Origin of the sequence: Streptomyces albipurpureus, from assembly GCF_023701525.1 — a bacterium.
In the GTDB taxonomy this organism is placed as follows: Bacteria; Actinomycetota; Actinomycetes; order Streptomycetales; family Streptomycetaceae; genus Streptomyces; species Streptomyces albipurpureus.
The window spans coordinates 1-114,284 of record NZ_JAMQAW010000042.1; the positions used below are offsets into that span (position 1 = coordinate 1).

Consider the following 114,284-nt stretch of genomic DNA (forward strand, 5'->3'; position numbering starts at 1 on the left):
CCGCATCCTCACTCATCGGCATCTTCAATGCCGCTTCCGTCGGCATTTTCAGCGTCGCCCAACAAGGCGAGCGCCCCGGGCCCGGTTGGAAGACCCGGTCAGCAGCGCGCCCCGAGAGAGGTAGGTGCCGTGGGCGGCGCTGATGACACGGCCGGTGAGCGGGTCGGGCTCGTACGTCCCGGCGACGGTCCACCCGGCGTAGGCGTCCAGCGCGAGGGCGGCGTCCCGGTTGACGGTGACGGCGGTCAGGGCGGAGTCCTCGGCGTTCTTGGGCCGCACCTTCCAGCTGATTCGGAAGCCCTCGTTGACCCGGTCCTCCAGGTCGAGGGCGAGGATCGTGCCGGGGCGCAGCTTTTCGTGCCCGAAGTAGCTGTTGAGCAGGAGGTAGATCAGGGCCCGGTCGCGCAGTGCGTCGCGGCCGGTCAGACGGTCGGCGGCGTCCATCATCCATCTCGGGCCGTCGCCCCTCAAGCCGGTGCGCTTGGGGTCGGCCGGCACGGGGGCCCCGGCGAGGCGGGCCCGGGTGAGTTCGGTGTCGACCCCGTCGGCGACGGCCAGTGCGAGCAGGTGCTGGTAGAAGCTTGTGACGGCGGAGACCATTACGGCCCGGGTGGCGAGGGCGGCGCTCTCGTGCTCGTCAGAGATCCACACCCCGATCTTGGCCCGTGCGCAGGCGTAGGGGTCGAGTCCGTCGCCGAGGTCGCACCAGTTGAGCCACGCGGTGGTGTAGGCGCGGTAGTGGCGGCGGGCCTCGGCGGAGAAACCGCCGGAGGCCAGCTTGTACGGGGACCCCTCGGCGGTCCAGGCGGCGAGCTGCCGGTAGGCGTCGTGGGCATCGTCGCACGGGGCCAGGCGACCAGGTCCGCAGTAGGTCGAGTGGCGGTGCGGGGCATTCGTCACCCCAGAACACTATCGATCCTAAGTGTGGTAACGGACGTGCCTGCATGGGCTGAACGACAACTCCGGTCGTCCCCATCGCATCCTCATGCTGCCGCTGCCGCTGTCGTGAAAGGCTGCAGCGGGCCCCGGGGTCCGGAACCCGCTGCCGCTCGTCAGTGCCCGCCCGGCATCAACCGAACGTCGGGACGATTCTCTTCTTGCCGCCCTCTGTCTTCCAGGAGATGCGGGCGTCGAAGGTCTTGCCCTGGGCTGAGACGAAGCCCGCGCCCTGGATGGTCTTGCCCGCCGCCAGGTCCTTGCGCTGAGCGTCGGTAAAAGTCACCTGACACCAGGACTGCGGCGGCTCGGCGGCGGAGCCGAAATCGGGGACAAGCTTCTTCGCCTTTGCGTCCCAGCTGACCCTGCAGCCGAACGTCTTGCCCGTCCGCGCGCTGACGAAGTCGTCGATCTCCAGCGACTGGCCTGCCAGAAGTGCTGTGATCTCCGCCGGCGTGAACGTCCGGCAAGACCACTTCGTAGGTCTGTCCGGCACCTTCAGCTGGAACCCGACGAACTTGCGGCCCTTGTAGTCGCCGACGCCGAGCGCACCGGTGGCCGTGAAGGGTCTGCCCTCCGTCGACCTCGCCTCGAACGAGATCGTCTCGCCCGCGAGCAGCTTCGCCACCTCGCCATCGCTGAACGTGTGGTCCGACCAGACCTTCTTGAAGGCGACCTTCTTCGGGCCACCCGGAGCGGCCTGCCACACGCCCTCGGCGCGGGCGGCGCCGACCCGCTCCTTCAGGCCCAGCTCAGCGCGCATGGATGCGGCGTTCCTCGCCATCGTGCCGATGTCCTCGCGCACCCAGTCGGCCACGACGGCCAGGCGCTCCTCGGCGGTCGCCATCCCGGCGGCGATGTCGCGCATGTCGGCGTAGACCTTCTCGGTGAGCCTGAGATCGCCGATGTGCGTGCCGGGCAGGAGCCTCCAGCTCATCTCGCCGGCCTGCGCCAGCCTGAGCTTCCGACCCTTCTCGGTCAGCAGCGGATACTTCGCCCTGTCGTTGGTGACTTCCGAGTACGTCGAAGTGCGGGTCGCGCCCGTGCCTACGTCACGCTTCTCCAGCTGCTTCATGAGCCACTTCATCGTCGGGTGTTCGGGGCGCTTGTTCGCGCCCTCGAAGATAAACGGCTCAGCGGTCCGGCCCAGGCCCTTGCCGGACTCGTTCCCGTCGTCCTCGGCAGGGCCGTCGCCGGCTTCCGGATCGAACACGGCTCGCCAGCCCGGGGACTTGGGCACGTTGGCGATGCCGACGAAGTTCGGGTACTTCTCCACGTGGCCCTTCTGCTGCTCGTAGAGGTAGTCCTCGGCGAGCATGGCCAGGTAGCTCTTCGCGAGCATCTCGTAGATGAGCCGCCCGGCCTTGCCGTACTTGCGCTCGACTTCGTCCAGCGACGAGGGCACCTTGGGTCCCGGACGGTTCGCGCCGTGAGCGCCCTGGGGCTTCACATGTGTGGAACGAGGTCGGCGGTGCGTCAGAAGCCCGACGTCGACGCCGACCACCGCGGCGATCTTGTCGACCAGCGGCGTGAGGTCCTTGAACTGCTCAGGGGTGATCGTCTTGTCCTCGGTGCGCGGGTACGAGACAACCTGGTCCTCGTACATCTTCTGGTAGGTCGAGAGCGTCAGGTTCGCCTTAACTCCCGTGCCGACGAGCATCGCAGACAGGGAGGCAAGGTCGAGCAGCTTCGGCGGCGCGGTCTTCTTGTCCGCCTTGCTGTCCAGGACGACAGCGGAAGGGCCGTACTGCTGCGGCACCTGACCCTTCAGGTCGAACCGCGACTCGTCCGGATTCGTGTACATGACGTCGTTCTCGTCGCGGAAGCGGTTCTGGAAGAACGGCTTCTTGACGTACGCGTCGTAGGCCTTCTGCTGGTCGCCGACGAGAGAGACCATCGCCGACTTCAGCCGACCCTGGCGCAGCACGAGGTCCTGGCCCGACTGGCGGCCCATCGCCGTGGCGATACGAGTGAACTGCATCGAGAGGTAGTCCCACTGCGAGCGGTACATCGCCTTGCGGTAATCGCCCTCGTCCCGCATGGACTTCACCGGCCGGCGCTGCTCGAAGGCCTTCTGGATCGAAGCCTTCGACTCATCGGTGAACTCCATACGGCTGAACCGCGCGCCATGGCAGCCGAGTTCGTCGATCGCCTCCCAGAAGAGTAGGTCGCCCTCGCCGGAAGGATCCAGGTCCGTGGCGATGACGATTTCGTCGCCGCGGCCGAGCGCGCTGCGCAGCGTCTTGATGACGTCCGCGACGTTCTTCTGCGGCACGCGCTTCCACGTCAAATCATCGGGATCCCAGGGCAGATTGCCCAGATCCCACTTCTGATAGGCGTCCGCGAGCGAGGAGTCCACCATCGCGTGCGGCTGGGCGAACTCATAGAGATGACCCCGCAGGCTCGCCACCTCATAGGCCGTGCCCTTGAAGCTGCCCTTCGCCCCGCCGAGGGCGCTGGCCATGTTCCTCGCTGCGCTCGGCTTCTCCGCCACCACGATCGCGACCATGCCTGACTCCTTATCGTCATCGACTCATAGGCGAGTTTGATCCTACTCGAAAGAGGCGGTCAAATGAGACTTGAATGACTATTCAGTGAGGTCCTTGGGTGGTGCTACGGGTGTGTAGAGAAAGCACGGTACGGGCGGGCTCTTCGGGCAATCACCGCTCGTCGGAGAAGGAGGGGACCCCTGAGAAGAGCCTTCTCGGGGGGTCTTCGTCTGCCGAGCGCTACTACCGAGTCGGCATCGCCACACCGAGCCGGACGCGGTACACCCGCAGGACCTTGCCGAGCGTCTCGAGCCCCTCAGGGTGCTTCAGGCCTTCCTCCAGCTCCTTCAGCCGGATGGGCCGCACTCCAGCCACCTCGGCGACCTGCTTGCGCGTCGCCTGCCCCCTGAGCTTGATCAGCAGATCCGGCAGGTCTGCTGCGAGGTCCTCGAACATCCGGAACTTCTCCCGCTCGCCCATGCGCGTGTGGCCGAGGTGAATCGCGCCACAACTCTCCTCGCACCAGTACCAACTCGTCGACGCATCTCCCCGGAGCCTCGCAGGGATCTCCTGCTCGCTCCGGTAGCGGCGCTTGAAGGCCCATGTCCCTTCACGCTGCGTCCGGCATCCGCGCGGCGCGTCCTCGGGCTGCGAGGCCGGCGAGGCCATGCCCGCACACCGCGGAGTGCAGTACAGGCCGAGGTACACCGGGTCCTGGGCACGGAGGCCCAGACCCTTACCGCACGTCTTGCAGCGCTGCCGGACGGGGAAGAGCTTCACCTTGCCCGACGCGGTCATCGGATTGGCCGTCCTTCCCGCTCGCGTTCAAGCTTCGACTGCCTCCTGGTCGCCTCCCGGGCCATGTCCCTGAGATGGATCGCCTCCTTGTGCGTAATCGGCGCGTCGTGGAGATTGTGCGAGCCGCGCAGGAAGTTCTCCGTACGATCGGCGATGGAGTACGCCAGCGCCTGCTCGACCACCGCGGTGGTCAGGCGCACCTCGCCCACCTCCTCGCGCAGCTTGCGCAGCAACCCGTCCCGCTCGCGTTCAGCGGCCTCGATGTTCGCCAAGCGTGCCACCACGCTGCCCAGCAGCGGGTCGCGGGAGCGGAACAGCTCGACCGCGCGCTCGGTGGCAGGATCGACATCAAGGTGCAGGTCGAGCTGCGCTAGCAGGAACGCCGTCACCAGCGTGCCCTGGCTCAACCGCCGGCTGAACTCCCGAGCAGCACTGTCGCTCACCCCCAGCTCGCGAACCGCGGCTGCTCGCACCTGCTCCCGCAGCGCGTTCATGATGCTCTCGGGCAGCGCCTTGATGTGCGGCTGGCTCTGCACGCCGACGAGCCGGAAGCCGGACTGGGGGAGCGTGGCGGCCTCGGCAGTACTGCCCGAACCTCCCTTCGAGGCCGCGCTCTGCGCGGCGTCCTGATGGTCGGTGAACTGCAGCGATCCGGACGTTGCACGCTCGGGTTCATCCGGTGCGGAGACGACGTCATGAGCAGCCATTTCGACGGCAGCGGCATCCTTGAGGTCCGGCTGTGCCCCGGGAGCCGGAACGGCATCAGCCGCAAGGCCCGTCGGCGCACCTCCCGGGGACACCCTGTCCGCGGGGTTCTGTCCTCCGCCGACACCACCGCGCTGAATGGATCCGCCGGCCCGCTCGGAGTCGCCGGCGCCGGGCTCGTGGTCCGGTTCCAGGTTCGGACGATCCGCTGCGGCTTCGACGTCGAGATCCGCCTGCGCAGCCCTGGGCTGTGCCGCCTGGGCCTGGACACGCTTGAGCTCCTCGCTCCCACCGCGCCTGTAGGCGTCGAGGAAAGACGTGTCCACCTCCATCACCTCGTTGGTAGGAGTGGTCGCCTCCAGCATCTCTGCGAAATCCCGACTCATGCGAGCTCACCGTCCTCGTCGTCCAGGAGGTAGTTGTCGCCGCGGGTGAGCCCGATCAGCGAGTCGAAGCCCGTGGTGACGACGCGTTCGAGGTTCGCCGAGTTCGTCGCCAGTGCCGCAATCTGGTCGACGAGCTCGTTGAGCCGCGCGATCTCCAGGGTCGGCAGGTCGTAGTCGAGGTTCTCGCGCCGGATCTTCTCGACCACCGCCTCGGCCACGTACTCGTTCAACGAGGAGAACCCGCGCTTGTCAGCCCAGTACTCTGCCCGCTGCTTGTCGTCCGGGTCCAGCCGGATGAACATGCCCTGGCGGCCACTGCTGCTTTGCGTTGAGCCCTTCTTCGTGTCGCGCACGGACTGCGTCCTCTTCTTCAACTCCTGTCGGGCGGTCATGCGCGACTTCTCCTTGCCATGGTCGACTCATCCAATCGGGCGCTTTGGTAAAGCTATTCAATAAATCATCCGTGTTTTTGTATTGGCATTCGAATGTCCGTGGAGTCGCTGGCGTGCCCAGTCGGCCCTCCCTGGCAGGGCAGTACCGCAGCAGGCGACCCTGTCGGAGGGGGAAGGGGTTGGGTGGGGTCACCTGCTGTAAGCCGCACCCGATTTCGCTTCACTCGGCGCCGCCTCGGCGCTGGGACTTTCGCCTGCCGGACGGAGTCCTGTTCAGGAGCCTGGCGTGGAACTCGGCATCGTCGTCGTGCAGCCGACGAGTCCGCGGGTGACCCTCGGCGGCTAGATCGCCCTGCCCTTGGCGCTGGGTGGGTGTCCGGCAAGCGCCCCGGCGTCGATGGCCTTGGTGGTGCTCGCAGTCAGGCCCGGCGTAGAAGGCGACCGTGGCGCTTGGGTTGCGCTGTCGTCGCCACTGGAGCATCCGGCCAGCAGGCTGCCCGCGACCACGGTGAGTGCCGCAGCCGCGAGCGCGGCGCTCCTCGTTCTCCAGGTCTTCATCGCTTCTCACCTCGCCCGCCCTGTCGCCTTCTAGTCGGATTGAATCGACTGGCCTTTGAGGGTACCTTACTCGAATGCCTATCAAGTGCCAGTCGGCGGCGAGTTGGAAAGGCTGTGAGGTGAGGAGGTACAGAGGGCGTGCCCGAGCCCCATCCGGCGCACAGGGTGCGTGCGGGCTGGTTTGGCTGACGGGGATCAACGGAGTTGATCCGGGCGCTCTGTGGCGCGTCGTGCGCGTGCCGACTGCGAACGGCCCCCTGCCGGGTGGCTGTTCATGGGCTCTTCATCTCCTCCCGCGAAGGGCTGACTATGCATGCTGCGCACGTCCCCGCACCTATGAAGTCAGGTCCGGTCGTCTACACCGACCGGGAGCTCCTGCGCGTGCTCATCCGCCTGGCGCAGGGGGAGGGCACTCTCGGACGTCGCACGTTCGAACAGCGCCGCAGGGGCGCCGGCCCGTCGGCTCCGCTCTACGAGCGCCGCTTCGGCAGCTGGAACCGCGCGCTGGAGCTCGCGGGCCTCGACGCGGTTGCACAGCCCGAGCAGCTGCAGAATGCGACGACGAAGTGGACCCAGGAGCAGCTCATCGCCGCGATCCGCTGGTGTCTGCTGGTAACGGGGTCCACGACGCTGGCGGCCTACGAGGCTTGGCGCACGGATCCGGCGAATCCGAAATCCGATGTTCCGCCGGCCACCACCATCCGCTTCCGGATGGGCAGTTGGTCACGAGCCACCAAGCTGGCTTGCAACTGAAGTCCACCGGCATCTGCGATGCCGCTCACGCCGCACTGTGGGCAGGCCAGAGTCGGCAGAACTTCCCGGGAAGGACATTCATGGCGGACGTAGTCACTGTCTGCATTCTGGAGCCCTGCTGCGACAAGTCGGAGCCGGGCTACACGCCGAGACCGAAGCCCCGCTACATGCGCACCCCGGGCCGGTCGGACTCGTGCAACCACCTCCATAGCGAGCGGCGGAAAGCGATGATCACGGAGTACGGGTCGTGTGGGGAGGCCGAAGCCGAGTACCAGGGCAAGGCGTGCGGATGGGGGGCGACGGATGGGTGGCTGTACGAGGGCGAGATGCCGCCGGAGGGGGAGCGATTCCGGATCATGCCGATCAAGGGCACCCTGACCACACACTTCTGCCACCGGGAGCCGGTCGAGATTCCGTTCCCGACCATCGATCTGGCCCGCGAGTACGCCGAGGAGTACCACGAGTATCCCGACGGCGGGCGCCACAAGCAGATCCTCTACAACATCGTCGGTGACCAGGACACGGTGGTGCGCTGGTCGTCCTACACGGTCAAGGTCGGAACCGAGCTGACCGCGGGCGACTGGGCGTAGCACGTACTGAGCTAGCGAGGGAGCTTAGATCCGCTGTCCCCCCAGGATCTTGCAGTTCCAGCGAAAGAGGCCGTACGCCGGCTTCCGCTCCCTCATTTCGCTCCACCCAGCCGGGCTGTACACGGCCCGCTTCCCGGACTATTCAGAGAAGGAGAACAGACGTGCGCGTCTACGCGGCTTTCGATCTTGGCTTCGAGCGCGACGGGGTCGATCTCACAGCCGAGTTCGCTTGGGAGACGGGGGAGCTCCCCGTTCCCCGGCGAGGAGACCGGATCGCCTTCGGTGAATTGATCACGGTCGTCGACAGAGTCCAGTACTCGTGTATGGACGCCGGATACATCGCCACACGCGACCACGAGGAATCTCCCGTGAAGCTCGATCTCTGGTTGCGGCTGACCAAGGCCACGCGCAAGGGGAAGTACGAGCCGCAGGAGTTCCACTCGATCCTGTCCGAGCTGCCCAGTGTCACCGACCTGTGCGTGGCTGGCCTCTGGGAGTAGTCCCCACCCGCTGACATCCGCGCCCGACCTTCGGAAGCAGCTCAGTGCGACATGTCTGAACAGCAATGCTGCCTCCGCGCTCGGCCTCTGCCACCCACGCTGTCTGTCCACCCGGCGTGTCTCGTCCGCCTGTACTCACCATGACAAGGAACGCCGTGTTCAAAACTCCCTTGGCTGTGCCCCCGCGCGACGCGGCCCCCACCAATGTCGCCGAAGCCCTCACCCGGCTCACCGATGCCCAGGAGCTCCCTTTCCACGGGTGGGACCGTGCGTACTGCGCGCGTATCCAGAACCTGGCCGGATGGCTGCACTGCGCCGTGATGTGGCGGGGTCAAGACCTCACCGAAGCGGCCGACATCCCCGAAGGGGGCGGCCAGGTCGTGCTCCACGCTCTGATCGACGCGCATGCGGCCATGCTGGCCCGCCACGAAGCCGAGCTCGCGCCGTACAAGGACGCCGACGGAGCGCTGCTCGGCGAGGAATACGACGAACACGACAAGGTCGCCGACCGGCACATCGAGGAGGTCGTGGAGATGCTCGGCCTCGTCATGGCCGTCCTGGTCGGCGAGTTCGGACGGCCGACGAGCACCCCGTAACCGCATCTTCCACGCAGACCGGACCGGAGCGGCAACAGGCTGCCCGGCCCTGCCGTCCCCTCACCTCAAGGAGAACCTCACCCCGATGTCCACTCTCGACCTTGTGTGGCAGGCCCACAAGACCGCCGACGACCTGAGCAACAGCCTCGCCTTCTTCTACGAGGACGGCTATCCGGCTGGCCGCACCGGTCTCACCGAATCCCAGCGGCAGACCCTCGCCGACCAGCTTGGCGCGCTTCAGCGGGATCTCGCCAAGGTGGGCGTTGTGCCGACCTCTTGAGGCGTCGGCATCCGTCCATCCTGTGCTCTTTCCCGTCCCGGCCGCGCGGCTTCCGCCTCTTTCCGCGACGACAAGGACTCTCCATGAGCAGGCCACACTCCAACGCCAACGCCGACTCCGCTGTGAGTGAACTCGCTGCCTCGCGCCACCTGTACGGACGCTTCACCGACGGATACACCGAGGAGGGCATCAACAGCGTCTTCTCGGACCTTTCCGAGGCCACTGGCCTTGACCTGGTGTGTCTGTGGCAATTCCACGACGCGATCTGCTGCGGCGGCGAGTCTCAGTGGTACGCCGAAGATGATCACGGGCGGCTGTGGGAGCTGAACGGCGACCTCTACGCCTGGCTCAGCGGCCACCAGCAGCAGCCGGGCCCGGTCGCCGACTGGGTCGGGGTCACCAGCGACTATCGCGCCGAGTCGCTGCCGTGGTCGGACGGCGAGCACAACTACGCCAAACAGCAGCGCACGTAGCACAAACAGCGACGGCGCTGCCCCATCAGACCCTCACCGGCCGCGCGTCAGCTCGGCAGACAACGACCGCAAGGAGTGCCTCATGTCCCCTGCCGGGTCCAGCAGTCGCAATGCGATCCAGACCACTCCCACCCCGGTGTCGGGCGACGCCGTGCAGGACGTAGCGTCCCTCGTCAGCCTGGCCCGACAACGGGGACTGACTGAGACGGACCTAGATGAGCTGGTAACCGAGGCACTCAACGCCAGCGCTTCGCGTGCTGTAAACGGTGGTGTCCGGCCCGAGCTCAGTCTTCTTGACGCCTTCGACGCCGAGCACGACCGAGCGGACGAGGCTGCCACCCGGATCAACAACCAGGGCCTGAAAGCTCAGATCGAAGCCCTGGCATCTGAGCTTGGCATCGCCGCGGCCGGAGACCTTCTGCGCGACACCTCCCTGAAACACGCCGCCGCCCAGCCGGACATCGACGGCGTGCCCGGCCACCCATGACGCCCGGGACGGGATCCAGCGCTGACACCGCCACCCCCACTCGCAGCAACCAGCACTGGCTGTCGAACGAATCCGTCCGGCGTACGGCGCCTGAGGTGCCGTACGCCGGGATTCGGATTCCCGGTACGGCACTCATCTGTCGGTGCGATCAAAAGGGGCTTGAAAGGGGGATGCCTGCGCAGCGTCCTATCTCGCATTAGCTGGCACATTTCTTTGGGAGGTATCTCATGGCTTTTGGTAAGCGGACGGATCTGGTGCCGGGGGTTGTATTCATTATCCGGCTGCCGTTCTCGGAGGTCTGCACCCATATGCAGGTTGCCGGCAAGGTGATGGGTGCGGAGATTGTCGAGGACGGCCGGGCGGTTCAGCTCTACGACGGCAACGGCAACCGGTTCTCCGTGCCGATCACGACAAATGAGGCCGGGATCGGCACGAGCCTCGGCACGGGCGAGATGTGGTCTGACTCCGTGTTCGCCACTCACGTCTTCCACTCGTGGACGGCGGCCCGGGGCAAGTTCTACGTCTACGTGGACGGGCGGCGGCTCTCCGGCACGGTGACCAGTCGGTACGAGGAAGCGCTCGATGAGGCGAAGTATCACCGTGAGCGAGGACGGCAGACCGATGTGCGGTACGTCCGCGTGAAGGAGTGCTACCAGATGGAGCGCGGCGGCACGGGCTGGTTCCAGGCTGCACCGATCGAAGACGAGCCGAAGATCTCCACGCTGTTCAAGGCCCGGGGCGCGAACGCCCCACTGGATGAGCAGTGGACGGTCGAGCGGCCTTTCCAGTCGTACGGAACCGAGCAGAGAACGCTCGCGGCCGGGCGGACCCTGGCACACCACTACGGCTACGGGTGGGCGGTTCGCGACACCTACATGATCCCGAAGTTCGACGACGTCCAGATCTTCGCTGGCCGCTACATGATCGGAGAATTCTGATGATGACGCTGGAGCTGGCGACGGAGCTGCTCGCGGGGCTCACGGTCGGGGACCGGATCGCGGTGAAGGACCCCCGCGCGACGAACTACCGGGGCCGGTGGACGAATTACTGGGTGGTCGAGGACCCGGCGATCAACCTCCCCGCCTACCGTCGGTGCCAGCACGGGCACGCGTCGGTAAGCCTGCGGGTCTGGCAGCACACGGGGTACGTGGACCAGCTCGCGGCCTGCCACCTGATCGACCCGAGCCATTGGGCGCGCAAGGAGGCCAGGCTCTGGCAGCCGGTCGAGGGCGCACAGCACATCGTCTCAGCGACGCGCTTCGAGGACAGGGACACGGGACAGACGTTGCAGTCCACGGTGTGCGGCGAACTGCTGGAGACCACGGGCGACCGGAACTGGAGCGCGGGGCACTTGACCTACCCGGCGTACGGCCGGCACAGCGACCAGTTCACCTGCCCCGGCTGCCGGCTGAGCAACGGGCTCGACCTAGAGGTGCAGGCGTGAGCAAGGGCGCCGCCATGACGGCCGGGAGCTGGGTTCTCAGCGCGGGCTCGCGGACGAAGCACCGGAGCCCCTGCGGTTGCTGGTCCAGCGGTGAGCGGCCCTGCTGGGTCGACGAGTGGGCCGCAGAGCGTGTCGGTCCTGCGACATCGGAGGCGTGGACGTTCGTCGTCGAGCTGGACGGCGGCCAGTGGCGCGCGCGGCGGAAGCCGGACGGGTCGCTGGAGTACACGCACACGGGCTTCTAGGGGGGATCCATGGGATATCTGCTCACCGGGCGTTACGCCGACAACGGCCGGATCACCTTGACCGGTGGTGAACCGGCCCCAGATGACTACGAATGGGATGACGACGAGGAGTTCCCCGAAGACTTCTTTGGGATGCACTACTCGACCACGGATGACCATGAGGAAGCCGTTGGGCTGGTCTATCAGGACAAGGTCGAAGGAATGCGGGATATGCCGGGGATCTCGGATGAGATGCACGGCACGGAAATCGACAACGAGGAGTTCGAGATGGCGCAGAACTGGACGCTCGGCGGCGAGATCGATATCGAGGACTGCGACGTGCTGAGGCTCGACCTGGCGACTGCAGACATGCACGACGACGAGATCAAGCAGTACGTCGAGGACCAGCCGGGACACCGGTCCTGGTGCGACACCGTCGAGGCCGCGACGCTCAGCAACGCGATCAAGATGATCTTCGAGACCTACGGGGACTTCGCCAGGGTCGTCACGCCCGGGGGCAAGGTCTTCGACCGGGCGGGACCGGTTTCGGCCTGAACAGCCACGCGTGCGGGCGCGAGTTCGATTCCCGCGCCGGACGCGCAGCAGTCCATCGCTGTTTCGGAAGGAGAAGGTTGAACGGGTACGGAAGCATTCGCACGGTGCGCAACGCCATCGTGGAGAAGCTGATGGCGGAGGGGCGCGAGCCGAGCGCGTACAACATCACCGGGATCGCGCGGGACGCCTTCACGGCGCGGAGCGACGGCGGATACGGAGCAGCCCTGGAAGCCGAGACATGGCGGATCGCCGTCGACAAGCACCGGCGCCAACACGGAATCGGCGACCTGGTGCGCGTCACGGTCACCACGAAGAGCGGGCATGTGGAACTGCACTACGGCAAGATCTCCCAGTTCCGGAAGGCCAACGGAGGTGTCTACCGCGGCCGGCCCGTCAAGCCGCACTCCGTGTACGTCGAGCTGGACCACCACACCAGCGGGTGGCTGGGTCCGCTCACGGAAACCACCCCCGCGCTCGACGACTTCAAGATCGTCAGGGAGTGGGGGGCGATCCATCGCGGCGCCAACAACGGGGACGGCTACTACTGGTGCCTGCGCTGTGGGTTGCACTCGTACAAGGGCGCCAAGGTCATGATCGTGCACAAGATCAGCGGCCTGCGCGCCCGCCTGTGCGAGGAGTGCTTCACCGACGACGAGCTCGGGCAGCTCGGGCACCAGGTCATGTTCTACGAGCGCACCAGCAGGCAGACCATCGCCGAGCTGACCGAGAACTCGGAGGCGATCACCGAACCGGGGAGTGGCTCCTCCTACGAGAAGTCCGACGGCGAGATGTACCGGGAGTGGGCGGACGCCTTCCCGTGGATGGTCCCGACCAAGGCCGCCGAGCTGTACGCCGCCTGGAAGGAGCAGACGGCGCCCGTTGCGGGGTGAGGTTGGAACAGCAGCAGTCCAGTGGCCCGGCGACTTCGCCAGGGCCTTTCTCGTTTCCGAAGGAGGTTGTGATGTACCGCATCGTGGTCGCCGAGCAGGACCCCGCGACGTTCCACGGGTACCGGCTGGAAGATCTGGACGACAAGGACGCCGCCGCAGTCCGCGAGGGCCGCATGGTGCTGGCCGCCATCGGGCTGGAGAGGCGGCGCGACGACGGTGTCTGGGTTCGAAAGGCCGAAAAGATCAACTTCACGGTCCCCCCGGATGTCGTGGGCGAGTACCCGCACTTCGAGGAGATCGCTGACGAGGAGACCCGGTTCTGGGCCTCCGACATGTGGGGCGCCACGCTCGAAGCGCCGGCCGGGGCGAAAGCCGTCTGGGGCCGGCTCATGACCCTCTGCACCGTGGTCGAGACCGAGACAGAACCCTACGAACTCAGCCTCAAGCACACCGGCTACGTCCTCATCCGCGACATGCGCGGCGAGCGCCGCCGGGTCTCCGCGGAACTGGTCTCGGTCGAGACCGACGAGGCGTGAACCACCCCTTGACTAGCAGCGCCTCCGCGCAGAGCGCGGGGGCGCCATCGCGATTGGAACCGAATGCAGACCGACAACACCTACACCTACGCCGGGCGCGACATCGTGCACCGGACCCCGATGCCCGACGGCCGGATGCTGATCCTCGCTTACGGCGGAACCCAGAGCCCCTGGGCGACCGGGTTCCTCGGCGAGGACAACGGCAGCTACTTCGGCACCCGCAGGGCCGGGTGGCAGAGCTACGCGAAGCGCATGGCCGAGGGCCTGGGCCTCATGGTCGCCCCGGAGGGCTCCGTGGTCCTCAGCGCCGAGCAGATCAACCGGGTACAGGCCGGGGCGGCGGACCTGGCGAAGTCACACGACGACTTCGAGAAGGCGCTCGGGACGGACAACTGCGAACCCCAGGTCCGCCTGCGAGCCGAGGACAACATCACCGAGGCGGCCATGGACATGGGGAACCTCCTGCGGGGCCTCCGGCTTTACACGCCCGCCAACACGCCGGACGAGGGCGGTGAGGGCGAGCCCGCGGTGGCTGAGACACCTCAGTACACGACCGAAACGTTCGTCGAGGCCGTCACCAACGGCGAGAACTAGAACAGGTGAGTCATGCAGAACCGAGTGAAGCTCCCCTGCGGCCTGTCGACCGGGTCGGGCCCCCGATTCAACAGCCGCGGAACGCTCGTCACGTGCAGCGCCGCGTTCTGCGACAACGAGGCGACACACGTCCTGGAGTTCATCCCGAGCGAGGGCAACCCGGAGCGGTGGGGCGCGTACTGCGAGAACTGCCCGGAGCGCCGCATCGCGCCCGCAGCAGAAGTCGACGCCGCCCGCAAGCGGGGCGAGAGCCTCCAGAGCCAGTCCTTCGACACCACCAGGCTGCCGCTCTCGGACGAGCACTGGCGATACCGCGAGTTCACCGACGAGGAGCGGATCGAGATCTACCTGATCAAGAACGGGGAGCTGGTGGAGACCTACGTCAGCCCCGGCGTCTTCGAGTGGCACAAGCCCAGCAACGAGAACGAGGAGAACATCCGCTAGTGACCGAGTCCTCCTTCGACTGGTTCGAGGACCTGACACCCGAGCGAAAGCTGGAGCGCCAGGTCCTGCTGCTTGCCCTGGCCCACCCCTGGACCGGCGTTGAGTCCGACCGCCTGCGCAAGATCCTCCACCGCGAGACCACGAACCCGATCGCCGAACTGGTCGACGTGACGTGGATCCTCAAGCGCCGCGGCCTGCTGAACATCGTTCCTGAGCCCGACGACCCGGACGGCGGTCCGTGCACGTACGCGCTGACGCCGGCTGGCACGGTGCTGGCCGGGGAGATTCTGGAGCAGGCTCGCGCCTGCGGCAGGTACTGGCGACAGCGGCAGCCTGACCTGCCGCGGACCGAGGAGATCGACAACACCGAGGGCAAGGGCGAGCGCACGGTCGCGTGGCACTTCCATAACATGGTGACGGACTCGGGCAGCCTGTCCTTCGCCACGTGGACGCGCGGCGAGCACTTCGTGCGGCTGTGGTCGCCGGAGGCTGCGTTCTGCGATGTGCTGGCGTGGATGCCGCGCCGACTGATGTCCTCGGATTCGGTGCAGGAAATCGTCGGGGCCTGGGGGCCGGTCGGACGTCGTATCCGCCAGTACCGCGTCTTCCCCACCCCGGAAGCGTGAGAGTGCTGTCCGGACTCGCCAAGCACGTCAACCTCCTGTCCACGCACAACGACTACATCAACGGCTTCCTCGTCGTCTCCGGGCTCGGCGACGACACGGTCCACGGCTACGTGTGGGAGCACACCCTTCCGGACGGCACCACAACGCGGGCCGCCCAGCCCAGCGCGGCCAACGACGCCTCGCACATCCCCGGATTCCAGCCCAAACAGTGGGCCGCGGCGGGCTTCCTCTACGAGCACGAGTGGCCGACGTTCATCCTCAGCGAGGACGCGGCGGCTGAAGTCCTCCACGGACGCCCCGAGGCCGAGCGCCCCTCGGCCCCGTGAGCTGAGCACCTCAGCACCTCACCCGACCAGTTCGCCCCGTACGCACGAGGAACGTGGGTGCGGCTCCGGTTCGAACTCGGAACGGGGCGCCATGCGCGAGCGCCGCGCAGAAGATACAAGGGGGGTTCCTTGAAGTACGAGTACCGCCACCCCGACGCCGACGTGACGTTCTCCTGGGACGGGTGGATGCAGGTGATGATCCGCACCGGACTGAGCGTTCCGTGGGGCGCGTACAGCGACCGCTTCGACATCCGCGAGCCTGACCTGCGGATCAAGAACTTCTTCAACGACGGCGCGTACGACCCGTCGGTGCATTTCGTGCCCCGTACGCAGCAGGCGTTCGAGACCGTGTGCAACGACTTCTTCGAGGGTCGGCAGATCGGTGCCGGCCTGCGCGACTACACCCAGCACCCCTGGACGAGCCGGTCCTGGGGCTGGTCGATGGGCGCGATGGAGTTCCGCTACACGGGCGGTACGCACATCGAGATGACCCCTGCCGAGCAGAACTCCTGGAAGCCGGTGATCGAACTCGCGGCGTCCGGTCGCATCGTCCCGCAGCTCACCACCAAGTGGCTGATGGGCCGCTGCAGTGGCTGGGAGCTGGCGGCCTTCGAGGCCCTCGGTGTGACCGGCGCGTCCAAGGACTTCGACCGCGCGCGCACTGACTGGGTGCAGAAGCACCGGCGGCCGTACGGCAAGGAGTGCATTGCCGGGAACTGGCAGGAGTGGATTTACGAGGCCATGCGCAGTGGCTGGCTGACCGGCCGCGTGAACGAATGGACGGACCTCGGCGGCTACGAGCGTCACGTCGGCAGCCACCCCTGGCACGCGCAGCGCACCGACGTGGACGGCAAGCGGTGGAACTTCACCTGGAAAGGCGCGCCGCACGCCTACGTCTACAGGTCGGGTCTCGGCCAGCCCCTCCCGGAGAAGGACCACCTCTGGGTTCTCCGGCCCCAGACGCAGTCCGGAGACCAGGACGTGTTCGAGTGGCTTGATCAGCAGGCCGACGAATGGGTCAACATCCGGCCCACCCTCAAAAGCTAGTCGAGAACCGGCCAAAAATTCCTAGAGGAGAGTTCAACATGAGTCTGATTGGCACGCGGCGCGTCGAGGTGACGTGGGTGTTCTACCCGGCGGTCAAGAATGGGCTGTCGTACGACGGGATGCCACGCGAGGTCGACGAGGTCGTTCTCGCCGATCACGCCTCGGAGTCGATTACCTCGCTGAACAACCAGCAGGACATCGAACGCGTCCTCTACCGGCAGCGACGCCCCACGGGGATCGCGGGGCGCCCCATCGTGGAGAAGGTCGTCCCGCTATGCGACTGCACCATGTCCGCCGAAGTCTGCCGGTACGCAGCGGAGTTCAGCGGGCTTCGGTTCCGGCCGGCCGGCGGCGAGCGGATCGGGCACTCGCGGGAGTACGAGAACATCCTGGACGCGGCCAAGGGGTACCCCGGCCGCAGGCTCATCGGCGAGGTCAGGACCGAGTTCGCGGATGAGCTCCTGGCCCTGGTACGTGAGATGAAGGGGCACCGGTGAACGACGTACAGACGCACCTGGCGAAGATGCTGCGGATCGTCGGCATCGAGAAGATAGCCGCACGGAACACCGAGAAGGTGTGGGTCCGCATCCGGATGTGGGAGGCCGCCGTCCAGTGCTCCCGCTGGGACCCTGACGCCGATGCCGAGTTACTCACAACGGTCAAGGAGGTCCGCGAGAACGTCGGCGTGACCGCAGCCGACGGCACGAAGAAGCTGACGGACGCACAGTTCGGCAGACAGCTCGCACACAACGTTCGGGTCGCGGCCGAGAAGTCGTACGCGTCTCTCGCCGCGCTTCTGCTGAAACGGGAGCTCAGTTGACTGGGCCGGCAACTATCGGAAGGACATGATGTCTCGAACTCTCTCCGTCGCGGAGCACCGAACGCTGCTGCGCGACTCGCTGTCCACAACCCTGGCCACCAATACCGTTTCCCTCCCCGTCTCGATGATGTACACGCCGGGCACCCACCGGGCGGCCCTGTACGCGGACAGCACCGTGGTGCGCGGGAAGGCCGGGCAGGGCAAGTCCTTCTGGGCTCGTGCCCTGGCCGACCCGCAGCTGCGCGTGATCGCCGCCCGCGAGTACCGCATGCCCCGGCTGGAGCGGACCGAGACGGTCACCGCCTTCGGCGAGGGCCCGGACTCCTCCCAGCCGTCGGCCGGGGAACTGCGTGCCCTGGCCGGATGGGGCGTACAGCCGACCGCCCTGTGGAGCGCCGTTGTCCTGACCGCCCTCGGCGTCCCCGACCTCGCCGCTCTGCCCACCTGGACCGAGCGCGTCGACTGGCTGGTCCGCAATCCCGGGGCCACCGACCGCTGTCTGGCCGAGTTCGAGACGGCCGCGCGGTCCGCCGACACTACCCGCCTCGTCGTGTTCGACGCCCTCGACCAGCTCCACCCCGACCGCAGCCTGGCCGAACACCTTGCCTCCGGCATCCTCAACGTCGCCCTCGCACTGTCCCGGGGCACCAGCCGACTGCGCGCGAAGGTCTTCATCCGCCCGGACATGCTGGAGGGAGCCTTGATCGGCGTCTCGCGCGCCGAACGCGCCTTCCTGATCAGCAGTAATCGCTCCGCCGACCTGTCCTGGGGCCGGGCCGACTACCTCGGCCGTACCGGCCGGACCGAGTTGTACGGGCTACTCTTCCACCTCCTGGGCAACTACGACAGCAGCGAGGCGGCCGCCTTCCGCGCGGCCTGGCCCACCTGGAAGCAGGGCGAGAGCGGCCGGTTCCTCGCCCCCGACGAACTGAGCGGCGATGCGAACAGGCAGGAGGAAGTCTTCACCACCCTCGTCGGCCGGTACATGGGTATCAGCGCCCGCCAGGGATTCACCTACAACTACCTTGCCTGCTACCTCCAGGACGCCCTGGGCACCGTCACACCGCGCCCGTTCCTCACCGCCCTGGCCACCGCGTTGGAGAGCACCGACCGCGATCACCCAGGCCACGACCGCCCACTGCACCACAACAGCCTCCGCCACGGAGTCTGTTGTGGCGCTCGAGCCATCGAACTCCACCAGGCGCAGCCCTGGGTCCGGCTTGCCGTGGAGCCGCTGGCCGGACAGCAACTCCCGCTCTGGGAGGAGGATATCTTCGACCTGTGGCAGCGCGCCGCGCTGAGCGACCGGCTCCAGGAAATCACACAGCGGTCCGCCACGGACTCCGGTCGAGCCCGGACCGGGCCGCGTTACCCGGCCAATTACCCGCTCCTGCTGGAGGAACTGGTCGGCGCGGGCGTGCTGAGCCGACGCACCAGCGGCCAGGTCGACATGCCCGACGTGTACCGCATCCCCTATGGCCTGGGTCGCCGTGGTGGCGTCCGGCGTACCCGTACTGCCGCATAGCCCGCCCACCCCGAGATGCCGACCATCACGTTCACCCAATCGGTCATTCCCCCGCCGGGAAAGAACCAAAGTCACCGGTATTGCGTCAAGGGAACGGGCGCGCTCTCACCTTCAAGAGGAAGTCCTGACCGATGAAGATCGCCGTAGTCAGCTCGGCCGCGCTGCTCACCAGGCCGTGGAATAGCCTCCACCACATGCCGCTTCCCGCACCGAGCGACCTGGTCCAGGATCTCGTACGGTCCCACCGCCTGCTCAAACGACTGCAGCAGTCGTACCAGGCAGAAGGCACTACTGACGAGTGGCAGTCCGCAATGAGGATCGTCACGGACGCAGCCGCGGCCCGGGCCAGGACCAGCTCCAGCCACATCGTGAAGATCCGGCAGCTCGTTGCCGACAAGACATACCTGATCGGCAACGGGCTCTGTCACGAAGACGAGCTGTAGAACCAAGGACACCGCAACAACGAGCCGGCTCACCAATTCTGGTGGGCCGCTTTTGTATCCCCAGGAGGAGTTCCACATGACCATTCACATCGGTGAGACTGGCCAGACCATAGAGCCGGGCCAGACGTTCACCACCCCGAGCCTGAACTACACCCTCACGTACATGCGTACCGACGGCGACAACCTGATCCTCCGCGACAGCACGGGCGAGTTCACGAGGCCGATCCGGCAGAAGTACCTGGCTGAATACGGGCACCGCCTGTCGAACACCGGCGAGAGTGTCGGCGACAATCCGGACTTCAAGACGTTCTCGCCAAGCACGTTCACGTTCACGTGTGCCGACTGCGGGAAGACCGCGCCGGTAGCCGCATTCCGCGAGATCAACTGCAAGCCCGACGCCACAAACCTGGCGCTGCTGATCGCCACCCAGTCCGGGGAGACGGGGCAGCCCGGCTCGTGGGACGACCACGGCGTGGCGATGGCGCTAGCCGAGCTGGTCCTCAAGGAGAAGGGCCTCAAGTAGGCCGGCTGAGGGACGTCAGAGGGCATCAGTTGCCTCGCCTTCTCTTGGCGTAGCGATTCGCTGGCCGATGGCTCCTGCGCGGAGCTGCCGGCCCCTCTCATTTCCGAGGAGAAGCTTGTGGAAGAGATGAAGTGCGCGACGCCCGGCTGTGGCCCCGCGGTCGAGATCTGCATTCGCGCGGTACTCGGCGTAGCTGACGACGGCAGCGTCAGCATCTCCCATTTCCGGCTGCCCGAGAGCACCGGGACCGAGTGCGGGCAGCGCGGGAACCAGCCGATCGATCCCAGGGACTACACCGACCAGATCCGTCGCATCGCCCCGGTGGAGGTCGGCGGCCCGAAGGTGCTGCCGAAGATCGAGGCCAGGACGCGGACCGACGTGATCACCTATGTCGACAGCGACGGCAACCCGCAGACCGAGTACTTCATCAACGGTCAGGAGATCTCCGCCCCGATCACCCAGAACATCCACGAACACGTCATCGACCCCGGCCGCTCAGGTGGCAGCCACACCTGGGCCTGCTCGATGTACGACTCCGCGTCGAACTTGGGAATCCCCGCCGCGGTCCGCACCAGGTTCGCCGACGCCATCGAGACCAGCGGCCACAACTGCCACAAGGAGCAGTGCACCTCCTGCGAGAACTGCGTCACGGAGCCCTGCCCGCTGATCACCGACACCGCGCGGGAGCACACGGACGCCCGCGCCGCCGAGGAGGCGGAGGAGGCGGAGGAGTGAGCATGCCCAAGGTCCACCCCCGCTCTCTTCCCCCGGCGACGCAACTGCCCCGCCGCGACTACGGCGGCCCCATCACCCATCACATTTCGGCCCGACTTCCGACGAGGAGGCCCTCATGGCCGTCCAGACCACCCCGGCCGACACCTTCACCGCGCTCGACAGCTGTTTCACCACGGAGCTCGCGGTCCTCATCGGCAGCGAACCGCCGCGCGGGCTCACTCCGAACCGGTTCATCTACCTGGTCGAAGAAGTCCGCGATGTCCTCGCCGGCTCCAGCCTCGGCAACTTCCAGGACGCCAGCGACCACCTGGACTCCGCCGCCGTCTACCTCACCGACGCTCTGACCGAGCCCGCCACCGATCAGGCCGCGCTTCTGGCCCAAGCGCGCATCCACCTGCGCGGCGCGATCGAGACGGCCAGCTGAACCCCGCCTGAGTTGAGCGCGCTCTGTGCCGCGCCCGACCTGCACTCATCGGGGTCGGAACGGTCGCAGTGACCCCTCAACCCAGAAGGGAGACGGACGTGCCGCTGCCCTACTTCGAGGTGAATGTCCCGATGCGCAGCACCGCGCAGACCGGCGTGCACGGTCTGCACGTTTTCACCGGCCGGGCCGACAGCCGCAGCTCCGCCCTACGGATCGCGCACGAGGTCTACGACGCGGTACGCGCCGCGACGGAGGTCGGAAGGGAGGTCCCCCACGGGCGGCCGGACGGCTGGGGCGCCTGCGGATTCCGGCCTGGCTGGGAGCTCGACTGGACCGCCGCGACTGCGGGCCGCTGGGCGAACCTCTGCCGCTCAACCGAGCCAAGCAACCTCGAGTTGTAGCTCTGCCCCGGGACAGCCGCTCTGCTTGACCGGCTTCGACGGCTGTCCCGGACCACCCATCCCGTACGAGACGAGAGGGAAACCTCAGTATGCACTTCGTCCTGCGCACCAGGGGCCACTTCGGCCCGCGCACCCTCCTGATAGCCACCGCAGCCGTGCCGCTGACCGGCTGGGTGGTGCACGCCGTCGCGCTGCACATGAAGCTCGCCGCAGCGAAGAAGGATCCGCTGACCGGCCTTCTGCGCCGTGACGCCTATACCGCCCGCGCCTGCCGGCTCCTGGCCCGCCACGGCGACGACACGACCGCAGTCATGGTCGACGCGGACAGGTTCAAGCGGATCAACGACGGCCTCGGACACGCGGCGGGCGACACCGTCCTCGCAACATTCGGCGCCCGGCTCACCGCCTGGGCGGGCCCACGTGCCGCCGTCGGCCGTCTCGGAGGTGATGAGTTCGCCGTGGTCCTGGAGCTGACCGCGGGCAACCTCGAGCAGCGCCTGGAGCAGCTGGTGCGGATGCTGCACACCCCGGTCACGCTGGACGACGGGAGCACCGTCGACGTGGCCGCGTCGGTCGGCGCCGCGACCCCGACTTCGGTCGGTTCCCGCGACCTGACCGTGCTGCAGAGGGCCGCGGACGCCGCTCTCTACGACGGCAAGCAGTCGGGTCGCGCGGTCCTCGCGACGGAGCAGCACCGCACGGTGCCGTCCGTCAACGGCCGCCGGGCCGGACGTCCGGGCACCAGCGTGTGGGGTGAGCGGTGCCCCGTGATCACCGCCCCCAACACCGGGGAGAACTTCAAGTGAACGACCCCCGGATCCCCGTTGCCGACATCCGTGCCGCGCAGAACAAGTGCCTGGAACTGCTGGGTCTCGACCCGGTGTCCGAGACGGAGTACGAGAACATGCACCACCACTCCGGCGACGACTTCATGACCGAGTACCGCTACAACCGCCGGGGCACGGCCGACAGGGTCGTGGGCACCGTAACCGAGTGGGTAAGCGTCGGCGAGTCCGTGGAAGCGACGAAGCGCGAGGTCCGCATCGGCGGCGCGCACCCGCGCACCTACATCGTCATGGAAATGCCGAAGGGCACCTACGACGGGCCGGACTACCGCATCACGCAGGGCGGCAAGTACATCGCCCACGCCGCAACGCTCCCGCGTGCGCTCTACCTGATCCAGCGGCACTTCGTCTACAGCACTGTCGAGCACCACGAAATCATGAGCCGGCCGATGTTCATGGAGCACATGGGCGACGGCCTCGACATCGTGGTGACCGAGGGACCGGACTTCGACATCCGCAAGTACCCCGACAGCGGCTCGTTCATGTTCACGTACACCAACGACGACGACCCGTGCTGCGGCGAGTACTCCTACCTCGTCAACGACAACGAGGCCATGTTCACCGCGAACTGGGCCTTCATCGACGACACGAGGAAGACCCGGCCGAGTGGCGGATCAAGTCCATCGACTACCACCCCGGCGAGCCGGCCGTCACCTACTGCTTCAACGACGCGCGCGTGCCCATCGACAAGGACGGCACCTGAACGTCCAGTCAGCTTCCGTCCGCCCCTTCGGCGGTGTGGCGGTGGCCGCCCTGCCAGCACGTACCGATGAGAGGACATCCGTGACCAGCAAGACCCAGGCCCCCACGCTCGACGGCGTGAACTGGCGCAAGCGCGACTCCGAGCTGCCCAGCCGCTACAACTACACCGTTGGGATGCTCAAGCCCGAGGAGACCACCAGCGGGCTCGGCTACATGGTCGACTGCAACCAGAGCGAGACGAAATGGGCCGCGTACTGCTTCACCGCAGACAACTCCCAGTGGTGGGCTGCGCACGGCGACGGCAACCCGCAGGATGTCCTCGCCCGCCTGGAAGTCGCCGACGGCAAGGACTACGCCGCCGTACAGCAGATCGGCGACGGCGCCGCCTTCGAGCAGCTCGCCACGATTGACTGGGACAACGTTCCCGTCGCGGCCGGCGACCACCACGCCTCCTTCCTGCTCGCCGGAAAGGTTCGCGACCACAAGGACTACTGCCAGCCCGAGCACACGCACCTGCGCTCGACCGTCGAGGGCTGGCTCAGCCGCTACTCCGCCGTCCACGCCCACCGATCCGAGAACTGACCGCGGCCCGACAGCTCTGGACCGCGCCCACCCCGGTGCCGGTGAGGCTTTCTGGAGCTGGTTCCCATCCAGATCCCAGCCGACACCACCAAGGAGTGATCATGTCGCGCTACACCCTTGTCGAGCACGAGATGCTCCCAAACTTCGTCGTCGCCACCCGTGTCACCCCGAAGCTGGAGACCAAGGCCAAGCAGCACATGGGTGTGATCTTCGACGACTACGCGAAGGTCGACGCCGCCGCGGACGAGATCAACGACTGGGCCTTTGTTCGGGCAAACGACGCCGAGCCGATCTACCCGAACCGCATCGTGCACCTGACCGGATTCTCCTCCAAGTGTTCGGTCGACGGCCGCCGCCTCTACATCCCGCTCACCACCCCCGACACCGCCACCGAGGAGAGCCGAACATGAACATTCCCGTCTTCCGCAGCCGCTACGGTGGCTCGATCCAGTGGCATGACGGCAAGCGGCACCTCGCGGACACGGCCGTCAACCACGGCTACCACCACATCGTCGCCTGGCACATCCTGCTGGGCTCGAACGCCTACTACATCATCGACCGCTGCACCGAGGCGAAGGCCGCCGGCGCTCCGAATGACGTCTTCTCTTTCGACACCATCGACCGCTTCAAGCCGACCGAGCACAAGAGCTGGAAGCACTGGAGCACGTTCGGCGGCACCGGCCAGGTCCGCGAGATTGTCGAGTACATCGTCGCGGAGCTGGACCGACACACCAGGGCTCTCGCTGCGCACCGCGCCGCCATGAAGAGAGCCGGCCGGTGAGTCCAATCGAGCCGCGCACACTGATCCATACCGCGCTGAGCAAGAAGGCCGGCAGACAGTACGGCGACGGGGTCAGCGTTGAGCAGATCCAGCCTGTGCCCGGCGAGCCGGTGCGCCTGCGGGTGCAGGCACCGGACCCGATGGGCGCGGTCCGCACCCACCTGATCGAGATCCGCGAGGAGAGCTGACGCAGCCTGCTCCCGTTACCCCGGCCCGGTGTCACTGTCGTGGACGTGGCAGCCTGAACCGTACGACGCAGCGGTTGAAGGACAAGCCGACTCGATCGACGCCTACGCCCACGCGACGGCAGTACTGTCCGACCGCGGCCGTCAGCACACCGACGATCGCCCGGACTAGCGAGCTGTATCGCGAGCGCGCGCCGACGGGTGAATGAACTGGATCGACGCAGTCGATCCGGAAGCAGATCTGCAGGAACATCGGCACCGCACCTCCTCGACTGCGGGCGCGGTCACTTCGTGGACTCCGCAGCAGGTCAGGTCGAGACCGATCACCTCGCCGACGACTTCGCGACCAACGCCGAACGTACGGCGCGAAGTGCTCGCGCTTCCGTGCCGCCTGGACGGCATGACCCGTCGGATCTCACGCAAGCGGTGGCCCCACCCGGTCAACAGCGAGGCTGTGAATCCGTCCTGGTGGTGAATGGCCACCGCCGCGAACCGCAAGGTCCCGGGATCAGTCGAGGGCCTCAAGCACGACACGAGCGAAGAGGCCGCCGCTGGCTCTTCGCTCGCAGTAAACAACAACACGACGGACGGAGACGCCACGTGATGCTCGCGATCGGCGCGCTGCTCGGCTGCGCCACCACTCTGCTCGCCCTCGCCATCCGGCGCAACCTGCCCCGCACGCCGCACTGCGGGTGGTGCGCGACCGCCTCGAACTGGCCAACCTCCCGGCACGACGCCCTGCTCTGCCGCGGCTACGTCCAGGACCGTCGCCGCGAACGGCTGCGCGACATCAGGTACGGCCGCCCCGTCGAGGAGCCGAACCCGTGGGGCGAGTCGTACCTGCTCGACGGAGAGATCGCCCGGCGAACCGAAGCCGATGCAATGAACACCAAGGCCACGACAGTCGTTGGTGACTTCGCCCAGGCGCTCGCCGAGCTGGCCGATGGATATCCGACCGATCCGGAGGGCACCGTGCCCGTGATCGTCACGGTCATCGCTCCGACGGTCGGCGAGCAGCACCAGGTCCCGATCGAGCCCGGCCAGGTCGACTGGCTGACTGCCCTGGTACGGGGCGAGCTGGATACCTGCCGCGCCGCGCACTCCGACGGCACCGGCCACTGCCGGGGCACCGGCTTTGCGGGTGGAAGCGGAGGTGCCGCCCTGCTTGCTGAGCTGCCCGCCGACGACGAGAGCCAACCGTGACGGCTGTCACTCTGCGGTCAAGACACCGACCTTGCTGCCCGGCTGCGCGCTGTTCTTCCGAGGCCAACCGCCACCAGCCTGCGATTCCTGTCCTACGGCACGTGTTTCAGGCCCACGGACCATGTCAATGCGAAGGCATCAACTGCCGCACCCGTCGGCGTTCACAACGCACATCATGAGAAAGGCGAGACCGCCATGGTTGAGTCCACGACCACCGTAAGGCACGACGTCACCGTCGACTTCGGCTGCATCGAGCTCACGGGAGCACTCGTGCACGACAACGAGAACCGTCTGCTGGAACTCGAAAATGCCGAGGGCCCCGCAGAGCCCATCTCGATCAGCCTGCAGGTCTACGGTCTCACGCCCGAGCCCGGGAACGTCTTCATCAAGGACTGGTCCGAGCACTGTGGCCTGACGGCTCGCCTGGCGCAGGCGGGTCTGGTGGCGCCCGTGCAGACGCTCACTGTTGGGCCGTATCTCTCGACGGCCTACGAAGTGCAGGTGACGCTGTGAGGAATTCCGCCCTCTGAGCTCCATGTAGGCGCGCTCATCGCCCCTGCAGTGGTTCTGGTGTTGTGGCTCTCCACAGCAACAATCCACCAGGCCGAGATCGCAAATCTCGAACACTTCCACCAACTCGCTCGCGCGGTCGGCGACACCGCCTGAGCACGGCAGGCAGAAACCGCGCCGCGGAACATTCGAACATCACGTGGGGATCTGGTCGGAAAAGCGGCCGGTAAATCGGCGAAGCCGATTCGGGACTCGGAATGACGAAGCATTCGATCAGCGCAGCTGATTCGGATGGAGCATTGAAAGAGAACATCATCTGATCGGCGAAGCTGATCCGGATGGTGGCATGGCAGATAACTGAATATCTCAGCGACCCAATTCCACCCCATTGCGCGCGGCCGGCGACATCGATCCGGGCGCTTTGCTGTACTCAAGGAGAATCCACCATGTCGAATCCGAACAGCACCGCATCCGTCGTCGGTCGCCTGGCGAACGACCCGAAGGTCTTCGAGAACAAGGACGGCTCCAAGAAGGTCATGCTCACCGCCTTCGTCGACCGTGGCTACACCGACGCCCAGGGCAACCGCATCTCCGATGCCCTGCCGTTCGAGGCCTTCGTCCGCGCCCAGACCAAGGGTATCGGCCCCTTCGCGCATGTGCACAAGGGCGACCTGGTGGCCCTCGGTTACGAGCCGCGCATGAACCGCTACACCAAGAACGGTGTGGAGGAATTCAAGCTCAAGCTGGAGATCCAGAGCGTCTCCTTCCTGGAGTCGCGCACGACCACCCGGGCCCGTCTGGCGGAGCGCGTCACCGACGCCGAGGCCCGGAACCAGGCCCTGCAGGCCCAGGCTCCCACCTCGGTCGTGGCTGTCGCTCCGGCCGTCGCGTACGCCAGCGCCGTGGACGAGCAGCTGCCCTTCCCGACCCGCTGACCATCTGTCGAGCCTCACCCCTCCAGGCGGTCCTGGTTGAGCTCGCAGAGCGGGCCCCATCATCTCCACAGCGCGAAGGAGCAGCACATGGCCAGGTCCCGGGTCCGTATCAACCTCACTGGCAAGACCGCCAAGCTGCAGGACGAGACCGCGGTCCCGCGTCCGGATCAAGCTCACCGGCGAGCAGGAAGAGACCACCGCCACCCTCTACATCGGTGCCTTCGAATCCCGCTGCGGCCACTGCGGCAGGCCCACTCTCACGGACGCGCTCCCTCACACCGACGTCTCGGGCTTGACGCCCAAGCCCGGGGCGGGGTGCGGGGCGCGCTTCGTGAACATCGCCAGCGACTCCCACCGCAACACCCCCGACGACCTGCGCCGCGTCCGGCCCGACCTTCCCCTGCGCGATCCCATTGCGTGACGCCGATGCACCCCGGCCGGCGACCTCGTTACCACCCTTCTGCCCCCGCACATCAGTACAGCTGCCCCGGACGGTCGACGACCGATCGGGGGCCGCCCCGGGTCCCGTTCCCCCGCCACCGCCCACCCAACTCGCCGAGATAGGAGTACGCGTTGAGCGCTTCCACCCCAACCATTTCTGCCCGACGCCCCCATCAGCGGACCGCAAGCGCCGAGATCACCGCCCTGGACCTGGGCAGCGTCGAAGGTGTCCGCGAGGCCATCGCCCTCTTCGCCCGCCGGATGCTGGAGGCCGCCGCGATCGGGCACGACCGCGATCAGCGCACCCACGCCGCGACCGTCCAGGCCCTCAACGTGCTGCTGCTGGACATGCTCAGCACCCGCTGTCCCGACTGCCGGGGCAGGGGAACGCTCGACCACGACGCGTGCCCCAACATGGCCGCCCACCGCTCGTAATGCCGCCCCTCCGGGGGCGCCCGCTGGCGCGGCCTGCTCTTCGACGTCCTCAACCGGGTCTGACCCCGCTGCCGGCCAGACCTCAACTGCTCCCGAGCGATCAGCACAGCTGATGCCGGCGATCGACGACAGACATACGCGCCTTCTGCACGGAGCGGTTCGAATCCGCAGTGCGCCGACTGATCCTCGGCGTGCGCCAGTAGGCGCACCGTGCAGACCGGCCGCGGAACGGGTTCACTTCCTGAGCGTTGCAGCTGATCCCCGCAGCGCGTCCCTGGAGATCTCCGCGGATCCCACTTTCCCAGCACCCCGGTGCGCGCTCTGTCTTCGGGCAGCTGCGGCGCCGGGGTGCTGTGTTCTCTGTCTTCGTGGCTCGCCTCACTCGCCCTGTGAAGGCGCGGGCACAAGGGATCAGCGGAGCTGATCCGGATCTGGCGCTGAAGGACATCCTCGTCGCGTCAGGAGTCGAGCCATGAACTGCCCGAACTGCACCATCGACATGGAATCGAACGCCCACGGTGTCGGCATCGCCCAGAAGGCCGAGGAGGTCACGCACACGTGCTCCGAGTGCGGTTACAGCGAAACACGTTGAGCGGCTCCTCCTTCCCTGCGACTGCGACTGCGATCTCGAAAGAGACCACGCTCTTCGGCTGGCCGCCGCCACCGCGCCTCTCCTCGCCGTGTGGTCGCTCAGCCACGGCGGTGGTGTCACCGCGGCATGGGTCATCGCACCCGCTGCACCTGTTCTCTCTCGCCATACGTCGCCAACCAGACGAAGGACGATCGCATGGCCCACGGCATCCAACCCGAACCACCGTTCACTCTCAGCGGTGTCGAGCTGACTCGGCACCCGGAGCGCAGCATCCGCGTCAGCCGTATCGCGACCGCATTCGGCGTCCTTGGCATCACCGCCCTGCTCGGGGCGCTGGGAGCCATGGTCACCAGTGCCATCTACCTGTCGGTGACCAAGTCTCGCGACTGGCATGACATGTTGGACTGGTGGGACGTGAGGATGACGCTCATGGCCCTGCTCCCCGCGGCCTTCTACGCCTGGCGCTGGAACCGCATCAAGGCCGCGTGGACCTTCCGCGGGTATCACCTGGACGCCGAGGAACTGTACATCCGCACCGGCCTGTTGAACCGCAGCCTCACCGTCCTGGCCTACGCCCGGATACAGGAGGTGAATGTCTCCTCCGGCCCCATCCAGCGCCGCTACCGCCTTGCCACCGTCACTATCAGCAGTGCGGCCGGCCGAGAGGCCATCGAAGACGTTGATCCGCAGACGGCGCATGACCTGCGCGACCGGCTCACCGAGCTCGCCCGTGAGCGGAGGCTGCCCGTATGACCGATCCGCTCCAAGGCCGACTTCACCCGGTCACACCGCTGAGACGGAGTTGGGCCGTCTTTGTCGCGATGGCAAGCCTGGCCTACAGCCAGCGCGACCTGTTCAGTGTGGGAACCTCCGGCACCAAAGGAGCGATCGACATCTCCGTGTGGGCAGCCTGTGCCATCGTGGCAGCATTCATCGGAGGGGTCGTCAGCCTGTTCGTTGCTGCCTGGTGGCACAGCCACTACAGCCTCGAAGGCGACACCCTCGGATACCGCAGCGGTCTGCTGTTCAAGGTCCGACGTCATTGCGACCTCGACCACGTACAGAGCGTCGACATCGTCCGGCCCTTTCTCGGCCGGCTCATCGGCGTCTGCACCCTCCGCGTCGTGATGTCCGGCACGACGATGACTCTGTCCTACCTCACCCTCAACCAGGCACGCACGCTCAAGGCCCGCATCCTCGCCGAGGACACCGGCGAGGAGAAGCTCTACAGGGTGAAGGCGAAGGACCTGGTGCTCGCTCTCCTTCTCGACATCCGCACCAACATCTGGTCCCTCACCCTCGTCGCGTGCGGTGTCCTCCCGTATGTCCTTTCCGGTGAACTGCTCACGCTCTCCACTCTGATCGCCTTCGCTCCCAAGGTCTGGCGGCTGAGCGGCAAACGGCTCTTCGTCTACACCGGATGGTCCGTCACCCGCACCGCCGAGGGCAGCTACCGCACCGACTACGGCATGTTCGACACGCAGCAGTACACCTACCGGGATTCCCGCGTCGCCTCCATCGAGATCCATCAGCCGCTCCTGTGGCGGAGGCTCGACTGGGTCAAGGTCAAGGTCGCCGTCGCTGGTGCCGCTGCCCCCGGCCTCCTGGTACCCGTCTGCCCCCGCGCTGTCGCCGAGAAGCTGGTCATCCACATCCTCGGCCCCGGCGCCGTACCCCACCCGAACGAACCAATCCCTGTACCCCTCGAAGCACGCAAGGTCACGCCCTTCCACAAAGCGCTCGGCTACCGCCTCGACAACGGATACTTCACCGCCTGGCGCGGCTTCTTCCTCCGCAACGTCACGACGGTGGCCCCCGTCAGCCGAATCCAGTCCGTCTCCGTCGAGCAAGGCCCGTTGCAGCGCCGGTTCGCCCTCGCCAGCGTCCACGCGCACATGGCCGGCGGCAACAGCGTGCCGGCCGACCACCGGGCCAAGGCCGAATCGGCCGACCTGGCATCCCACCTCTACGAGCACTCGATGTACTGCGCCGTAGCCAAGCCGGGTCATCGGACGGGGCTGGCGGACCCCGGCCGATAGACGACGTCACTGAGCCACTGCTACCTCACGCGGGGACCGCCCACACGGCGGTCCCCAACCACTGGGTTTCGCCGGCTGCGGCCTGGACCCTGTGCTGGTGCGCCCGCTCCGGGCCCAGCACGTGCCCGGCTGCAATCGAAGACCTTCGAGCTCGTCTGCCCTGAGCTCCACGAGCTCCACCGGACCCACTTCACCGCCCGGGCCAGCTTCTTCGCCAGATGACTGCGCGTGCTCAGCAACGTCGGCATCACCCCGTCGCGCCCCAGAATGAGAGAGGCCCAGCGCCACGCACAACACCCCCTTGCGCCAACGCCTGCGTAACTCGGCGATCGCCGTCGCCGCTGTCGCGATCCTGGCCACGGGCCTGGCTCTGTGGAGCAACCACACCGGAGAACAGCGGGACCAGGAACGCGCCGAGATGGCCAACACGAAGATCGTCTACGTCCCGGATCTGCAGAAGCTCCTCAAGCGCATTGACGGCTCCTACTACAAGGCAACTCCGTACACCGGCACCTATGACTACACAACCATCAATGACCACAACGTCGTCGTGCGCAGAAGCGTATCGACGAAGGAGCGCACAGCTCAGCCGTCGTTCCTGTGGTACCGCTCGACGATCAACAACGACATCACGGTCCGAGTCATCCAGCCACACGCAGCTGACCAGACGCCGCGCGTCGAGCGGTTGCGCTGCACGGTCGAGCCCGTCGATGCGTCGAAGCCGAGCTACACCGGCGACCCGCACGACAGAAGTCGGCTGCAGATCGGATCCGACGAGGAAGGCACCGGCGCAGGAAGCCTGAGCAGCCTCTTCTCGAACGACGGCCGGCAACTGTGCCGGGACCAGATCACCATCCTCGTGCCGGACGGCGGCATCCAGCCGCAGCACGCAGCGGTGGGGCCGGAGACGCTCCCACCCTCTGCCCCTCCTGGACGTGTGGCTGAGCCCCGCTGGCCGGTGGGCCCACGCGGCGCCCTCACCGCCTCCGACCCGGGCCCGCATCCCTGTCTCCTGGCCCTGCGGGCAACGAGAGCCGGAGGCACCGGCTCCCCGACGTGGCCCCGCCCGGCAAGGGGAGAGGCACGGTTCCACCCCGCCGTCACCAACCCGCTGAGGAGACCTGATCATGGCCACCCCGCACCTGCGCACCATCCGCCCCGAGCGGCACTACGGCGGCTCTCTGGGCGTCACCATCTGGACCTACTCCCGCTCCCTCAACGGCCGCCGCGTTGAAGTCGACATCACCCACGACGCCGCCACCCGGACCACCGTCCTACGGGTCTACCCCGAGGGTGGCGCCACCCTTGCCCGCGAGGTCACTGTTCACGGACTGACCTGCAAGGACATCGGCCGTCTCGTCTATCTCCGGTCGCGTTGACCCGGCCACTCCACCTGAATGCCCCGGCCCCGAACCTCCGGCGTCCCGACCCGGGTTCGGGGCCGCCACGCGCCCGCTCCCGCCCGCCCCGGTGGTTGCCCGGCTTGGTGCCGCCGGCCTGGCACTTCTCCCCGCGGCTCAGCCCCGCCGGTCCGCCGGGCGGGGTTCTCTCTCTTTGAGCATGATCAGCGGAGCTGATCCGGTTTGGTCTTCGAAAGATTCTTCCGCGCCAGGAGCACAGCCCTGAGCCAGACTCCCCGGGCCGCTGAACCCTGACAGGCGGAATACATGCGCCACGACTGCGTTCCGACACCTTCACCACGCCCGGGCCGGACGTCTTCATCAACGGCTCCGGATCCCGTGGCCACGCCGATCCCGGACCGGTCCAGACGGCTGAACAAACGCGCACGGAGACCATCGATGGCGCCGCAGCGCCGCGCCCACACACGGACCTTAGGAGAACTCACCATCATGAGCTTCCTCAGCAGCATCGGCTTCATCGAGACCGAGGAGCAGGAGCGCGCCCGGCTGGCCCAAGCCCCCGAAGGCTCACTGAACCACTACCTGTCCACCCTACCCTTGACCATCAATGAGTGGCCCAAGGACCTGCTCGTCGAACTGCCCTGGCAGCAGCCGCGCACTGACCGAGCCTACCGCGTCGTCGTGGTGCCGATCGAGTTCCGCAAGGACACTCTGCCCGAGGGGGTCGAGGAGGAGCCGCTGCCGCGCAAGCGCCACTCCGGCTCCTGGATGTGTGCCGTTGTGTTCTCCGACCACCCGAGCTACCCGGTCGGTGGCTTCCGCATCGACCTTCCGGCCGCCGAGATCGCCCGAGGTCGAAAGGTTGACCTCTCTGGGGCTCTGAGCCCGTCGTCATCCATAACGTCCATCACCGTGCCCCACGGGTAAGACGAGGCAGCACAACGCTGCGTGGCAGCCCGTTCCTATGGCCTGACCTACCCCGTCACCGACGCTCTGCTGCGGTCGCTGCCGGAGCGGCTGCCGCGGTGTGCGAAGCCGGCCACCGCGTCACCGACATTCACCCACGCCTGAAGAGACGAGATCGCGATGGCTAAGAGCGCCAGCTACAACACCTACATGCGCGCTGCGGACGCCGAGGCTGCGCACGCAACCACCTGCAAGAGCTGCGTGGGCAGCCGGCGTTGTACGAACGGCCAGCGGTTGTGGAACGCGTTCGAGGCGGCGCAGGACGCGTACATGGCCACCCCCTGGCCCCAGCCCGGCCGCCGCTGACCGCAGCGCTCGTTCCGTGGATGGGGCGGGCACACCAAAAGGTCGACCCGGTATCCGGCGCGCAACGCTCGATATCGGACTGGAGATCACCTGTCACTGCCCGTTCCCCCTGCTCCGTTGTGATGAGGGCCGCCGACGGCACCTCAAGTCGGGCCGGTCGTACTCAGCACGGACCCCGCTCCCTCACATGCGAGAGGTCGTCCCGACATAGGCCAGCAAACCGCCCCCGTGATCGCTCCCGCCTCCGAAATCCTCGCTCACCTGGACCGCACCGCAGCCGAACGGCACGTGACTGGCCCCGGCTTGTCCCATGCCGAGCACAACGCAGCCGCCGGGTTATCGCCGACCACTACACCGACGGCGGCACCCGCAAGACCGTGATCGGCAGCGACCGCGACGAACTCTTCTGGCGTAGCGGCGCGGCTCCACCAGCGACCTGATCCCCGCCTAGCGCACCGTGCGTGGCCTGATCGGCACCAAGGCGCCTGACACTCCCCCCTCTACGGTGCCTTGCGCCTGGGTGGGGTGCCTACATCCACGGACCCCGGACCAATTCGAGGAGTACCCCACATGTCCCTGTTCACCGTGCGCCCCAGCCTAACCAAAACGCGCCCCCCGAACGACGGCCACACCGGTGCAATGCTCCGTGACGCACTCGAAGCACTGGGGATCGTGCACCACGTGGACAAGCCGTGGCGGACGCTGTCTTCGGAGTACCTGGTGTGCAGTGTGCCGGGGCGGGCACGTGTGCGGATCCACTGTGCGGCCGACCCGTCCGCCCGCACCTCGGAGGGCCGCCTCTTCGCCGATCACTACGACCTGCCGGTGGCTACGCTGTGGTACGTGGGCGCCGTGGTCACCGACGACAAATCAACCCGGTTGGTTTTTCACGGGTTCGGAGACGGCCGCAATCCCACGGCGAGCGCGGGCATGCAGGCCGGGCAGTGCGCTGCCGCCGTGGCCGGTCACTTCGGGCTGACGGCGCCGGAGCCTGAGTACACCTGTCTGCACTGCACGCGCGTGATTGAGTGGATCGAGGCCGACGGACAGGGCGCTTGGTACGACTCGTCCAACTGGATCGGGTGCGTGGACGGCGAGAGCCTGCACGTCCCGGAGCCGCTGTGCGGATGGTGCGAGGATTATGGGCTGATAGAGGTCCTCGACGACTCCACCGACGCCCTGAAGGGGCACGCCACGTGCGACAACGCGCCGTGTGTCGCCCGGCGCATCATGCGCAGAGATCAGGCCGAGCGCGAGCGCCAGGCCGCGCAGGCGCAGGCCGCCGCGCACGAGTGCACCGGTGCCCTGTGCTGCCCCCCGTTCTAGCCCTCATGACGCCCCCGATCCTGCGACCGCGGGCGAGTACGAATCGCAAGGTCACCCGGTAGCGGGTTCGCACCACAACGATCAACGTTCCGGCGGCCGAGGCGGGTTGCACGACCGTCCGAAAACGCCGGAGGCAACCACTCTCTCGTAAGGCATCAGGGGCCAGGAGCCCACAGGAGTCCTTCCGGTGCCCATACAACCACCCCGCCACCCACCCACGACGCAAAGCCCCGCAACTCCCGCCCGGGCTGATCTGGAACCGCCTCCTCACCAATTGGGAGAACACAGCATGACCAGGCAGGCCCGCAGCATCGTCCGGGAGACCATCAAGCCCGAGTACAGCCGGTACACGCCGACCAACGGAGAGAAGCCCGACGGCGCCGGCTTCGGCGTTGACGGCTGGCTGTTCGCGCTGCCCGGCGAGACACTTAGCGGAATCCGGTTCCCGCAGGCCACGTACGCCGCCTTCCAGGTGAGCGAGCGCGGCGCGCTGTTCTGGAGGGTGCGAGAGGTGGGGGGCGAGCGCAGGCAGTTCGGTTCCGACAGCACGACCCGTAAGGGCGCGGTCGCGCTCGCGGTCGCGCACGTGGCCACCCAGCGCGAGAAGACCGCGCCAGCAACTCGTGACCCGGGCGCCCGTGCGCGCGGTGCCGCGTGGCGCCTGGTCGCCGAGGGTGGCGAGTGTTCCCAGGTGTCGGCCACCATGACCGAACGGCTAGAGCGGATGCGTGCGGGCCAACTCGCCGCCCTGCCGACCGTCGCGGAAATCCGGATGGCGTACCCGCTCGCCGGTGGGGGCGCCACGCTGCGGCTCATGACCGCCGAGGGCAGCACGACCGAACGCCACACGATCCCGCTCACGGAGCGGGGCGCGGCCGGTCGGGAGAACGACCCCGCCGGTATCTACCTGGACGCCATCACCGACGGCGCGAACACGGAAGGACTGTTGATCGCGGCCGGATGGCACCTGATGCGGCTTGGATTCAACTACGCGCGCGGCGCGGCCTGGGCGCCGTACACCGGAAGGGCCATCAGCGAGGCGCAGTGGAAGGACTGGACGCCGATGCTGCCCGAGTGGCACCGGTGGCCGCACACAGTACGCGTTGCCATCACAGCCACGACTGAACATCTCGCCTACATAGACCGCGCGTACGGTCCAGTCCCGGAACTTCGGGACCTTCCGACCGGCGTGAGCGCGCACCCGTCCGGACCGCGTTCCTGGCAGATCTGCTACGCCAACCGCCGGTTCTGGCAGCTCTCCTACCAGCCCCGGATGGGCGGCGACGTGTGGACCCTGTACGCCGACCCGGCCCGTGCCAAGTCCCTCGCCCGGGCTGCGAGCGCCGGTGAACTCCTCGCCACCATCCCTGCCCGTGACGCGGAAGCGCGGGCCCGCGTGGCGGCGCGCAAGGGCCACTGAGATGGGATCCGACGCGGCGACGGTCGCGATCATCGTGGCGCGCGGCCGGTTGGTCCGGCACCGCACGGCCAGCATGTGTCCTCGGGGAATGGGCGAGTTCTTCGGCGCCGTCGACACCCTGGTCACCGCACCCGGCGGTCCGACGACCAGACCAGCAGAGAGATGTGAGGAACACGAACATGCTTGCAACTCCTGAGCGAGTCCGAGGTGACGGCGGCCAGAACGAGATCCTTGTCTGGCACAGGCCCGTCGGTCGTATCGTCAATGAGTTCCAGCCCATCACCTGCTCCGACGGTGACGGCATTGTCTTCCCGGCACCGAAGCAGGATGTCCCGCTGGACCTCGACCGGCCCGGCGAACGGTGGTGCACCGACTGCAGCACCCTCACTGCTGACCCACGGAAGCGCAGGAGCAACCGATGACCGCCACCTGGCCGTTCGGTACGGACGCTGACGAACGCGATCCGCTGACGAAACTCCGCATCCCTGTCGTCACCAGCTTCAACCCCGGCTGGAAGTACATCGCCGCCTACATCGGCGTCGACACCAGCCGCTACAGCTGGGGCAGCCGGGAACGGCCCACCGACGCCGAAGCCGCCATGCTCGCCTCCTACATCGACGAATACATCGACTACTTCCTCGGCGACCGCGAACGGCAGCGCATGCTGAAACGCCCGCTCGATGTCGAAGGCCGCGTCGTCACCCGCGTCTTCATCAAGTACGGGCCCGCCGACTGGGGATATCGCGTCGTCACCTGGCAGCACGGTCCGCTGTTCGTGCCCGGCCCGCCCGGATCCGAATCCCGCCAGACCATAGGCCCGCTGTCTCTGGAGCAGGCCATGGACCGCGACCACGACATCTACCCGAAGCGGTGGCTGGACTGGAAGGCCGAGCACCCGGAGGTATTCCCGACGTGAGCGCCCCCGACCCCGTCGACTTCATGGCCGCCCAGCCCGCCGGTGAGCTGCGCCCTAACGGCCAGCCCCGCCCGGAGTGCTCCGAGAGCGACCCATGCGAGCCCTGCTGGCAGGACCAGCAGGAGGAGGGCGACGCGATCGAGTCCAGCATGAGCCTGCGCTGAACCCCGCCCCCAGGGCCTGCGCCTACCGGCGCGGGCGGTTGGCCTGCTTCCGCAGGACGGGCTCGGTGCGCCCCGGAGCAGGCTGACCCGAACGACCAGCCGGCCGCCCGGTTCCTTGACCTCCGTAGAGATACTGCGTCGCAGGCGATCCCGAATGGACTGACAGGGGATCTAGTTGCGGTGGGCGGAATCGGATAAGGCACGGGCAGCGCGCTGCAAGGCAGCGCCGGGGGCCTCACTGCCGAATCCAATACATCGTCCCCGGGGGGAACGCCATGCCCGAGCGCACCGAGCACACCCTGCTCTACATCAAGTATGCCGACGACGCTCTCGCCGAGCAGGGTGCCGCCACAGTCGAAGGCGCGATCTCCGGGATGAGTCTGAGGATCCTGGCGCGGGCTCTACCTGACGGTCGGACGTCCGTCGCCGTCTCGCTCTACAGACGCGTGCACCGCATGCGCGCCTCGGGCAAGGCATTCCACTACTGGACCTCCGAGAAGCTCACGTCGATGGCCCGCACGAAAAAGGACCTCGTGGTCCTGCGCGAGATCGACCGTCGCACCGGCAAATCCACCACCCGCCATGTCTTCTCCGAGACCGTGGTCGAGTCCTGGATCCACGGACTTTCCGGGACGCTGCAGTGGTGGATGCGCAGCAACCCGCAGGCCCGCAGGCTCGAAGGACTGGAACCTGAGGGAGTCGACAACACCGTGGACCAGGCAATCGCCTTGATCCGCGAACACATCGGCGAGCTGCCGAACTGGAACGACCGCTTCCCGCTGCTCAAGGACGACCGGCAGGATCGTCCGGCCTTCACCTACCTGCCCTATCTCGATGCCCACGACCATGCGCAGGTCGCGAAGAACCTCTTCGGCGTGCGCGCCTACCGTCGGCCGCTGACCCGCGAGATGGAGCGTTTGGACATCAGCACCCTGAACTGGTTCGCCCTGTTCCGCGGGCTGGTGCCCGTGGACTGGCTCATCGACGCCATGCGCGCCACGAAAACAGCCGGCGGCCGCGACCTCACATCCCTGCAGCAGCGAGGCATCCGCTCGATCCTGCGCCGGACTCCGCAGCCCGTGCTGCGACGAATCCTCAAGGAACCCGTCCACCAGGCGCGGCGCACGCTGGCCGATGCAGCCAACTGCACCGCTCACCGTCTGGCCGTCACCCGTGATCTCGACCTCCTTCCGGAGATCATCGCTGCCCGCGGGCAGCGCCGGGTTCGCGGCTCCCGTGACCTTGAGCGCCTGGTTCGGGACCTGCCCGCAATCGAACGATGGCACGACCCCCGGGGCCACACGGCCCGGCGCGTCATCGTTGAGGAGATCTGTGCCCTTCGTCAGATGGAGGACTACAACCGCGAGATCCGGCTGCTTCCCGAAGGCACGGCTCAGGTCGCTGACTGGTACCTCTGGAAAGACGAAGCGTTCCGCGTACGGGCGTTGGGTCTGATCGAGAACCGTCGGCGCGAGCTGATGGCTGCCTTCGATCGTGAGCGCCACGAACGCGAGGAGGACCGCCGCCTCGAGCGGATAGCGAGGCAAGCCCAGCGCCACACATGGGCGCTGCAGACGGCCGCGCTGCTGGATGGCCGGGAAGCAGCCCCAGGTCTGAACCTTGTCGTCGCCCGTGATGCCGAGACGCTCTCGCGCTGGGGCGCGATGCTCAACAACTGCATCGGCGGGTACGCCGGCGAGCTGGAGCTGGATGTGTTTGCTGCTGTCTGCGATGCGGACGGCCGCGTGCTTCTGAACCTTCAGATCACGCAGTCGCACGGTGTAGAGCAGATCCTCGGCAAGTACAACCGCGACGCCGTGCGTGAGCTCGGCGAAGCGGCCCAGCAGGTCGTCGACGGGCTGGGCGCCATGGAAGTCGGCTTCCACTCGGATGCTCTGGGCATGGACGGGCTCCGGCTGCCCCAGAGAACTCACTGACACAAATTTCTACACGGACCTCGACCTGATGTTCCGGCATCAGGTCGGGGTCCTTCTCTTGCCCTGCGAAATACCGCAGGAGCACGTCGAATTGGCATACGTCGGAGCGAATGGCTGTCAATGAGATGGTCTACCGGGCTATCCGGCGGCGGCGGCGCTGCCTGGAGCAGGTCGCCGACAACTCTGCTCCTGCGGTCGGGCGGTGAGTCCTATGCGCTTGTCCCTGCAATCACCACTGAACCACCCATAGGAGGCTCCGTCATGCCCGATGTATCCGAATACACGCCCCGCAGTGTTTACATGCTGGAGCCACATGCGGCTCACGCGATCGCCGAAAGCGGATACATCCCGATCGAAGCCATCGTCGAGCGCGTCTACGGTAAGCCGTACAGCTCGCTGCGCGGATGCCAGCGGGACGACGAACACATTGGCAATGACAGTGTGAAGCTGTACGAACTCGCCTCCGACGAGGACTACCTGGAGGCACTCGGAGACCTCGACGACGCCGAGATGTATCTGGGCCGGGACTCCCGCACCGGCGAGGGCGTGCTCAAGACCGGCATGACTGAGCTGTACTACTGGCTGAGCATCCGCGTCGCTGACGAGAACACACCAGCCACTGTCGAGGCCAACCCACCGCCGACCCAAGACCTTGAGAACGCCGTGTTCGAGGACCGGTTCTTCGCCGATCGCGCCTTCTCTCCGTCGCTGAGACTGGTTCTCGGCGACCTCATCCGCCGCGGCGAGCTGCCGCGCGGCGACTACCTGTTCCGGCACTGGTGGTGACCGAGAGGAAAGAGGTGTCCGAGTAATTTGGCAGCAATAGCGGCGCTGTTCGAAATCATGCAGGACGGCTTTTTGGGACTCTTGCCAAGTATGAAACAAAATGCGGAAAGCGTGTGACGCGGAACACCCGAACCAGTTCGATGTACTCGCATCGACCACCCTGAAGTTACTCGTATGTGGATACGAGTTGATGTGGGAGAGAGCTACCTCTGAGCAGATACGGAAGCAGGCGTACCGTGCGTGAGGCGATCATCGCGGAACTGGAAATGGAGGGACGCAACCCGAACTCCTACAATGTCCCCGGGATCTTGCGGGACGCCTTCGACGACCTCGGCCCCGGATACCGGTACGGGTAGGGAGCCGAAAGCGAGGAGAAATGACTCCGGGCCGTGGAAGTGCGCCGGCGCCCGTTCCAAGCGGGCGACATGGTGCGCGTCGTCGTCAGGACGAAAGGCGAGACCGCCGAGCATCACTATGGCAGGATCACGCAGTCGCGGAAGGCCAACGGTGGCCTCTACCGAGGGCCACCGGTCAAGCCGCACTTCGACTACGTCGAACTGGAGCACTGCCACAGGAGCGGGTGGCTGGGTCCTTTCATGAAGTCATGATCGTCCACAAGGGCAGCGGCCAGCGGGTACGGCTGTGTGCGGCGTGCTTCGACGACGGCGAAGTGGCAGCCCATGGGCGCAACAGTCAGCAGACCATCACCGGGCCGGCCAGCCGCGAGGCCGCCCCGAAACGCCAGCGCCGGGAAACGGCCCCGAGATCCCCCCGCACCTGTTGCTGATGAAAGGCGGGCCCCGTGCCCCAAAATCCCACACCTGCTGCTGCGGGTGACACGAAGGCTTCCGATCACTTCCAGAGCGACTTCGCTGAGGCGACGCTGAAGGCAGTGCGCGAGGACGGGCTTTACCGGCACGTCGAGTTCGCGGCCCCGAAGTCGATGAGCCACCTGATCTTGGTGACGTGGCCATACAACTTGCTGGTTGCCGGGTCGCACGGGTCGTTCCACTTCGAGCGGTTCGGTCCCGACACTGAGGACATGTTCGCTTGGCTGCGCGGTATCCGCGTCGAGCCGGACCGCTGGGCGTCCAAGCTGGTCAACGGCCGGTCGTCGGTCGCGGAGTACGACCGCAGCCGGATGATCACCACCATCAAGGAGCGGGTCGCCGAAGCGATCGAGAACGACTGGGCCCCGGAGGGCCTGGAGCACGCAGTCCGCCAGGAGATCCTTGGTAGCCACCGGCTGGATATGAAGGACACCGCGTTCCAGCTCCTCAGCGGCTTCGAGCACGGCGGGAAATACGAGGCGAAGTGCGAGTGCGGCAAGCAGGTGGAGCGCGACTCCTATGGCGCGGCACTGACGTGGCGGTCCCTCGGCCACGACCTGAACGGCCTGGGTGGCGGCCACGACGTGGAGATCCGGCAGACGGCTGGGTTCGACTTCGATGACCTCTCGGAGTGGGACGTCGACAAGCTGTCCTACCCGTTCGTCTACCAGTGCCACGCGGCTTCGTGGGCTATCGGTCAGTACGACGCGGCGTCGAAGCCGGTGGCGGCACGAGCGCCCCGATGACGCGGGAGCAGCGGACAAAGCGTCTCGCTGATCTCCGAGCCCGAATGGCTGCCCACAAGGTGGTTTCTTCAGCGGCCCGCTGATGAGCCTGCCGCTGAACCGCCCGATCGTGTTCGCGATCTCGGAACCAGGCGCGATTACCCCGCGTGGCGATGACCACCGGGAGCCGGTCCGCGTGTGGCAGGCCTGCGCGATCGAGTTAGTACTGCCGAACGTCGCCGAGCTGGAGGCGCAGGCCGAGAAGATCGCCGCTTTCTGCGCACAGCGCGCGGAGTACGTCAGCAACCTGCGGTCGTTCGCTGAGGGTGGCGGGCACGACTACTACCGGTGGATGGGTCACGCGGAGGCGCGGCGTCAACTGTCGCAGTCGCTGGGTCTGCCAGTGGCGTGGCCCGCCGAGGACCAGACCGCCCCTGCCGTGGGCGACGATTCCTACGAGGCAGCGGTTTCCCGTGACCTGTCGGTCCCGTATACGGACGACGGCCCCCGTCCGAGCTTTAGCCCGGAGCTGCTCGCCATGGTCGCGGCCGGGTCGCGTACCCCGGGTGCCGACCTGAGGACGACCCGGAGGCCGAGCAGCTCGTCACCCGCACCCGCAGCAAGGCCAAAGTCCTCGGTGGCCACACCGTCGTCGTATGGGTCGACGGGCACAGTGCGGCCATCAATCTCACGCACGTCGACCCGCGCCTGGCCGAGGTGACGTCGTGACTGCCGCCGACATGGAGCGCTTCGACGTCTCGCTCGACGTGCTGGTCGCCCGCGCTGACGCGTACACCGTCGCAAACGCTGCCAAGCGCCGGGCTGAGGCCACGGCGGAGAACCGGTGCCTGTTCTGCGAATCCGACTCGATCGACACCGCTTTCGCGTCCTACGGACCTGGTCAAGAAGATCAGGGAGCAGCGAATGCAAAGCAGGGAAGCGGCCCCTGTGCGCCGCCTCGCACTCAAGGAGCCCCCTGCGATGATCCAAGTCGGACAGAACTCACGACGCCGCATCCTCACCGGGGCCGTATGCATCAGGGCGCTGGGGTAGGAGCGATCCGATCTCACCCTGCGACGCGCTGCCTCAGCCGTCTCCTGCTCTGCGAGCATTGCGAACACCGTCGCGCTGGCGTCGATGGCGGCGGCCAGGTCGAGCCGGTACACCCCGTACCGCTCATCCACCGACGTGCGCAGCGCGTGTCACCTCTCGGCGGTGGCATCGGTGAGGTTCGCGGAGACCACCGACAGAGCTTCGTCAGCCGCCGGCGTGATCGGCTTCTCGACGCCGTTGACGTTGTAAGTACGCGTCACCCGCCGGTCGCCTCGGCCCGCGCCCTCATCCGGGCGCGCCGAGGTGGCCCCGGGACGGTGACAGGTGCGGCCGGGTCGCGGTGCAGCAACCGGCCCATGCGCCAGGCTCGGCGGCAGTTACCGTGCGGTCGGCGTCTGCGAGGCCGGGGCCGAACGGCTCCGGCTCCTGCGCGCCCTGCCCGGCGCAGCCGCCGTCGGTGGCGGCCGGCCGGTCCTCGCCGGTCTCCTCAGGCGTAGCGGCGGCGACGGACGGCGTCCACTCGGGAAGCGTCTCGCCGCACTCCATGGCGTCAGCGTGATCGCGGACGATGTCCCGGACGCTGCCCGCGTACGGCGCGTCATTGGTCACCGAACAGACGCCGATGCGCGTGCCGTCCGGCGCGATGACCAGCCAGAGCCCGTCTTCGCCGCCCTCCTTCGACACCATGTAGACAGCACCGCGGACCACCGCGTTCCAGCTGCTGGGGCTGACCTGCTTCACCGTCACGCGACGCTTGCCCTGACCCATGACGATCTCCTGCGGGCCGTGCTGTGACATGACGAGACCGTCATCGCGGCGGTCATCCACCACCACCTGCCGCTCCTCGGCCTCCTGCTCGCTCCGCGCCCACTCGGCCGCCCGCGCCTGCTCGGCCTGCGCTTCCCACTCCGCCTGCTCCGCCGCAAGCCGCTCCCGCGTGGCCTCCATCTCCTTGGCCCACTGCTCGACCTGCCGCATCTGCGCGGCGCGACGGCGCTTCTCCTCCACCCCGTTCGGCAGCGGAGTAAGGCGCCTGGCCTGGTCCCGTGCCGTCTGCTTGCTGGTCCGGCCGGTGTGGTGGACACGCACCCGCGCCCAGTAGGCGGTCCGACAGTCCGCGTGCAGCAGATCGGGGGCGGCGGTGCACCAACGGTGTGCGGTGACGCCGTCGGGGGTGACCGTGACAGGCCCGCGCCGACCGGCGCGGGGCACCGCGATGTAGCCGCCGGACGCCAGTAGCCCGACCAGGGCGGCCCGCACCCGGCGCCCCTGGCCTTCACGGCGGCGAACGATCCCGGACGTGTCCGTGTGCAGGTCTCCCGCGTACGTGGCAGCCAGGACGTCGGCCAGCCCTGCGCACCAGCCCATCCGGGGCAGTTCGGTTCGAGCGTTGCTCTCATCGAGCCATTGCTCCGCGCTTTTGCTCTCCACCTCTGCACCGGCGGTTGCGGCGAGCATGGTGACAGCCTTTCGAGCGGTGCCGCTGGTCCGCGCAGCACCTGGCGTGGCCACTACCGGAGCACACCCTCATGCCGGTTCTCCTCCGCCTGTGCGGCATCGGTGAACGCGCACCCGTACATGTTCAGCGTCTCTTCACGGCCGGACTCGGCACGGGCGGCGGCATCCTCCATACGCGCGCACTCGGCCACGTAGTCAGTCAGGGCACCCGCCGCGCGGTAGATCTCTGCCGACTCCTCGTAGTGAGCGGCATCCCGCTTCGCACGGTGTACGTCGTCGTACGCCTCTTCGCAGCGGCGGACGGCCGACCACACGTCCTCAGCGAGCGCGTCGCCCTCGCGGACCCGCTCTCCGCACGCCCGCGCCCGCTCCAGGTCGCCAGCGGCGAGTACCACCGCCGCGTAGACACCGGCGCGGGCTGCCGTCAGCCGCTCCAACGCTGCCTCCCACGCGGCCGCCGTTCGGCCGGAGGCCGCGCGCTCGGCCCGGGCCTCGTCGCGTCCTGCCAGCCCGGCACGATCGGCTTCCGCCCGCGCCTCCGCACACTCGCCGGCGTTGTGTGCGTCCCAGTACAGGTCCCGAACGCCGTGGTACGCGGCCTGGGCGGTCTTGATCGCGGCCCACTCGACGGGGGCGTGCTCGGCAAGGAGGGTCGGCTCCCCGTAGCTGTTGTGCGGGTATTTGGACCAGTCGGCCAGGTGCTTGCGGTCGTTGCTGGTGCCGAACCCCTGGGGGTTCCTGCGGACGGCGGCCTCCGCCTTCCGCAGAGCCTCGGCGCCGCGCCCCTCGATCTGGTCGGCCACGGCCAGCGTGAACGCCACGGCGGCGGCGTCGACACGATCACCGGCGATCAGCGAGGCTGAGGTGTACCGCGACGGGTAGTACACCGACCGGCTGGAGCGCTTGGACTTCCTCCAAGCGTCGTACTGCGCCACGAACGACCGCGACGGGTCCCCCTGCCCGGCGTGCATGACACCGTCGTAGTCGGTGTGGCCGTCGAACCACGCACACCAGGCGCGCGAGGAGTCCTCGAACATCACGATCAGCCCGGCGTACCCGCGCGCCGACGGTTCGCGGCCTGCGTCGGCCAGCTGCTTGCGCCACTGAGCTTCCTGGGCGACCAGCCGCTCCTGTGCCTCCTCGATGATCGGCGCGGCGAGCGCCTCCCGCTCCGCGCGCGCCGCAGCGTCCGCGATCGCCTCCCCGGCTTCCTTGACGTGCTGCCCGGCCAGCACGATCGCACGACGCCACGACGCACACCCCCGCGCATCCTCGCCGTTCGTCTCGGCCAGCCACGCCCGCGCCGCCTTCACAGCGTCGGTGGCCGACCGCTCCGCCGTCTTGGCCTCCGCGTAGGCGGCGGAGCCCAGCTCCACCGCCCGCGCGCCCGAAGGCGTGGAACCGTCGAGGGCGTTGAACGCGTCCCGAGCGTCACTCAGGGCAGCACTCACCTTCGCCACGGCGTCGTCCATCTGCCGGACCCACTCCGCGGCATCCCGGCCCCACACCGTCCGGCCCGTGGCTTCCTGCTCCCTGGAGGCGACGCGTACGGTCTTGATCGCCTCGCGTACCGCCTTGAAACCGCCGGTCGAGGCGGACGCCACGAACTTGCCCGTCGCTTCGTTCCACGCGCACACGTGCTCTGTCTCCTCCACCCCGGCGCGCACCATCACCAGCCCGGAGAACACCACGGCGCGTACCCACAGACGGCCGGTCCAACGCCGCTCCGCACGGACGTCCCAGCCCAGCTCCGCTGCCTCGTGGACCAGAACGCCCGCGTTCTTGGGCATGCCTTCCAGCGCGGAGGCCGCCGCGTCGGCACCGATGGCTGCTGCGCATCCGCCGCAACGTCCCGCGCGTACTTCCTCGCGCTGGCACGCCGGGCACGACTCGGCTGCCGACTCCCTCCCGCGCCATGCCGAAGTGTCGTCGCTCTCGGCGTCAGGAGGATCGGTTTGTCCTTGCGTGATCGTCATCGCTTCATCTCCAAAGCGTCAGCGGGTATTCCGGTGGTCTCCTGATGCGACGCGATGATCAGTCGACGTGATCCGTTGACTGCCCGGGCTACCCTGCGCTTCTGGCTCCAATGGCCCAGGACATGAGCGAGGGTGGGCCATGTCTCGAAGGTCTCCAGCGTCAGGACATCGCAACGGCGCACGACCGCGGGTATGTGCAGCAGCGTGAGGTGGACGTAGACCATGTGCATGGCCTGCGGCGCTATGTCCTCCGCCGTCACGTGCAACTGCGTCTGCGGGTTGAGGTCGTGCTCGAGCATGACCTCCGACAGGGCGATCATGAACGAGCCCGCGCCGCAGGCGGGCTCGTAGACATCAGCGAAACCGCTGCGCTCGACTTGCTCGACCACCGTGCGGATCTCCATCCGAGCCGTCAAACGGGCGACGTCGTAGGGCGTGTAGAACTGGCCCAGCCGCTCGTTGCCGAGCTCCAGCTCCATGTAGAGACGTCCAAGTACGTCATGGGGATTGCGATCCAACTCCATGGTCACCAACGCCAGCGCATGCGCGAAGCGGTCCAAGTCTGTTCTGCTGTAGCCGCCGGCGATCTGGAGGTACTGCCTTTCGCGCGCTTCCCAGGACTCGCTCCCGCGGACGTCCACGGCGTTGCGCAGAGCCAGCGCCGCCATCTCGACGAAGTTGTCGAAGACTTGGCTCATCCGCTTCGCGCCGGTGTTCGTCGCCAGCAGTGTCACGACTTCGCGGTAGCAGCTCATGCCACCGGCTCGATGGTGCTGATCTCGGCGGTTGCGGCCTTCGAGAAGGCACCCAGTGCCTCGCTCATCACGCCACCTCCCTGCTGCGCTTGCCCCCGGTCTTCGCGGCGAGGGCCTGCTGCTCAACGTGACGGGCCGCGATGTACAGGCCCTCGCGGTTCAGGTGCCGCGAATAGCTCGAGTCGAGGTAGAGCACGGGCACGTCGCCCGCGGCCTTCAGTAGGGCCGGGTGCAGCAGGTGCTTGATCGGACCCGAGCCACCGCCGTAGACGTAGACAACCTCAGTCGTCGCGCCGGCCTGCGAGAGAACATCGCCGAAGGAGGAGACGATCTCGTCGACCAGGTAGCTGGCCTCGTCCTCGACGAAGCCCGCGGCCCGCCGGTGACGGTTCCTCACCAGCACGGACGGCTCCGCGTGGAGGAAGTCCGCCAGCTGCTTGCGTGAGGAGAACTGCAGCGCGGCGTCCGACTCGCTCATGCGCTCCATGGCGTTCATCAGCGCGGTGCCGTAGCCCTCGGCGAGCGTGGCGGCCGCCTCTGCGTTGAACCGCCCGTCGGTGAAGACCGGGAAGTTCACGGTGCCTTCGCCGACGTCGACGCCGATGGTGTGCTGGACCGCCACCAGGTCGGAAGCCGAGACGCCCTCGACGATGGACGCGTCACGGGTGCGCAGATCATCGAGAAGAGCCTGGGCGAGCGGCTCGCCCTTGTCGGTGATGGCGAACTGCGCGGAGGCACCCTCGGCCATCACCTGGACGTCGACGAACTGCAGGCGCACCGAGACAGGGGTGCTGAAGTTCTTGATCGTCACCAGGTGCACCGCGGGGTCGGAGCTGCCCAGCAGGCCGATGAACTCGGCGGCGTAGGCGTGGCGGCGCGCGACGAACTCGGAGATCGGCAGCGCCAGGCCGGCACGCACGTGCACGCGCAGCTCGTGATCGGGCAGCGCGCCGTTCTCGCTGACGTAGTCGCGCAGGGCCTTCGCGGCGAAGACACCCAGGACCAGGACCTTGCTCAGCTCCTGATCGGCCTTGGAGTGCTTACCCAGCACCTCGAACTCGGTGAACTTCGAGCCGCGTACGCTCAGCGCCGCCCGGCCGAAGATTCGGCGGTCCGACGCCGCCACCAGGGGAGTGGTGAGCGAGCAGTCGATCTGGTTGTAGAAGTCGCCGGCCATCACGGTGGCCGCATCCGCGTCGGGGAGCGGCACCTTCGGCGAGGTGCGGGAAGTCGAGACGACCGCGCTGGGCAGATCGATCTCGTCGAAAGTGCTCTGCTTCGTGTTCTGGATAACGCCCTTGACGTAGCCGTTGCCGACGTCGATGCCGCCGGTGAGGGTGATGATGTCGGTGGTGTTCGTGCTCATGAATTCGGCCCCTCGGTGTCTGCGTTGCCTGTCTGGAAGGTGAGCGCCACCGCGTCACTCAGCGCCGAGTGCTCGCCATGATTTCGTCGATGGACGCCTGCTTCGGCGGCTCCGGCGGCGGGATGGGGGTGGAAGCCTCGGCCGTCTCGACCGGTGCGGGAGCCGACTCGGGCCGGGGCACCGGCGCTGGGGCTGTCTGCTCGACGACGACGTCGGTCTGGTCGGTGACTACGGGTTGCTGCTGCGGCTGGACCGGCCGGGCGGCCGGCCGGGGCTCGGCTGTTGCTTCGTCGTCCTCGCGCTGCTCGATAGTCTCCAGCGGTGGTCGGCCACGCCGCGGCAGCTGATCGACGGGCTTGTAGAAGACGTCGATGTACCCGTCGCGCTGAATGGACTCCCGGATGAGCTGTCGCAGCGACTGCGAGATGTTCTCCTGCTGATCGAGCCACTCGATCACCGAGGTATCGGCAGCGGGCACGGTCCAGCGAACCTTGCGAGGTTCACCCGACTGGTTCGCCATCGCACTCACCTCGCCCGGCCACTTGCTCATGCACTTCATCCAGTCGCTTACCGGATGTCTCGCGCTCTGCCATAGGGACTCACCGCCTTCCGCGTTTCTGCTCGAATGCGAATCGCTGCAACGCCACTCTAGTGGCTCTATCGAGTCCTTTTCAAGCCCCATTCGAGACGCGAGTAAGGTGTCATTGGCGTCCCTGTTGAGTGCCGGCGGGTACACCAGCGAGACGCCGCAGTGCCCCACCTGGGACGACCGCATGAAAGCCGCCGACCCGCTGCACCTATGAGCTCCACGTGCGACGCAACGAGGGCTCCCACGGGACATCCGCGAGACATCTGGGGTCACGGCACCGTCCCGGGGGAACCGCATTCGAGTACACATGGCGTCCCGTCGGCGTCCTGGCTGTGTCTCCTGAAGGACGTCACTGGTCCCCCCTGCGCAGGAGCGCCCTCCGAGGGCGCTGCGTGCGACACCAGTGCGGCACAGTTGGAGCGCGCACGAAACATCGTGGGGACGCGCGCGGGACTCAGAGAGGCCCATTGGCAGTAGTCGGCGTCTTGTAGGTGTTCCAGTCGCGTCCCCTGTGTGTCCCGTTTGAGTCACCCCGAAGACGCGATAGAGACGCTGATTCACGGGGCCGCGAAGCCTGGATGCGCCCCTAGCTGAAGCCCTCCGGCGGGTACGTTGAGACAGCCACGGCCTGCTGGTGGAGCGTGGCCAGTACAGCCGTCGGCGAGACTCCGACACAGCGCTGGTGAGACGGTCGGGACAGAGGCGTCATCGAGCCGTCGTGGTCGCGCAGGGGAGAGTAAACGGAAGGCCCCCGCACGCAGTGAGCCTGCGAGGAACGACTTGCTTCCGCAGCAAGGGCCCAATGAGGTAGAGGAAGAGCAGAGGGCTTTGCTGCGGAAGCAAGCCCTGGAGGAAGACGACAACGGCCCGATGGCGCTGGAGCTGTTCGTCGTGCTTGATGGGGTAGCTGGTCGCAGCAGTCGGGGCTCTCTTCTTCTGATGCGTCCACGAGAGACCGCCCCGGGCTCGCCGCGCAAGCGCGAAACGGAACACAGCCCGGGGCCGGATCGTGCGTCGACAAGGCAGTGCCGAACGCCCGCCTCGGACGCGGTGCGTGAAGTCCTGGCGCCCTGCCGCGGCAGCACCCGGAGCAAGGACCGGAGACGGTGGAGTCACGTCGATGCAGCCAGCACAACGCGATGGTGCGAGGTCGGCTACGCCGTCCGCAGCGAACGACGGAGCAGAGCGCTATTCAGAGCCGAAGCGGCAGCGTCGCGAGAGACCGGATCCACTGCGCGGCGAGGGCTGTATCGCCTGCGACAGCAGGGCGATGAACCGGGGCTGCGCCCCGTCGGGAGCAGACCCGTACCCCCACCTCGCTCGTGCCTCACGAGGACGGATGAACATGGGGTACGGCCGTATCACGGAGGGCAAAACAGCAGTACAGCTCCAAGGCGCAATGACCAGGGGAAACAGCCCGTCCCGTACCTCCGCTGCGCGGAAAGGGGGAGGGGTACGGGGCAAGAGGGTACGGACCGTTTCCCCTGGTGTTCCAGGCTTCCGCTGACGCTCCAGCCGTGAAACAGCGACGACGACGACAAGGAAGCAAAAGGGCATAAGGGAACCTGATAACACGTGTCCTGGGGACCCTCGCTCGGCTCGGCCGCTCTGCTGCGCTCCGAGGACGTGTCAATCGGCACTGTCGACGGGTTCCACCGTTCGCTTCGCTCACCGGTCCGTCGGTCGTCGGCGCTCCCTCCGGCTGTGCCCAGCGCTGTGCTTGAGACAGGAAGCCCGCCTGGCGCCGCGCGCCCGGCTTGAGTGAGAAGTGACGAGCCGTGCGACGGCCCGCTATGCGATCCATCCGGGAGTAGATCACGCCATCAAGATCTTCCGGATCGTCAGCCAGCGGAGCTGGCCCGGGCGCTGGGCCGACCGCGAGATCACACGGCCCCCACCGGGGTCCGCACTCGACGGTCGCCACCCGTACCCGAGCCCACGAAGAGGCCCACCATGGCGCAGTCCCAGACCGAGCCATCGCCCTACGACACCGGAGCCCGGTGCGAGCCGAAGCTGTGGCAACCGAACGGTGAAGCCGTCACCGAAGTGATGCGCTCCGGCGAAGCCGAGGACATCGGCAACGTCGACTTCACCAACGACGGGGGATGCACGATCGTCACCGTGCACGTCTCCCGCAGCGATGACGGAATGCACACCGTCCACCTCATGCCGATGTGGAGCGACGATCAAGTCCGGGTCGAGCTTCACCGGGAGATGGACTTGGCGGTCATCGAGCCCTGCAGAAGCCGGTCGGTATGAGCCCACGACAGGCCGCCACGCCTACCCGGACATCATGGCCGCAGCTCTGGACTTCAGCTGTGGAGACCACCGAGCCACGGGGAGAGGAGACTCGAATGATTGCTGAAATGATTCAGGAATCGTTCTCGCACGTCGTCCTCGTCACCGGTTCCCGCAGCTGGAACGACGAGAAGAGCATGTGTGAGACGTTCAACGACGCCTGGCGCGAATGGGGTCCCGAGAACGTCACCCGACCGGTGCTCCTCTCGGGGCACTCCCCCAAGGGTGCCGACTCCATAGCCGAGCTGCTGTGGGAGGACGCAGGCTTCGAAATCATCCCCTTCCCCGCCGACTGGTCGACCTGCGGGAGAACAGCCGGCTTCCAGCGCAACCAGGAGATGGTCGACGCCGCCCAGGTTTTTCGCGAGGCCAGGGCTCAGGTGCTGTGCACGGCCTTTCTCGACCTCTGCCGGAGGCCCGGATGCCCGCAGCGAGGCCAGGAGCAGCTCATGCCGCATACGCCGGGGCACTTCTCGCACGGCACCATTCACTGCAGGTCTCGGGCTCGAGCCGCAGGGATCAAGACGACCAGCGTGCTCCATCCGTCGCCGCCGTTCTGAGACACACGAAGGGCCCTGCAGCACACTGCAGGGCCCTTCAGGGGCGGATGGGGAATGAGAGAGGAGTCGGCCGCGAGGCGAACACCAGGCTCAGCGCTACTTGCTTCGGTCGATGCCGTGCGCCTCGTCATAGGCCTTCTGGAGCGTCTTCGGGATGCGTCCTCGTTCCGCGAACTCGTAACCCTTCTCCTTGCCCCAGGCGCGGATCCTGTCGCGCTCCTCAGGAGTCGTCTCGGGTACGACTCGCTTCTTGGATGCCGGCTTCCCGGCTTTCCGACTGACCTTCACGTACGACTTCAGCGCATCTTCGAGGCCCTTCTGCTCCTCAGGGGTGAGGTCGACTTCGTACCAGGTGTCACCCAGGCCGAAGGTCACGGTAGCCGCATCCGGCTTACCACTCAGATCTGACTCGACAACGCTTCGAATGGCCATACCAGCGACAGTAGCCGATACGCAAGGACCTTGGAAAGCCTGTCATGGCCATTCGGGATAAGTGCGTCATTCAGAGCCCGAGTGAGACCCGAGAATGCTGCTAAATGAGCAGGAATGATGAATGATGCTGTTAAAATCGCAGCATAGTCAGGGTTGTCGCATGACCCGTTCGCCACCGACCAACAAGCCCGGATCGAGAGGTCCCCACCATGCCGATGCTCCGCACCATCGACGACCATTCGCTCACCGAGGAGGACACCGATCTCTTCGAGCTGCTCTGCCGGCGCAGGGGGTGGTCGAAGCAGTACCTGAAGGAGATCGAGTCCACCGAGCACGACGAGCTCCTGGACCTGGCCGAGATGGTCGAGGCCCTTCATGACGCCCGGAGCGGGGGCAAGAAGGTCACCATCGCCCCCGACTTCGACATGGACGGCATCTCCTCCGGGGTCCTCGGTTATGCCGGCCTTTCCGAGCTCGGGTTCGATGTCGAGCTGCACCTGCCGGACTATCGCCGCGGCCACGAGCTCGCGCCCGAGGACATCGTCGAGATCCAGGCGAAGTGGCCCGGCACGCGGGTCCTGCTCACCTGTGACGGGGGAGTGAACTCCCACCGAGGTATCGCCGCCGCGCGTGCCCTGGGCTGGACGACGCTGGTGACCGATCACCACGAGGAACTCGCGCCGGGCTCGACTGCGGACATCACCGTCGATCCGTGCCGGATCGACGAGACCTACGCCCACACCGGGATCTGCGGTGCCCACGTGCTTTACCAGGTGATCGAGGCCTACACCCGCGTGCACCGGCCCGAGAAGCTCTGGGAGATCCACCTGCTGCGCCTCTTCGCCGGCCTGGGCACCGTCTCCGATGTCATGCCCGTACTGTACGAAAACCGCCAGTTGGTGCGGGACGCGATCTCGATTGCCCGTCTGCTGCGCGTTGCCGCGCCGAAGACGATTCCCAATTCCTGGGGTGGGTTCGACGCTGACCCCCACGCCATCGACGTCGAGCAGTCGATCCTGATGCAACTGCTGCGCACCGAGCCGCATCACCCGGTCTTCCTGCGGGCCTTCGAGGGCTTCGCGATCGTACTCAAGGCCTTCGCCCAGGCCGGCAAGATCCGAGACATAGGCGACCTCGACGAAGGCTTCTTCGGCTTCTACCTCGCCCCGGCGATGAACAGCCCCCGGCGCACGGGAGCCTCGCTTGAGCCGTGCTTCGCGGTGTTCACGGCTGCCGGTGCTGACGTCAAGCTCACGGCCGCCCACCAGGTGATCGAGACCAACGAGCTGCGCAAACAGCTGGTCATCACACACATGAATGAACTCGTCACCGAGGAGCAGCCCTTGGCCCCGTGGGTGTACTTCTCGGACGCCTACCCGGGCATGTACGGCTTGCTGGCCAACCGGATGATGGAACTCAACGGCCACCCGGTCGTCGTCGTCAACCGACCCGCCGGCCCCGACGACTTCGTCGGTGGCTCCGGTCGCGCGCCGGGATGGTTCGACATCATCACTCACCTGGAGCCGCACGACGGTATCAGCGCCATCGGACACCAGCAGGCCTGTGGTGTCCGCGTCGCGAAGGCCGAGAAGCTGGACGACCTCGCCGCCGTGCTGCGGGAGGCCACCCAGGTCGCCCAGCTCGCCGTCAGCACCGCCGGATCGAACGCTGATCTCGTGCTCGGCCCGGATACCGACTGCGACGTTGGCCTCGAGGACCTGCAGCCGTTGTTCGAGCTGGTGCGCCGGACCGAGGGGCTCAAGCCCTTCGGGCACGGCTTCACCGCGCCGGTCGTCGAGATCGCGATCGAGCCCCTTGGCCTGCGCGTGGACCGGATCGGATCCGAATCGCAGCACCTGCGCCTGGTCACCCGGTCCGGCCTGTCCTGCCTGTGGTGGAACGTCGCCGAGGAGACGTTCGACGCGATCCAGAGCTTCGTGCGGCGCGCCAGCCGCACCGAACTCGGCACCCTGCGCTTCACGGCGACGCTACAGCTGAACACCTTCCGAGGCGACACCCGCGTCCAGGCCGTCATCAACGAACAGATCAACACAGCTGCTTGAACCCCGTAGAGGAGGGGACCATGACGTCGCGTCTGCTCGACATCGGGTGGTGCACCCTGGCACCGTTCGCCGTCGTCGCGGTCTACCTCGGCCTCGGCACCTTTGCAGTCCTCCTCATCGGGGAGCCGATCGTCGCGACCTCCGTCCTGGGCATGCTCGTCGTCGTCCTGGTCGGCTGGGTGAGGATCCAGCGGCCGCGGTGGCTCGCGCATGCGCCGGCCCCGCGACCGGAGTTGGAGATCCCACGCTTCGGGTGGACCGTCCTCGGCTGCGCGGTCCTGGCTTTCCTCGCCGGTCAGTCACTGGCCTTGTGGATCCACGTCACGGCCGGGTCTGCCGGCTTCGACGCGTCGAACCAGACCAGGCACGCGGCGGGAGCCCTGGCGACCCTGCTGCTCACCCTGGTTGCGGCTCCTGCGGGTGAGGAGGCCCTGTTCCGGGGGCTGATCTACCCGTTACTGCGCAAGCGGGTGCACATTCTGGCCTCCACGCTGGTCACCGCCGTGGTGTTCGGCCTGCTGCACGGCAACGCCGTACAGTTCGCCGCGACTCTGCCGTTGGCCGTGCTCCTGTCCCTGGTGTACGAGCGCACGCGCGCGCTGTGGCCCTGCGTGGTCCTGCATCTGGGCTTCAACCTCGCTGCCGTCCTTGTACCGGCGCAGATGCTCGGTGCTCTGGCGAACCCCGTCTCTGCGGTGCTGTGCCTGACCTTCGCCGGTTGTGCCGTGGGGCTCTACCGGCGGGTCGCCGCCGGGACTGAGCCAGGCGCAGTCCCGGGTGCGCGGGGCGAGTCCGCGATGCGGTGAGCGAGGTACCAAGCCTCTCCTGATGAACGATGGCGTCCTCCGCGCGGGCCCCGGCCGCCTTTCCGGCGCCGGTCCCTCGCGCGGAGGGCGTGCTCGTGGTGACCGGGGTGATCCGGTCACCGGAGGTGTGTCTGAAAGTAACTATTCAGGCATACTCGTCGGGAGAGGAGAGGATCTCACCATGGCTATCGTCAGCACCTGCGCGTACGACTCACGAGGACGGCTCGTCCGTCCCGACACGCTCGACATAGGCCGTGCGAAGATCCGCCTGGACCTCGACACCGGTGAGAGGGCGACCTTCGACCGCGGTCACACGCACGTCTTCGTTGTCTCCGACATGGGTATCACGGCCGAACAGGCCAGTGAGCGCGTGAACACGAGGCTGCGCCGGTTCTTCGACCGCGCCGAGGCTGTTCGCGGTTTCCGCAGGATCGCGACGAAGAGGAGCCAGAGCAAGAACCGGCTCAACCTCAACACCACGATCTCCTTCGAGATCCTCTACGTCGTGGAGGCGGACGAGCGATCCCGTAGCCGCAGTCCCGAGTCCCCCAGTGCGGGATGCCGGCGACGCTGGAGCACGGTCACCCCCGGATGATTCCCGCCGTCCACGCCTCACCCTCATCAGCACATGCAAAGAGGCCGGAGAGCTCCCTTCCCACGGGGATGCTCTCCGACCCCTCTGTTTTCACGTTCCAGTGCAACACCGATCCTCTGCCGCCAACGATAGCAGTGTCACGGATTGCCCACAATGGGCGGCGAGTGCCAGTCCAATGCCATCCAGCATCTATTGGCGCCTCGTGATCGACCGACTCGGACGGGATTCCGACTCGTGCCCGGCGGACGTGCCGGGGGCCTTCTGCGAGGCTCGGCCGAGCCGCCTGAGGGCCACATGGCGGCTTGGCGTGGCGGTCTGCCTCAAACCTGGCCGCCGGAAGGCCATCGCTGCCACCTGTACCACGAGACGTGGTACACCCCCGAGAACCGCGTCTGACCTGGGCAAGCGCCTGTACTGCGAGACTCTTTCCCGCACCGGGTGTACCACGTGGAGGTGTCGGCATGGTACGGCGTTTTGCCTGGTCAGCCAGCATTGCTCGCCCGCGTACCACGAGTACCACGTTCTTCTGGCCGTTTCCATAAGGGGTGCGTTCGGGAGCGGTCAGGCACTCCAGCCCCAGCTCGCCAGTTCGTTCGGCTGTCTTCCCGCGCGTGTATCTAGTCCCCTTTTCCTGGTACAAGTGGTACAGGGGGTATGTAAACACCGCCTGACCAGGCGTAACGCCTGTACCACGCAGAGGATGCCGCGTGGTACAGCCTGCCCTTGAACGCACGCAGCTACCGCTCTGAGCTGGAAAAACAGGTGTACCACGTCAAGTGGTACACGCTCAGATACTCATAGGGGGTATGTGGCTCTCGCGATCCCCCTGGAGGGCAGTCGATCGATGCCCTGATGGCAGTCGACTCGGCCGGTCAGAAGAACTCCTCCGAACCCCGACCGCAGGCCGGGCGGCTCACGCCGCCCGCGGGTGCGTGGTCGAGCGTGAGGGTCAGTGCCTCCGGGTGCGCGCTCCACGGAGTCGCCGGCCTCTCACGTCCCATCCAGGGCTCGCGACGCGTGCGGCCGTAGCGGTTGCGCGCGCCCTCTGCAGTCCCTGCCGGTTACCCTTTAATTTGCCAGTCGAGAGCCGTCTAATGCCCCAATCGACTTACTTATGGACTGATGGATCAATCGTTGCGAAAGGTTGCCCGGGTGGCATAGTGTCGAGATCGCGTTCCATTCGATTGCGAGTCAAGTCGGCTTCCCACGCATCGCCGGCAGGAGCTCGGTCACGATCGAGAAAGCAGCAACATGACACCTCCTGATGCCCCCACATCTGTATCTACCACCGGTTCCAGTGCCGGACCGCGCACCAACCCCGTCGCTGACGTCCTGACCAGCGTCATGGGGTACTTCTCGCAGCGCGACGACATGGCTCCGCCGAACGAGATCGTCACCTACGTCACCGCGGCCTACCTCGACCAGATCGACCCGACCGATCCTCCGACGCCCCGCGTGCTGGAGAAGGAGCTGCTGGCGATCGTGGGCGGCGTCATCAAGTCCGAGAACGCCAAGGCGGCCACGGCCGCCGAGAAGTACCCCCTGCCGAGATATCTGACGCACTGGCAGGTCGCGCAGATCCTCGTGCGTCTGCACCATGTCATCCGCATCGCACCCAACGTCAAGAACACTGACCGTGAGTACGACCTGCTGGCGATGTATCAGCCCACGGGGGGCGCGCGTGGGACGTACACCACTAGTGAGAACGACATCCGCACGACGGCGCGCATGTACAACACCCAGCTGCGCCTCAAGGAGTTCGACGAGGTTCTGGCCGTCCTGCGCGAGGACAGCCCGCGCAGGCACCAGAGCACGAACCGCGACTTCATCGCCGCGCGCAACGGCATCGTCTTCTACGGCGCTGAGCCAGTGGACGTCACGATCTTTGGCAAGAACTTCCACTTCGAGCCCAAGCAGGTCCACTCCTTCGACCCCGCCATCGTGCTGCTGACAAAGAACGACGTCGACTACGTGGACAACGCCCCGCGGCAGGTCATCACGCACCCCGATGACGGAGACTGGGACGTCGTCACCTGGATCGAGGAGCTCTTCGACCAGCCCGGTGACGAAGGCCTGGCTGACCTGATCTGGGAGATCATCGGCGCGATCATCCGGCCGTATGTGCGTTGGCGCAAGACCGCCTGGTTCTACTCGACGGAGGGAAACAACGGTAAAGGCACGCTCTGCGCGCTCATGCGCAACCTCCTCGGAGGTGGCGCGCATGCCTCGATCCCGCTCTCGGACTTCGGCAAGGACTTCGCGCTCGAACCGTTGGTGCGCGCCAACGCGATCATCGTCGACGAGAACGACGTCGGCGCCTTCATCGACAAGGCGGCCAACCTGAAGGCGATCGTGACCGCCGACGTCATCATGGTCAACCGCAAACACCGGATACCGATCGCCTTTCAGTTCTTCGGATTCATGATCCAGTGCCTGAACGAGTTCCCGGTCGCGAAGGACAAATCCGGTTCTTTCTACCGCCGCCAGCTCTTTGTGCCCTTCACCAAGAGCTTCACCGGGGCAGAGAAGACGTACATCAGGGACGACTACCTCCAGCGGCGCGAGGTTCTGGAGTACGTCTTCTGGTACGTGATCAACCGTGCTGGCGCGTCCTCCCCGGGGAACTACTACGAGCTCTCCGAACCGGTGGCGACCAAGGCGGTCCTGGCCGAGTACAAGGAGGCCAACGACCCCGTGCGCGACTTCTGGGTTGAGTTCCGCGATCGGCTGGCCTGGGACCTGGCACCGTTCACGTTCCTTTACGACCTGTACAAGGCCTGGTTCGCCGACGTCTCGCCGTCGGGTTCAGCCGTGAGCAACAAGCGGTTCATCACCGACCTCGTGGCGATCGTCAAGCTGGATGTCCTGTGGCACTGCCCGGACAAGAACCGCAAGATCCGACCCGGCCAGATGATGCACACCCCCGAGGTACTCATCGCTGAGTACGAGCTGAAGAAGTGGATGCACCCGAGCTACACCGGCAGCGACCCGAAGAAGAAGTCGCAGCCGGCGCTGCAGGCCAACTACCGAGGACTGCTCCGCCAGACGGGCGCACCCGCCCCGACCGACGACACCACTGAGGAACAGGAGCCACCTGGTCACGGCGATGGCTGACAACGGGCATGGGCGGCGGATCACCAACCTCGCCGTCCGCTCGCAGATCATGGCAGACCCCTTGGAGAAGACCACGGCTCATGGGTGAGGCGTCCTGGCGCATGGATGCCCCGCGGCGGGGCACTTCTCGCGACTCCGTCTGAGGCAGCGCCTGCCTCCTCCCCAGACACCGGCCGTGATGGTCGGACCGACGAAAGGAGATCCCGCCATGACCGCACAGCGAACACCCGTGACGGCCTCGAAGACACGCTTCACCTTCTACGACATCGAGTCGTTGTCGGACGCCTTCACTCTGTGCGCCTATACCCCGCAGCCCGACAGGGCCGTCGACGACCTGGAGATCTTCTTCCTCTCGGACGTCCAGCAGCTCTCCGACGCCGTGGACCCGCAGGCGCTCTATGAGGCCGTGGTGCGCTCCAACCCGGGCCTGCCCGCGGTGAGCGTCCAGCTGTGGAACCTACGCGGCGAGCGGGGCAACCTCCGTCTCGCCGAGCTGATGGGCCTCTCGAACGCCGACCAGGTCAACGACCGCGGCGAGGTCTCATCCTATCCGGCGAGCCTGCGCCCCGTCTGCGACACGGATCCCGAGTACGACCCGCTGAAGCACCCGTTCCTGGCCGGGTACAACTCGCTGAACTACGACATGACCATGCTCGCGCTGTATCTGATGGAGGCCTTCCCGGCTCCGCACTCCGGTCGTCTCGTCCAGCCGACCACAGCGCGCGAGATGCGCGAGCACAACGACGCGCTGTTCAACGAGCACATCGAGTACATGCCCGGCTACCTCGGCTGGAACGGACCGGCCGCCAAGATCCGCCGCGCCATGATGCACTCGGGCCGGCACCTGGACGTCGCCCGCCTCAACGAGCTGCAGACCAAGGTGAGCCTGAAGCGCCTGCTCGGGATGCTCGGCCGCCAGATCAAGGAGTCCGAAAAGCTCAGCCACGACACCTCGATCACCACGATCGAGGACCTCTACGAGCTGCTGGCCTACAACGTCTCCGACTGCCTGGGACTGGCCCAACTCTTCCAGCACCCGGCCTACGCCAGCAACTTCGACCTCAAGGCCGGCCTGTTGGCACAGTACTTCGAAACCGTCTACGCCAAGAACGGCTCGGTGCGCCGGGACCGCCTGACCATCGACTCGTCCTCCGCGAAGTTCGTCGGCCGCATCCTCGCGCCGTACACCTCGCTGAACGACATCGAGACCGTGTCTTTCCTCTATCCGGCCAAGGAGGTCGCCGACGAGCGAGGCATCTCCCAGGTCAACGTGCTCGACGAGTGCGTGCGCTTCTTCGAGGAGAACGTCGCACCTGACCCCGCCAAGGACCCAGCCGCGACGCCGGTGCAGGCCATGGCACACCGTCAGTTCATACAGGTCGTCGACTACTACCGTTCGATCGAGGGGCAGAACTTCAACGACTCCGTGGATTACCGCGACCTGTTCGACCTCCCGGCCAGGTCCTTGCGCGAGCTGCCGAAGACGCCGAACAACGTGCCCTACTTCCACCGCGACGCCTCCCCGTCGTCGTGTTTCGCGACGTTCAGCACAGGTGGCATCCACGGCGCTGAAGCGGACATGAAGGTCTTCGACTCCGACTCCTTCGAGCACCGGGAGCAGGCAGCCATGATCGGTCTCGCCAAGCTCCTCTACCCGGACGCCAAGGACTTCGTCGCCGAGGCCAAGCGCCAGCACAACCTACTCGCGCTGCCCGACGGCACGGCCGTCGACAAGCGGCTCGTGCTGCTGGGCTCGGACCCGAAGAAGGTGAAGTACCGCAAGTCGAAGAAGGACGACCCGGACCAGGCCGAACAGCTCGCGCGTGCGCAGGCCCAAGTGCCCGATCCGGCTCAGCTGCTGGCCACTCAGCGTCCGGACACCGAGGCGATGCACGTGCGCCTGGCCGACGGAACCGTGCTCGACGGCAAGGTCGTCCTGGCCGTCACCTCGGCGGTCAAGGCCGTCTACCGCGATGAGCCGGCGAGGAAGGCGCCCGAGCTGTTCACCACGAAAACCGACGGGTCCACCAAGCTGCACCCGAAGTTCGCACGGACCTCGGCAGGCCTCGTCATTCACGAGGACTTCACCAGCTACTACCCGAACCTGCTGCGCAACATGAGGGCGTTCTTCAATCCCGAGCTGGGCGAGGACCGCTACGCGACGATCTTCTTCGAGAAGGAACGTCTGGGCTTCGAGATGAAGCAGCCAGGGATCTCCGCCGAGGAGAAGACCCGGCTCGCGACCTTGCGCAACGGCACGAAGCTGATTCTTAACTCGGCCTCTGGAGCCGCTGACGCCGCACACCGGACCCCGATCAGGATGAACAACCGCACCATCTCGATGCGGATCATCGGCCAGCTGTTCAGCTGGCGGATCGGACAGGCGCAGACGCTGGCCGGCGCGCGGATCATCTCGACGAACACCGACGGCCTCTACTCCGTCGTCGACGGCGACAACGGCTTCGACGAGACCACCAACAACCAGGTACTCGCCGAGCAGCAGGCCGCCATCGGCATCGACATCGAACCCGAGCTGATGTTCCTCATCAGCAAGGACTCGAACAACCGGCTCGAGCTGGAGCCACCCAGTGAGGACCGCAGCGTCGCCGACAGCCCGATCATCACCGCCTCCGGCGGGACACTGGCCTGCCACGCAGGTACTACCCCGACGAAGTCGCTTGCCCACCCGGCCGTGATCGACTTCGGCCTGGCCCGCTACCTGCAGGCTGTCGCCAGCAGGGGAGAGGAAGCTCTTGCCGAGCCGTTCGACCCTGTGCTGGGCCGCAAGGTGATCGAGGAGGCAATCGACCCGGCCGATCCCGTACGGACACTGCTGCTGTTCCAGAACGTCCTCGCCGCTTCGCGCGGATCGATCACCTACCCGTTCGCCGCCGACCCGGTCTGCGCCGGGCCCGACCGTGACGACGGCGAGGACGCCGATGGGCAGCTGGTGAACCCGCAGGCCCTGCAGATGGTCAACCGGGTCTTCATCGTCCGCGACGGCACCGATGGTGCCGTGAGCCTGCACAACGCCGGCGCATGGAAGGTGAACCCGGCCAGCCAGAGCAAGCGGCGCGAGTCCGGCAGCGCCGGTGTGCGACGTGATCCGGTCGCGCTGACGATCCTGCGCCACCACGGGTGGGCGAAGAACCGCAGCGAGGCCAGCACCTCCGACGGCCTCAGGCTGCTGCCCGATGACCAGGACGCCGTGATCCGCCGAATCAACGGCATCGATCCGTACTGGTCGGTCGTCGTCGTCAACGACGACCTCCGCGCGCTGCCGCCCACCCGGGTCGAGCAGCTCATCGAGGCGCTCGATCTCGGCATCTACACCCGGATGCTTGACGAGACGTTCACCAAGAACTGGAAGAACGTCGCCTGATCGGCATCTTGAGTCTCAATCGAGGTTGAGGGCCGGTTCGGCTTGGCGCAACAAATGAATCGAGGGGAAATGAGTGCACATTCCGTTAAGAAGAAATGCAAATTCGAGCAATGTCAACAGTTCTTCGTGACGGGTAGTCGATGGGATAACCAGAGAGCCCAGAATCTGGGGTGGTTCTTGCAGCGGAACGGTGACGTGTGGTGCTCCGGCCATACCCCCGACTGGGTTGCCGATTGGCGATCTAAATGCAAGGAGAAACGATAATGCATGAAGAAATCGCGTCAACCGACGCCTCCGCCCACGACGACGATACCCAGGCCCAGCGGGAGAAGAACACGACCTGCGAGGGCATCCTGGTCCGTCGGGGCCTGATCTGGCAGAACCTCGACACCCGGCAGAGCAACCGCCACGTCGTCATCGAGTCAGTTGCTGACGGGGAGGTCCTGGTCCGAGATCACTACGGCACGAAGCGCTCCACCCTCAGCGTCTCCCGAATGCACACCCACTCCTCAGGCCTCCGGCTCGTCTCGCCCGGCGAGCTGAAGTACGGTGCGCCGAAGGCCCCTTCGGGTGAGACGTGTGAGAGCCGATGACGTCCCCGCGTGAGCGGGACATCGAGGGCTACCTCCTTGCCCAGTGCCGGGCACACGGCTTTCTGTGTCTGAAGTTCGTCTCTCCGGCCCGCGGGGGAGTGCCCGACCGGATCGTCATCGCCCCCCGCGGCACCGTGTTCGTCGAGGTCAAACGCCCCGGCGGCCAGTTGAGGAAGCTGCAACACCTCACGCACGCCAAGTTGCGCCGGCACGGGGCCGAGGTCCACGTCGTCGACAACAAGCCGAGCGTCGACGCGTTCATCGCCCACCTCCTCGAGTCCCCATCCGACCAACAGAGAGCAGCACCATGCCCCACAGATACATAGGTTTGTCGTGAGCGAGCCTCGCTACGCGTGCCGCCGGTGCGGCACGTGGAACTGCTCCGCCTGCGATGGACAGCGGGCGAACACGGACGTCCGATACGTCAACTACCCCTGCAAGCGCTGCCGGGGCCTGACCGGAACCCTCACCCCGACCATGCACACGGCCAAGATGTGGGGCACGCACAACGACGGCCCGCTGCCGATGGCGTTCCCCTACGGCGAGCGCCCTCCGGCCGGAGAGTGGGCCCTGGGTTTCGGCAGCCGGGATGTTCCGCAGCCGCACTACCGGGGGGTACCCATCCCCGCGGACATTCAGTTGAACCTGGAGTCGTTTGGGCGAGGGGTGGACGCGGCGCTGGAGCGTTACGGCATCGAGCGCGCGTTGTGAGGTACAGCGGAAAGATCCGGGAGTCCGAAGCTGGCGGCGCTCCAGGCTGGTCGCCGTCTGCGAATGCGACTGGACGCACAGAGCCGCCCCGTCTGCTGGATGAACTGCTGGCCGACGGAGGGCCCCAGGGTACTGAGCAAGCTCCGGGGCCGTCTGGGCGAGCCAGGGCCGACATTCCGCATGCGCCAGTTTGCGCGGTTTCGGGATCGATGAGACGCACGCCATCGTCGCTCTGGTCATCGGTCGGCATTACGCCCTGGCCGAACCCGTCTCGTTCAGTTCCGCCCGGCCAGCACCGGCCACCTGTACACCGCCACCGAGGAGATCTGACCGTGATCCGTGAAGAGCGCATCCCGCTCGCCACCCTGACTGAGGACCAGCTCGAATCCCTATACGCCCACATCGACTCCCTCACCAACACCCCGGTGCTGCGCACGTGTCTGGTGCCCGGGTGTCTGCGCCAATTCGACGCCATGGCGACGATGGCCGGCTCACCTATGCGCCCCGAGTGGTCGGCGGCAGGCTGGTCCATGCTCGGCGCGGGCAGCATCTTCCCCACGGGAGGCCACATCTGCCCCGACCACAAGGACCTCGTCACCAGCCACTGGCCGCGGCGCCTCGAACTGCCCTCCGGCCGCTGGTCCGTGGCCTGCCCGTGTGGCTGGTCTCCGGTCCCGCAGCGCTGGCACCGTCTCGTCGCCGCACAGTGGGAGCAGCACCTTCTCACCGAAACCGGTGCGCTGCCGGCCGCCCCGCCCGTCACCGACCCCGAACATCGACTCCCTCTGGCCGAACACACCGAGGAGTCCCTCGCAGAGCTGTACGACCGGCTCTGGGACGCCGAAGCCGACGTGCCCGAGCTCCGCGGCCTGGCCCGGGCCTGCTCCGTGGGTTACAGCCTCACGGTGCCCGCTCTCCTCGGAGCGAAGACTGCCCTTGAGAACCTCCGCACCCGTATCACCGTTGACTCCCGTGACTGGGCCGCCGACAAGCTGGACGCCTTCCTCTGGGCCGTCCTTGTTGGCCGGAACTGCGAGAACTCCGACTCCGATCACGTCCACAACGACATCGACTGTGCTGGTGACCAGCCCCTGGGGACCATCGCCGACCAGCACAGCATCCCCACCGACCAGACCATGCAGGCCAGCCAGCACCGCTGGTGGATCGCCAACGCCATCAAGGCCGTGCAGCAGATCGAGGACAACGGCATCGTCACGGAGATTCAGTAGCCGCCGCCGCGCACTCGCTGGCCCCTGGCCTGCATGTGGCGACGGCGGAGACCTGAGCCGCTTGCCACAGCCACGAATTCCCGGGCGTCGGCCTGTCCCGCGCCTTGCGGCTCCCCGCCACCGCCGACGGACACCTCGATCCCGTTGAGCGGATCGTTACCGGGCCCCTTTTTTGCACCCACACCTTCCAACGGTTGCGCCACCTTGCGTGTGGACTGCCCAGGCGGCTTCCAGGCCCGAGCTCTCCTAGCGCTGCGGTGTCTACCCGGCAGCCGCCGCCACTGAGAGAGACAGCGCGCCGAACGCTTCGGAACCCTCACTCTCTACGACTAAGCAACCGCATGGTCACACCACATCGATTCCCCAGCCCGCTCGACATCCCAACAGCATGAGATGTCTGACCGCCAATGGAAGAACAGTAAGGACAAGGAACATGACTACGCTTACCGCTCCATCCGCGATCTCGCTGATGCCACATCAGCAGCGGATGCACGACTTCCTTGTCGACCATCCCTTCGCCGGCGCGTGGCTCGACATCGGAGCCGGCAAATGCCTCACGACCCTCAGCGTCCTGCAGACGATTCGACCGATAGGGCACATCCTCGTCATCGCGCCCGTGGCGATCGCCCGCTCCACCTGGATCGACGAGATCGAGAAGTGGGGCTTCCCTATCCGGACGAAGTCGCTCATCGTCGACGAGAACGACAGAAAGCTCTCCAAGGCCAAACGCCTGAAGCGCTTCCAGGAGGTCGCCACCGATCCGCCGACGATGTACTTCATCAACCAGGAGCTGCTGACACAGCCGTCCCAGGAGACGAAGCTGCTCACGCCGGTGCCGGGAGCAGTGCCTGCCCCGACCGTTTCAACGGAGGCGACGGCGATCCTGGGTCTGCTCCAGGCGCGGGGGCCACTGGGCCGAGACGAACTGATCGACGAGTACCGCGCTCTGTGCGCCGGAAACGCCCACCACCAGTCTCCCGCCAAGACCGAGATCCGCGCCTGGGTTCAGGAGCTGCTCACGTCGCCCCTGGTGACACGGCAAGCTTATGACTGCCGAACCTGTTCCGGCGCAGGCTGTGCTCAATGCCGCTTCGGGCTCGTCGACCAGCTACCAGTCCAAGACATCAACGGCCAGAACACCATCGTCTGGCCCTTCCAGACGGTCATCATCGATGAGTCGCAGGGCTTCAAGTCACATGACTCGCAGCGCTTCCTGGCCCTGGCGAAGGTACGGCCGGCCATGACGCGGCTCATCGAGCTGACCGGGACCCCAAGCCCCAACGGCCTCCATGACCTGTGGAGCCAGATCTACCTGCTCGACCAGGGCCAGACGCTGGGGCAGAACATCACCGAATACCGCGACCGCTGGTTCACTCCGAAGATGGTGCCCGGCACCACGACCCCGGCGAAGTGGATCCCCACGGCCAACGCCGAAACCGAGATCCATGAGGCCATCTCGCACCTGGTGATGAGCGCGCAGAACACGAGCCTGCAGCTCCCGCCGCTCAGCGTCCAGGACGTCAACGTCACACTTCCGCCGGACCTGCTCCAGGCATACAAGGACTTCAAGCGCGACCTGGTCCTGGACATCGTGCGGACCTACACCGACGACGGGATGCTGACGCAGAGTGTCGAATCGATCGTTGCCGCGAACCAAGCGGTGCTGGCGAGCAAGCTGATGCAGTTCGCCTCTGGGACGCTCTACACCGCGGACCCTGACGACCCGGCCACGAAGGGTCGGTACGAGGTCATCCACGACAAGAAGATCGAGATGACCGAGTACCTGGTGCGGAACAGCGGCGGCGAGCCCATGCTCGTCGCCTATCACTTCAAGTCCGACAAGGAGCAGCTGCTCACGCGGGTCCGGCAGGCCGGTATTGACGCGCAGGCGTTCGACGGCTCGCGCGACATGGTCCGCCGGTGGAATGCAAAGCAAATCCCGGTGATGCTGCTCCACCCTGCCGCCGCGGGTCACGGCCTGAACCTGCAGCACGGCGGCTCGACGATGATCTGGTACACGCTGCCGTTCTCGCTTGAGCACTATCTGCAGACCAACGGCCGGCTCTTCCGCACGGGTCAGACGCAGCCGGTGACCATCCATCGGCTCATCGCCAAGGGCACGCAGGACGAGCGGATGCCGTCAGTGCTCGCTGGCAAGCAGCAGGTCCAGGACGAACTCATCAAGGCCGTCTCCGGGGACTTCAGCGCCGAGCAGGCGCTCCTCGCCGCCCTGCAGGAAGAGATCCGCGAGGACCTCAACGACCTCTGGGCTTCCGAGCGGGCCTGAAAGATGGACCCTTCGCATCCACCGACGACCCGGTTGCGATCCTGCAGCCGGGCCGTCACTGTGGCGACCGCTCGCCGAACACGCGTGATCAGGGAGGGAACTCCGTCATGAAGATGACCATCGCCCTGATCCCCCGATCCGCGACGAACTACGGGCGCGTGGGACCTGGATGCAGTTGGAGGGGCAACGTGCGCCCCACCTCCGCAGCCGCCGACCGCCTGGCCGACGGTAACGCCTACGACGTCGAGGTGGCGGCAATTCTCGAACGCTACTGCGTCGCCCCGGCTGTCGCCGAGTTGCGTCCGGAACGGGACACTCTGCAGGAGTCGGCTGCTTCCCCACGGCCGCTCGCACTACCCTTCTCGTCGCCCGCGTTCACCGAGATGCCTCTGACCGTCCCTGACCCGCCAAGGCTCCCCCCATACGAAGGGCCCGTCGTCGTTCTCGCCTTCAGGGTGAAGCTCCGGACGATCCTCTGATCCCCACCACGAACCACCGAGCCCGCTTCCCGATCAGCCTACGCCGCAGACGAGTTGTCGATGTCAGAGACCACCACACAGTCCCACCCGCGAAACGCTGCCGTCACCCTGCTCAGGATGACCGCTCAGGCAGAAGCCGCTCATCGCGCCGCAGACGGCGAGGGAGTCAGAAGCCGGCCGCGGAGGCCGAACCCGCCGGTGAATGACAGCGTGACTGTCCCGTCCTGGCGCACCTTGTCGCTGTCCCACTGCAACTTTGCCGCGTTCGCCGTTCCGTCCCCCCACGGTGTCGTACCGCTCGACAGGAATGCACCACCGCTCTCCGTGAGAGCGTCGCAGGTTAGGAGCAGTGCGGACATTCGCAACTCTGCGACTAGTCAAGTGGGACTCGGCTGAGCAAGTCGACCTGAGTAGAGACGTGTTGAGGGAAGCGACCCGCCCTCGCGTCCGCTGCACTTCACCTCTGCACAGGTCAAGGGCTGGCCCAGCAGCAGTTCCCAACGGGACTGGATAGTGCTCTTCTCGGCCTCGCGCCCTACGGGCGCCGGCCTCGGGGGTCTGGGTCGGCATAGCCGACCCGGGAGCGGCATCGAGACCGGAACAGGCCGGGTGTTCGTGCACCCGGCCTATTCCTGTTGATGCGTCGGCGTCTCGGTACGCGCACCCCCGGGGTCCGGTGGTGTCCACGAGGAGACGTTTCGCCGCCACCGACCGGACGCGACAACGACGCTGACCGCCGAGGCCCCGAGCAAGACACTGATGAGACCCGTCAATGCATCAGCCGGGACACGCATCGGCCTCCAATCAGACCGCTGACGGACTCCCACGAGCGCGTCCTGACGACCGCCTTGTCCCGCTTGCCGAAGAGGCTACGACTCGCTGCAACTGCGGCTGCAGACCTACGAGGGCGGGCTGCACCACCACGTTGCGCGGTTGGACCAGGAACCAATCGAGAACACGGAGCCACGAGTATGAACAGCATGGTGAGGCGCTGGAGCAGCACACGCGCCAGGCCCAGGTCAACCACTGGAGGATTGCGCTGGAACAGCTTCTGGGGCAGGGAAATTGCAGGCAGGCCGGCCGGCTCCTGAGCCCCGCGGGTATCGCGCAGCGAAAGCGTGACATCGCGATGCTGCGTGGACTGAGCACCCTTGGAGTGGGCCAGGTCGTCGATCTGGATACTGTTCAGCCGATTGACGAACACACTAGGGAGGGTTGACCGCCACCCCGGGAGTCGATGAGGCAGGGCGCGCCGTTGGTTCGCCATCTCCCAGCCCAAGAAGAAGTACGCGGTCGCCATCCAGACGATCTGCGGCTGCTCGCAGGGTGACTGGCTCGACATATTCGCCGCAGTCTCGACGACCACGGGACGCCCGAGCCCTGCGTTGACCAGGCACGCATGTGGGCCTTCGGCGATGTCTGGACCGCTAGCAATGATGGTTCCTAGATTACGAACCACACCACCGCGACGACGTAGAGCTTTGCGTCTACTGAGACTAACCTGGAGAGCACGGAATGCATTGGGCCTTCATTCAGTGGACCCCGGAAGTAGAAGGCGTCCACGAGGTCATGGTAACCGCGGATCACGCACACAAGCGGTGCGCGGAAAAATCCGAGGACACAGACGTTGTCGTTGACTTCGATGTGAAACTTCCTGAGGAGCTGCGGCACACCGTTTGGGGAGAAAGTAAGGATTCCGTTATGGCTGCGGCTCGCCGCATTGCTCTGGATATCGTTCCTTACGGAGGCCGCTACTCGACCCAATACATAGGTGAGGTCGCGTAGTCCCCTACCCACTGGACTGCACAGGACTAAAACCCAAGGGAGAAACATGTCCGCCGAGCGTCGACCCTGCCGCGCTCGCTACCGGCTACCGGAGGACCCATGCCCGTCCGTTACACCTTCTCCTCACTTCCCACATCCATCCGCCTCGGCCTCACCGCCGAAACCGACGAGGAGGCCGAGTTGCGGTCGCGCAGCTTGAGGACGAGACACACGACCTGTCCTCCCTCAGCAAACTCGGCGTTCGAATTGATGACATCTCCTTCGGAGACCACAGCGAGACCGAGATGGCCGAGCGGAACGAGGACGGCAGCGCAGGCTCCGCCGAGGCATAGGACCGCCGTTCGGCGGTTGCACGCCGTGCCCCGCCGTGAGCCATGTGCGCTCCAACGGCCCGGAGTGGGCGGTGACCACCCCACCCCACGAAAGGTATGGAAGTACGCATGACGCAGCGCGTCGTTCAGTTCAGTGGCGGCCTCGGCAGCTTCGGCGTCGCCCTTCGCGTCGCGGAGAAGCACGGCACGAGCGGCATGACCCTGCTCTTTGCGGATACCCGGGCCGAGTGTCCGGATCTCTGGCGATTCGCTGACGATACGTCCCGCCTGCTCGGAGTGCCGCTGACGAAGGTCGCCGACGGCCGCGATCCGTGGGAGCTGTTCCGAGACAAGCGGTTCCTCGGCAATGACAGGATTGCTCCCTGCACGAAGTACTTGAAGCAGATCCCGTGCCGCAAGTGGATGAGGGCGCACGCTCCCGTCAGTGATTCCCTTGTCTACATCGGCATCGAAAAGACCAAGCGCGACCGGGCACGTGCTCGTGCCATTGCGCAGAACTGGAAGCCGTGGCAGGTCCGGTTCCCGCTGTGCAACCGGTGGGAACCGGAGCTGAGCAAGGAGGAGTCCAAGGCCCGGCTCATGGACCTCTCGCGATGGCACGGAATCGAGCCGCCTCGCCTGTACGAGCTTGGCTATGGGCACAACAATTGCGGCGGGCTGTGCGTTCGGGCCGGCCAGAAGCAGTGGAAGCTCACCTTGAAGGTCCAGCCGGAGCGTTACGGGTTCGCTGAGGCCCAGGAGCAGGGCATGCGGGACCTGTTGGGTAGGCCGGTGTCGATGCTCAGGCAGCGCCGCAAAGGCGTTGCCTACCCGCTCCCGCTGTCCGAACTCAGGCGCCAGTACGAGGCTGCCGAGTCCACTTCTGCCTCCGCCTCCCCTCCCGCTGTCGGAATGGAGCCAGCATGACCAAATCGAGCAACAGCAACACCGCCGCACCCGAGCCGGTCGACCTGACCATGGCGCAGCCGGAGGGTCCTACTTGAACCCCCTCTGACCCTGTTCAGCGGCCTCGGCTCCAGTACCGGGCAGGTGGTCAAGGTCGGTCTATCGGGGGGCTACTACTGGGGGCATTCCACACCTGGGGGGCTTCAGTGCGGTGCGGTACTCGCTCGACGCGCCGCTAAAACATGTGTATGAGTACGACGTGGTCTGAAAGTATCCATGGGGAGCGCGGTGGGGCGCAGGCGGGGGAGCGCGGTGGGGCGCAGGCGGGGGAGGACGCGATGATGAGGTGGGTTCCACGGAAGACAGGCAACCGGAGCCGGGGCTTCGGCCTGCGCAGAGGCCCTGGCAGCAGACGCCTCGTGACCTTGGCGACTGGCGTGGCCCGCTGGCGTAGGGACCCGGCGCAGGGCGATCTCATCAAAGAGTGCGAGAGGCTGCTCGCCGATCTGCCAGTCCCGACGCCGTTCAGCGTTGAGGCGCTGGTGAAGAACATGGAGCAGGTGCTGAAGCGCCGGATTCAGCTGGTGCCCTTCGATGATCCTGACGGTGGGCTGGGCACGGCCTGCGGGCTTCGGATCAAGACGCCGGAGTTCACGATCGTGCTCTACCGGCGCCGGTCCAGTCGCAACCAGACCGAGCACATCATTCTCCACGAACTGGCGCACGAGTGGCTGGACCACGGATCTACCCTGACCCCTGACGAGATCGAGCGATACGTCCCTGAGCGCATCCGGGAGGAAGTGCTTCGACGCTTCTCCTCGGTTTTCGTCCAGGGGCGCGTCAACTACGACAGCCCCGAGGAGCAGCAGGCCGAAATGTCGGCATCCCTGATCAAGCGGCTGGCCCGCCGCACGAAGTTCGTCGGGGACGACATGGTCAGCCTCCTTGAGTCCTCGCTGTCCCACCCCGTGGCTCCGCCGCGTCGAGGTGGTCGCCGGCCATGAGCGACGGCGTGCTCGACTTCTTCCGCTATCTGACCGCGGGGGTGATGACCCTCATCGCCGTATGGCGATTCCCGGCGGTCAGGTACGGCGACGCCCATCGTCGAGCTCTCTGGGGCGCCTACGCGGGATTCGCCGTGGCCTTGTGGCTCTACACCCCCGCCCTGAAGCTGGCAGTGGACCGCATTCCCCTGGTCGACCTGAGCGCACTGATGCGGCACTTCGCCAGCACCGCGGCCATCATCGGGGCCCTGACCTACGTTGCGACCAGCTACGGCAAGAGCACTGAGGAGTTGGTGCCCCGGCACGTCGCGGTCTCCCGCTGGATCGCCCGCGCGGCCTACAGAGCGGGCGCCGTCGGCGTGGTGCTCCTCACCGTCCTGTTCTTAACCGTGGTAGACCGCCCCAGACAGAGCGAGGACTTCCTCACGGATCACGCCGGAGAGTGGGGCGCCGCAGCCTACATGACGGTTTTTTACTTCTTCCCGCTCGTCACCACGGCGGTCTGTGGATTCCAGTGGTCACGAGGTGCGCGGGCAGCCGAAACGACCAGCATGCGCATCGGTCTCCGGCTGATGGGAATTGCGATGTGGATGGGGCTCGTCCACACGGTGGCCCGCATCGCCATTGTGTGGGCAGCGGTGCTGTTCCCGCTGAGTGATTCCCTGGTGGAGACAATGATCGATCTCACGGCAATGTGGATGAACCTGCTGTTCCTGATCGTCGCGGTGGGAGCGAGCATCCCCACCACCAGTGCGGCCACCGCGCGCTGGAAAATGCTGAAGACCCTCTACCTGCTTCACCCGCTCTGGTTCGACCTGGTGAAGGCATTCCCCGGAACGAGCCTCTACCCGCCGGAGTCGCGCCTGGCGGAGCTGACGCACACACGTGTACCAGGTGACGTACGCCTGGACCGATGGACCCAGGACATCGCCGACGCCTGCGAAAGGCTGAGGTACTACGCACCTGAAGGCCTGCTGTGGGCTGCGGAGGATGCGACCGAATCGTGCTCCGACCCTGAGCCGGCCGCCGAGGCCTACTGGATCGCGGCCGCACTCCGGGCCGCCACCTCCACGAAGCCCAGCCAGTACGCGACCGCGCCGCTGCGGGAGAAGCCTTTCGTTGACACGAATAGCGAAGCGGCCTGGCTCATTCGGGTGAGCACCGTATATGCGCACATTACCCCGGCCGACGCCCAAGATCTTCTCCGTCAATCCGTAGAACTGGAATCGTGATCGCCCTGGTACTGGAACCCGAAATCCTATCCTGCCCGGCGGGTGAACGAGCGCTGAGATGGGGGGAATTGGTGACGTAAACGCGCCCGGGATGCATGGTCGAGCCATTCGGTGCGGACAGTATTTCCCGAGTCCGCAGAATGGCAGCTAGTGCCTTGGGTCAGGCTGTGGGTGGCGTCGGCTCCGCCCCGTAGGCACCACCCGTCCCCGACACGCAGTCGCCGGGGACGGACGCCGTCCAATACGGACGGTGCCCAAATTCTCAGTAATGGAGTATCTGCATGTCTCACCGCACCGGCATCGTCCTCGACTTCGGAGGCGTGCTCACCACCCCGCTGCTGCCCGCAGTGCTCGCCTTCGAGCAGCGCGAGGGGCTTCCGCAGGGCGCCTGCCTCACTGCCCTGTACAAGGACGAGACGGGCGTCCGGATTACCAGCGACCTGGAGCGCGGAGCGGTCTCCCAGACCGAGTGGAACGAGTTCGCCGGCAAGATGCTGGGCGTGTCCCCTGACGGCCTGATGGGCCGCATCTTCGGTGACCTCCGCCCTGAGCCGCGGCTGATCGACGCGGCCGCTGCGGCGAGGCGAGCCGGGATCAAGGTGGGCATCCTGTCCAACAGCGTGGGCCTCGCCCCCTGGGACCTGTACGACGGCTACGAGCTCGACAAGCTGTACGACGCCGTGGTGATCTCGGAGCACTACCAGATGCGCAAGCCCGACCCCGAGCTCTTCGAGATCACGCTCAAGCAGATGGACATGCCTGCTGACCAGTGCGTCTTCGTCGACGATACCGAGGCCTACGTGAAGGCGGCGGAGCAGCTCGGGTTCGCAGGGATACACAACAAGGACCCCCATCAGACGGTCGCCGAGCTTTCGAACCTGCTCGGTGTGGACCTTAGCGCTGCCCCGTAGTCGGTCGACGGGCCAGAGCACACGACCTCCGGTCCCGGACCTTCCTACAGGAAGGCCCGGGACCGGAGGTCTGCGCTTCGGCGCCCGAGCGAGCGTCTGGCGCCGGCCCGTGGCTTGGAGCGGGCGGCTCGCCGACTGGTGCGTCCCGATCAAGGGCTCAGCGTGCGTTCCGCAGGTAGGGATGCTGCTGCAGCGGATCAGACATGAGCGCGTTCACCGGACCCGCCGACTGCGTGCGAAATCCGGCTGGGGCAGCGGCCAGTGTCAGGATTCGCCTTCTACACCAGGCAGTTTGTGCTTGAGCTCGCTGACGACCTCGTTGATCTTGGCCATCATCTCGGCTGACAGGCCGGCGTGATTGCCGCGGGCAGCCAGACCCAGGATCTGACCTTCGTGAATCGAACCGAGGAAGCGGACGGCTTCGAGGAGCTCACGTGCCGCGGGCCCTACTTCGGCGTCGTCTTGGAAGAGGGAGGCATCGACGTCGAGAGCGTGAGCCAGGCCGGTGCGTACCGAATCCGAGACGTCGGTGATAGCGCCGACGCGGAGCGCGGCGATGTCGTCGGCCGTGGTGCTCGGGACGCCGCCGTGCTCGTTGACGGCCTGCGCGATTTGCTCATCGGACGGAGGCGTCCGGCCGGTGTACCCGTGCTCCAGAAGGTAGTTGATCTTCTCCCCGGCAGTGTGGGGTGAGGACGTCCGTTCGTCTCGCGAAAGAGCGGCGGGACCTTCTCCGAACGAGACGTCTTGGGCGGCCAGCAGCGCTTTCTCCGTCACGCCGTAGGCGTGCGCGAGCAGACCCACGTACGCGTCCTGGAGCCGGCGTCGGCCGGATTCCGCGTTGCTGATGGGGACGCGGCTGGTCCCTAGGACTGCGGTGGCCTGCGCCACGCTGAGGCCGGCGTCGCAGCGCAGGAGCTGCAGGTCCGCTGGACCGTCATGGGGGAAGAGTTCGTCGAGTGGCTGATCGAGTGCCTTGGCGATCTTTGGGAGCTTCTCACCCTTGGGGAACTCCTCGCCGCTCTCCCATCGCGCAACAGTCGGGCCGCCGACGCCCACACCCGCGTGCGCGCCGAGCTGCTTCTGGGTGAGCTCTTTACCGCGTCTGATAGCGCGCACCTTGCTGCCATCGAACTGGCGGGGCACATGAACTCCTGGCGGGGTGGTGGTCTGGATGACCTTGACGACGATCACTGCACCATAACGCCAAGCGGCTTGATCGATCCATGCATCTAACGTACGTTTATGCATCAGACCTGGTGGGTGGGGCGCTGTGTCGCAGGTTGATCTTACGCCCTGCCTATTTCATCGTTGAACTACCTGTCCCTCGGGGGCGGGTTCACCGTTGCTCGGCCGCTAAGTGGCCTGGGGCCGTGAATGGCCGGGTCTGGTTGGTCAGTCCCCGAACGGAGATCTGGATGAGTATTGGATTAGCACGCTCTCGCTCGCATGCCCGCTCCCCGGGTGGGAACGGTTGAGGCCCGCTGCTTCGAGGCATGTGTCGTAGCCAATACGGCCCCTGGCATCGCAAACCTCCCGGATCTCGCATATGAAGGAGCGCACCGATGATCCACCCTCATCCAGAAGCGTCCAGCTCTGACGAGTTCAAAGGCTTCGACGAAGCCCGGCGCATCATGTGGTGCCATGAGGCTCGTACCCGCGTGTACGAGCGGTTCAAGCAGACGAGCTTCATCGGTGACGCAAACGCAGCAGCGGTCCACGTCGACAACACCGCGAGGGTAGACCGCGTGTTCCTCGTGGCATTCGACAAGGCCGGCCAGCAGGTCGGCGTCGACACGCTCTACATCGACGAGCCGGATCAACACCTCGACATCGCATCCGAGTTCGACCACGACTTCACCGGCATGGATGTCTTACAGGACTCTCAGCTTGACCAGGTCATCTCTCGCGAGAACGGCTGGGTGGTCGACCTGAAGGTACTGCGCGAGTACGAGCCCTTGGCCGATCGCCGGGCCACGCAGCGCGCGGTGTTCCTGGCGCATCTGCAGGACATGGTGAGGAACGGCGCCGTCCGTGGATTCCTGTTTGGTCAGGGTGAGTCCGGTGACGCTGATGCGGCGTGAGATTCGACGGCCTCGTACTTCAGGCGACCTGGCCGGCCAGGCCGTCGGTGGGGTCGCCTGATCTCCGACGCTGTTGCAGTGCTGTACTTCCGCAACCGGGGGTCGGTGCGGCTGATCCTGGCGTCGAACCCGGTCCGAGTGCTCTGTGGGGAGGCATACCAAGGACCGGCTCACGCCGGTCCCGGGTGACTCCTCGCGGCGAGCCCAACAGGGCCACGCGGTTCGTCTCGACACCGTCGACTTCCAGGAGTGGCGACCATGGGCACGCCGGAGCGTACGACCTCGCGGTCCCGTTCCACCGCTGCCGCGCCGGCGCTACCGCGGAGAGACCACGCCCCGGCAGGCCCTGAGGGGAGTCCCTGCCGCGCCGTCCAGCGTCTGGATTCGGCCGGGTTTGGGATCGCGGCCCTCGTCCCTACCCGGTGGGCGGCACCACGCTCCTGCTCCGGATGGCGTCCGGTCCATGAACGGGAGGTCGAGCGCTGTCGCAGGGGAGTAGAGCCCTCTACCTGAGAAGACGACGATGCCCTGACTGCCTCGTGGCGGTCAGGGCATCGAATCAGGCTCGGGGCCCACGGCAGTTCCGTCCCGCCGGGTCGTCACACCTGCGGGACGAGCATCGAAGCCCCCGCGTAGATGAGATCCGGATTCTGGATCTTGTTCGACTCGGCCAGAATACCGATCGGCACCCCCGTCGCCCCCGAGATCGCGGTCAGCGTATCGCCTGGCTCGATGGTGTACGGCTTCACCTTCGACGTAGGCTTCTCCGCGGCCGGTGCGCCCGATCCGTTGAGCTTGTACTCGTCGCCGCGACCGGGTGATGGATCCTGACTTGCGCCTCTCTCGTCATGCTTCCCCGTGCCGTTCTCGCTCGGCTGCTGGGCACTGCCGCCCCCGTCGTTCTTCTCGCCGGGATTCCCCGGCGCCTCGACCGGCGCGTGATTGCCCCGTATTGCCTGGATGAAGCCACCGTCGGACGTCGCGAGCTGCGTCAGGCCCCACCCGGCGAAAAGCGCCGCTCCGCCCACCATGACGCTGGCGGCGATAACGGGTCCGTTACCAAAGCCCATCGGGCCGGCGGGACTCCTGGCAGCTGCTCTCTTCTGCGCCGACGGTTTCAACGCCGTCCCCACCGGCCTCTGAACCGTAGCTTTCATCCCTGTCTCAACTCCCTTTCGAATGGCGCAATCAGTCATCCATGTCCGACGCCGTCATTCTACTCGTAGTCCAATCGGAGTTGATGCGATAAGGGGTTGAATGGTAGCCCGAATCGTGCCCAATAGGCCCCGGTGGCCCCCCTGAGTCGCCGACCGTCAGACCGCCAGCCAGTCATACCGAACGAAGGAACCACACCGCCATGGCCAACTACTCCATCTCCGCCGGCCGAATCGCCGAGGGCAAGAACGTCTTCATCCGCGGGAAGCTCGGCTTCGCCGTACTCGCCCGCCTCATCGAGGGTGCCGAGCTCGTCGCCAGCGACCAGCGCAAGACGAACAACGGCATGAACCCCATCGGCAGGCCGCACACCACTGTGACGATCACTCACGCCGAGGTCCAGTTCGCCGATCCGAACAACCCCACCCTCGAGGAGCAGTTCGTCTTTGAGCGCCGATACGACTCCCCGAAGCGGCCCGAAACCGGATCCAACTACTCCATCGACTCCAAGGGCAGCACCCTGCCGGTCATCCTGATCCCTTCTCCCAAGGGTGACGGCACCTACGACCAGGACGAGTCCGGTCAAGAGCTCGCGCAGGGCCTCGACGTCACGCTCGTGCTGCGCACCTACAAGCCGAAGAACTTCAACAACCGGGGCCTGGCCCTCGAACAGGTGGTCGTTCACGAGACGCCGCGCTACTACAGCGCCGGTGGCATCGACCAGGCTGAGCTGGCTGCGCGTGGCATCGTGCTCAACGGGACGCCGCGCCCCGTCCAGGTCGCTCTCGCACCTGCCGCCGCAGTCCCGGTGGCGACCGAGGTCGAGGACGGCCTGTCCTTCCCGGCCCCGCAGCCGACGTCCGCACCTGTGGCCGTGGCCGCGCCGGCTCCGGTTCAGAGCGCCCCGGCGACCGCCGCTGGTGCTCCTGCTCCTGTCCCCGCTTCGGCTCAGCAGGAGACCCTGGAGCAGAAGCTCGCGCGTCTCGAGTCCGAGAACGCCTCCCTCAAGGACGCCGGTTCGGCCGTGGGCTCGCCCGTGGGACCCGGACCCTGGGACGGCTCCGGCCCGGCACAGCAGGCGGGGATCACCTACCAGGGCTGATCCCCGTTGACCACCGACAGGACCCCCGTACTCGCATCCGCGCAGTACGGGGGTCCCGTTTTTCTCCTCCCCTCCTGACCCGATCGAAAGTGCGCGTCCCACGATGACCCCAGCCGACCCTCACGCCTGGTTCCCGCAGTTCTACGGCAACCCCGCGATCCGCACGCTCGCCAGTGCCTGTCGGTGGACCATCTCCGGACAGATCGGGGAGGAGACCCCCGGCGATCCCACCAAGCCGCCGAAGCGCAAAGCCCCGATCGACGTACGCCACCTGCTGGACGGATGCACGTCCAGCTGCCAGCACGCCGGCCCACTGCGCGGAGCCTTCGCCCTGGACGAGACCTGCCTGCTGACCCTCGACGAACTCACCACGGCGATTCCGAACGCTGCGAACAACGCTTTCTACCTCCAGGCCCAGACTGACGGGCTGCTCGTCCTCGACATCGAGGCCGACTGTCCGCCAGGTACGGCCACAGACCTGCTGCGGCTGCCGGGCAGCCTCTACTCGGAGCTGTCGATGTCCGGCCGGGGTTTCCATCTCGTCATGCCGCTGCCGAAGAACTTCCACGACTTCCCTGTAGCCGCCGGCAAGCGCGTCCTGCGCGAGGAACACGGCTGGTACGAGCTGCTTCTGGACCATTGGACAACCTTCACCCGCCAGCCGGTACCCGATCACACGGTCGCCCACATCAACGCGGCGACTGCCGCGCCGGCCTTCACCTCCATCGAAGACCTCTACGCGCAGCTGGCCGCGAACGCCAGCGAGAGCTCCGGTGCTTCAGCATCGGCGGTCGACACCGCAAAGGACATGCCCGACATCCCCTACTCGCAGGCCATCGTTGAGCAGACCCTGGCCAGTGCGCGCCACCAGCTCCGAGATCCCAGCGACTTCAACCACGACATGTCCCGCTGGGAGTTCTCGGTTCTCGCCTCGCTCTACGGCTGGATGCGGACGCAACTGCGCGCCTACAGCGCCCTCGGAGTCGAGTACTCGGCCGGCGAAACCGCGTGGTTGCTCTACAAGGCGGCGCTCGACGTCATCCCTGCGCGCCCCAAGCACAACGAGCGGCGCAACGGCCGGCCCTTCCTCCTCGACCGTGCGGCTGCGCTCGTGGCCGACCGCGAGGCCCGTTCCTCGTCGACCGGCTGACCCTCTAAGCCCGTCCCTGCTACCGCTGCTGCTTCTGTTCCTGGTTCATCCGCTGCTTCTGGCAGCGAGTGGGGTGGGTGACCGTTATCGCGACGGGGCCGATCACAGGCGGGAACAGTGCTGAATCGCGCGGAGCGCGATCGGGTGGCGATGGGCAGCGGGGCTCCATCGCGACCTACGGCGGGAGTGCAGGTCCCAGCCGGGTTCCGACGGCTCGGCACGCGCCACAGGACCGTTCACGGCCTATGCGAACCCGGCGTCGCCGGGAGCAGCAGCGCCCTCCTCCGTCGTCTCGTCCTCTCCCACGCACAGAAAAGACAACGACATGAAGTTCAACGACACCCTGACGACCCTCATCAAGCAGGCCCTTGAGGTCGGCGCGACGCCCGCCCTCATGGGCGAACCCGGCATCGGCAAGTCCAGCTTCGTGGAGGCCCTGGCCTACTCCATGGGCACGCAGGCATTCACGCTGCCGTGCAACCAGCTCGCCGATAAGGCCGACCTCACGGGTGCGCGCCTGGTGCCGTACACCAAGGATGACGGCACGCAGAGCTACAAGCAGGTCTTCTACCCGCACCAGGTGATCCAGGAATGCATCGACTACGCCGAGAACAACCCGCGCGAGTGGCCGCTCCTCTTCCTCGACGAGATCAACCGCACCACCTCCGACGTCACCTCCGGCGCGCTGACCCTCGTGACGCTGCGCCGCATGGGGCACGTCGAGCTGCCCAAGAACGTCCGCATCGTCGTGGCCGGCAACGACAAAGGCAACGTCACCTCACTCGACGAGGCAAGCCTGTCCCGCTTCGCGATCTTCCACGTCGAACCCGACGCCGCCACCCTCATGTCCGTCCTCGGCGACAACATCAACCCCTGGGTGAAGGGGGTACTCACCCAGTACCCCGGGCTCATCTTCCAGAAGTCGACGCCCGCAGCCATCGTCGCCGACGGCCAGGACGACGACGACAACGGCAACGTCACCATGGCCGAGCTGTTCGACGGCGGCGAGGAGATGAACCAGCTCACCACTCCGCGCACCATCGACAACCTGTCGAAGTGGCTCAACGCGGCCGACCCGCAGGAGCTGGCACGGTACCTGGCGACCCAGATCCAGATCGGCGACCGCGAGACCTCGCTGCTGAACGAGGCCATCGAGGCCTACGTCGGGGACACCACGTTCACCACGCAGCTCGTGGCCACCATCGCCCAGGACCTGGCGAGCAACGCCGGGGGCGTGCAGCAGAACCGGGTGAACGTCCCGAAGCCGAACTGCTACCAGAGCCTGAAGGCCGCGGCGACCGTGACCGCTCAGGCCGCGCTCGTCTCGACGTTGACCGACAAAGAGAAGTCCGGATCGCTGCTGTACGCGCTCAAGGAGCGTGAGGACAACGCGCGCCTCATCCAGCAGCTGGCCCAGGCCATCACCCAGATCGAGCCGGAGCACACCCGCACGCTCATCGAGATGGTGACCAGCCAGCAGATCGACCGCCAGAACCTGGAGGCCTTCATGGAGATCGACGCTCCGATCGTCAACCAGGCCAAGCCGGTCCTCTCGGCCTTCCTCTGATCGCTCGCTCACCGGTGGTGGGGGCCGCTGCGGCCTGCCGTCCTTGCTGCACCTCCCCACCACCGGCGGCGCCCTGGCGCCGCCTTGTCCTCAGAAGGAGACCACGACCCATGACGATCACCGTCACGAACCAGAAGCCGGCCGTACTCGACGCACTGCACACGATCTCGTGCACCGGTGACTACGACCCGATGCCGGCGATCCGGCAGACTCTCGTCAACCCGCTGCTGGAGCCGTTGAACCCCAACGCCCCCGCGAGCATCACCGACGCCCAGGGTGCTGATCTGACGGGGGACATCCCGGATCTGATCCTGAGCTGCCTCGGCGACACGCTGAACGCGGCCGGCGAGCAGACGGTCAAGGAGGTGCTCGGCCAGACCCTGATCAACTTCGACCAGGGCACACCGCTGCCGGTTGCCGAGCTCTTCGCCGTTCAGGCCGGACAGCAGAACAAGATGCCCGCACCCTCCCCGCGGGTGCTCTACACCGCGCAGGCCGATGTCCTGCCGGCCGCGAAGGCGCTGCTGGCGGGGACCGGCGAGGAGAGCGCCTTCTTCGCCTCCGTCGCCTACACCTTCCACCCCGACACCCTGGGGTTCTGGTTCCAGTCCTCCGGCGCCTTTGAAGGCTTCAAGACCTGGTTGTCCCAGCAGACTCAGGCGATGGCCAGCGCGCTGCCGCCGGCCACCGCCAAGCTGCTCAACGACTTCACGTCCCTGTCCCTGAAGGGGCTCACCGAGTCGCTGCTAGTACGCAAGGACGACTCCGACGCCAACGACGAGCACTCCTTCGCCCGCGTACTCGTGCACATGCTCATGAACTACGTCGAGCAGCAGCGGGCCCAGGCCAGTCGGCAGAACAACACCCTGGACACCGGCATCCTGCCGTTCACGGTCGGAGAACTGTTCTGCCCGCGCTCCCTCGTCCTGGTCAACGTCGAGGCCCATGCGCGGGCGACCGCGGCGAAGATCGCAGGGGAGTGGAACCTCATCAACCAGTCGCTGGCTTCGCCGGTGAAGGTCGTCTCGAACACGTCGCTGTCCAGGCTCACGTCACTGCCACGGGCCGCCGCCAGGGCCGCCGCTCTGGGAGCCAAGCAGCAAGCGGGCCAGCCCGGCGGCCGCAGCGCCCAGGTGGCGTTCCGCAAGCAGCCGCCGAGCAAGCTGGACCTGTTCAAGGACATCACCCGTGTGCTGCGCCGGATGGGCAAGGTCAACAAGTCCCAGAACGTCTTCCGCACGACGAAGGCGACCTTCCTCAAGGCAAACCGCCGGAACCCGGATGACTTCAACAAGCCCGGTAGGTCAACCTCGGTGCAGTACATGCCCGACCTGCACATCTACATCGACACCTCCGGCTCGATCTCCGAGGAGAACTACCAGGAGGCGGTCATGATGCTCATCCGGATCGCCAAGAAGCTCAACATCAACCTGTACTTCAACTCGTTCAGCCACTTCCTGTCCCAGGAGGTGATGCTGCGCACGGAGAACAAGTCGACAGCTCAGATCTGGAAGGAGTTCCGCAGGATCCCGAAAGTCACGGGCGGAACCGAGTACATGCAGATCTGGCAGTACATCAACGCCAGCCGGGTACGCCAGCGCAGGCTCTCCCTCATGATCACCGACTTCGAGTGGTCGCCGCCGCGCCAGCGTCAGGACCACCCGAAGAACCTGTACTACGCGCCGTGTTCCGCCATGGACTGGTCGACCATGGTGGACCTGGCCAAGCGCTACGCCGACTCGATGAAACACATCGACCCGAGCATTCGGCAGAGGCTCCTCGGCATGGTCGTCTGACCCCCGCGCCCCCCAGAACAACCAGGAGCGGTGCCGTGCGAGCAACCCCGCTGACCGGCACCGCCCCTCTCGCCCATCACGGCGAGCAACCGTACTGTGGAGGATCCTCCGATGCGAATCCCCGCGGATGTGCTCGCAGCCCTGTCCGACCGTACCGAGGCTGATGACCATCGCCTGACGCTCGTCGGCCCCGCTTGCCTCCCCCCTGTACCAGCGCGTCAACGAGGTCCTCGAAGCGGTCGGCGGTCGGTGGACGAAGTCCGAGGGTGCACACCTCTTCCCCCGTCCATGCCGCCGAGGTGCTCGCCCGGTGCTCGCCATCGGTGAAGTCGTGACCCAGGGGGAGAAGCGCACCCTCGCTCAGTACTTCCCCACACCCGCACCCGTTGTCGGCCGGCTCATCGCTCTGGCCGCCCTTGAGCCCGGCATGACTGTGCTGGAGCCGTCCGCCGGCTCCGGCGCCATAGCTACAACAGCAGCCCGCGGCGCGATCGTGGACTGCATCGAACGGGACCCCGGATACGCCGCTGTCCTGTCCGATAGGCATGTGGCACGCCGGGTGCTGGTAGCCGACTTCCTCACGGGCCCGGTCGAACCCCGCTTCGACCGGGTGCTGATGAACCCGCCCTTCACCCGTGGCACCGACATGGCACACGTTGTCCACGCCCTGAGGTTCCTGAAGCCGAACGGGCTCCTGGTGTCGGTCATGCCGTGGACCGTCACTGAACAGACCGACAGCACGATGGCCTTCCGAAAGCTCGTGGAGCAGCGCGGTGGTCGCGTCGAAGCACTTCCCGCCCGGGCGTTCGCCCAGTCCGGGACGACCGTCGACACCGTCCTTGTCGCCATCCCGGCCACTCGTCCGGGCGGCGTGCGACCCACGGTCTGGCCGGTGCGTGACATCCCTGTTCGGGATGCGGAAGAACTCGGAAGCCCCGCCGACATCGCCACGGAGATCGTCGCTGATCTCCGCAGAGCCGTCGCCGCTTTCGAAAAGGTTGCCAGCGGGCTCACCAGACCTGCGCCCACCACCGTGCTAGACGGCATCGAGGTCAGCTGACCACGCCGCTCCTCGAAACCTGTCACGGCCAGTGCCGCTTTTGACGTCCCCTGACTTTCCCTCTCACTCATCCATGTCTCTGCTCGGGACACTGTGGCGCTCCACCGAGCGCGCCACCACGCCGAGCGACCCGCACCGAAGGAGGACCCGGTGGGTCTCAGCAACTTCACATCCGGCGGCTCCGACGACGACAAGGGAAACGGCGGTGGCGGCAGCCCCCCTCCGCAGGTCCCGTCCGGGGGACTGCCGTCCAGCGGTGGCAGCGCCGACGACGTCAAGGAGCTCCTCGTCGACTACAACGAGAAGTTCAAGAACGCCGATCCGACCATGTTCCGTGACCCGCTCATCGGGCAGGTCCTCTCGGTCATCATCAGCAAGACCAAGCCCAACACCCTGCTGGTCGGTTCCGCCGGCGTCGGCAAGACGAAGATCGTCGAGGACATCGCACGGCGCATCGCGCTCGGCGACACCCTCATTCCCGACCAGCTCAAGGACTACACGATCTACGAGCTGCCCATCACCAACATCATCGCCGGGACCGGCATTGTCGGCTCGCTGGAGGAGAAGGTCAAGGCGATCGTCGAGTTCGCCTCCGACCCCAAGAACAAGGCCATCCTGTTCATGGACGAGATCCACCAGATCACCGGAGGATCCGGCAGCCACGGCGACGCCGTCGGCCGCAAAATCTCGCAGATCCTCAAGCCGGCCCTGGCCCGCGGAGACATGTCCGTCATCGGTGCGACCACCAGCACCGAGTCCCGGGCCTTCGACGAGGACCCGGCCTTCGCCCGTCGCTTCACCCGGCTCATCGTCGACGAACTCAGCGTGGAGCAGACCCTGGCCGTGATGAACACGGTCCGTCCCGGCCTGATGGCGCACTACCATCACCAGATCGGGGTCTCCGACGACGTCCTGGCCTCGGTGGTACAGATCGCCGAAACGAACTCCCGTGCTGGCCAGCACCGGCCGGATAACGCCATCACGCTGCTCGACCGGGCGATGGCCGATCGGGTCCTGGAGCAAAAGAGACTCATCGTCCAGGCTGAGGTCGCCGGCGACACGGCACTCGCGCAACACTTGCGGTCCATGCCGCAGGTGCCGCTGACGAACACCCGGGTGCTCGATGTCGCCAAGCGCCTGATGACCGGAAACGCCCAGCGCAAGGACCTCGACGTCGCCGCGCTGAGCGCCACGCTCACCAGCCGCCTGCAGGGCCAGGACGACGTACTCGCCAAGCTCACGGACCGTCTGGCCCGCGAAGAACTCGACCTGTTCCCGATGAGGACACCCACGACGTGGCTGTTCGCCGGGGCCTCGGGTGTGGGCAAGACCGAGGCGGTCAAGATCATCGCCGAGAAGATGACCGGCAGTGAACCGATCATCCTCAACATGACCGAATTCCACACCGAGTGGTCGACGTCGAAGATCATCGGCGCACCCCCCGGCTATATCGGATCGGACTCCAACCAGGAGCTCCCGTTCGACATGCTGGAGTCCAACCCCCACCGAGTGATCCTGCTCGACGAGTTCGAGAAGGCCAACAAGGCCGTACAGCGCCTGTTCCTCTCGGCGTTCGACGAAGGCTACATCCGCAACGCCCGCGGCAAGATACTGGACTTCTCCAAGGCCCTGGTCATCTGCACGACCAACGCCGCCCGTGAATCGCTCGACGGCAAGACGGTCGGCTTCGGCAACAACCCGAAAACCGTCTCGAACCAGAGCCTCAACAAGGCGCTGGCGCAGTCCTTCGACACCGAGCTGCTGGGCCGGTTCTCACTGATCGTAGGGTTCAACCCCATCGACCGGCAGACCTACCGGCTGATCATGACCGCCGACTACGAGCGGCAGCGCGAGCGGATCACCGAGGCCAAGCCGCGGCTGGCCCATGCGCTTCCCATGGCGATGCCCGACGACGAACTGCGCGCGATCGAAGAGACCACCTACGTGGACTCCCAGGGTGCGCGGCCGGCGCGCAAGGCTGTTCGCGCCTGGATCGAGGACCGCCTGCTCGCTGCCCAGACTGGTGGCACATCCTCGACATCCCCGTCGGACGACTGAACAACGGCTGCCCGGATCGCCCGAGCGCTCCCCTTCGGGATGCTCAAGCGCAGGAGCCCTCAGCGTCCTCACCCCCACGCCTTCACAGCTCAGAAAGGCAGGTCCCTGTCGGTTATGGCCTGGATAAAGACCCTCAACGCGACGTCCCCGAAGGGGCAACGAGTGGAGTACTGGCAGAACCCGGGAGGGGGATACTCCCTGGCCGAGTCCCCAGCGCAGGTACGGGTGTCCGGTCACACCGTGGTTAACGGCTGGTCATGTGATGGCGAGACGTATGCGGAGTACGCGCGCATCGTGCGCGAGGGCCACGTCCCTGTTAGCACCGACGTGTACGAAGAGGAGTGATCATGAAGTGGAACGAGTGCGAGAGCGGCATGACCGTGCGGGACACCCGTACCGCAGAGTGTTCAAGGTCGTCGGTCGCCGTGGAGTTACCGACGACGGCATCGCCACTGCCACCGACCGCGGTGCGTGGGTCGAGCAGATCGAGTCGGACTCTGACGGCATCAAGGAAAGGTGGATCGTTCACTGGTCGGACCTTGAACGCGTAGCCGACTGACCCTCCGGGTCGTCGGGCGCACCCCTTGCCGGGTGCGCCTTCCTTGTCAGTCCCTTGGATCTCGATGCCGGTGATGCTGCCGTCGACGGTCCCGGCCGGCGCTGTGACTCGCCATCGAAGTGAGATCAGCCGCCGATGAACGACCACACGCCTGGGTGACGCGCGGCCTCCGGGGAGTGGCTTTGCCGCGTACCCCGGATTCAGAGGCCTGACGGACCCTGACGGATGGGTTGAGGGAGAACGGGCGGGGCTCGCCGACTGAGGAGAGCCCCGCCCGTGTCCGTACCTGCCCCCGGGACCCAGCCCTGTCGCGGCGCATCCGCTCGCCTTCGACTGCTTATCGGAACTGCTGTGCGAAGCGATTCAAGCTCTCTCTCAATCGGCCTCTCGAACCACCGAAGAAAGGCAACGACATGCCTGTCCTGCTTGATGACCTCGATCTCTCGGCCAATGCCGTTGCCCAGAAGGCCGTCGACCCGAAATTCTTCTCCTCGAAGCTCACCGGCAACGGCAAGAAGATCGGCCTGCTCAACGAGTCCCTGCTGCCGATCAACACTGCCACCAACACTGCCTACGCCAAGGCCACCGACATCGAGGTCAAGCAGAGCTCGACGCAGCACGACATCACCACGACATCGATCCCGCTCGCACCGATCACGCGCCGCGCCCTGAACGCAGGCGGGTCCTTCACCCTGCCGAGCCCACACTCCGACGACCGCTTCGCTGTTGACACCTCGTCCAACCGATTCGACGACTGGAACGTCGCCTTCGACATGACCCCGCAAGCGCTCGTGCTCTACGAGGACAAGTCCGGCGGCACGTCCACGCGCGACCTCGTCATCCAGTACCGGATGGAGTTGTACTTCTTCAAAATGGGGCTCCTCGAGCCTGAGCGCGCCACCGCAGTCGCACCTGCGGCCGGCTACGGCAACCACAACGCCTCGGTCTTCGTCCAGTGGGACACTAGCCCGCTGGACAACGCTCGCGTCTTTGTCCAGGACGTACTCGCATCTGCCGGCCTGACCGCCTCCAACCTCGACGACGAGTTCGACGAGTGGATGCGTCAGTACCCGATCTACGAGCGCATCACGCGCCTGGCCCAGATCTGGGACTCCGAGACGATCGCCGACGAGGTCTGCCGCTACATCCAGGACATGCCCGCGCGCCCGACGGAAGAGCAGCTGAACATGCTCGCCATCCAGCTGCGCTACCTGGAGAACTACAACGTCCCGCTGGAGGCATACCGCCAGATCCACAAGCGGGTCGACGCTACCTTCTCCGACCCGGTCGCCACGCAGCTGTCGAAGCAGAACCTCAGTCTGCTGATGAACCACACGCTCGACCACCTGGAGCAGATGAAGGCTCAGCTGGTCGTGCCCGCGCAGCCGGCCACGCCTCCGGTACTGCCAGCACACCTGTCCAAGCAGCAGCTCGACGCGCTCACCACGCACGAGCCGCTGGTGATGACGCAGGCGGGAGCCGGAACCGGCAAGTCGACCGTGATCCTCCAGCGCATCAAGTACCTCGAAGCCTGCGGGGTCCCCGCCTCGGACATCACGGTGCTGTCGTTCACCAACGCCGCGGCCGACAACATCACGGAGAAGAACCCCGACGTCGGCTCGATGACGATCGCCAAGATGATCATCGACATCTACTCGATGAACCACCCGCGACACAAGGTCTCGGCCATCGACACCATCATCAACTCGATCGACATCTTCTACCCGAACAGCCAGTTCGCGGCGACGTTCCGCCACCGCCTGCTGGAGCTCGACCAGAACAGGACCGGTGCCTTCACGGCCCTGAACACCTTCGTCGAGAGCCACTTCGACGAGGTGATATCCCTGCTCGACCGCATCGAACAGACGTCGCTGGAGCTGCAGATCATCATCTGCTACCAGAAGATCGACGACATGGCCGAACCGGCCCACGTGCAGTCGAAGTACCTCATCATCGACGAGGTACAGGACAACAGCGTGTTCGAGTTCATCTACGTACTGAAGTACATCACCAAGCACGCTCAGTCCCTGTTCATCGTCGGCGATGCCTCGCAGACGCTGTACGAGTTCCGCTCAGCGAACCCGCGTGCGCTCAACACGTTGGAGGGCTCTGGGGTCTTCGCGACCTTCAAGCTCACGACGAACTACCGGAGCAACCAGGAGATCCTGGACTTCGCGAACGTCGTGCTCGGCGGGCTGGAGACCAACCAGATCGCCAACATCCAACTGCAGGCGAACTCACTGGCCATGCCTACGGCGGACTCGTTCCAGGGGAAGGTCATTCTGGAGTACCGCGAGGTGGCCAGGCTGACCGGGTTCGTCACCCAGGACCTGCCGGCGATCGTGCGCAACACGGTCATCCCCGACTACGTGGACAAGTGCCTGGACCGGGGCGAGCAGGTGGCGTTCCTCGCCTTCTCGCGCCGCGAAGTGTCCCTGATCCAGGATGTGCTCCAAAAGCGCTACCCGGGGCGCCATGTCGCCTCTCTGGTCAGCGACCGCGTCTATGCCACGGACATCTTCTCCAAGTACATCAAGTTCTTCTGGAACGACGTCCTGCAGGCACCGCCGACCAATGCCGCGTTCGTGGTTTCCCAGGGGATCAAGGACAACATGGACAAGCTGACGAAGAACGCCGCCAAGGACAGCGTCGAGAAGGCAATTCTGCGCACGATCTCCGAGTGGTGGATCGAGAACAGCACGACCATCAGCGACTGGGTCATACTCTGCCACCAGGGCGCGCTCACGCACGAGGCGTTCTTCGACCAGCTGCGCGACAACCTCATCTCCTTCGAGATTCAGCGGAATCAGCAGAAGCTGAACATCAACAAGCAGAAGAACCAGGAGCGCAAGCGGAAGAACCTCGAATCCAAGGCCGACCTGGTCGTTTCGACGATCCACGGTGCCAAGGGACTCGAATTCGACAACGCCGTCGTCCTCTACAAGGAGGACACGAAGATGACCCAGGACACCAAGCGGATGTTCTACGTTGCCTTCACTCGTGCCATGCAGAGCGAGTACGTACTCGGCTACGGCACCGTGAGAAACCCGCCGATCCAGAGCAGCTACGAGCAGATCGTGACGGCTCTGACCGAGCGCGACAAGAGGAACGCCGCTCGCGCCCTCGGCATCGATCCGGATCTCCTGGACGAAGACGACAGCGCTGCTCCCGGCAGCACCGACGACCGCTCCGCGGTCACCGCGGCCGTCTGACCAACCGCCGCCGCCACCCCATGCCGCAGGGGCGAACGTTTCGCGCATCGCGAGCAACCGCCCCTGCGGTCTCCCACACGTCACCCCGGGGTGTGACGTGTGGAGGGCCGAGGATCACACCGTGAACGGGCCTGCTCGCAGGGCGCCTCCGATCAGCCCGGCCCGGCACGAAGTCGTACGGCGGATCACTCGTCCCGAGCCTCTCGCTGAACCGTGGCACCACCTCGACCAGATCACCCTCCACCGCGAAGGCCACTTCGCCGCCAACGTCCCAGCAGAACGCCAGGCACAGCAAGCCAAACCCGCCATCTCCCCTTCACGAACTCGGTGGGACAGCTGGGGCCGCGTATCGCCGGGCGTGCCGCCGAAGAACAGGAATCCACCCATGGACTATCCCGGACTGGAACTGAAGATCCGCATGTCGCTCATGACTGGCTCGGACTCGACTTTATCGGTCCCCGTGCGGCTGTACTACAACAACACGGACCCCTACGCGGTGCAGTTCTCCTTCGACGTCACGCCCGACCATGTGGTCCAGTGGACGTTCGCTCGGGAACTGCTGGACCAGGGCCTCACCGCACCCACGGGTTTCGGCGACGTGAAGATCACTCCGATCGACCAGAACCGCCGCTTCTGCATTGAACTGGAATCCCGCGCCGGATACGCCCGCCTTGAAGGACCGGCAGCGTCCGTCAAGGCATGGCTCACCAAGACCTTCGAGGTCGTCCCCGCAGGCCGAGAATCCGAATTCGTCGACATCGACAGCTTCCTCGACAAGCTTCTGCCCCATTGAGCCGAGCACCGACCCGCACGCCCACAACGGCCCCAGCGTAAGTAGATCCGCGACACCAACCCCCGGCGATCCGACCCACACGAAAGAAGTCAGCCGTGACTATGAACCAGGAGACCCAGCGGGACCCCAGCCGAGTACAGGGCGGCGACCTCACCCACCTCCCCGACGGACTGATCACCCTCAACCTCAGCCTCTGCACCAACCGCCTCGGACCCCCGCCCGGCGCCGTGGCCGCCCTGCACCACTTCCTCGACCACCACGCCCACCGCCTGATGCCCCCACCGTACGAAGCACCGAGCCCGCCCTACCGTGCCGAACGCCTCTACCTGCAGGCCGTCGCCGACCGCCTCGGCGTCAACGAACAGGACATGCTCCCGGGCCGCGGGGTCACCGAGTTCCTCGTCATCCTCGCCCGCCTGCTGCGCCCCTCCCGCGTCGCCGTCATCACCCCCGAGTACACCGAGACGATGCGGCTCTTCTCCTACGCCGACTTCCACGGCCCGGCCGACGGCGTACAGGACACCGCGGATCTGCGCCTGCAGCGCCTGCGAGCCGCGATGCGCACCCACGACCACGTCGTCCTGTCCAACCCCTCCAACCCGATGGGCCACTACCTGCCGCGCGCCCAGCTGATCCAGGCATGCGCAGAAAATCCCGCAGCAGTCCTGGTAGTCGATGAGGAGTACATCGAGTTCCAGGGCCCCGGCCTGAGCCTGGCAGGGGCCGACGTCACCAACCTGATCGTCCTGCAGTCCACCGGCAAGACCTACGGGATCACCGCCACGCGCGCCGGAATGCTGTGGACCCGCAACTCCCGGCTCCACCGGCGGGTCCAGGACGAGCTGCCCTCCTGGCCGCTGTCCCTCCTCGACATCACCTTGGCCACCGCGGCACTGCGCGACACCGCCTGGCTCCCCACCGCCCTCGGCCGGACCAACACCGCCGCCCGCCGCCTGCAGACACTGCTGACCGGCCGGTTCGGTACGGCAGTCGCCGACTCGGACATCCATTACCGGTTCCTCCACCTCGACAACCCCTACCCGGCCCTGGAACACCTCCACGCCCACGGAATCTCCGGCCGTCTGTTCACCCGCACCGCCCGCGGCAGTGTTCCCGGACTGCGCCTCATGACCCCCACCACGGACGCCGAGTTCGAGCAGCTCCGCACCGCCCTGAACACCCTGCCCGAAGGGAGACCGGCATGACGACCGACCACCGTGACAACGGCCGTCCCGAACATCAGGAAGCCGCCGACCGGCCGCGCCCGCCGTACATGGGCAAGTTCGCGCTGGAGCCTCTCCCCGGTCTGTTCGGCGAGCCCCTCCCCGACGCCCCTCCCGGACCGCAGCTCCTGCCTGAGCGGCACGCCGTCGCGGACACGACAGAGGCCTCGCCGAACTGCGGACCAGCCGCCCCATGACCCCGAGGGCAGTGCAGATGCTGGCGAGCGTGGCCAGCTTGGAACCAACCTCGCACGACTCCACAGCAGAGCGTGCAGCCCGGATCGCAGCACCGTCCCGTGAGCGCGCGAGGCTCGCGCAGAGCCCCGGCCCCGGCGGGAACCAGCAGCAGGCCCAGACCTCTCGGCTCCCGCAAGCACCCGGATTTCGGCAGCGCTGACGGAGCGGGAGCGTCCTGGAGACCCGGACGGAACACGCTGCTCTCAGCACATCCTGTGGGCTACGTCTGCTTCGCACGGACGAGGCAGGGACCGCACAACCGCTCGTCGGGCCTGTCCTGCAGATCCAGCGGTACATCCCGCTCCGGTGCTCTTTCGCCATCTCATTCCGGTATTCGCCAAGCTTGCACTGAGCTGGGGCCTCTGGCGGAACAGAGTGAGAATTGCCCAGACGGTCGCCTGAGAACCGCAGCCCACTGCGTTGCACTCGGCGCCCACCAAGCCAGCATCACCGCGCTGCACAACTTCCTGGGACCTCATTCCCCCTGGACAACAGCGGGCTTCCGTTCCGCTGAGCGTCGCTGTCCTCTCCACCCATCTTGCTCCCGCGAAAGCGAGAAATTCTCCATGCCCGCATCCACGATCGTCTCCTCAAGCGGCGAGTTCCGCCTGTACGGGGACTCCGTACAGACCTTCGCCGATCTGCCCGTGGCCACCTACACGATCTCCTTCTCTCAGGTGGCCGGCTACAGCCTTCGCCAGACGGAGTCGCTGACATCCGCCGACGAGACCGTCTACGGCAGCCACGCCTCCCGTGTACAGCGGATCGTCACCGGCTACTCCGCCATGGACCGCTCGCTCGGCGTCATCCTCTCCGGCGATAAGGGCATGGGTAAGAGCCTCATGCTCCGCCTGCTTACCGAGCGGATGCGCGAGAAGCACGACCTACCCACCGTGCTCGTGCAGCACAACACGCCGGGGCTGGCAGCCTTCCTCGACGAGCTGGGCGAAGTCGTCGTCGTCTTCGACGAGTTCGAAAAGATCTTCTCGAACGAGGACGACGGGTCGCAGAACCAGTTCCTGAGCCTGTTCGACGGGCTGAGCACGACGAAGCGCCTCTACGTCCTGTCGGTCAACGAACTGGACCGCGTTAGCGACTACATGCTCAACCGTCCCGGCCGCTTCCACTACCACATGCGCTTCGCCTACCCCGAGCCCGACACGGTGGCCACCTACCTGCGCGACCAGGTACCCGGAGTGGCCGAGACGCAGGTGGCCGAGATCGTCGACTTCTCCCGGAAGTACGACATTAACTTCGACCACCTGCGGGCGATCGCCTTCGAGCTGCGCCTGGGCGAGTCGTTCGCTGAGGTGATCGGTGACCTGAACATCAAGCGCAGCAAGCACACCGGCTCGCGGATCGAGGCCCACATCACCTGGAAGAACGGCGGCACCGACGTCTTCGACGGTCGTGTCGATCTGTTCGACAGCGACAGCCTGCAGACCATCAACGACTGGGACACCGACACCGGACTGCACTTCCACATGCGCGACGCCGTCCCGTCTGAGGACGGCTACCTGCTCCCGGATGGTGCCTTCACGCTCACCGACCTCCGTGACGAGGACGACAGGTCGCCCGACGACAAGAAGGACCTAAGCGCCGTCGCAGTGACCCTGCGTCGTCCCCCGAAGTACTCCATCGACTTCTGAGGACGCCCCCGGCCGAACCACCGAGGAGCCACTTCGGGTTCCTCGGCGGTTCGCTGTCCGGCTCACGCGTTTCTGTACAGAAAGCAGCCTTCGACCATGCCCAAGTACCGCATCGTCTCCGAACTCAGCCCCGGAGCAGAGCACCGTGAGCCCCGAGGTGCCGATTTCAGCCGGGACGGAGATCGTCTCGTCACTGCTATCAAAGCCACGAACTTGGTCGCGGCCGTAGCAAAAGCCTCTGAAGTTCTTGTCGGCGAACATCGTGGTCGCCGCATCGTCTCAGTTGAGGAGATCCACCCCGGCTTCGCCTACTCCGACGAGGAGATCTCCCGTGCCCTGAAGCGGGCCACTCGCGCTGGTATCCCGCTGATCGACCCCGGAGATTTCGAGGACGACACCACGCCGTTCTGCGAATCGGAAGAGTTCAACCCCACCGTCCAACTGGTCGCTATAGCACTCCGTGAATCCGGACTCGTTCTCGGGCTGGACACCTCCGTCCTCGCCAACGAGGACGACGAGCCCTACGTCATGGTCGAAGTCCACGATGAAGCCCGCAGTGTCTACTTCTCACGGGGCACGGACGTCCGGCGACTCACCGATGACCTTGAAGCCGCCGGCTGGGCCGGCGTCTTGGCCGTAGCTCGTGCGCTGATCTCGTTCAGCAACAAGCTGCACTGAGCTCCATGCAGCCAGATCCGACGGTGCTGCTCGCCTGCCTGGCCGTCGCTGCGCTCGGCATCCTGTGCCTCGCCATAGGCGTTGGCCATAGGCGGCGCTGGCGGGACCCCACCAGGTTCTTCAGCTGGGGCCAGAAGCAGCAGCTCATCCGCCAGGCCAACGGCCGGTGCGAGCACACGCCGCCCTTGTGGTTCCGGTGCCCGGCAGAGGGGACGGAGGCCGATCACATACACCCCTGGAGCCGTGGAGGGCCGACTGAACTGTGGAACGGCCAGCTGCTCTGCCGCTCGCACAACCGGCGGAAGTCCAACCGCGTGCCGAGTCCCTTCTACCGCTGGCGTCTCGCGCGCCGGCGCAAAAAATACTGACCACCCCGGGTGGCGGCGGGTTCGCTTCCGCGACAACTGCGAGCTGTCCACCCGCGAGGCGCCGCTTTTCGACCAGGAGACACGCCACTGCTGGTGTGGCGTGTCATGGCCCCACGACTGGCCAGGCGAGGACGGCGGCCCACCCCCACCCACGTGACGCGTAAGGAGAAGACGATGACCACACAGCTGCCGGTGCCTACACGGTGCGCGGGCCGCCCAACCCTGGGCGGCCTGGTCGTCCCGTGGATCACGCTGCACGCCGGCGGTCGGTACCTGTTCGGGGCGCTCGACAAAGACCGGCGCGACCGGGCACTGGCCGAACGGCGCTGCCAGGTCTGCGGGCAGAGCTTCGATGAGCGGATCTGTCTCGCGGTGCGGCCTGCCGATATACGAGTCGGGTACACCGCTGAGCCCGGCATGCACCCGGAATGCCTCGCGTACAGCGTGCGTGCCTGTCCGATGTTATCGGGGGAGGCTACCCGCTACCGTGCCACGCCCGCGTCGTCGGGTCTGCCCGGGGTCGCCGAAGCGGGCCACGGATCGCGCGCCGGGTGTCCCGCCGACGCATTCGATGCATGGTGGATCACGCCCAGCTCGTACCGTGTGAAGACCGACCCGGAGCACCCCGGCCAACTGCTGGGCGCCGATGTGGACATGCCCGTGCTGCGCAAGCGGCCCATCCGCCCGGCAGCGGGCCCGGACCTGGACAGCATGCTCGCCCTCGCCCGCCAGGCTCTCGGACTCGAAGACTCCACGGCCAACTGCCCGCGTCAGCCCGACGGCGCACCCCAGCTGCGCAACACCGCGAAGGAAGACGACTGATGGCCATCCCCCGTCAGTTCGCGAATCCTGAAGCACTGATCTGCCGGAACTCACGAGTCATGGCACGTAACAGCCAGCCAGCCTAGGACCTCGAGTTCACAAATCCCAGGATGCACCCCCTGGAGCACGGCATGAGCTCCCGCGTCTGCCGCAAGGGCCGTGAGCGACCGACCTCGTTCGACTGCAAGTTGGGCACCGACCACTCAGGTGCGTGTAGCCCCTTCATCCACCGGCCCAGCCCGCCCAAGAACCCTGCCGACCACGCCGCTCTCCTCGCGATGAGCAAGGGCGATCGTCAGCGCCAGAGCTGAGCCACACCCCCTCAAGGAGAGCCCTGTGATTGCTGCACGCTTCAATCCGCTGGACATCGAGTGCCTCGTGAAGACCGCTGTGGAGCTGTGGGAGGACATCGACCCCAGCGATCTTTCCGAGCACCAGCAGGACACCCTCAACCGCGCACGCGAACTGTGGCTGGCCGAACATGCTGAACAGGAACCTCCCCACCCCGAAGTCGTGACCTTCATCAGCCCGCGCCCGGCAGGCCAGGCATGGGTGCTGCGCCGCTGGGACCGCCACGAGAACGAGATGACGCTCCATGTGGACGAGGACTCCGCGCTAGCCGATCTCGCCCGGTACGTACGCGGAGTCTGGGACAATCTCGTAGGCAAGGAAGGCATCCCCGACCAGCCACCTACGGACGACTGCGCGGCTGTGCAGCTCTACTACGGCGCCGAGCGCAATAGCCGCCCGGACGAGGGATACAACCTCTACGCCGAGGACATCGCCAGGCGCGGCCGGACCCGCATTGTGCCGCTCGACTACCGCTTCCCCGATGAGGATGCGTGCGAGCAGGCGAACCGGGGCGCCACCTTCCACCCGCAGACCGACGACAACGACCTCCCGTGCGGCGAGGTCGACGGCGTCCTGGTGTTTGCCTACCTCGACCACGATGCCGGCGCCGTCCGGGTCTCCGTGCACCTCGACTCCGCGGAAGACCGGCTCGTCCGTCCCGACGGCACCGTGCCGCTGCGCGTGGAGGTCGAAGACGTCGTGGTGCTGGACGACAGTGCAGAGGGCACTCCCAAGCGGAACCTGCTGACCAAGCTGCTCTATGCCGCCGATGACCTCCAGGAGCAGGCAATCCGAGAGGCGGCGTTGGCTGCCGGCGTTCTCTGGCGCTGCCCGACCTGTCAGTGGGACAACCCCGGCGAGGCCACCTGCTGTGAAGGTCCTGGCCTCTGCCGCGTCCCGAAGCCGAAGAGGACCAGCTGACGACGCGGCCCTGGGCCGGCTTCCGGTTGACCCAAGGCACGAACTTGAAGGAGCAGATCATCATGAGCGCGAGCATGCTCATCGCCACCATCTCCTACCCGGCCGGACGTACCGAGCCACCGAATTTCGACCGCGGACGCCGGTTGCTTGAACAGATCGAGGATCCCGCACTCTTCAACTTCGACGACCCTCAGATTGAGCTGGTGGAGTTGCTGACAGGCCTTGACGGTGAGGCCGACCTCGTAGGCGAGGACGGTGCGGTACCCATTGAGTACGCCCGGCGCGCCGGTCTCGCCATCATCGGCAACCTCGAAAAGGCCCTCGACTCCCCAGAGACGACCTTCCTCACTGCCGTCTACTACAGGATCTACATCTCAGGCGGACTCTCCACAGGCGGCAGCCCCACGGATGCGACCAGCGCGATCTGGAATGCCTACAAGTTGCCCGCGAGCGTGCTGATGGCCATGGGCTTCACCCCGGACCAAGAGTTGCCGCTCTCGCGTGCGAACGGCAGCGGGAGCCACACGCCCCTCACCGACACCGACGTAGTCGACGCGATCGCGCTCGGCCTCGGCACCTCGCCGGACTGGCCTGGTGAACACACCCTCGCATGGATCGCCGACACCATCGGCAAGGTGCGGAGCCACCCCGGAGGCCGCGATCCCCGCAAGTGCCAGGACGAGTTCACCGAGAAGCACGCCGTTGATCCGCTCGACGACAGCTTCCTGGCCATGTACGTCAGCGAAGCGACCGCCGAGCTCGACGGGGATCCCCACCTCTCGGCCGGCCAAGGCGATGTCCCGGTGACGGGGGAGGCACCGTCGTGACGCGCTTCCCGCTCCTCCGGCTGCTCGCCCAAGCCGTCCTGAGCGGCATGGCTGGAGCCCTGGCCGTGACCGGCATCTGGCTCGTGGCCGCGGGCGAGACGCCGTCGCCGATGACGGGCCTGGTGTGCGCACAGATCATGACCACCGCGTGGTCGCTCGTCCAGGTCGTCCGCTTCCGGCGCAAGTGGCAAGCAGTCCTCGACTCCTACAACAAGCCTGCCCTGGGAGAAGGGATCGACATCCCGCACCGGCCGCCAGCCGACAACGAGGAGGGCAACCGGTGAACGCCGAGCAGTGGAACGCCCTGCACCCGATCGGTACGCCGGTGGTCGCGTACCCGGGTGTCCGCCCGGAGCACCCGCTCGCGGTCGCGGTCCGGAAGCGGCAGGCGGACGGTCGTCTCGTGGAAGAGGCCGACACGGACCTGTGCCGCGCCCTGACGACCGTCACGCGTACTCCGGCCTGGACGCTCGGCCACGGCGCCCCCGTAGTGTCCGTCGAGGGCTATACGGGCGGCATCCACCTCACCCACATTGACGTGATCGTGGAAGCCCCGTCCGAGGTAGCGGTGGCTCGTGGCTGACTACACGTTCGAGACGGTCACCCACAGTGTGTACCGCTGGATCATCCCCGCCCCCGAACCTTGGGGCGCCGCAGCGGAAGAGATCAGCAAAGCGTGGGCCGTGGCCGTCGACGCTTACCGGGAGAGGTACGAGCTCGCCAGTACAGAGCCGATCCCCGGAGATGCCCTCCGCTTCCACGTCCGCGACGACGCCATCGTCATCAAATTCAGCACCGAGGAGTGAGCATGACCGAGCGAATCGACATCAAGCCCGCACGACCGCACGCCCCCCTGCGGCAGCTGCGCGACTCGTCGTTCTGGGGCGCCGGCATGGGTGGCATCTTCACCTGCTATCGCATCGTGCTGACCCTGAGGTTCTACCGAGGGCGCCAGGCCCTGCAGATCGAGGCGTCTGCGGTGATGCCGGCATGAGCCGCCGTCCGGCCCAGGAACCAGCGATCGACGCGGAGCACGGCGGTGAGATCCACCCCGCCTTTGGAGTCGCGGTTGTCACGCGACGAAGCGGAGGAGGGCGTTCGCTGTTCCAGTCCGACCTGCTCCACAACGAGACTGTCTCGCTCTCCGTGCGCGGGGCCGTACGCAAGCGTGACCTCAACCACGACTGGGTCTATCCGGGCCGGAGGCTCGTGGAGATCGAGATGAGTCTCGCGCAGTGGGGCTCGCTGGTGTCCTCCGTGGGTCTCGGCAGTGGCGTGCCGGTCACCATCCGGAGTACTGAGCGCGACGCCTTCGTGCCCGAGATCCCACATCAGCCCCGCACCGCCGAGAACCTGCGGGAGGTACGGGAGGTCACCGACCGGATGTACGCCCGCGTCAAGGAAGCCACGGCGGCGCTGCACGAGGCGATCCACGCGAAGAAGGGCGCGAGGGCCACCAAGGAAGCGCTCGGCGCGCTCGAGAACGCCGTCGCCCATGTGGGCAGCAACGCCCAGTTCACCGTCGACTCGCTGGTGGAAGCCGGCGAGCAGGTCGTCGCCCAGACCCGCGCCGACATCGAGGCCCACATCCTGGAGGTCGTCAGGCTGACGGGCGCCGAGCCCTCCATCGAAGCCCCGCCATTCGATGCCCCGGCGCTGCCGGGGCCCTTTGCCAGCGGAGGTGAGCCCACCGATGCCTGAAAACGGCGCGCCCGACGAGCTGTTCGATGCAGACGGTCACACCCTGGCCGGCCGCTCCGACTGGATCGTCCGGGGCAGCGGACTCATTCGTGCCCCCGTGGTCGGCGACGTCGTCCCCGAGCACTTCGCTCGGCCTCCCTCCGGAGGCCGAGCGAAGTACCAGCCTCGACACGGAGCGGAACACCGGTGATGAACGTACTCGCGGCCAAGGGGACGCCGCGCCGGCCCCGGGCCGTCATCGTCGACATCGACGGGACGGTCGCCAAGCATGTGCTGTCCGACGGCACGCTGCTGCGGGGCCATCACGACTACAGCCTGGTCGTACAGGATCTGCCCAACCCGCCGATCATCGAGACGGTGAACGCGCTGCGCGACGCTGGTCACCAGATCATCTTCTGCTCCGGCCGACCCGAGCGTGACGACCGGGGGTACAGCGTCCGCACTGCGACCCGGCGCTGGCTGGGCCTGCACCTGGGGGAGTGGGCTGACGATGCCCCGCTGCTGATGCGTGGCCCGGGGGACAGGCGCCTTGACCACGCGGTCAAGCACGAGCTGTTCAACGCCCACATTCGTGACGCCTACGACGTCCTCCTGGCCCTGGACGACCGTGACCGAGTGGTGGCCCTGTGGCGCTCACTCGGCATCGTCTGCCTACAGGTCGACGAAGGGAACTTCTGAAGTCCCGACTGCCCATCCAAAAGGACCCGTGCTCCGGCTTAGCACGGGTCGAAGTTGCAGCACGGTCTCCTCTTTCTCCTGCCTGGTCCGCCTATCGGAGGCGGAGCGAGCCGCCAATTGCCACCCATCGCGACTCGATGAGAAACGTCGCATTCGAGTCGACAACAAGCTATTCCCGGATGAGTAGACTGAAGGAATGACTCACAACAGCAATGCTCACGACAACGGCACCCCCGACGCCGATCTCCCGAAGTTCTCCGTCAATGTCGTCCCGGCCAGCAAGCTCGGGCGCGAGGACCTCGCCACGATTCTGAACACCTTTCGTCGCGGCCAGATCACGCCGCTGATCTTCGGGGACAACAACAGGCCCGAGGCCGTGATCATCCCCTTCGCCGCGTTCGTGCGCCTCATGAAGTACGACCACACGGCCCACGTCCGCGATGAGGGTGCCTTCCAGGCCGAGCTCTCCCGCCGCATTCAGGAGTCCGATACCAGTGGCGAGGCGGGCATGAGCGTCGAAGAGCTCGCCGAGAGCCTTGGCCCGCTCGGTCAGCAGTGGGCGGATGAGCATCGTGCTGCCCAGCGGGAGAATCGTGATGAGTGAGCATCAGCCTCCCATCCGTTTCCTGCCGACGGCCGGTCTCAAGCAGGACCTCCAGGCGCTCCATGACGCCGCAGTGATGCACCCCCGAGGACCGGAAGACCGGCTCCTGCGGGTGGCTCTCAATCAGCTGGGACGGATCAAGCAGGGCGCGCCGAGTACGCACCCGCTGGAGTACATGTCCAGTTATCCCGACCTCTCCGATTGCGAGACCACGTACGTCGGCGCAGATCCGGGTACAAAGCCATCGCACCGGATCGTCTGGCGGGAGCGCGCGCCCCAGCGCTTGGGCGAGCCCGTCACCCGCGAGATCATCGCCCTGGGCGAACGCGCGAATGGGCAGGCTTACTACATGGCCGGTCAGCGCCTGGGTCGCCCTGTGGGCTTCACTCTCGCCGAGCTGGCTTCGCAGCGCGAGCCGATCGCGAGGGACCCGCGACCCCGACACCGCTCGATCGGAAGTTTCGGCGCACCATCCACGAACGAGCCTGACTTCCAGTTCGAGTGACCTGCACCTCGCAGAGACCGGCGTGTTCATCGTCCTGGCCATCGTGCTCGTGCCGGTCTTCGCCATCGTCGACGGCCGAGCCTCGCAACTGCACTCGTCCCGCCGTGAAGAGAACCCCCCATGATGCTCGTGCATCATGGGGGGTTCTCTTTTTCTGCTCGTTCCTCGTTGTCTACGACGCGACCCGTAGCTCACGGTCCGCGGCGACGTTCTCGAACTCGCCAGCATCCTCGATCGCCCTGTGGGTCTCCGGTGAGATGCCGTCGTCGTCGCCCCCCAGTCGGCGGTTGAAGCTGCTCGATGCGGAGAACTTCAGAACCACGTAGTCGTCCACCCTGCTCTTGCCGAAACGCACCTTGTGGCCCTTGTGGTCCTGTCGGTAGAAGCGGCCGAAGCTCGTGAGCACGACCGCCTCTCCGCAGCTGACTGCCCCCGTAAGTTCGCCGAGCAACGACTCGTACACCTTGTTCACCACTCGGATCGGCAACTTGCTTCGAGTCGCGACCCGCGAGATGAACTTGCGCTTGCTGACACGTGGATTCGTCTTCTCCATGCCTACACCCTGCCCTGTCATCGCTCATGCAGATGTTTCGCTTAGAAACCAGTCTACCGAAGATAGTCATGAGTCGAGAGGCTTGGTCTATCTTATTGAGTGCACTCGTGATGTCTATTGCAGCTTATTCGGCTAGAGCTCCAGGTCTGGCTCGATCTCCTCTCGGTCGTCTCTGGGCTCGTAGTCGACCGACTCGATGATGCTTCGTGTGTCCGGATCGCGGCGCTGGTTCACAACCCTGTTGTGGGACTCCTCGAACCGATGCTGCGCCGCCACGCGGTGGGCTGCGTCGAGCTTCCCGCCGATGTTGCGCTCCCCGAACTCCATCATCGAGCTCAGCGACGACTTCACGCCGTGCTTGATCGCGTTGACGTGCGGCTTGTTCTGCGCCCGCTGCTGCTCCCATCGGCTCCGGTCCTCCGGCGTGACGTAGCCGAACAACCGGGCGAAACGAGATCCGAACCTGACCTGCTGATCCTCATTCTGTTCCTGGCTCATGACCTCTCCTCCTGCTCCTTGTGCGTACTTTCGGATCGCCCTCAGGCAGGCTGGTAGCCCTCGGAATCGGCTTCATCCTGCGGGCCGGCCTGCTGCTCGGCCGACGGACCCGCAGGTTGCGACCGGGGCTTTCGCCGCTGCTCCTCGAAGAAGGCACCCGGGTCGTCGACCGCGGCCTGCAACGTGTGCTGCCAGTTTTCTCCGAGGCTCCGCTTCAGCTCGGCGTCAAGATCTGGGTACTTCTCGTTCACTGCCTCCATCGCGTCGACGTACGCGTTGGAGTACACTCTCTGCTGCTCCTCGGGCGGCAGGCCATCGATGTCCATGCTCGCGATCATCACCTCGGACTGGTCCAGGCGCCGCTGGAGCATGTCGGGCAGCCCGCTGGTGTCGAGCCCCTGTTTCTGCGCAGCAAAGCCGACCAGGTAGCCGAGCATGTTGCCCCCGTAGCCCTCTTGGTCACCGCGGGCCATCGCGTCGAGCAGGGAGGTCTTCATCGTCTCGGCGAGCTGGATCTGGTGGGCGTCCGCGTCCATGGGCCGGCGCAGCGTGAACATCCCGTCCGCGGGCAGAGGCCGGCCCAGCTGGTCGTCGAACGCCCCGCTCCACACCGTGCGAACACGGTCCGAGCCCGCGATCCGCTCCTCGTGCGCGGGTGCCTTGACGATTCGCCCGTGGGCCACGCCGTTGAACATCGTGCGCAGCTCGGGCTCGTATTCCATCCGCTCACCGATGATCCGTCGCGCGCGCTGGACGATCTCCTGGCGATCCAGGCCGTCTTCGCTCATCTGCTCGTGCAGCCGCTTGCGCATCGCCCAGTAGCTGTCGCGAATCAGCCCGGCGTCCGCGCCGGGCTCCCGCATCTTCCAGAAGGCGTTCTCCATGAGCGCGACTTCGGTCATGGCTGCCGAGTCCGGGGTGAACATCTCCCGCTCGCCGCGCTCACGGTGCAGCATGGCGTCGAAGCGCTTGCGCCACTTCGCCGTCAGGTGGTCACGCGGATCCGTGCTGCCGACCAGGCGCTCGCGCCGGGCGTCGCTCGGCACGTCCTTGAAGATCCTCTGCCGGTGTGCGATGCCGCTCTCGGCCGAGGCGATCAGGCCGCGGGTCCGGGTGTCGATGCGCTCCTGGATCTTGTCCTTAAGAGGCTGGAGGTAGCTGTCCATCTCCTTCCTGAAGTCCGGGGCGAGCATCCGCATCGTCATCACCATGCCGACGGCCTGGATGATCGAGTTGGCATTCACGCCGCGCGAGAGCGGCTTGAGACACGACTGCATCATCATCTGCATGTAGACGTGGTGCATGGCGCCGAGATCCTGCGTCCGCTCGTCGTCGTTGAAGCCGGGCACCAACAACTTCGAGTCCCGTAGCGAGGCCATGTACTTCTCGCCGGCCAGCCAAGTCTCCGCCCGGAGCTTGAGCAACTGCTCGCGCTGATCCAGGTCCTCGCTCTCGTCCTCGGCCCGGTCGACGTCGATCCGGTACACGCGCTCACGGTCGGCCATCCGCTCCCGGGTCTTCCTACCGAAGAACCTGCGGGTACGGTCCCGGAGCCGCTCACGCCAGGCGCGCGCGCCGTCAGCGTCCTCCGGTCCCGGCTCGTCGATCACTTCGGCGTCGATCGGCTCGTCCGAGCGCGAGTCCCCGTCGGTATACGCGTTGCCTTTCGACCCCTCGGCCTGAGACCGGGCGTCGCCGACCGGAAGTACCTTGGCCGCGCGCCGGCGGCCCGCAGGTCCCGTCCCCAGCTCTTTGTGTTGTGCCACCTCAATACCCCATCCCGTGGTCGTCGTCGCCCTGCGGCTGATCGATCTCGATGCTCGGCGTGTACACCGGACGCGCCGCGCCCACGCGCACGGCATGCGCGGAGCGGCGATGCGAGCCGCGGGTGCGGGAGGTTTCCACGTCCTGGGAGATCACGTCGGGCTTGACCAGCGAGTCATCGACGGCGATCACGGCGTTGTCCAGGCTGTGCGTCTCGGTGGAGCCCAGCCGGTCGAGCTGCCGGGACATCTCCGCTCGAGCCTTGCGCGTCCCCGAGGCTGCGAACTGCTCGTTCTTCTCGCCGTCGTAGACGTTCTCGCGGTTCCTGGCAGCCTCGACCAGATCGGGGAAGGCGCCGCCGTAGGCCATCCGGTCCATCACGGTGCCCCGCAGGGATGTGTCTTCTTCCAGGTTGCGGATGAGGCCGGTCTTCGGGTCCTTCAACGCCTCGGCCACGCGGCCCACATAGTCCGGGTTGACTGTGACGCCGAAGCCCTCCTTGGACTCGTAGAACTCGATGAACTGCTTCTCCCACTCCTCGGCCGTGGCCTGGACGGGCTCGCCGTCGAGGAGTGGCGTGCGCCACTGGCCCGGGCCGACGTGTTCGATGCTGCGGCCCCTCCAGAGATCGCGGCCGGGGCCCTGGAGCATGGCGTACTTGTGACGGGCCTCGGCGGCGTCGTGCTTGGCCTGCAGGATCGACTGGGTCACCGGGTAGGTGACCTCCAGGACGGCCTTGAGGTCCTTGCCGCGCAGCGCGCGTACGGCCCGCTGGCTGAACGAGCCTCCCAGGCCGGTGCCGTGGGCCTTGATCGCCGTGGCGAACATCGAGGCTTCCTGGTCGGCCTGTGTGATGCCGGGTGTGCCGTGCGCATCGCCCAGGTTGCGGGCGTAATCGCCGAGCTTCTTCTCGCTCCCCTTGGCGCCGGTCTCGACGCAGACCTCGCGCACGCTCTGCAGGTGCGCCTCGCGATCCGAGAACGTCAGTGCCGCACCGAACTCGCCACGCTGCGCCTGGCGGTACAGCCCGCTCAGTTCCTCCGTCACGACCTGCTGGGCGATCTTGATGTCTTCAGGCGACTCTGTGCCCGTGAGCGCCTGCAGCCGGAGCCGGTTCGACTCGCTCCGCGAACTCTCCAACTCCTCAGCCAGTTCGGCGTCCTTGGAGAGCGCGACCTGGGTGTCCAGCGACACCTGCATGGCCAGCGGGTGTGAACCATCACCCTTGACCACTCCGGTGTCCAGCAGGTTGGCCGGCACCGAGAGCTTCGCCAGGGCCTCAGCCTTGGCGGCCTCGCTGTGCAGCTTCACCACGGCGACGGCGTCGCCGTCGAAGTCGCCGTCGAAGCAGGCGTCCATCACCGGGTTGATCGCGGCGCCGGTGAGCCGGTCGTCGATCGCTACCCGCATGTAGCGCACGCCGGCGTCACGGAGCACCGGGTCACGCCACACCAGCGCGTGGTCGCCCTCGGCCAGCCCCAGCTGCTCGGCCTTGACCGAGCTGAGCGCAACCTGGTCGACGTTCAGCCGTGGGTCGGAGGTCCACACCATCGTCGCCGAGTCGGTGAGCCGCGAGGCCATCAGACCGGTCTTGAAAGTGTTGCTCTTGCCTGTCAGCACCCGGTTCTGCACATCGGTCGTGAGTGACTCGAAGGCGCGCTGAGCGCGCGAGACCGACTCACTCATTCCGCGGCGCACCTCGGCGCGCTTCTCCGCGGACAGACCCTGGCTGGCGAGCTGCTCGGCCATGTAGCGGTAGCGGCAGGCCTCGACGAAGACGTCCTGGTAGCTGCGGGTGTAGTCGTGTGTGACGGAGGAACCGTCCTCGAACTCCTGGCCGCTGCGCAGATGCGAGGACATCACCGGCAGCTTCCACGAGCTCGCGCTCACCGTCTCGGTCTGTTCCCCGGTCGGATAGGTGAGCGGGAACGGGATCTCCATGTCGCCGCCGCGGTCGCCGATGAGGGCGCCGAAGGATTTGCGCATGGCCGTGGTGTTGAGTCCCGGGAGCTGGCCCGCCTTGCGCGGCTGGGTGCGCAGCAGCTCGGGCATCGGGATGAACCGGCGTTCGGGGCGCTCGTCGAGGCCTTCGGCCTGGCCGATCACCCGCAGTGCGCCGTCAGCTTCCATGTCCATGCCGGTCACCAGCAGGTACTCGCGCAGGTTCGATTCGGCCCCGCTGTTGTGGCCGTAGAACTCGTGCATGATCGCCGGGCAGTCCTGAGACTGCAGTGCCCAGGCCAGCTGAGAGGAGGCCTTACGGCCTTTGCCGGCACGCACCTGCTGGTCGTCGTAGATCTTCGTCTTCTCGTCGACGGCCATGTGGGTGACTACGAAGCGCATCTCACCCAGGGCCCTCGGTCGCAGTTCTCCGTCGGGGGAGCGCAGGTCGGTGACGTTCCCGCTCATCAGCTCGCGCGCCGAGCCCGCGTTGCGCCGGGAGATCAGGCTGAACGGGCTCATCACCACGTCGAGGCCCGGGTTGGCCCGGAACCAGTTGACCTCCTCGACGACATCCTGCTCCTGCGCGTCCTGCGGCGGCATGTCCCGGTCGACGATCAGCGAGATCACGCCCTTGTTGCCGTGCAGATCCGAGATCTTGTCGCCGACGACGAGATCGCGCTCCCGGCCGCCGGCCCCGCGGATGCGGTGGCGCTCGGCGAACTCCTTCGACACCACGATCGGGTCGTCAGCCGTCCAGCCGCCAAAGGTCATCAGCGCCGTCTTCGCCGGCGCGGTGACTTCAGAAGACTGCATGATCGTCGAGGCTGTCATCGCCTGGCGGTCGAACGGGTCGTACCGCAGCGTCTCGAGCTCGGGGAGAGCCATGAGCGGCGCACGCTGTCCGGCCACGCTCTCGTCGCCCGGCATGATCCGGCCGTCGGCTTCGACCCGGGCCTGAGTGGTCAGGTACCTCACGATGCCCTGGTTGGTCGCGCCGCCGGTCATCACCGGGTCGAAGTAGCCGCGGGGCGAGACGACGTTGTTCCGGTCCTTGCCGGTGAGCACCGTCATGTTCCGCCCGCCGGTGAGCCGCCAGGCGTCGAAGCGGTTGTCGTCGGCCGGGTCGGTGCGGTCGCGCTGGGCTCGGTACTCGGCGTAGATCGTCGAGCCTGCCTTGATCTCGTTGGAGTAGCGCACACGGCGCGCCTCGGTCTGCAGGATCGCGGCCGTCCACTTCCCCAGGTGCTTCTTGAGCTCGCCGGTGGACTCGTCGAGCCGGTACGTGGTGGCGCGCTCGATGAAGTCGACCGGGTGCTTCGTGCCGTACAGCTGCGAGTAGACCGCGTTGAGCGAGGAGGGCTCGCCGGTCTCGCTGCGTCCGGCGATGAGGTCGCCGGCGATCTGGTACTGGATGCGCTCGTGCATGAGCTGCTCGTAGCCGCGCAGTCGGGTGCGTTCCTCGACCGAGGTCGGAGCCTCGCCCGGAGCCTGGGCCGTGATCGTGGCCTCGTAGCCCGGCACGACCAGGGCGTTGCTCCCGCTGGCGAAGGCGGTGGTGACCTCGCCGTACTCGCCGACATCAAAGACTTGGCCGATCTCACCCGAAATCGGGGTCCCCTTGCCGTCACGGCGCAGCTTCTCGCCGCTCCAGCGGATGACGCCCTGCTCGTCGATCAGGATCTCGGAGACCGTCGCCGCGTTGCGCTCGATGCTGTCACGCACAGTGACCCCGACGCGCCGCATGAACGCAGACTCGTGATCGTCGATCGGTACGGAGTGCTCGGCGTTGAAGCGGACGAGCCGGTCCTTGAACCGGGTCGTCTGGAAGGTCGAACCCATCACCTCGTCGGGGGAGACCCCGCAGCGACGAAGCGCCGAGGCGAGGTTATCGAGGTTCGACCACTGCCCGGTGGGGCTGGTCATATACCGTGCCACCCGGTCCGGGTTGAAGCGCTGGTCGACCCACCCGCCGTCGATGTGGTGGGGCTGGGCCTCCCAGGTCCCGATGAGTTCGAAAGGGACGTCCTCGGCGTGCTGTCGGACCTTCTCGACGGCGGTGCCGCCGTAGGCGAGGTTGCCCATCTCGGGCACCTCCCCGGGCTGCAGCTCGCCGATCTCCTCCAGGCGCTCCTGGTACATCTCTTCAGTCGCACCCGGGCGCAGCAGATCGCTGTTCGCGCCGGTGAGCACATCCCAGTACGAGCGCTGAATCGCAGCGACCTCGGCGTCAGCCGAGTACTCCGGCGGCTCGATCGCATCCAGCTGTCCGCCGGTTCGCTCCAGCTCGTCCCCGGCACGATCGATGAGGTACTCGACGCCAAGGGCCGCCTGCAGGTTCGCCCGGGCACTCTCGACGGCGGCCTTCGCATAGGCCTCGGCCGGCTCGGCGTCGATGAAGAAGGCCGGCAGAGAGCGGTTCTTCGCGTCCCGGCGCAGCATCACCTTAGCCCCGGGCCGGGGGCCGGACTCGCCGGGGACCGTGTAGTCGCCGACCACGAACATCGACTCGCGGTCGACGTGGTAGCTGTCGGGCACATCCACCACCGCGCGGCCGCGGCCGCGCTCCTGGTGCGTCGTGCCGGTCTCGCCGGCGGCGTGGCCCGGCAGATCCGCGCGCTCGACGCGATGGCCCTGGGCGAAGCGCAGTAGCTGGACAGCTTCCGCCGGCGAGGGGGAGTAGACAGCCATGCTGCCTGGGACCCGGTAGTTCGTCGAGTAGCGCAGCACGGTGCCGTTGTCGTAGATCCGTGCCCCGGCGTACTCCTCCTGACGCGTGTCGATGAGGCGGATCTCCATGCCGGTCCCGGCGATCCTCGCCTTGATCTGGCCCGGCTCGCGGTCGCGCATCACCTCGTAGGACACGCCCTGTGCCTTCAGCTCTTCGAGCAGTGCCGCCGAGCGCGCCACGGCGCGCTGGGACATGAAGTGGTTGCGGTCGACGTGGTTCGTCCGCGGGGTCCGGCCGCCGTCGATGACCCACTCGCGGACCTGGTCGTATTCCCGCTGGCTCATCTTGTCCATCAGCGCGGTGAGTCCGGCGGCGTCGTCGCTCGTCATCGCGCGGCCCGCCTCGAACGGCCTGCCGTCGTCGTCGATGCGCCAGAGCACCATGTTTCCGCGCCGCGGGTCGGCCAGGGTCTCCACCTCAGCGCCGGCCACGCGTCCGATCGTCTCGTCCGGCAGGTACACCAGCGCAGTCCCGGCACGCTTCACCGTCGCGCGCTCGGACCAGCGGGGGTCGTAGGGGCTGATCGGCAGCCGGGCCGACTTCGGGTCCACCTGGGCACCGACACCGGTGGCACGGGTGAACTCCCGCTGCGACTGCTGGTAGCGCTCGTTCCGCGGGGAATGGTCACCGAACTGCGGCTCGTAGCCGGCCCCCCGCTCACCGAATGCTTGGTCGATGGCGGTGAGGCAGTCGGTGACACCCAGCTGCGGGTCGGCCAGCGCGGTGCCCCGCCGGCCGAGGATCTCGTCGACCCGAGCGCGGATCGCCTTGGCCTGGGAGATCGGAATGACCTGTCCTGTCTGCTCCCGGGCCTGCTCGACCGCCTTGTAGTAGACGTACTCGTAGAAGTACCTTCGCAGCCCGTGCGCCTTCTTCACTACTAATCCAGCCCCTATAAACACTCGGAGTCACATAAGTATCCATAGATAGTAGCCCGTCTATCGAAAGGATGCGATAGGTCTATTGAAAGGCCAGTGCCGAGGTGGTCTCTCCTGGTCGAGAGACGGCCCCGGCACTGGTGGTGATCCTCGCCTGGCACCCCAAGGGGGCGCCGGCTACTTCGCGTTCATCTCGATGGCCATGGCCCGGTCGAACCGGCCGTCGGCCAGCACCTCCCAGCTCGGCAGCGAGGCCAGGTACTGGTAGAAGGCCGAGTGGACCCTCACCGTCACCAACGACTTCAGGTCCTGCTCGGTGACGTCCTCCTCGGCGAACACCCGCGAATCCACGTCGTTCACATGACCGTTGATCCGGCGGGCCGCACGGGCGTACGCGTCCGAGCGGATCCGGCTGATGTACGTCCGGGACCCATCGGCGCTGCGCAGCTCACCGTCGCCGCCGACCGAGAAGTGCCCGTGATCCTGTTCCAGCTCGGTCTGCGCCGACTTGTAGGCCTCACCGATTTCGATGTCCAGGCTCTTGACCTTCGCCGAGCCGTCGGGGTTGACCAGCATCTCCTTGCTGATGGTTCCCTCGGCGTAGAGCAGACGCTGCCGCTCGACGCTGGCCGCCCGGCTCTCGGCGACCGCGACTCCGACCTCGACGTTCTCGATGAACTGGTCCTCGTCGAACATGCTCATCCCGGCGTACTCGTCGGGGTCGACGATCACCGGGGCGTTGGGATCCTGGCCTTCGTCGACCGTGGTCATCGTGGTGATGACCTCCATGACTTCGTCGGCGTAGACATCCGGGTCCAGGCGCGCGATGTCGACCTCCCGGTAGCCGTAGATCTCCTTGTACTGCGCATTCGCGTCCGCGGCCCTGACCGCCTGCCGCATGCGCTTCTCCAGCATCTTCACGAAGTCCGGCTGGTTCATCCGTACGTCGAAGTCCATGGCACTGGACAGTGTCGGGATCGTCTGCAGCGAGTACGTGTGCCCGGGGTGCTTGATCGTGTTCCCCAGCAGCCGGAACGACATCGGCAGGATCGTCTGGTTGCGGTTCCAGATCGGCGCGTCGCCGGCCCGGAAGACGATCGAGTTGCGCGGCGCGAGGAACGCCATGTCGTTGTAGCTGATCAGCGGCTCCTCCTTGGTGCTCATCGTGTAGGAGACCCGGCCCTCGGTCTTGCCGCCGATGATCTTGTCGAGATCCTGGCTGATCTGCTTGCTGTCCCTGTACGACCGGTGTGTCTTGCCGCTCATCTTCTCCAGCGTCTCGATCATCGAGTCGTCCGTGGACTTCAGGAACACGATGTTTGAGGTGTTGCCCTGCACGATCTTGTCGACCGATTCGCCGTAGACGTCGCGCAGCTGCTGCAAGGTCTGCAGGATGAGCGTGAACTGCTGCTCCTGCCCGAGACCGATGCTCAGCATCGTCTCGAAGCCGTCGATGCCCTTGCCCTCCGACTGCAGGTTGCCGAGTTCGTCGAGCATGAACCGCGTGCGGTAGAGAGGCTTCTGGTTCGACTTCGTCATGTACGCCTGGTCGGCGCTCACGTCGAACAGCTGCTTGACCAGGATCAGGATCAGCTTCGCGTACTTCATCAGGTGCGGCGGAGTCACCAGGAACAGAGCCTTCGGGGACTCCGAGTAGCGCGCCAGTGTCTGCGTGATCACCCGTACCTGGTACGAGACCTTCTCCGGGTTGCCGCCGCCGGAGAAGTCCAGCCGTGTGTCCGGGTAGAGCGTGTCCCCGGGCTGGAAGGAGAGGATGCTCCCGTCCCGGGTGCCGCCCTCGCGTACGCGCTTGAGCTCACGCAGCACACCGTTCTTCACGATCTTCTTGCCCGTCACCGGCTCGACCACGTAGTGGCGGCCGTTGAGCGAGAGCCGGTAGTTCTTCGTGAAGCTGAAGTAGAAGGTGCGTACCAGCATCTTCGTCTGCGGGTTGACCAGCTCCAGTTTGAGCCAGGCCTCGTCGTCGGGGAACTTGCCCTTGAAGACGTACCGCGCCCAGCCCTCACGCCCGACGATCTCCTCGTGCGTGAAGTCCTCGCCCAGGTTCTCGGTGAACAACGGGTCCGCATAGGCCGACCACACGGCCTGCTGACCGACGAGGTGGTCGCGCGTGACGTAGTTCGGCGCGAAACGCACGCCGAGGCGGCGCGGGAAGCTCAGGCCGGCCAGGTCGGTGTTCTGCGACGGCTTGCCCGAGGTCAGCGTCGAGATCGTGGGGTCGGTGAAGAACGACATGGCGGTGATCGCGATGCCGTACACCGAGGCCAGCATCTTCTCCGCCCCGGCCATCGACCGCAGCGCGTTGTGGGCGTTGCCCACCAGCGTGCGCATGTTGTTGCGGGGCAGCTCCTCGCTCGCGTTGAAGTACAGGCTGAGCATGTCCTGGTCAGCCTTGCCCTCCCACATGAAGGCCTGGGCCGCCGCCTTCTCCTGCTCCTCGGACAGAGCGTCCTCGTCGTTCTCGAACTCGCCGGCTTTGACCCGCTTCTCCAGTTCGGCCTCAGGGTTCTTGATCTTCTTGGAGCTCATCTGCACGAAGAGCTGGTAGCAGTTGTAGAGGGTGACCTTGCCCCAGAGGTCATCGAGCTTCTGCTCCACCAGGGCCAAGTCCATGTTCAGCACGGCCGCGGCGCTGCGCAGTTCCCGCTCCTCCTCCAGATAGAAGTCGATGAGTCCGTAGGCCGCGCGCTTGAAGGCGTTGTTGGCGGCATTGGGCCAGACCGGGTCCTCGCCGCCGTCGAGCGGAAAGAAGATCCCGGCGATGTTCTCCACGTACAGTGCGCACTTGGTGAAGTTGCCCTCACGCGCCGCGTCGGCCGCCAGCCCCAGGATGTTGTAGATGTCGGTCTTCATGGAGTTGACCAGATTGAACTGCACCGGCTCGAACCCGCGGGTGACCAGAGGCACGTAGCTCTTCACCAACAGTTCGCCCTTGGGGTCGTTGATGACCATGTTCGAAGGCTTCTTCTCCCGCGACCACATGTCGATGACCGGCTCGATGTACGTCTGGCCCTTACCGGCCCGGGTGATGGCCAGCACCATGGTGTTCACCGGCGCCGTATCGACCACGTACGCCCCGGCCGGGCGCTGGACCTCGTACGCCGGGAACGTCCAGTCCTCCTTGATCAGGTCAGCGACGGTCTTGTACCTGTCCGACCCGAAGCCGAGCTTGTCCCGGTTCTGGCCGTCAGGGTTGTACGGGATCAGCTTGGTGTCGTACTTCTGACGCAGACCCTTGTCCTTGGGGAGTCCGGATGCCTCGAACAGCTCGTCGCCGAAGTCCTCGTCGATGATCGGCAGGGTCTGCGTCCGCGGACTACCCTCGTCGTCGTCCATGACCTCGCCGGCGTAGTAGACGAGGTTCCCCTTCTCGTCGATGACGTCCTTCTCGGCGCGCTGGGCGACCTCGACGGTGCCCAGGCCCTTCTTCTTGAGCATCATGTGGCTGAGCATCGAGCTGACCTGCACGCTCGAGTGAGCACCGGCATCGGGGAACCAGTCGTAGCTCTGCTGGATCTCTTCCGGCAGGGCGATGTGCTGGTCGTTGTGGTACTGGTTGATGTCGCTCGTGTCGTTCATCAGGTTCGCCGCGGCGACCTTCCGCGAGAACCACGTGCCGATGATGAGGCCGACCATCAGACCCGAGCCGAGCGTGATGAAGAGCTTGAACCCCGAGACGTCTGCCAGCTGCTCGCCGACAGTCGTCGAGCGCTCCTTGGGCTCAGACGGCCTCTCGGCGCCGGGCCTGCCATCCTTCGCTGCGGTGTACCAGCGGGGAACCGGGACAGCCTCGGCGCTGGGATAACACCCTGCCTTCACGTCCGGGTTGCCGTCCTTGGCCAGAGGTCGGTAGCACTTCACGACCGAGCCCCCCGCACCGGTCGTGGTGTCCTGCACGTAGTACGCGCTCGGCGTGCCGGTGCTGCTGCCCGGCCTGCCCGAACCCGCGGACGCTCCCGCCGAGAGCACCACCGTGGCGATGAGCGAGTAGAGGACCCAGACGACGACCGTCACCAGCACGCCGGCGATCACCGCGACGACGATGCCCGGTCTGGCCGACCTCAGGGTCGAGAACTTGCTGCGGTCGAGCTGCTGGTTGTCGTAGACGTCTCGGTTCGTCAGCGTCTCGCCGGGCGACCGCGCGGAGATCTTGTCCCAGCTGCTCGCCTCAGGCCGCGCCGCCTTCCGCCTGTTCGTGGCCATCGTGATCCCTTCCTCTCGGGTCTCGCCCGTTCTGCTTTCCTGCCGTCCAATGCGCCTGCCTGCGCAGACGCCGACGGCGCATGGGGAACGCGCCCCATGCGCCGTAAGATCACCCCGTCGGTCATGACCAGACCGCTCAACGGGTCACGACCACCCCGACGATGAAGCCGCTCACGCTCATCAGGAGCGAGAGCGTGACGATCATGACGACGAGGATCTTGTTCGAGCGGCTCTGCATCTCGGAGGCCCGTGCCAGCTCGTTGGCGTAGGAGTCCTTGTCGTCCCGCATTTCGCCCAGGCGCAGCTCATACCGCTTGGCCACGGATTCCTCGACCGTCGACAGCTGCTGGAGCAGGTCGGTGGCCCGCGCCAGCTGGGAACTGGTTTTCTGCTTCTCCAGGTCGAGGTTGTGCTGCCACTCGGTGTCCCGAGCCGTCATCTGCGTGATGGCGTCCGTGCGGCTGCGTTCGAGCTCTTCCTCCATCCGGCGAATCCGGTCGGCGTGCTCAGCGCGCACCGACTCCAGGAGGCCCTGCTGCTCCCGGCGCAGGACGCCGATCTCGTCCTTCGTCCGCAGGTGCTCGGCCAGCGTCTCGGACTGGGCGATGTCGGCCTTGCGGTTGTCGTCGACGATCCGCTGGATCTCGGACTTCCACTGGTTCAGTCGCCCTTCCTCGGCCGCCAGGTACCCCGACTGGCGCTCGGCCAGTACCTCGAAGACCCGCGTCTGCCCGGTCTGCATCTTCAGCGTCGCGTCCGAACGCCGGACACGTAGGATCTCCTGCTGGTTGTGCGCGTGGGTATCCTCGATGTCCCGTTCGATCACGGCGACGGAGTCGATCTGCTCGCGCTCCATCTTCGGGCGGTTGCGCTCCTTGTACTGCAGTTCCGCCGAGAGCGCCGCCTGCTGGGCCACCTTGGAGGCCTGTGACTCGTAGTCCTTGGCGATCTCCGCCCGGCGGGCCCGGATCTTCTCGTCCTTCTCCGCCTGCCGCTGCTGGTGCTCGGCCTCGGCGGCGTCCTTCAGCAGTTTGTACCGGGAGCCGGCACGGTCGGTGGCCACATCGCGGATGACCTGCTCGGTGTGCGCCGACATGAGGTTGACGTAGAGCGCCCGCAGCTCGTCCTCGTGCGCGGAACGGAGCTGCGTCAGGTCGGCGTTCGCCTGCCTGTTGAGCTGAGCGACCTGGTCCCCGAGCCACTCCGTCGCGCC

The 114,284-nt window shown here is 66.4% G+C and carries 117 protein-coding genes (1 of these 117 running past the window's edge); 97 read left to right on the forward strand and 20 right to left on the reverse strand.

What is annotated here, in order from left to right; all coding sequences use genetic code 11:
- Window positions 1-48 precede the first annotated feature (48 nt).
- From NBG84_RS30560 to NBG84_RS30585, 6 genes are all read right to left on the reverse strand, one after another.
- Complete coding sequence (locus NBG84_RS30560; RefSeq protein ID WP_250922904.1) at window positions 49-900, reverse strand: hypothetical protein; 852 nt, start codon at window positions 898-900, stop codon at window positions 49-51.
- A 169-nt stretch (window positions 901-1,069) separates the two neighbouring features.
- Window positions 1,070-3,445 carry a DNA topoisomerase gene (locus tag NBG84_RS30565; protein WP_250922905.1) on the reverse strand — a complete coding sequence of 792 codons (2,376 nt, stop codon included), beginning with the start codon at window positions 3,443-3,445 and terminating at the stop codon, window positions 1,070-1,072.
- A gap of 223 nt (window positions 3,446-3,668) precedes the next feature.
- Complete coding sequence (locus NBG84_RS30570) at window positions 3,669-4,223, reverse strand: helix-turn-helix domain-containing protein (RefSeq protein ID WP_250922906.1); 555 nt, start codon at window positions 4,221-4,223, stop codon at window positions 3,669-3,671.
- Window positions 4,220-5,314 carry a hypothetical protein gene (locus NBG84_RS30575; RefSeq protein ID WP_250922907.1) on the reverse strand — a complete coding sequence of 365 codons (1,095 nt, stop codon included), beginning with the start codon at window positions 5,312-5,314 and terminating at the stop codon, window positions 4,220-4,222. The genes NBG84_RS30570 and NBG84_RS30575 overlap by 4 nt, the downstream gene beginning before the upstream one ends.
- Entirely contained in the window at window positions 5,311-5,706 is a 396-nt protein-coding gene (locus NBG84_RS30580; protein ID WP_250922908.1) for a hypothetical protein, read from the reverse strand. Before NBG84_RS30580 ends, NBG84_RS30575 begins: the two co-directional genes overlap by 4 nt.
- A gap of 342 nt (window positions 5,707-6,048) precedes the next feature.
- Window positions 6,049-6,264, reverse strand: coding sequence for a hypothetical protein (locus tag NBG84_RS30585; protein WP_250922909.1), 216 nt, complete (start codon window positions 6,262-6,264; stop codon window positions 6,049-6,051).
- 336 nt (window positions 6,265-6,600) lie between these two features.
- Between NBG84_RS30585 and NBG84_RS30590 the strand changes: the two genes are divergently transcribed.
- The 51 genes from NBG84_RS30590 to NBG84_RS30840 all read left to right on the forward strand — a co-directional run bounded on the left by NBG84_RS30590 (window position 6,601) and on the right by NBG84_RS30840 (window position 42,208).
- Window positions 6,601-7,017: a homing endonuclease associated repeat-containing protein gene (locus NBG84_RS30590; RefSeq protein ID WP_250922910.1), complete on the forward strand. Its 417-nt coding sequence runs from the start codon at window positions 6,601-6,603 to the stop codon at window positions 7,015-7,017.
- 80 nt (window positions 7,018-7,097) lie between these two features.
- Window positions 7,098-7,607 (forward strand): hypothetical protein, encoded by a 510-nt coding sequence (locus NBG84_RS30595; RefSeq protein ID WP_250922911.1) that lies wholly within the window; start codon window positions 7,098-7,100, stop codon window positions 7,605-7,607.
- 161 nt (window positions 7,608-7,768) lie between these two features.
- A complete protein-coding gene (locus tag NBG84_RS30600) occupies window positions 7,769-8,107 on the forward strand; it encodes a hypothetical protein (RefSeq protein ID WP_250922912.1) in 339 nt (112 codons plus the stop codon).
- A 155-nt stretch (window positions 8,108-8,262) separates the two neighbouring features.
- A complete protein-coding gene (locus NBG84_RS30605; RefSeq protein WP_250922913.1) occupies window positions 8,263-8,703 on the forward strand; it encodes a hypothetical protein in 441 nt (146 codons plus the stop codon).
- Window positions 8,704-8,788: 85 nt separating this feature from the next.
- Window positions 8,789-8,983: a hypothetical protein gene (locus NBG84_RS30610; RefSeq protein WP_250922914.1), complete on the forward strand. Its 195-nt coding sequence runs from the start codon at window positions 8,789-8,791 to the stop codon at window positions 8,981-8,983.
- An 83-nt stretch (window positions 8,984-9,066) separates the two neighbouring features.
- Entirely contained in the window at window positions 9,067-9,456 is a 390-nt protein-coding gene (locus NBG84_RS30615; protein WP_250922915.1) for a hypothetical protein, read from the forward strand.
- Window positions 9,457-9,538: 82 nt separating this feature from the next.
- The gene (locus tag NBG84_RS30620) at window positions 9,539-9,943 is read left to right on the forward strand and encodes a hypothetical protein (RefSeq protein WP_250922916.1); all 405 of its coding nucleotides are present in this window, start codon (window positions 9,539-9,541) and stop codon (window positions 9,941-9,943) included.
- A 227-nt stretch (window positions 9,944-10,170) separates the two neighbouring features.
- The gene (locus tag NBG84_RS30625; RefSeq protein WP_250922917.1) at window positions 10,171-10,881 is read left to right on the forward strand and encodes a hypothetical protein; all 711 of its coding nucleotides are present in this window, start codon (window positions 10,171-10,173) and stop codon (window positions 10,879-10,881) included.
- Window positions 10,881-11,387, forward strand: coding sequence for a hypothetical protein (locus tag NBG84_RS30630; protein WP_250922918.1), 507 nt, complete (start codon window positions 10,881-10,883; stop codon window positions 11,385-11,387). Before NBG84_RS30625 ends, NBG84_RS30630 begins: the two co-directional genes overlap by 1 nt.
- Window positions 11,384-11,632, forward strand: a complete 249-nt coding sequence (locus tag NBG84_RS30635) for a hypothetical protein (RefSeq protein WP_250922919.1) — start codon at window positions 11,384-11,386, stop codon at window positions 11,630-11,632. The genes NBG84_RS30630 and NBG84_RS30635 overlap by 4 nt, the downstream gene beginning before the upstream one ends.
- 9 nt (window positions 11,633-11,641) lie before the next feature.
- Complete coding sequence (locus NBG84_RS30640) at window positions 11,642-12,166, forward strand: hypothetical protein (protein WP_250922920.1); 525 nt, start codon at window positions 11,642-11,644, stop codon at window positions 12,164-12,166.
- 77 nt (window positions 12,167-12,243) lie between these two features.
- The gene (locus NBG84_RS30645; protein WP_250922921.1) at window positions 12,244-13,056 is read left to right on the forward strand and encodes a hypothetical protein; all 813 of its coding nucleotides are present in this window, start codon (window positions 12,244-12,246) and stop codon (window positions 13,054-13,056) included.
- Window positions 13,057-13,127: 71 nt separating this feature from the next.
- A complete protein-coding gene (locus NBG84_RS30650; protein ID WP_250922922.1) occupies window positions 13,128-13,592 on the forward strand; it encodes a hypothetical protein in 465 nt (154 codons plus the stop codon).
- 63 nt (window positions 13,593-13,655) lie between these two features.
- Complete coding sequence (locus NBG84_RS30655; protein WP_250922923.1) at window positions 13,656-14,186, forward strand: hypothetical protein; 531 nt, start codon at window positions 13,656-13,658, stop codon at window positions 14,184-14,186.
- 12 nt (window positions 14,187-14,198) lie between these two features.
- Window positions 14,199-14,630 (forward strand): hypothetical protein, encoded by a 432-nt coding sequence (locus NBG84_RS30660; RefSeq protein ID WP_250922924.1) that lies wholly within the window; start codon window positions 14,199-14,201, stop codon window positions 14,628-14,630.
- Window positions 14,630-15,256, forward strand: a complete 627-nt coding sequence (locus tag NBG84_RS30665; RefSeq protein WP_250922925.1) for a hypothetical protein — start codon at window positions 14,630-14,632, stop codon at window positions 15,254-15,256. The genes NBG84_RS30660 and NBG84_RS30665 overlap by 1 nt, the downstream gene beginning before the upstream one ends.
- Window positions 15,253-15,582: a hypothetical protein gene (locus NBG84_RS30670; RefSeq protein ID WP_250922926.1), complete on the forward strand. Its 330-nt coding sequence runs from the start codon at window positions 15,253-15,255 to the stop codon at window positions 15,580-15,582. The genes NBG84_RS30665 and NBG84_RS30670 overlap by 4 nt, the downstream gene beginning before the upstream one ends.
- A gap of 129 nt (window positions 15,583-15,711) precedes the next feature.
- Window positions 15,712-16,629, forward strand: a complete 918-nt coding sequence (locus NBG84_RS30675) for a hypothetical protein (RefSeq protein ID WP_250922927.1) — start codon at window positions 15,712-15,714, stop codon at window positions 16,627-16,629.
- A gap of 38 nt (window positions 16,630-16,667) precedes the next feature.
- A complete protein-coding gene (locus tag NBG84_RS30680) occupies window positions 16,668-17,126 on the forward strand; it encodes a hypothetical protein (protein WP_250922928.1) in 459 nt (152 codons plus the stop codon).
- The gene (locus NBG84_RS30685) at window positions 17,123-17,449 is read left to right on the forward strand and encodes a hypothetical protein (RefSeq protein WP_250922929.1); all 327 of its coding nucleotides are present in this window, start codon (window positions 17,123-17,125) and stop codon (window positions 17,447-17,449) included. The genes NBG84_RS30680 and NBG84_RS30685 overlap by 4 nt, the downstream gene beginning before the upstream one ends.
- Before the next feature lie 25 nt (window positions 17,450-17,474).
- Window positions 17,475-18,974, forward strand: a complete 1,500-nt coding sequence (locus tag NBG84_RS30690) for a hypothetical protein (protein WP_250922930.1) — start codon at window positions 17,475-17,477, stop codon at window positions 18,972-18,974.
- Between the two features lie 131 nt (window positions 18,975-19,105).
- Window positions 19,106-19,417, forward strand: a complete 312-nt coding sequence (locus NBG84_RS30695) for a hypothetical protein (RefSeq protein ID WP_250922931.1) — start codon at window positions 19,106-19,108, stop codon at window positions 19,415-19,417.
- Window positions 19,418-19,493: 76 nt separating this feature from the next.
- The gene (locus tag NBG84_RS30700) at window positions 19,494-19,940 is read left to right on the forward strand and encodes a hypothetical protein (protein WP_250922932.1); all 447 of its coding nucleotides are present in this window, start codon (window positions 19,494-19,496) and stop codon (window positions 19,938-19,940) included.
- Between the two features lie 117 nt (window positions 19,941-20,057).
- Window positions 20,058-20,675, forward strand: a complete 618-nt coding sequence (locus NBG84_RS30705) for a hypothetical protein (protein ID WP_250922933.1) — start codon at window positions 20,058-20,060, stop codon at window positions 20,673-20,675.
- A gap of 115 nt (window positions 20,676-20,790) precedes the next feature.
- Window positions 20,791-21,099, forward strand: a complete 309-nt coding sequence (locus tag NBG84_RS30710; RefSeq protein ID WP_250922934.1) for a hypothetical protein — start codon at window positions 20,791-20,793, stop codon at window positions 21,097-21,099.
- A gap of 98 nt (window positions 21,100-21,197) precedes the next feature.
- Window positions 21,198-21,500 carry a hypothetical protein gene (locus tag NBG84_RS30715; protein ID WP_250922935.1) on the forward strand — a complete coding sequence of 101 codons (303 nt, stop codon included), beginning with the start codon at window positions 21,198-21,200 and terminating at the stop codon, window positions 21,498-21,500.
- Between the two features lie 89 nt (window positions 21,501-21,589).
- Window positions 21,590-22,306, forward strand: coding sequence for a GGDEF domain-containing protein (locus tag NBG84_RS30720; RefSeq protein WP_250922936.1), 717 nt, complete (start codon window positions 21,590-21,592; stop codon window positions 22,304-22,306).
- Window positions 22,303-23,118: a hypothetical protein gene (locus NBG84_RS30725; protein WP_250922937.1), complete on the forward strand. Its 816-nt coding sequence runs from the start codon at window positions 22,303-22,305 to the stop codon at window positions 23,116-23,118. The genes NBG84_RS30720 and NBG84_RS30725 overlap by 4 nt, the downstream gene beginning before the upstream one ends.
- Before the next feature lie 10 nt (window positions 23,119-23,128).
- The gene (locus NBG84_RS30730) at window positions 23,129-23,629 is read left to right on the forward strand and encodes a hypothetical protein (RefSeq protein ID WP_250922938.1); all 501 of its coding nucleotides are present in this window, start codon (window positions 23,129-23,131) and stop codon (window positions 23,627-23,629) included.
- A 101-nt stretch (window positions 23,630-23,730) separates the two neighbouring features.
- Entirely contained in the window at window positions 23,731-24,039 is a 309-nt protein-coding gene (locus tag NBG84_RS30735) for a hypothetical protein (protein WP_250922939.1), read from the forward strand.
- Window positions 24,036-24,410, forward strand: coding sequence for a hypothetical protein (locus NBG84_RS30740; RefSeq protein WP_250922940.1), 375 nt, complete (start codon window positions 24,036-24,038; stop codon window positions 24,408-24,410). The genes NBG84_RS30735 and NBG84_RS30740 overlap by 4 nt, the downstream gene beginning before the upstream one ends.
- Window positions 24,407-24,598, forward strand: coding sequence for a hypothetical protein (locus tag NBG84_RS30745; protein ID WP_250922941.1), 192 nt, complete (start codon window positions 24,407-24,409; stop codon window positions 24,596-24,598). The genes NBG84_RS30740 and NBG84_RS30745 overlap by 4 nt, the downstream gene beginning before the upstream one ends.
- 597 nt (window positions 24,599-25,195) lie before the next feature.
- Window positions 25,196-25,798 (forward strand): hypothetical protein, encoded by a 603-nt coding sequence (locus tag NBG84_RS30750; protein ID WP_250922942.1) that lies wholly within the window; start codon window positions 25,196-25,198, stop codon window positions 25,796-25,798.
- Between the two features lie 195 nt (window positions 25,799-25,993).
- A complete protein-coding gene (locus tag NBG84_RS30755) occupies window positions 25,994-26,311 on the forward strand; it encodes a hypothetical protein (RefSeq protein ID WP_250922943.1) in 318 nt (105 codons plus the stop codon).
- A 443-nt stretch (window positions 26,312-26,754) separates the two neighbouring features.
- Window positions 26,755-27,243, forward strand: a complete 489-nt coding sequence (locus tag NBG84_RS30760) for a single-stranded DNA-binding protein (protein ID WP_250922944.1) — start codon at window positions 26,755-26,757, stop codon at window positions 27,241-27,243.
- 573 nt (window positions 27,244-27,816) lie between these two features.
- Window positions 27,817-28,119 carry a hypothetical protein gene (locus NBG84_RS30765; protein WP_250922945.1) on the forward strand — a complete coding sequence of 101 codons (303 nt, stop codon included), beginning with the start codon at window positions 27,817-27,819 and terminating at the stop codon, window positions 28,117-28,119.
- Window positions 28,120-28,906: 787 nt separating this feature from the next.
- Window positions 28,907-29,464 carry a PH domain-containing protein gene (locus NBG84_RS30770; RefSeq protein ID WP_250922946.1) on the forward strand — a complete coding sequence of 186 codons (558 nt, stop codon included), beginning with the start codon at window positions 28,907-28,909 and terminating at the stop codon, window positions 29,462-29,464.
- Window positions 29,461-30,750 carry a PH domain-containing protein gene (locus tag NBG84_RS30775; RefSeq protein ID WP_250922947.1) on the forward strand — a complete coding sequence of 430 codons (1,290 nt, stop codon included), beginning with the start codon at window positions 29,461-29,463 and terminating at the stop codon, window positions 30,748-30,750. Before NBG84_RS30770 ends, NBG84_RS30775 begins: the two co-directional genes overlap by 4 nt.
- A gap of 301 nt (window positions 30,751-31,051) precedes the next feature.
- Window positions 31,052-31,984 carry a hypothetical protein gene (locus tag NBG84_RS30780; RefSeq protein WP_250922948.1) on the forward strand — a complete coding sequence of 311 codons (933 nt, stop codon included), beginning with the start codon at window positions 31,052-31,054 and terminating at the stop codon, window positions 31,982-31,984.
- The gene (locus NBG84_RS30785; RefSeq protein ID WP_250922949.1) at window positions 31,878-32,129 is read left to right on the forward strand and encodes a hypothetical protein; all 252 of its coding nucleotides are present in this window, start codon (window positions 31,878-31,880) and stop codon (window positions 32,127-32,129) included. Before NBG84_RS30780 ends, NBG84_RS30785 begins: the two co-directional genes overlap by 107 nt.
- 471 nt (window positions 32,130-32,600) lie before the next feature.
- Window positions 32,601-33,038 (forward strand): hypothetical protein, encoded by a 438-nt coding sequence (locus NBG84_RS30790; protein ID WP_250922950.1) that lies wholly within the window; start codon window positions 32,601-32,603, stop codon window positions 33,036-33,038.
- 159 nt (window positions 33,039-33,197) lie between these two features.
- Window positions 33,198-33,383 (forward strand): hypothetical protein, encoded by a 186-nt coding sequence (locus NBG84_RS30795; RefSeq protein WP_250922951.1) that lies wholly within the window; start codon window positions 33,198-33,200, stop codon window positions 33,381-33,383.
- A 570-nt stretch (window positions 33,384-33,953) separates the two neighbouring features.
- Window positions 33,954-34,709 (forward strand): hypothetical protein, encoded by a 756-nt coding sequence (locus NBG84_RS30800; protein WP_250922952.1) that lies wholly within the window; start codon window positions 33,954-33,956, stop codon window positions 34,707-34,709.
- Window positions 34,710-34,998: 289 nt separating this feature from the next.
- Entirely contained in the window at window positions 34,999-36,129 is a 1,131-nt protein-coding gene (locus NBG84_RS30805; RefSeq protein WP_250922953.1) for a hypothetical protein, read from the forward strand.
- Window positions 36,130-36,308: 179 nt separating this feature from the next.
- Window positions 36,309-36,551 (forward strand): hypothetical protein, encoded by a 243-nt coding sequence (locus NBG84_RS30810; RefSeq protein WP_250922954.1) that lies wholly within the window; start codon window positions 36,309-36,311, stop codon window positions 36,549-36,551.
- The gene (locus NBG84_RS30815) at window positions 36,548-37,045 is read left to right on the forward strand and encodes a hypothetical protein (protein WP_250922955.1); all 498 of its coding nucleotides are present in this window, start codon (window positions 36,548-36,550) and stop codon (window positions 37,043-37,045) included. Before NBG84_RS30810 ends, NBG84_RS30815 begins: the two co-directional genes overlap by 4 nt.
- Entirely contained in the window at window positions 37,042-37,209 is a 168-nt protein-coding gene (locus NBG84_RS30820; RefSeq protein ID WP_250922956.1) for a hypothetical protein, read from the forward strand. Before NBG84_RS30815 ends, NBG84_RS30820 begins: the two co-directional genes overlap by 4 nt.
- 275 nt (window positions 37,210-37,484) lie before the next feature.
- Window positions 37,485-39,146 carry a PcfJ domain-containing protein gene (locus NBG84_RS30825; RefSeq protein WP_250922957.1) on the forward strand — a complete coding sequence of 554 codons (1,662 nt, stop codon included), beginning with the start codon at window positions 37,485-37,487 and terminating at the stop codon, window positions 39,144-39,146.
- Between the two features lie 261 nt (window positions 39,147-39,407).
- A complete protein-coding gene (locus tag NBG84_RS30830) occupies window positions 39,408-39,932 on the forward strand; it encodes a hypothetical protein (RefSeq protein ID WP_250922958.1) in 525 nt (174 codons plus the stop codon).
- Between the two features lie 802 nt (window positions 39,933-40,734).
- On the forward strand, window positions 40,735-41,508 hold the full coding sequence (locus NBG84_RS30835) for a hypothetical protein (RefSeq protein WP_250922959.1): 774 nt from the start codon (window positions 40,735-40,737) through the stop codon (window positions 41,506-41,508).
- An 82-nt stretch (window positions 41,509-41,590) separates the two neighbouring features.
- Window positions 41,591-42,208 (forward strand): hypothetical protein, encoded by a 618-nt coding sequence (locus NBG84_RS30840; RefSeq protein WP_250922960.1) that lies wholly within the window; start codon window positions 41,591-41,593, stop codon window positions 42,206-42,208.
- Between the two features lie 617 nt (window positions 42,209-42,825).
- Here the strand turns inward: NBG84_RS30840 and NBG84_RS30845 are convergent.
- From NBG84_RS30845 to NBG84_RS30865, 5 genes are all read right to left on the reverse strand, one after another.
- The gene (locus NBG84_RS30845; RefSeq protein WP_250922961.1) at window positions 42,826-43,998 is read right to left on the reverse strand and encodes a hypothetical protein; all 1,173 of its coding nucleotides are present in this window, start codon (window positions 43,996-43,998) and stop codon (window positions 42,826-42,828) included.
- A gap of 53 nt (window positions 43,999-44,051) precedes the next feature.
- Window positions 44,052-45,974: a hypothetical protein gene (locus NBG84_RS30850; protein ID WP_250922962.1), complete on the reverse strand. Its 1,923-nt coding sequence runs from the start codon at window positions 45,972-45,974 to the stop codon at window positions 44,052-44,054.
- Window positions 45,971-46,729 (reverse strand): N-6 DNA methylase, encoded by a 759-nt coding sequence (locus NBG84_RS30855; RefSeq protein WP_250922963.1) that lies wholly within the window; start codon window positions 46,727-46,729, stop codon window positions 45,971-45,973. Before NBG84_RS30855 ends, NBG84_RS30850 begins: the two co-directional genes overlap by 4 nt.
- Window positions 46,730-46,796: 67 nt before the next feature.
- Entirely contained in the window at window positions 46,797-48,095 is a 1,299-nt protein-coding gene (locus NBG84_RS30860) for a hypothetical protein (RefSeq protein ID WP_250922964.1), read from the reverse strand.
- A gap of 58 nt (window positions 48,096-48,153) precedes the next feature.
- The gene (locus NBG84_RS30865) at window positions 48,154-48,645 is read right to left on the reverse strand and encodes a hypothetical protein (protein WP_250922965.1); all 492 of its coding nucleotides are present in this window, start codon (window positions 48,643-48,645) and stop codon (window positions 48,154-48,156) included.
- Between the two features lie 1,992 nt (window positions 48,646-50,637).
- Between NBG84_RS30865 and NBG84_RS30870 the strand changes: the two genes are divergently transcribed.
- Window positions 50,638-50,943, forward strand: a complete 306-nt coding sequence (locus NBG84_RS30870; protein ID WP_250922966.1) for a hypothetical protein — start codon at window positions 50,638-50,640, stop codon at window positions 50,941-50,943.
- A 95-nt stretch (window positions 50,944-51,038) separates the two neighbouring features.
- Window positions 51,039-51,542 (forward strand): SLOG family protein, encoded by a 504-nt coding sequence (locus tag NBG84_RS30875; protein ID WP_250922967.1) that lies wholly within the window; start codon window positions 51,039-51,041, stop codon window positions 51,540-51,542.
- A gap of 96 nt (window positions 51,543-51,638) precedes the next feature.
- Here NBG84_RS30875 and NBG84_RS30880 read toward each other — a convergent pair whose 3' ends face one another.
- Entirely contained in the window at window positions 51,639-51,974 is a 336-nt protein-coding gene (locus NBG84_RS30880; RefSeq protein WP_250922968.1) for a histone-like nucleoid-structuring protein Lsr2, read from the reverse strand.
- Between the two features lie 215 nt (window positions 51,975-52,189).
- Between NBG84_RS30880 and NBG84_RS30885 the strand changes: the two genes are divergently transcribed.
- The 15 genes from NBG84_RS30885 to NBG84_RS30955 all read left to right on the forward strand — a co-directional run bounded on the left by NBG84_RS30885 (window position 52,190) and on the right by NBG84_RS30955 (window position 73,382).
- A complete protein-coding gene (locus NBG84_RS30885; RefSeq protein ID WP_285368130.1) occupies window positions 52,190-54,037 on the forward strand; it encodes a DHH family phosphoesterase in 1,848 nt (615 codons plus the stop codon).
- Between the two features lie 20 nt (window positions 54,038-54,057).
- A complete protein-coding gene (locus tag NBG84_RS30890) occupies window positions 54,058-54,843 on the forward strand; it encodes a CPBP family intramembrane glutamic endopeptidase (RefSeq protein WP_250922970.1) in 786 nt (261 codons plus the stop codon).
- Window positions 54,844-55,024: 181 nt separating this feature from the next.
- On the forward strand, window positions 55,025-55,438 hold the full coding sequence (locus NBG84_RS30895; RefSeq protein WP_250922971.1) for a hypothetical protein: 414 nt from the start codon (window positions 55,025-55,027) through the stop codon (window positions 55,436-55,438).
- A 1,251-nt stretch (window positions 55,439-56,689) separates the two neighbouring features.
- On the forward strand, window positions 56,690-58,552 hold the full coding sequence (locus NBG84_RS30900) for a DNA primase family protein (protein WP_250922972.1): 1,863 nt from the start codon (window positions 56,690-56,692) through the stop codon (window positions 58,550-58,552).
- 208 nt (window positions 58,553-58,760) lie between these two features.
- On the forward strand, window positions 58,761-61,934 hold the full coding sequence (locus NBG84_RS30905; RefSeq protein WP_250922973.1) for a hypothetical protein: 3,174 nt from the start codon (window positions 58,761-58,763) through the stop codon (window positions 61,932-61,934).
- Window positions 61,935-62,197: 263 nt separating this feature from the next.
- Window positions 62,198-62,527: a hypothetical protein gene (locus tag NBG84_RS30910; protein ID WP_250922974.1), complete on the forward strand. Its 330-nt coding sequence runs from the start codon at window positions 62,198-62,200 to the stop codon at window positions 62,525-62,527.
- On the forward strand, window positions 62,524-62,853 hold the full coding sequence (locus tag NBG84_RS30915; protein ID WP_250922975.1) for a VRR-NUC domain-containing protein: 330 nt from the start codon (window positions 62,524-62,526) through the stop codon (window positions 62,851-62,853). The genes NBG84_RS30910 and NBG84_RS30915 overlap by 4 nt, the downstream gene beginning before the upstream one ends.
- 7 nt (window positions 62,854-62,860) lie before the next feature.
- Window positions 62,861-63,238, forward strand: a complete 378-nt coding sequence (locus NBG84_RS30920) for a hypothetical protein (RefSeq protein ID WP_250922976.1) — start codon at window positions 62,861-62,863, stop codon at window positions 63,236-63,238.
- 332 nt (window positions 63,239-63,570) lie between these two features.
- Window positions 63,571-64,467 (forward strand): hypothetical protein, encoded by an 897-nt coding sequence (locus NBG84_RS30925; protein ID WP_250922977.1) that lies wholly within the window; start codon window positions 63,571-63,573, stop codon window positions 64,465-64,467.
- Window positions 64,468-64,900: 433 nt separating this feature from the next.
- The gene (locus tag NBG84_RS30930) at window positions 64,901-66,754 is read left to right on the forward strand and encodes an SNF2-related protein (protein WP_250922978.1); all 1,854 of its coding nucleotides are present in this window, start codon (window positions 64,901-64,903) and stop codon (window positions 66,752-66,754) included.
- A gap of 107 nt (window positions 66,755-66,861) precedes the next feature.
- A complete protein-coding gene (locus NBG84_RS30935; protein WP_250922979.1) occupies window positions 66,862-67,233 on the forward strand; it encodes a hypothetical protein in 372 nt (123 codons plus the stop codon).
- 2,225 nt (window positions 67,234-69,458) lie between these two features.
- On the forward strand, window positions 69,459-70,256 hold the full coding sequence (locus NBG84_RS30940) for a hypothetical protein (RefSeq protein WP_250922980.1): 798 nt from the start codon (window positions 69,459-69,461) through the stop codon (window positions 70,254-70,256).
- Between the two features lie 398 nt (window positions 70,257-70,654).
- Complete coding sequence (locus NBG84_RS30945) at window positions 70,655-71,239, forward strand: hypothetical protein (RefSeq protein ID WP_250922981.1); 585 nt, start codon at window positions 70,655-70,657, stop codon at window positions 71,237-71,239.
- Window positions 71,236-72,471: an MAB_1171c family putative transporter gene (locus NBG84_RS30950; RefSeq protein ID WP_250922982.1), complete on the forward strand. Its 1,236-nt coding sequence runs from the start codon at window positions 71,236-71,238 to the stop codon at window positions 72,469-72,471. Before NBG84_RS30945 ends, NBG84_RS30950 begins: the two co-directional genes overlap by 4 nt.
- Window positions 72,472-72,752: 281 nt before the next feature.
- On the forward strand, window positions 72,753-73,382 hold the full coding sequence (locus NBG84_RS30955) for an HAD-IA family hydrolase (protein ID WP_250922983.1): 630 nt from the start codon (window positions 72,753-72,755) through the stop codon (window positions 73,380-73,382).
- 264 nt (window positions 73,383-73,646) lie between these two features.
- Here the strand turns inward: NBG84_RS30955 and NBG84_RS30960 are convergent, their stop codons facing one another.
- Window positions 73,647-74,576 (reverse strand): helix-turn-helix domain-containing protein, encoded by a 930-nt coding sequence (locus NBG84_RS30960; protein WP_250922984.1) that lies wholly within the window; start codon window positions 74,574-74,576, stop codon window positions 73,647-73,649.
- 371 nt (window positions 74,577-74,947) lie between these two features.
- On the opposite strand from NBG84_RS30960, the gene NBG84_RS30965 reads away from it, so the two are divergent.
- Window positions 74,948-75,466: a hypothetical protein gene (locus tag NBG84_RS30965; RefSeq protein ID WP_250922985.1), complete on the forward strand. Its 519-nt coding sequence runs from the start codon at window positions 74,948-74,950 to the stop codon at window positions 75,464-75,466.
- Between the two features lie 599 nt (window positions 75,467-76,065).
- Here the strand turns inward: NBG84_RS30965 and NBG84_RS30970 are convergent.
- Window positions 76,066-76,536 carry a LysM peptidoglycan-binding domain-containing protein gene (locus tag NBG84_RS30970; RefSeq protein WP_250922986.1) on the reverse strand — a complete coding sequence of 157 codons (471 nt, stop codon included), beginning with the start codon at window positions 76,534-76,536 and terminating at the stop codon, window positions 76,066-76,068.
- 287 nt (window positions 76,537-76,823) lie between these two features.
- Here NBG84_RS30970 and NBG84_RS30975 point away from each other — a divergent pair, with 287 nt between their 5' ends.
- The 28 genes from NBG84_RS30975 to NBG84_RS31110 all read left to right on the forward strand — a co-directional run bounded on the left by NBG84_RS30975 (window position 76,824) and on the right by NBG84_RS31110 (window position 100,482).
- Window positions 76,824-77,723, forward strand: coding sequence for a hypothetical protein (locus NBG84_RS30975; RefSeq protein ID WP_250922987.1), 900 nt, complete (start codon window positions 76,824-76,826; stop codon window positions 77,721-77,723).
- Window positions 77,724-77,826: 103 nt separating this feature from the next.
- The gene (locus NBG84_RS30980) at window positions 77,827-78,873 is read left to right on the forward strand and encodes a hypothetical protein (RefSeq protein WP_250922988.1); all 1,047 of its coding nucleotides are present in this window, start codon (window positions 77,827-77,829) and stop codon (window positions 78,871-78,873) included.
- Window positions 78,874-79,198: 325 nt separating this feature from the next.
- A complete protein-coding gene (locus tag NBG84_RS30985) occupies window positions 79,199-80,440 on the forward strand; it encodes an AAA family ATPase (protein WP_250922989.1) in 1,242 nt (413 codons plus the stop codon).
- A gap of 110 nt (window positions 80,441-80,550) precedes the next feature.
- Window positions 80,551-82,236, forward strand: coding sequence for a hypothetical protein (locus NBG84_RS30990; RefSeq protein ID WP_250922990.1), 1,686 nt, complete (start codon window positions 80,551-80,553; stop codon window positions 82,234-82,236).
- A 310-nt stretch (window positions 82,237-82,546) separates the two neighbouring features.
- Window positions 82,547-83,296, forward strand: coding sequence for a hypothetical protein (locus tag NBG84_RS30995; protein WP_250922991.1), 750 nt, complete (start codon window positions 82,547-82,549; stop codon window positions 83,294-83,296).
- A gap of 150 nt (window positions 83,297-83,446) precedes the next feature.
- Window positions 83,447-85,354: an AAA family ATPase gene (locus tag NBG84_RS31000; protein ID WP_250922992.1), complete on the forward strand. Its 1,908-nt coding sequence runs from the start codon at window positions 83,447-83,449 to the stop codon at window positions 85,352-85,354.
- Between the two features lie 114 nt (window positions 85,355-85,468).
- A complete protein-coding gene (locus tag NBG84_RS31005) occupies window positions 85,469-85,699 on the forward strand; it encodes a hypothetical protein (RefSeq protein ID WP_250922993.1) in 231 nt (76 codons plus the stop codon).
- 7 nt (window positions 85,700-85,706) lie between these two features.
- Window positions 85,707-85,913, forward strand: coding sequence for a hypothetical protein (locus tag NBG84_RS31010; RefSeq protein ID WP_250922994.1), 207 nt, complete (start codon window positions 85,707-85,709; stop codon window positions 85,911-85,913).
- A 413-nt stretch (window positions 85,914-86,326) separates the two neighbouring features.
- A complete protein-coding gene (locus NBG84_RS31015) occupies window positions 86,327-89,125 on the forward strand; it encodes a UvrD-helicase domain-containing protein (RefSeq protein WP_250922995.1) in 2,799 nt (932 codons plus the stop codon).
- A gap of 385 nt (window positions 89,126-89,510) precedes the next feature.
- A complete protein-coding gene (locus tag NBG84_RS31020; protein ID WP_250922996.1) occupies window positions 89,511-89,918 on the forward strand; it encodes an SsgA family sporulation/cell division regulator in 408 nt (135 codons plus the stop codon).
- Between the two features lie 101 nt (window positions 89,919-90,019).
- Entirely contained in the window at window positions 90,020-91,123 is a 1,104-nt protein-coding gene (locus NBG84_RS31025) for an aminotransferase class I/II-fold pyridoxal phosphate-dependent enzyme (protein WP_250923057.1), read from the forward strand.
- Window positions 91,120-91,338 (forward strand): hypothetical protein, encoded by a 219-nt coding sequence (locus NBG84_RS31030; protein WP_250922997.1) that lies wholly within the window; start codon window positions 91,120-91,122, stop codon window positions 91,336-91,338. Before NBG84_RS31025 ends, NBG84_RS31030 begins: the two co-directional genes overlap by 4 nt.
- Before the next feature lie 606 nt (window positions 91,339-91,944).
- Window positions 91,945-93,027: an AAA family ATPase gene (locus tag NBG84_RS31035; protein ID WP_250922998.1), complete on the forward strand. Its 1,083-nt coding sequence runs from the start codon at window positions 91,945-91,947 to the stop codon at window positions 93,025-93,027.
- Window positions 93,028-93,123: 96 nt separating this feature from the next.
- Complete coding sequence (locus NBG84_RS31040; RefSeq protein WP_250922999.1) at window positions 93,124-93,705, forward strand: hypothetical protein; 582 nt, start codon at window positions 93,124-93,126, stop codon at window positions 93,703-93,705.
- Window positions 93,706-93,710: 5 nt separating this feature from the next.
- Window positions 93,711-94,073 carry an HNH endonuclease gene (locus tag NBG84_RS31045; RefSeq protein ID WP_250923000.1) on the forward strand — a complete coding sequence of 121 codons (363 nt, stop codon included), beginning with the start codon at window positions 93,711-93,713 and terminating at the stop codon, window positions 94,071-94,073.
- A 174-nt stretch (window positions 94,074-94,247) separates the two neighbouring features.
- Window positions 94,248-94,895, forward strand: a complete 648-nt coding sequence (locus NBG84_RS31050) for a cell envelope biogenesis protein OmpA (protein ID WP_250923001.1) — start codon at window positions 94,248-94,250, stop codon at window positions 94,893-94,895.
- A gap of 131 nt (window positions 94,896-95,026) precedes the next feature.
- Window positions 95,027-95,206 (forward strand): hypothetical protein, encoded by a 180-nt coding sequence (locus NBG84_RS31055; protein ID WP_250923002.1) that lies wholly within the window; start codon window positions 95,027-95,029, stop codon window positions 95,204-95,206.
- A gap of 25 nt (window positions 95,207-95,231) precedes the next feature.
- On the forward strand, window positions 95,232-96,167 hold the full coding sequence (locus tag NBG84_RS31060) for a hypothetical protein (RefSeq protein ID WP_250923003.1): 936 nt from the start codon (window positions 95,232-95,234) through the stop codon (window positions 96,165-96,167).
- A 62-nt stretch (window positions 96,168-96,229) separates the two neighbouring features.
- On the forward strand, window positions 96,230-96,994 hold the full coding sequence (locus NBG84_RS31065) for a hypothetical protein (RefSeq protein WP_250923004.1): 765 nt from the start codon (window positions 96,230-96,232) through the stop codon (window positions 96,992-96,994).
- Window positions 96,991-97,278, forward strand: a complete 288-nt coding sequence (locus tag NBG84_RS31070; RefSeq protein ID WP_250923005.1) for a hypothetical protein — start codon at window positions 96,991-96,993, stop codon at window positions 97,276-97,278. The genes NBG84_RS31065 and NBG84_RS31070 overlap by 4 nt, the downstream gene beginning before the upstream one ends.
- The gene (locus NBG84_RS31075; protein WP_250923006.1) at window positions 97,275-97,577 is read left to right on the forward strand and encodes a hypothetical protein; all 303 of its coding nucleotides are present in this window, start codon (window positions 97,275-97,277) and stop codon (window positions 97,575-97,577) included. Before NBG84_RS31070 ends, NBG84_RS31075 begins: the two co-directional genes overlap by 4 nt.
- Window positions 97,570-97,800, forward strand: a complete 231-nt coding sequence (locus tag NBG84_RS31080) for a hypothetical protein (RefSeq protein WP_250923007.1) — start codon at window positions 97,570-97,572, stop codon at window positions 97,798-97,800. Before NBG84_RS31075 ends, NBG84_RS31080 begins: the two co-directional genes overlap by 8 nt.
- A gap of 2 nt (window positions 97,801-97,802) precedes the next feature.
- Complete coding sequence (locus NBG84_RS31085) at window positions 97,803-97,988, forward strand: hypothetical protein (RefSeq protein ID WP_250923008.1); 186 nt, start codon at window positions 97,803-97,805, stop codon at window positions 97,986-97,988.
- Window positions 97,985-98,695, forward strand: coding sequence for a hypothetical protein (locus NBG84_RS31090; RefSeq protein WP_250923009.1), 711 nt, complete (start codon window positions 97,985-97,987; stop codon window positions 98,693-98,695). The genes NBG84_RS31085 and NBG84_RS31090 overlap by 4 nt, the downstream gene beginning before the upstream one ends.
- The gene (locus NBG84_RS31095) at window positions 98,688-98,885 is read left to right on the forward strand and encodes a hypothetical protein (protein WP_250923010.1); all 198 of its coding nucleotides are present in this window, start codon (window positions 98,688-98,690) and stop codon (window positions 98,883-98,885) included. The genes NBG84_RS31090 and NBG84_RS31095 overlap by 8 nt, the downstream gene beginning before the upstream one ends.
- Window positions 98,885-99,373: a phosphatase domain-containing protein gene (locus tag NBG84_RS31100; RefSeq protein ID WP_250923011.1), complete on the forward strand. Its 489-nt coding sequence runs from the start codon at window positions 98,885-98,887 to the stop codon at window positions 99,371-99,373. The genes NBG84_RS31095 and NBG84_RS31100 overlap by 1 nt, the downstream gene beginning before the upstream one ends.
- Before the next feature lie 196 nt (window positions 99,374-99,569).
- Window positions 99,570-99,977, forward strand: a complete 408-nt coding sequence (locus NBG84_RS31105; RefSeq protein ID WP_250923012.1) for a hypothetical protein — start codon at window positions 99,570-99,572, stop codon at window positions 99,975-99,977.
- Complete coding sequence (locus tag NBG84_RS31110; protein WP_250923013.1) at window positions 99,970-100,482, forward strand: hypothetical protein; 513 nt, start codon at window positions 99,970-99,972, stop codon at window positions 100,480-100,482. Before NBG84_RS31105 ends, NBG84_RS31110 begins: the two co-directional genes overlap by 8 nt.
- 172 nt (window positions 100,483-100,654) lie before the next feature.
- On the opposite strand, the gene NBG84_RS31115 is transcribed toward NBG84_RS31110, so the two are convergent.
- The 6 genes from NBG84_RS31115 to NBG84_RS31140 form a co-directional block, all read right to left on the reverse strand.
- Entirely contained in the window at window positions 100,655-101,035 is a 381-nt protein-coding gene (locus tag NBG84_RS31115; RefSeq protein ID WP_250923014.1) for an HU family DNA-binding protein, read from the reverse strand.
- Between the two features lie 132 nt (window positions 101,036-101,167).
- Window positions 101,168-101,533 (reverse strand): hypothetical protein, encoded by a 366-nt coding sequence (locus NBG84_RS31120; RefSeq protein WP_250923015.1) that lies wholly within the window; start codon window positions 101,531-101,533, stop codon window positions 101,168-101,170.
- Between the two features lie 41 nt (window positions 101,534-101,574).
- Window positions 101,575-103,038, reverse strand: coding sequence for a hypothetical protein (locus NBG84_RS31125; protein ID WP_250923016.1), 1,464 nt, complete (start codon window positions 103,036-103,038; stop codon window positions 101,575-101,577).
- Window positions 103,039-103,300: 262 nt separating this feature from the next.
- Window positions 103,301-108,847 (reverse strand): hypothetical protein, encoded by a 5,547-nt coding sequence (locus tag NBG84_RS31130; RefSeq protein WP_250923017.1) that lies wholly within the window; start codon window positions 108,845-108,847, stop codon window positions 103,301-103,303.
- 177 nt (window positions 108,848-109,024) lie between these two features.
- Complete coding sequence (locus NBG84_RS31135) at window positions 109,025-113,071, reverse strand: type IV secretory system conjugative DNA transfer family protein (protein ID WP_250923018.1); 4,047 nt, start codon at window positions 113,069-113,071, stop codon at window positions 109,025-109,027.
- Between the two features lie 136 nt (window positions 113,072-113,207).
- Window positions 113,208-114,284 carry the 3' portion of a coiled-coil domain-containing protein gene (locus NBG84_RS31140; RefSeq protein ID WP_250923019.1) on the reverse strand. The gene runs 975 nt beyond the window's last position, so only the last 1,077 of its 2,052 coding nucleotides appear in the window; its start codon lies beyond the right edge, outside the window; it ends in the stop codon at window positions 113,208-113,210.

Excerpts from the sequence above, each read along its gene's own strand:
- NBG84_RS30565 (WP_250922905.1), bottom strand. The coding sequence starts at position 3,445 with ATGGTCGCGATCGTGGTGGCGGAGAAGCCGAGCGCAGCGAGGAACATG.
- NBG84_RS30570 (WP_250922906.1), bottom strand. The coding sequence starts at position 4,223 with ATGACCGCGTCGGGCAAGGTGAAGCTCTTCCCCGTCCGGCAGCGCTGC.
- NBG84_RS30575 (WP_250922907.1), bottom strand. The coding sequence starts at position 5,314 with ATGAGTCGGGATTTCGCAGAGATGCTGGAGGCGACCACTCCTACCAAC.
- NBG84_RS30580 (WP_250922908.1), bottom strand. The coding sequence starts at position 5,706 with ATGACCGCCCGACAGGAGTTGAAGAAGAGGACGCAGTCCGTGCGCGAC.
- NBG84_RS30585 (WP_250922909.1), bottom strand. The coding sequence starts at position 6,264 with ATGAAGACCTGGAGAACGAGGAGCGCCGCGCTCGCGGCTGCGGCACTC.
- NBG84_RS30590 (WP_250922910.1), top strand. The coding sequence starts at position 6,601 with ATGAAGTCAGGTCCGGTCGTCTACACCGACCGGGAGCTCCTGCGCGTG.
- NBG84_RS30595 (WP_250922911.1), top strand. The coding sequence starts at position 7,098 with ATGGCGGACGTAGTCACTGTCTGCATTCTGGAGCCCTGCTGCGACAAG.
- NBG84_RS30610 (WP_250922914.1), top strand. The coding sequence starts at position 8,789 with ATGTCCACTCTCGACCTTGTGTGGCAGGCCCACAAGACCGCCGACGAC.
- NBG84_RS30615 (WP_250922915.1), top strand. The coding sequence starts at position 9,067 with ATGAGCAGGCCACACTCCAACGCCAACGCCGACTCCGCTGTGAGTGAA.
- NBG84_RS30620 (WP_250922916.1), top strand. The coding sequence starts at position 9,539 with ATGTCCCCTGCCGGGTCCAGCAGTCGCAATGCGATCCAGACCACTCCC.
- NBG84_RS30625 (WP_250922917.1), top strand. The coding sequence starts at position 10,171 with ATGGCTTTTGGTAAGCGGACGGATCTGGTGCCGGGGGTTGTATTCATT.
- NBG84_RS30630 (WP_250922918.1), top strand. The coding sequence starts at position 10,881 with ATGATGACGCTGGAGCTGGCGACGGAGCTGCTCGCGGGGCTCACGGTC.
- NBG84_RS30640 (WP_250922920.1), top strand. The coding sequence starts at position 11,642 with ATGGGATATCTGCTCACCGGGCGTTACGCCGACAACGGCCGGATCACC.
- NBG84_RS30650 (WP_250922922.1), top strand. The coding sequence starts at position 13,128 with ATGTACCGCATCGTGGTCGCCGAGCAGGACCCCGCGACGTTCCACGGG.
- NBG84_RS30655 (WP_250922923.1), top strand. The coding sequence starts at position 13,656 with ATGCAGACCGACAACACCTACACCTACGCCGGGCGCGACATCGTGCAC.
- NBG84_RS30660 (WP_250922924.1), top strand. The coding sequence starts at position 14,199 with ATGCAGAACCGAGTGAAGCTCCCCTGCGGCCTGTCGACCGGGTCGGGC.
- NBG84_RS30680 (WP_250922928.1), top strand. The coding sequence starts at position 16,668 with ATGAGTCTGATTGGCACGCGGCGCGTCGAGGTGACGTGGGTGTTCTAC.
- NBG84_RS30690 (WP_250922930.1), top strand. The coding sequence starts at position 17,475 with ATGATGTCTCGAACTCTCTCCGTCGCGGAGCACCGAACGCTGCTGCGC.
- NBG84_RS30695 (WP_250922931.1), top strand. The coding sequence starts at position 19,106 with ATGAAGATCGCCGTAGTCAGCTCGGCCGCGCTGCTCACCAGGCCGTGG.
- NBG84_RS30700 (WP_250922932.1), top strand. The coding sequence starts at position 19,494 with ATGACCATTCACATCGGTGAGACTGGCCAGACCATAGAGCCGGGCCAG.
- NBG84_RS30710 (WP_250922934.1), top strand. The coding sequence starts at position 20,791 with ATGGCCGTCCAGACCACCCCGGCCGACACCTTCACCGCGCTCGACAGC.
- NBG84_RS30720 (WP_250922936.1), top strand. The coding sequence starts at position 21,590 with ATGCACTTCGTCCTGCGCACCAGGGGCCACTTCGGCCCGCGCACCCTC.
- NBG84_RS30735 (WP_250922939.1), top strand. The coding sequence starts at position 23,731 with ATGTCGCGCTACACCCTTGTCGAGCACGAGATGCTCCCAAACTTCGTC.
- NBG84_RS30740 (WP_250922940.1), top strand. The coding sequence starts at position 24,036 with ATGAACATTCCCGTCTTCCGCAGCCGCTACGGTGGCTCGATCCAGTGG.
- NBG84_RS30755 (WP_250922943.1), top strand. The coding sequence starts at position 25,994 with ATGGTTGAGTCCACGACCACCGTAAGGCACGACGTCACCGTCGACTTC.
- NBG84_RS30760 (WP_250922944.1), top strand. The coding sequence starts at position 26,755 with ATGTCGAATCCGAACAGCACCGCATCCGTCGTCGGTCGCCTGGCGAAC.
- NBG84_RS30770 (WP_250922946.1), top strand. The coding sequence starts at position 28,907 with ATGGCCCACGGCATCCAACCCGAACCACCGTTCACTCTCAGCGGTGTC.
- NBG84_RS30775 (WP_250922947.1), top strand. The coding sequence starts at position 29,461 with ATGACCGATCCGCTCCAAGGCCGACTTCACCCGGTCACACCGCTGAGA.
- NBG84_RS30785 (WP_250922949.1), top strand. The coding sequence starts at position 31,878 with ATGGCCACCCCGCACCTGCGCACCATCCGCCCCGAGCGGCACTACGGC.
- NBG84_RS30790 (WP_250922950.1), top strand. The coding sequence starts at position 32,601 with ATGAGCTTCCTCAGCAGCATCGGCTTCATCGAGACCGAGGAGCAGGAG.
- NBG84_RS30795 (WP_250922951.1), top strand. The coding sequence starts at position 33,198 with ATGGCTAAGAGCGCCAGCTACAACACCTACATGCGCGCTGCGGACGCC.
- NBG84_RS30800 (WP_250922952.1), top strand. The coding sequence starts at position 33,954 with ATGTCCCTGTTCACCGTGCGCCCCAGCCTAACCAAAACGCGCCCCCCG.
- NBG84_RS30805 (WP_250922953.1), top strand. The coding sequence starts at position 34,999 with ATGACCAGGCAGGCCCGCAGCATCGTCCGGGAGACCATCAAGCCCGAG.
- NBG84_RS30810 (WP_250922954.1), top strand. The coding sequence starts at position 36,309 with ATGCTTGCAACTCCTGAGCGAGTCCGAGGTGACGGCGGCCAGAACGAG.
- NBG84_RS30815 (WP_250922955.1), top strand. The coding sequence starts at position 36,548 with ATGACCGCCACCTGGCCGTTCGGTACGGACGCTGACGAACGCGATCCG.
- NBG84_RS30825 (WP_250922957.1), top strand. The coding sequence starts at position 37,485 with ATGCCCGAGCGCACCGAGCACACCCTGCTCTACATCAAGTATGCCGAC.
- NBG84_RS30830 (WP_250922958.1), top strand. The coding sequence starts at position 39,408 with ATGCCCGATGTATCCGAATACACGCCCCGCAGTGTTTACATGCTGGAG.
- NBG84_RS30840 (WP_250922960.1), top strand. The coding sequence starts at position 41,591 with ATGAGCCTGCCGCTGAACCGCCCGATCGTGTTCGCGATCTCGGAACCA.
- NBG84_RS30845 (WP_250922961.1), bottom strand. The coding sequence starts at position 43,998 with ATGCTCGCCGCAACCGCCGGTGCAGAGGTGGAGAGCAAAAGCGCGGAG.
- NBG84_RS30850 (WP_250922962.1), bottom strand. The coding sequence starts at position 45,974 with ATGACGATCACGCAAGGACAAACCGATCCTCCTGACGCCGAGAGCGAC.
- NBG84_RS30855 (WP_250922963.1), bottom strand. The coding sequence starts at position 46,729 with ATGAGCTGCTACCGCGAAGTCGTGACACTGCTGGCGACGAACACCGGC.
- NBG84_RS30860 (WP_250922964.1), bottom strand. The coding sequence starts at position 48,095 with ATGAGCACGAACACCACCGACATCATCACCCTCACCGGCGGCATCGAC.
- NBG84_RS30865 (WP_250922965.1), bottom strand. The coding sequence starts at position 48,645 with ATGAGCAAGTGGCCGGGCGAGGTGAGTGCGATGGCGAACCAGTCGGGT.
- NBG84_RS30870 (WP_250922966.1), top strand. The coding sequence starts at position 50,638 with ATGGCGCAGTCCCAGACCGAGCCATCGCCCTACGACACCGGAGCCCGG.
- NBG84_RS30875 (WP_250922967.1), top strand. The coding sequence starts at position 51,039 with ATGATTGCTGAAATGATTCAGGAATCGTTCTCGCACGTCGTCCTCGTC.
- NBG84_RS30880 (WP_250922968.1), bottom strand. The coding sequence starts at position 51,974 with ATGGCCATTCGAAGCGTTGTCGAGTCAGATCTGAGTGGTAAGCCGGAT.
- NBG84_RS30885 (WP_285368130.1), top strand. The coding sequence starts at position 52,190 with ATGCTCCGCACCATCGACGACCATTCGCTCACCGAGGAGGACACCGAT.
- NBG84_RS30890 (WP_250922970.1), top strand. The coding sequence starts at position 54,058 with ATGACGTCGCGTCTGCTCGACATCGGGTGGTGCACCCTGGCACCGTTC.
- NBG84_RS30895 (WP_250922971.1), top strand. The coding sequence starts at position 55,025 with ATGGCTATCGTCAGCACCTGCGCGTACGACTCACGAGGACGGCTCGTC.
- NBG84_RS30900 (WP_250922972.1), top strand. The coding sequence starts at position 56,690 with ATGACACCTCCTGATGCCCCCACATCTGTATCTACCACCGGTTCCAGT.
- NBG84_RS30905 (WP_250922973.1), top strand. The coding sequence starts at position 58,761 with ATGACCGCACAGCGAACACCCGTGACGGCCTCGAAGACACGCTTCACC.
- NBG84_RS30910 (WP_250922974.1), top strand. The coding sequence starts at position 62,198 with ATGCATGAAGAAATCGCGTCAACCGACGCCTCCGCCCACGACGACGAT.
- NBG84_RS30915 (WP_250922975.1), top strand. The coding sequence starts at position 62,524 with ATGACGTCCCCGCGTGAGCGGGACATCGAGGGCTACCTCCTTGCCCAG.
- NBG84_RS30930 (WP_250922978.1), top strand. The coding sequence starts at position 64,901 with ATGACTACGCTTACCGCTCCATCCGCGATCTCGCTGATGCCACATCAG.
- NBG84_RS30935 (WP_250922979.1), top strand. The coding sequence starts at position 66,862 with ATGAAGATGACCATCGCCCTGATCCCCCGATCCGCGACGAACTACGGG.
- NBG84_RS30940 (WP_250922980.1), top strand. The coding sequence starts at position 69,459 with ATGACGCAGCGCGTCGTTCAGTTCAGTGGCGGCCTCGGCAGCTTCGGC.
- NBG84_RS30950 (WP_250922982.1), top strand. The coding sequence starts at position 71,236 with ATGAGCGACGGCGTGCTCGACTTCTTCCGCTATCTGACCGCGGGGGTG.
- NBG84_RS30955 (WP_250922983.1), top strand. The coding sequence starts at position 72,753 with ATGTCTCACCGCACCGGCATCGTCCTCGACTTCGGAGGCGTGCTCACC.
- NBG84_RS30965 (WP_250922985.1), top strand. The coding sequence starts at position 74,948 with ATGATCCACCCTCATCCAGAAGCGTCCAGCTCTGACGAGTTCAAAGGC.
- NBG84_RS30970 (WP_250922986.1), bottom strand. The coding sequence starts at position 76,536 with ATGGGCTTTGGTAACGGACCCGTTATCGCCGCCAGCGTCATGGTGGGC.
- NBG84_RS30975 (WP_250922987.1), top strand. The coding sequence starts at position 76,824 with ATGGCCAACTACTCCATCTCCGCCGGCCGAATCGCCGAGGGCAAGAAC.
- NBG84_RS30980 (WP_250922988.1), top strand. The coding sequence starts at position 77,827 with ATGACCCCAGCCGACCCTCACGCCTGGTTCCCGCAGTTCTACGGCAAC.
- NBG84_RS30985 (WP_250922989.1), top strand. The coding sequence starts at position 79,199 with ATGAAGTTCAACGACACCCTGACGACCCTCATCAAGCAGGCCCTTGAG.
- NBG84_RS30990 (WP_250922990.1), top strand. The coding sequence starts at position 80,551 with ATGACGATCACCGTCACGAACCAGAAGCCGGCCGTACTCGACGCACTG.
- NBG84_RS31005 (WP_250922993.1), top strand. The coding sequence starts at position 85,469 with ATGGCCTGGATAAAGACCCTCAACGCGACGTCCCCGAAGGGGCAACGA.
- NBG84_RS31015 (WP_250922995.1), top strand. The coding sequence starts at position 86,327 with ATGCCTGTCCTGCTTGATGACCTCGATCTCTCGGCCAATGCCGTTGCC.
- NBG84_RS31020 (WP_250922996.1), top strand. The coding sequence starts at position 89,511 with ATGGACTATCCCGGACTGGAACTGAAGATCCGCATGTCGCTCATGACT.
- NBG84_RS31025 (WP_250923057.1), top strand. The coding sequence starts at position 90,020 with ATGAACCAGGAGACCCAGCGGGACCCCAGCCGAGTACAGGGCGGCGAC.
- NBG84_RS31030 (WP_250922997.1), top strand. The coding sequence starts at position 91,120 with ATGACGACCGACCACCGTGACAACGGCCGTCCCGAACATCAGGAAGCC.
- NBG84_RS31035 (WP_250922998.1), top strand. The coding sequence starts at position 91,945 with ATGCCCGCATCCACGATCGTCTCCTCAAGCGGCGAGTTCCGCCTGTAC.
- NBG84_RS31040 (WP_250922999.1), top strand. The coding sequence starts at position 93,124 with ATGCCCAAGTACCGCATCGTCTCCGAACTCAGCCCCGGAGCAGAGCAC.
- NBG84_RS31045 (WP_250923000.1), top strand. The coding sequence starts at position 93,711 with ATGCAGCCAGATCCGACGGTGCTGCTCGCCTGCCTGGCCGTCGCTGCG.
- NBG84_RS31050 (WP_250923001.1), top strand. The coding sequence starts at position 94,248 with ATGACCACACAGCTGCCGGTGCCTACACGGTGCGCGGGCCGCCCAACC.
- NBG84_RS31055 (WP_250923002.1), top strand. The coding sequence starts at position 95,027 with ATGAGCTCCCGCGTCTGCCGCAAGGGCCGTGAGCGACCGACCTCGTTC.
- NBG84_RS31065 (WP_250923004.1), top strand. The coding sequence starts at position 96,230 with ATGAGCGCGAGCATGCTCATCGCCACCATCTCCTACCCGGCCGGACGT.
- NBG84_RS31085 (WP_250923008.1), top strand. The coding sequence starts at position 97,803 with ATGACCGAGCGAATCGACATCAAGCCCGCACGACCGCACGCCCCCCTG.
- NBG84_RS31090 (WP_250923009.1), top strand. The coding sequence starts at position 97,985 with ATGAGCCGCCGTCCGGCCCAGGAACCAGCGATCGACGCGGAGCACGGC.
- NBG84_RS31095 (WP_250923010.1), top strand. The coding sequence starts at position 98,688 with ATGCCTGAAAACGGCGCGCCCGACGAGCTGTTCGATGCAGACGGTCAC.
- NBG84_RS31100 (WP_250923011.1), top strand. The coding sequence starts at position 98,885 with ATGAACGTACTCGCGGCCAAGGGGACGCCGCGCCGGCCCCGGGCCGTC.
- NBG84_RS31105 (WP_250923012.1), top strand. The coding sequence starts at position 99,570 with ATGACTCACAACAGCAATGCTCACGACAACGGCACCCCCGACGCCGAT.
- NBG84_RS31110 (WP_250923013.1), top strand. The coding sequence starts at position 99,970 with ATGAGTGAGCATCAGCCTCCCATCCGTTTCCTGCCGACGGCCGGTCTC.
- NBG84_RS31115 (WP_250923014.1), bottom strand. The coding sequence starts at position 101,035 with ATGGAGAAGACGAATCCACGTGTCAGCAAGCGCAAGTTCATCTCGCGG.
- NBG84_RS31120 (WP_250923015.1), bottom strand. The coding sequence starts at position 101,533 with ATGAGCCAGGAACAGAATGAGGATCAGCAGGTCAGGTTCGGATCTCGT.
- NBG84_RS31125 (WP_250923016.1), bottom strand. The coding sequence starts at position 103,038 with ATGGCCGACCGTGAGCGCGTGTACCGGATCGACGTCGACCGGGCCGAG.
- NBG84_RS31135 (WP_250923018.1), bottom strand. The coding sequence starts at position 113,071 with ATGGCCACGAACAGGCGGAAGGCGGCGCGGCCTGAGGCGAGCAGCTGG.